Source organism: Herbaspirillum sp. CF444 (assembly GCF_000282135.1).
Lineage (GTDB): Bacteria > Pseudomonadota > Gammaproteobacteria > Burkholderiales > Burkholderiaceae_D > Herbaspirillum.
The window spans coordinates 1-112398 of sequence record NZ_AKJW01000059.1 but is presented as its reverse complement, the minus strand read 5'-3'; the positions used below and the strand labels follow the sequence as shown (position 1 = coordinate 112398).

Genomic DNA, 112398 nt, shown 5'->3' with positions numbered 1-112398 from the left:
CGCAGAACCTCGTTCGCGGAGCAAGTTTCCACGGCTATACTAGCCGCAGTTTTTTTACAACACTGTAGTGCTTCGTACTGCAGCCAACCGCGTCTTTGCCTTCAAGAAATTAACTTAATGACAATTCCGCACAAGAACAAGACCTTCACCACCTTCATCGCAGCCGTCACCGGCGGCATCGGCCTGCATCGGTTTTATATGTATGGGCGCAAGGACATCTTCGGCTGGCTGCATGCGGCCACCCTGCCGGTTTCTGCATTGGCCATCTTGATTTTCAGCAATTCCCAGCCCCTGTTCATGGGAATGCTCTTTGTACTCTCGGTTTTGTGCGGCTTCCTGGAAGCGCTCGTCATCGGCCTGACGCCGGATGAAAAATGGGACGCCAGACATAATCCGGCATCCGGCAAGAAATCGGAGTCGCACTGGGTGCTGGCGCTGATTCTGGTGCTGACGCTCGGTGTCGGCGCCATGTCGGTGATCGCCTTGCTGGCGCGCAGCTTCGATTTGCTGTTCACCGGCGGCGCGTACGGCTGATACCTTTACTGCACAGGATATTTGAAGTACGAACGACCACGGACTTGCCGGATCGCTCCGGCAAGTCCGGCTGAATCAGAACTGCGCTTCCGTCAACGCCATGACGCCGGCGCTGCCTTCAATAATCGAAGCGCGCAAGGATGACGCCTGGGTCAGCACGTGATCCGCATAGAAACGCGCCGTCGCGATCTTGGCCTTGTAAAACTGCGCATCGCCCTCGCCCGCCTTGAGCTTGTCCACCGCCACCAGGGCAGCCCGCGCCATCTGCCATCCACCCAGCACCACGCCCGCCAGCTTCAGGTAAGGCACGCTGCCCGAGAACACGCCTTTGATATCGGTCTTGATGTTGGCGACAACATAATTGACCACGTCGTCCAACGCGCGTGCGCCGTCGACCAGGCGCTTGCGGATCGCTTGCAGATCGTCGCCGAATTCTCCGGCCGCTGCAGCGGCAGACAAGGCGGATTCCGTCTTGTGAATCTGGGCAATGAGGCCCTTGGCAACTGCGCCGCCGTCACGCGCCGTTTTGCGTCCGACCAGATCGTTGGCCTGAATCGCCGTCGTACCTTCATAAATCGCCAGGATGCGCGCATCGCGGTAATACTGTGCGGCGCCGGTTTCTTCGATGAAGCCCATGCCGCCATGCACCTGCACGCCGGTTGACGTCACGTCGATCGACAACTCCGTCGACCAGCCTTTGACGACAGGCACCAGATATTCGTAACACGCCTGATTGGCCTTGCGCGTCGCTTCATCCGGATGATGATGACCAGCGTCTGAAGCAGCCGCAGCCACGTAAGCCAACGCGCGCGCGGCTTCCACTTGCGAGCGCATCGACATCAGCATGCGACGCACGTCCGGTTGGTGAATGATGGTGACCGCGCCGGCTGAACCTGCCAGATCGCGCGATTGCACGCGATCCTTCGCATAGGCCACCGCCTTCTGGTAGGCGCGCTCGGCGACGCTGATGCCTTGAATGCCGACCGCGAAACGCGCCGCATTCATCATGATGAACATGTATTCGAGACCGCGGTTTTCTTCACCGACCAGCGTGCCGACGGCGCCGCCGTGATCGCCGAACTGCAGCACAGCGGTCGGGCTGGCCTTGATGCCCAGCTTGTGTTCGATGGAGACGCAGTGCACGTCGTTGCGCTCGCCCAGCGAACCGTCCGGCTTGACCAGGAATTTCGGCACGATGAACAGCGAAATACCCTTCACGCCTTCCGGCGCATCCGGCGTACGCGCCAGCACCAGATGGACGATGTTCTCGGCCATGTCGTGCTCACCGTAGGTGATGAAAATCTTGGTGCCGGAAAGCTTGAACGTACCGTCACCCTGCGGCACCGCGCGCGTGCGCACCAGCGCCAGGTCGGAACCGGCTTGCGGCTCGGTCAGGTTCATCGTACCGGTCCACTTGCCGGAGATGAAATTAGTCAGGTAGGTATTCTTTTGCTCGTCGGTACCGGCCGTCATCAGCGCTTCGATGGTGCCGTCCGTCAGCAATGGGCACAAAGCAAACGAGAGGTTGGCCGAGTTGAGCATTTCGATGCAAGGCGTCGCCACCAGCTTGGGCAAGCCCTGTCCACCGAACTCGACGGGATGCTGCACGCCCTGCCAACCGGATTCGCCGAACTGCTTGAAGGCTTCCTTGAAGCCCTTGCTGGTCGTCACCGTGCCGTCGCTCCAGAAACTTGGATCCTTGTCGGCGGAATGATTGATCGGCGCCACGACCTCGCCGCAAAATTTTGCATTCTCTTCGAGAATCGCTTCGACGGTTTCCGGTGTCGCATCTTCACAATTGGGCAATGCGTTGACTTCCGACAATCCTGCCAGTTCGTTCATGACGAACAGCATATCTTTCACTGGTGCGACGTAGCTCATCTCCGACTCCTGATTCCTTGTTGTATACGCAAATACGCAATCTCTTGTTGCGCTCAGCGCTTTTGCAACCTTTGCAACGCTTCTGTAATGCTTGAAATTATTCGGCCCCGTCAAACTGGCGGGGCCGTTTTTTGGATTAACCCAGTTGCTTGACCAACTCAGGCACGACTTCGAACAAGTCGCCGACGATGCCGTAGTCCGCCACCGAGAAGATCGGTGCTTCTTCATCCTTGTTGATCGCCACGATCACCTTGGAATCCTTCATGCCGGCCAGATGTTGGATCGCGCCGGAAATACCGACGGCGATATACAGCTGCGGCGCCACGATCTTGCCGGTCTGGCCGACTTGCCAGTCGTTCGGCACATAGCCGGCGTCGACCGCCGCACGCGATGCTCCCATGGCGGCGTTGAGCTTGTCCGCCAGCGGTTCGAGGATCTTGAAGCTTTCCGACGAACCCATGCCGCGGCCACCGGAAACGATGATCTTGGCGGCCGTCAGTTCCGGACGATCCGACTTGGCCACTTCGCGCGAGACGAAGCTGGACTTGCCGGAGTCGGCGACTGCCGCCAGCGATTCCACTGCGGCGTTGCCGCCGGCAGCGGCTGCGTCAAAACCTGTCGTACGCACGGTGATGACCTTGATGCCGTCGGTCGATTGCACAGTGGCGATCGCGTTGCCGGCGTAGATCGGACGCTCGAAAGTATCGGCGCTGTCGACCTTGGTGATTTCGGAAATCTGCGCCACGTCCAGCCTGGCGGCCACGCGCGGCAGGATGTTCTTGCCGTAGGCGGTTGCCGGCGCCAGGATGTGGGTGTAATCCTTGGCGATGGCCAACGCCTGCTCGGCAACGTTTTCGGCCAGGCCATCGGCGAATTGCGGCGCGTCGGCCAGCAAGACCTTCGACACGCCGGCGATTTGCGCGGCGGCATCGGCGGCGGCCTTGGCGTTGTGGCCGGCGACCAGGATGTGGACGTCGCCGCCTGCCTGCAGTTGCGTGTGTACTGCGGCGGTGACGGTATTCAATGTGCTGCCCTTGAGGCTGGCATTGTCGTGTTCTGCAATGACGAGTGCGGTCATGTTGTCTCTTCCTTAGATGACTTTGGCTTCGTTTTTGAGTTTCGCAACCAGGGTTGCGACGTCAGGCACCTTCACGCCCGCGCTGCGCTTCGGCGGCTCGGCGACTTTCAGCGTCTTGACGCGCGGCGCGACGTCGACGCCCAGGTCTTCCGGCTTGACGATGTCCAGAGTCTTCTTCTTGGCCTTCATGATGTTCGGCAACGTGACGTAGCGCGGCTCGTTCAGGCGCAAGTCGGTGGTGACGATGGCAGGCAAAGTCAGCGCCAGCGTTTCCAGGCCGCCGTCGACTTCACGGGTGACCGACACCTTGCCGTCTTCCAGCACGACCTTGGACGCGAACGTCGCTTGCGGCCAACCCAGCAATGCCGCCAGCATCTGGCCGGTCTGGTTGGAGTCGTCGTCGATGGCTTGCTTGCCGAGGATGATCAGTTGCGGCTGTTCCTTGTCCGCCAACGCCTTCAACAACTTGGCCACGGCCAGCGGTTGCAGGTCCAGATCGGCGGCGGTTTCCACCAGGATGCCGCGGTCGGCACCGATCGCCATCGCGGTACGCAGGGTTTCCTGGCATTGCGTGACGCCGCAAGACACGGCGATCACTTCGGTGACCTTGCCGCCTTCTTTCAGACGCGTGGCTTCCTCCACCGCGATTTCGTCGAAGGGGTTCATCGACATTTTGACGTTGGCGATGTCCACACCGCTACCGTCGGATTTGACGCGTACTTTGACGTTGTAATCTACTACCCGCTTGACGGGGACTAATACTTTCATCGCCTGGTCCTTGGAAAAAACGAATTGACGTAAACGTTAACTGAACGGTGATTATAAAAGCAAAAGCGGGGCAAAAACTGGACACCGCTCAAATTTAGCACGATCGTTCTTTTTAATGTGTGAAGCATACACACTAAATCGCCGCAGCGAAAGTCCCCCGATACGCTTTTTGAATGATTTTCCGAAGCGCATCCGGCAAGATGAAATCCGCCGGATGCGATTGCTGCATGAAGGCTAAACAGCCAGATGCTTCGGTTGTGCGCCGCGCAACCCGTTGATCAGATTCTGTACCGCCAATTCAGCCATGGCGCGCCGTGTCTCATGCGTGGCGGAGCCGATATGCGGCAGCGCCACCACGTTGGGCAGTTGCAGCAAAGGAGAGTCCGCCGACAGCGGTTCCTTCTCGAAAACGTCGAGCCCTGCGCCGTAGATCGTCTTTTGCCTCAAGGCATCGATCAGCGCCGCTTCGTCGACGATCTTGCCGCGCGAGGCATTGATGAAAATCGCACTCCGCTTCATCAGCGCGAACTCCTGCGCGCCGATCGTGCGCTCGGTTTGCGGCGTCAACGGCAACATCGGACAAACGAAATCGGCCTGCCGGAACAACTCTTCGCGCGAAACATAGCTCGCCGCCAGTTCCTTTTCCGCATCAGGGTTGGGCCGGGTGTTGTGATAGATGATCTTCATGCCGAAACCGTGATGCGCGCGACGCGCGACGGCACTGCCGATGCGCCCCATGCCCAGCATGCCGAGCGTCTTGCCATGCACGTTCACGCCGAACAGCGACTCGCCGATGCTGCCCGTCCACTTGCCGGCCTTGACGAGTTCGGCCAGCTCCACGATGCGGCGCGCGCTGGCAAGGATCAGTGCAAAGATCGCGTCCGCCGTCGCTTCATTGAGCACCCCGGGGGTATGCGCCAGCATCAGGCCGCGTTTGCGGAAGTAATCCAGGTCAAAATTATCGACGCCGACCGAAATCGTGGAGGCGATCTTCAATTGCGGCGCAGCATCCAGCATGTCGCTGGTGATCGGCAGACTGGCGCCTATCATGCCGTGCGCCGTCCCGAGCGCCGCGATGAATTGCTCCCGGTTACCGGCGTTGATGCCGTCGAAGCTGGTGACATTGAATTCCGCCCCCAGCCGCTCCAGAAGATCCCCAGGCAAGGACTTGTACACGACGACATGCTGTTTCATTGCAGATTCTCTATATAACCCGTTAAACAGAAGCGGCATCCAGCTGCGCGCGCGTCGGCAAACCTTCCATATCCCCCACGACCTGGATCGCAAAGGCGCCGATGCGGTTGCCGCGCATGACGGCCTCGGACATCGTCAGCCCTTCCAGCAAACCGCTGATCACGCCAACCGCAAAACCATCGCCGGCACCCACGGTATCGACCACCTCTTTTACCCTGACGCCGGTCACAACGCCCTCTTCGACGGCATTGCGGAAATACGCGCCCTCCGCGCCCAGCTTGATCACCACCTGCTTGACGCCCTTGTCCAGATAGAACGCGGCGATGTCGCGCGGCTCGCTGTAGCCGGTCAGAATCTTGCCCTCGCTCAGCCCCGGCAAAACCCAATCCGCCTTGAAGGCCAGTTCGTTGAGCTTCTGCGCCATCACTTCCTGAGATGGCCACAGCATGGGACGCAAATTGGGATCGAAAGAAATCGTCTTGCCTTTGGCACGCATGAAATCCAGCGCCTGATGGGCAAACGCCATCGTGCCGGCCGACAACGCCGCGGCAATTCCGGTGGCATGCAAATGACGCGCGCCGCCGAAATAGGATTCGTTGAAATCGACCTGCGACAAATGGCTGGCCGCCGAACCCTTGCGATAGTATTCAATCGCCGGGTCGGCGCCGTCGACGGCTTTCGCCTTGAGCTGAATCGCCGTACGGAACTCCATGTCGGTGGCGACGTGACTGACGTCCACGCCCTCTTGCGCCACGCGCTTGCGAATGAAGCGGCCGAAGGAGTCGTTGCCGACGCGGCTGACCCAGCCGACTTTCAGGCCAAGGCGCGACAGCCCGATGGCCACGTTGGTTTCGGCGCCGGCCAGGCGGCGCGTGTATTTTTCCACGTCGGCAAAGTCGCCGACTTCATCTGCGACAAACAATGCCAATGCTTCGCCGTACGTGACGACGTCCAGTTGTGCTTGCGTCATTTATTCTCTTTCTGATGGATTCCGATTGCGTCGGGCAAAAGATCTCGACAGGCAAAAAATTATGCCGATGCCAGCATCGCCACGTAATTGCGGGTCATTGCTTCCAGATCCTTGCCGATAATGGGGAATTCGATCGCCCGTTGCACGCCGCGTGGAAAATGCGAGAACAGGCGCCGCCACACGGCATCGTCCTCGTCCAGCGGTATCGCCTTGAGATTGCCCTTGTCGTTCCACACGCCCTTGCAATGCACGTATTGCACGTGCCCCGCCAGCGTACGCGCGGCCACCTCGGCATCAACGCCGCTCCAGCGCCAGTTGCCCATGTCGAAAGTCATGCCGACCGGCACGCCGGTGCCGGAACAGACCGCCAGGAAATTGGCGATCGATTCCAGCTTGCCGCCATGTTCGGTCTGGTCGTTCTCCAGCAACAACGGCACGGGAGCCTGCGCCACAAAGCGCGACCAGTCCAGCATGTTGCTGGACGGCGAAAAATGTCCCAGCGACACCTTCAGGAAACGCGACTGCAGTTGCTGCGCCTCGTCCATCACCTGATCCAGTTCGTCGCGCGCCAGCGAACCGTCCTTGCGGAACAATTCGATCGGCGCCGAATACACCGAGAACAACTTGTGCTTCACCAGCAAAGCGTGCAGCTCGTCGAAATCTGGTAATTCGACAAATAATTCACGGCGGATTTCCAAACCCGCCGCCCCTGCCGCCGCAACGATGGGGATCAGATGCGCATGGCCGACCTGGCGCACGAAATCTGCGCCATAGGCCGAAGCCGCGACCAATACCGGGGTTTTCATTTGATGTTGCCGGCGCCGACGAACTGGCGTGCTTCCGGCGTTTGCGGATCGGCGAAGAATTCCTTGGACGGACGCGCTTCCCATACCTTGCCCTGATGCATGAACACGGTGAGATCGGCGACGCGCCGGGCGAATTCCATTTCGTGCGTGACGAGCAACATAGTCATTCCTCCTCGAGCGAGTTCTTCCATGACTTTCAGCACTTCCTGCGTCAGCTCCGGGTCCAGCGCCGACGTGACTTCATCGAACAACATGACTTGCGGCTCCATCGCCAGCGAGCGCGCAATCGCCACGCGCTGCTGCTGGCCGCCGGACAACTGTTCCGGATAAGCATCGCGCTTGTGATCGAGGCCGACTTGCTGCAACACCTTGATCGCCGTTTCGCGCGCTTTTTCGGTTGCGACTTTCTTGACGATGCGCGGCGACAGCATGACGTTCTCTTCCACCGTCAGATGCGGGAACAGATTGTAGTGCTGGAACACCATCCCGACATCCTTGCGCAACTCGATCAGATGCTCATGTTTTGCGGTGAGCTTGTGACCGGCAACGGTGATGCTACCACCATCAATGCTCTCCAAACCGTTGATGCAACGCAGCATCGTACTTTTTCCCGAACCGCTGCGTCCGATGACGGCAATGACCTGCCCGCGCTCTACGGACAACGATATCCCATTCAAGACCTGGTTGCTGCCAAAGCTCTTGGTGATGTTCTCGATCTCAACGATGGGCATGTAATTTCCTTTCTAGGGCAAAACTGAAGCGCGACAACGGATAGCAGAAGATGAAATAAATCGCTGCAACAATCGGGAATACGAGGAAGGGCTGGAAAGTCGCGTTGCTGACGAGCTTGCCCGCCTGCGTCAACTCCACCAGACCGATAATGGAAGCGATCGACGTGTTCTTGACGATCTGCACCAAGAAGCCCACCGTCGGCGGCAGCGAAATACGCACCGCCTGCGGCAGGATCACGTAACGCAGCTGCTGCCAGCGCGTCATCGCCAGCGCAGTGGAAGCTTCCCACTGCGGCACCGGCACGGCTTCGATGCAACCGCGCCAGATTTCACCGAGATAGGCGCTGGTGTAAATCGTCATCGCGATCGTTGCAGCCACCATCGGCGGCAGCTTGAAGCCGTAGATCGCTAGTCCGTAGAACGACAGGAACAGGATGATCAGCACCGGCGTGCCCTGGATGATCTGGATGTACACCGCCGACACGGTGCGCAGGACCTGCAGGTGCGAAGTGCGCATCAGCGCGACAACGAAACCTGCCGCCCCGCCGACGATGAACGCCAGCACCGACAACAGCACCGTCCAGCGCGCGGCTTCCCACAAGAAGACAAACTGGTCCCAGGAAAATTCGGCAATCATCGGTTCCCCCTTGGCCGCGCTACGCCAAGACGGCGGCGGCGTTTGAATACAACCAGACCGATGAGCCAGAAACTGAGGCGGAACAGCAGCGCCAGCAGAATGTAGAGCACCATCACGATCAGGTAAATTTCGAAGCTGCGGAAGGTTTCCGCATCGAGCAGGTTGGCGCTCGCCGTGAGCTCTTCGGCGGAAATCGCCGACACCACGCTGGAGGCCAGCATCATCAGCGTGAACTGACTCGCCAGGGCCGGATAAACCTTCTCCAGCGCCGGCGTCAGCACCACGTGGCGAATCACCTGCCAGCGCGTCATCGCCAGCGCCTGCGCCGCTTCGATCTGCGAAGGATGGACCGCCATCATGCCGGCGCGCACGATCTCGGTGGAATACGCCCCGAGATTGACCGTCATCGCCACCAGCGCGGCGATATTGGCATCGACCTGCACGCCCGCAGCGGGCAAGCCGAAAAAGATGATGAACAACTGCACCAGGAAAGGCGTGCTGCGGATCAGCTCCACATAGGACGTGACCGCAAAACGGGCCGGCGCCGAACCGTGAATGCTCACGATCGCCCCGAAAATACCCACCGCCAAACCGCAGATCATCGACAGCGCACTGAGCCGGATGGTGAGCAGCGCTCCCCACAACAGCTGGTCCATGTGCTGAAAGATGAACGCAAACTGAAAATCATAAGACATCGTCTACTCCTTGCCGATGCGCCGAACCGCCATGAAGTTGCAACGGTCGGCGGAAACATCCGGATCACGGTTGGCGACAAATGGCCACCGACGCCTGTCAATAACTTGTCGTTCCGGCGAAAGCCGGAACCCAGCGACGTTGGCGGCTGCGACGAACTTGCCGATCGCCTGTTCACGACACTGGGTCCCAGCTTTCGCTGGGACGACGTGCTGTTAAATTCGCAGACTGGATCGAGATCCGGATTCGTTAAACGTTTCTTAAAATACCGGCAGGTTCGGCAGCGGCGAGCCCGCCCACTTGCGCGAGATCGCATCCAGTTCGCCGTTCAGCTTGACGTAATAGATGAAGTTGTTGAGCCATTGCTGCAGGTCGAAAGCGCCTTTACGCACGGTCATCGAGTTCGGTTGCACCGAGTACGGGAACTTCACGTCGATCTTGCCGGCGCCGCGCGTCTTCACGATTTCGTTGGCCATGGTGTTCGGGATCGAGATCGCATCGACCTGGCCGCTCAACAGAGCCTGCGTCACGGTCGAGTCGTCTTCAAAGCGGACCAGCACGGTGCCGGCAGGCGCCAGACGCGTCAGTGCCGTATCGTTGGTGCTGCCGCGCGAAACGCCGACTTTCTTCTTGACCAGATCGTTCAGCGTCTTGAACTTGGAACCGACCGGACCGACGATGGACAACTCAAAGCCGCTGTAAGGAATCGTGAACATGACCGATTTGGCGCGTTCAGGCGTCGGCGCCAGTGTCGCCACCAGGAAATCGACCTTGCCGGACTCCAGCGCGGGGATACGTGCCGGCGGCACCAGCGGCACGATTTCCACCGACAGGCCCAGATACTTGCCGATCAGGTTGGCAACGTCGACGTCGTAGCCGATCGGTTCGCCCTTGGCGTCGACGCTGCCGAACGGCGGCGTGCCGCTGACGACGCCGATGGTGACCTTGCCCTTCTTGATCAGGTCGGCCACGGTTTGCGCGCTGGCGCTGACGGCTGCGCCGGCGGCGCAGGCCGCAACCAGGGCCAGCGCGGCGAATTTGGTGCTGAACAGTTTTTTGATGCTCATGACTTGTCTCCTTTTTTGCGCATCGCCCCGGATAGAAGCAACTTGCAAACATCCTCAATAAATGGCTTGCGCCCTCTTCACTGCGTCTCTTCTTTACAGCTTATTTTTCAGTTTGTTTTTGCTTATGTTTTTATATCGGGCTGCGTTGCCTTGCCGTCCGATTCTTCTGTGCAGTTCTGCATCGCTCGTGCAGTCCTTGTCTCTGGTATCGGTTCCAGAATCGTTAAAAAATACTATCTCTCGTTGCTGCGCTCGTAGCTCCAGCCTGACTTGAACCGCGCAAAATCAGGCGGCCGTCCAACAGGATTTCGCGGCGCGGCGCGCGCTCTCCATGGATGCGCGCAAGCAGACGTTCAATCGCGGCAAAACCGATCTCATACGTCGGCTGCTCGATCGTGCTGATGCCGCTGCCCACCAGCGGCGACCACGACAACTCGTCGAAACACAGCAAGCCGATGTCTTCGGGAAAACGCAACTTCATGCTTTGCAGCGCCAGCGCAATTTGCAATGACACCATGCCGTTGCCGGCCAGAATCGCCACTTTTCCTGCGCCACGTTTTGCCTTTCGGCGCTTCAGGAAATCCTGCAGCATCGCAGCAACGTGACCGGGTTGATCAATGTGCACTTCCAGCGTTTCGCCATGACTGGCGGGCTTTTCAGCCAGCGCCTGCAGGAATCCCGCTTGCCGCCCCTGACGCGAACTGACGCCATACAGAGGCTGCACCACCAGCCCGATATCGGTATAGCCGCTCGCCAGCAAATGTTCGGTCGCCATGCGCGCCGCCCTGACGTTGTCGAGTCCGACCAGATCGAAATCGCAGCCGTCGATGCGCCGGTCCAGCAACACCACCGGAAACGCCACGCGCCCCAACTCCTTCAACGGCGTGACATTGCGTCCTTGCGTATTGAACAGCAGACCTTCCACGCTGTACGAATGCAGCGCCGCCAGCGATTGCTGCTCGCGCTTCTCGTCATTGCCCGTGTTACATAACATCAGCGTATAGCCGTGCTCTTGGCAGGCTGCTTCGGCGCCGTTCAGCACGGCGACCGAATACGGATTCAGGATATCCGCCACCAGCATTCCGATGAGCCGCGTGCGTCCGCCTTTGAGCCCGCGCGCCATCTGGCTGGGCTGATAGCCGAGCCGGGCGATCGTGCTGCGAATCTGTTCGCGCAAGTGCTCCGACAACGCATCGAGCTCGCCGCCGAGATACCGGGAAATACTGGTCTTCGACACACCCGCCTCGCGCGCGACCTGGGCAATCGTCACCCTGCCCGCGCCAACGCTGCGCGTGTGCTGCATATTGGATTTTTGTCTCACTCTACCTGCCAAATCGTTGATTGTTATCTAGCGATACATCTGCTGATTTGCCTGCGGGTTCCCAGGTTTCTATTTTTTATGCGAATCTTTGGAACCGGTTCCAAGATAGCAGCGCAAAAATCCTTTTGCAAACTATTTCACATGAAAATTTTGATGAAAAAGGATGAACGGAAAAGGCCGTGACGCATAAATATGCGCGTCAGGAAATTGGTGCAGAGCGGCATTTCAAATCCTAAATACCCGCTTTGCGATACCGCTTCTGAGAATGGAAAACACGTATGCTGCCTCGCCGCAAATCGTCATTGCAAGCAAGAGGCTGCAAGACAATCAGGCCGGCTGCAAATCGGCGGCATGCGACTTCACCGTCACCAGCACGATCTCACTGAGTTCCGAACCGCCCTCTTGCTCGACGTATTCCAGCAAGGCGCGGCGCATGCGGGGTTCCCAGAAGCGTTTGAGATGCGCCGCCAGATCATGCTCCGCCTGCGCGCGGTCAGGCATGGTGGAGAAGAAAGCGCCGATCTGGTTTGCCATCTTGATCAGGTGCGGGAGGTTCATGATGTGTCGTCTCGTATGGGAATATTGTTGTCAGGTCAGACGATGCGGCCCTGCATAGACGACATGTCCTTGCCGGCGCACGAAACCGATCAGCGTTACGTCGGTTTCCTTGGCCAGGCGGATCGCCAGTGCGGTCGGCGCCGAAATCGCGGCAATGAAACCGATGCCGACGGTGGCCGCCTTTTGCACCATTTCATAACTGGCGCGGCTGGTGATGATGACCGCGCCCGCCGAAAAATCCTGCCGGTCTTCCGCCAGCGCGCCAATCAGTTTGTCGAGCGCGTTGTGGCGCCCGACGTCTTCGCGCACCAGCTTGATCTTGCCGTCACGGCCCAACCATGCGGCCGCATGCGTGGCGCCGGTCTGTTGCTGCAATTGCTGTTGCGCCTGCATGGCCTCCAGCGCGGCATGCAGCGTGTCGGCGGAAAAGCGCAGCGCGTCGGCTTGCACCGCCGCCGGATGGCGCACGGCCTGCTCCAGCGTTTCCGCACCACATAAACCGCAGCCGGTGCGACCGGTCAGGTTGCGCCGCTTTTCCTTCAGGGCGACGAAGCGCTCGGTGGCGACATTCATCTGCACCTGAATACCTTCCGCGCCCGGTACGATGTCGCAATCGTAGAGTTCGCTCCGGTCGGCAAGTATGCCTTCGGTCAATGAAAAGCCCAGCGCAAAGTCTTCCAGATCGGCCGGCGTCGCCATCATCACGGCGTGCGAGATGCCGTTGTATTCGAGCGCGATCGGCACCTCTTCGGCGACGACGTCGGCGACGACTTCACGTTGGCCGTCGCGCCACTTCTCCACCTCGACCCGCGCCGCCGTGACGAATTCCGTGTCTGCCGACGATGGGATAGGACATGCATTCATTGCTGATCTTCTTTCAAACCTGTTTTCTACCATTCAAAAAAACAAAACACGGCAAAACAATCCATGTCGTCCCAGCGCACGCTGGGACCCAGTGTCGTCAGCGCAGCATCAACTACCTGATAACGACGCTGGGTCCTGACTTTCGTCAGGACGACGGCTTGAATTCATTTCGTTACCAACGGCTCGGTACTCGCCTTCTCGCCTTTCAACAAACCGAGCTGTTCGCGATTGAACTGTTCGTAATGCTGCTGCCATTCGGACGGCTGCGATACCGGCAGGACCTGCACCGCCGTCACCTTGTATTCCGGACAGTTGGTCGCCCAGTCCGAGTTGTCGGTGGTAATCACGTTGGCGCCCGACTCGGGGAAGTGGAACGTGGTGTAGACCACTCCCGGCTGCACCCGCTCGGTCACCGTGGCGCGCAACACCGTCTGCCCGGCGCGCGATTCAATGCCTACCCAGTCGCCTTCGCGCACGCCGCGATCTTCGGCATCGTGCGGATGGATTTCCAGGCGATCTTCATCGTGCCACTGCGAATTCTCGGTACGGCGCGTCTGGGCGCCGACGTTGTATTGCGACAGGATGCGGCCGGTGGTCAGGATCAGCGGATAACGCTGCGTCACCTTCTCGTCGGTGGCGAAGTACTGTGTATTGAGGAACTTGCCCTTGCCGCGGATGAAGCTGCCGATGTGCATGATCGGCGTGCCTTCCGGCGCGGCTTCGTTGCATGGCCACTGGATGCTGCCGAGGCGCTCCAGCTTGTCGTAACTGACGCCATGGAAACTCGGCGTCAGGGCCGCGATCTCGTCCATGATTTCCGACGGATGATTGTACGGCATCGGGTAGCCGAGTGCTTCGGCCAGCGCCACCGTGACTTCCCAGTCGGACTTGCCCGACTTCGACGGCATCACCTTGCGCACGCGCGAGATGCGGCGCTCGGCGTTGGTGAAGGTGCCGTCCTTTTCGAGGAAGGACGAACCGGGCAGGAAGACGTGCGCGTACTTGGCGGTCTCGTTGAGGAACAAATCCTGCACCACGATGCATTCCATCTCCTGCAAGGCGGCGGCAACGTGCTGGGTGTTCGGATCGGACTGGACGATGTCTTCGCCTTCGCAATACAGTCCCTTGAAACTGCCGTCGAGCGCAGCATCGAACATGTTGGGGATGCGCAGGCCCGGCTCGGGATTGAGCGTCACGCCCCAGGCCTGCTCGAATTGCGAGCGCACCGTCGAATCCGAGATATGGCGATAACCCGGCAGTTCATGCGGGAACGAGCCCATGTCGCAGGAGCCCTGCACGTTGTTCTGGCCGCGCAGCGGATTGACGCCGACGCCTTCGCGGCCGACGTTGCCGGTGGCCATCGCCAGGTTGGCGATGCCGATCACCATGGTCGAACCTTGCGCATGTTCGGTCACGCCCAGACCGTAGTAGATCGCGCCGTTGCCGCCGGTGGCGAACAAACGCGCGGCGCCGCGCAACTCTTCCGCCGGCACGCCGCACACTTCGGCCATGGCTTCCGGCGAGTTGTCCGGACGCAGCACGAACTCTTTCCATTGCTCGTAGGACTTCACGTCGCAGCGTTCGCGGATGTATTCCTCGCTTTGCAGGCCTTCGGACATGATCACGTGCGCCAGCGCGGTGATCACCGCGACGTTGGTGCCGGGACGCAGCTTGAGGTGATAGTCGGCCTGGACGTGCGGCGACTTGACCATCTCCGTGGTGCGCGGATCAATGACGATCAGTTTGGCGCCCTGGCGCAGGCGGCGCTTCATCTGCGAAGCAAACACCGGATGCGCCGACGCCGGATTGGCGCCGATGATCATGATGACGTCGGACTTCATCACGGAATCGAAAGTCTGGGTGCCGGCCGATTCGCCCAAGGTCTGCTTCAAGCCATAGCCGGTCGGCGAATGGCAGACGCGCGCGCAGGTATCGACGTTGTTGTTGCCGAAGGCGGCGCGCACCAGCTTTTGCACCAGGTAGGTTTCTTCGTTGGTGCAGCGCGACGAAGTGATGCCGCCGATGGAATCCTTGCCGTGCCTGGCCTGGATGCGACGGAATTCACTGGCGGCATAAGTGAGCGCTTCTTCCCACGACACTTCGCGCCATGGATCGCTGATCTTGCTGCGGATCATCGGCTTGGTGATGCGATCCTTGTGCGTCGCATAGCCCCAGGCGAAGCGTCCCTTGACGCAGGAGTGGCCGTGGTTGGCCTTGCCGTCCTTGTACGGCACCATGCGTACCACTTCGTTGCCCTTCATCTCGGCCTTGAACGAACAACCCACGCCGCAATAGGCGCAGGTGGTGACCTTGCTGTGCTCGGCCTGGCCCATCATGATCACGGTCTTCTCGGTCAGCGTCGCGGTCGGGCAGGCTTGCACGCAGGCTCCGCACGAAACGCATTCGGACTCCATGAAGCTGTCCATCTGCCCGGCCGACACGCGCGACTCGAAGCCGCGGCCGTTGATGGTCAGCGCGAAAGTGCCTTGCGTTTCTTCGCAGGCGCGCACGCAGCGGTTGCAGACGATGCATTTGGAGGGATCGTAGGTGAAGTAAGGATTGGATTCATCCTTCTTCATCTCGAGATGGTTGTCCCCTTCGTAGCCGTAGCGCACTTCGCGCAGGCCGACGGCGCCTGCCATGTCCTGCAGTTCGCAATTGCCGTTGGTCGGGCACGTCAGGCAGTCGAGCGGATGGTCGGAGATATACAGTTCCATCACGCCGCGCCGGATGTCGGCCAGCTTCGGCGTCTGCGTCTGCACCTTCATGCCCGCTTCGCACGGCGTGGTGCACGAGGCCGGATAACCCTTCATCTTGCGGCCGTCCTTGCCTTCGATCTCGACCAGGCACAGGCGGCAGGAACCGAAAGGTTCCAGGCTGTCGGTGGCGCACAGCTTGGGCACGTTGATGCCTGCTTCCACCGCCGCGCGCATGACCGAGGTGCCGGCCGGCACTGTGACCGCGACGCCGTCGATTTCCAGGGTGACTTCAGCTTCCGAGAGGCGCTCCGGCGTGCCGTAATCTGTTTCGTTGAGCTGGTTCATGACAACAACTCCTTGCTGAATGCGTAAGCGAATAAGGTTCAGGCGGCTTTTTCAGCCGGCGAACCAAAGTCTTCAGGAAAATGATTCAACGCCGACAGCACCGGATACGGCGTCAGGCCGCCCATGGCGCACAACGAACCGTTGAGCATGGTGTCGCACAGGTCGCGCAGCAGATGCACTTGCTGGGGACGATTGTCATTGGCAATGATCTTGTCGATCACCTCCACGCCGCGGGTCGAACCGATGCGGCATGGCGTGCATTTGCCGCAGGATTCGATGGCGCAGAACTCCATCGCATAGCGCGCCTGCTGCGCCATGTCGACGCTATCGTCGAACACCACCATGCCGCCGTGGCCGACCATCGCGCCGATGGCGGCGAAGGCTTCATAGTCCAGCGGCGTGTCGAGCTGTTGCTGCGGCATGTAGGCGCCCAATGGGCCGCCCACCTGCACCGCGCGGATCGGCCGGCCGTTGAGGGTGCCGCCGCCGAAGTCTTCCAGCAGCTGGCGCAGACTCAGGCCGAAGGCCTTCTCGACCAGACCGCCATGCTTGACGTTACCCGCCAGTTGAAACGGCAAGGTGCCGTGCGAACGGCCTACGCCATAGTTCTTGTAAAACGCCGCGCCGCGCGCCAGCACGACAGGCACCGTCGCCAGCGAGATCACGTTGTTGATCACGGTCGGCTTGCCGAACAAACCCTCCAGCGCCGGCAGCGGCGGCTTGGCGCGCACCACGCCGCGCTTGCCCTCCAGGCTTTCCAGCAAGGCGGTTTCTTCGCCGCAGATATAAGCGCCGGCGCCCATGCGCACTTCCAGCCGGAACGCTTTGCCCGAGCCGAGGATGTTGTCGCCCAGATAGCCGTTCTGGTTGGCCGTGGCGATCGCCTCGTTAAGCGCGACGATCGCGTGCGGATATTCGGAGCGCACGTAGATGTAGCCCTGCGTCGCGCCGACGGCGAGACCGGCAATCGACATGCCCTCGATCAGCACGAAAGGATCGTCCTCCATCACCATGCGGTCGGAGAAGGTGCCGGAGTCGCCTTCGTCGGCATTGCAGACGATGTACTTCTGCGCTGCTTGCGCGTTGGCCACCGTCTTCCATTTGATGCCGGTCGGGAACGCTGCGCCGCCGCGTCCGCGCAGGCCGGAGTCCAGGACTTCCTGCACGATGGCTGCGCCGTCCATGGCGATGGCGCGCCTCAGCCCCGCATAGCCTTCGTGCGCCAGATAGTCGTCCAGCGACACCGGATCGGTGATGCCGACGCGCGCAAAGGTCAGGCGCTCCTGATTCTTCAAGTAAGGAATTTCTTCGGTCAATCCTTGAGTCAATGCGTGCGAACCGCCCTGCAGGAAACCGGCGTCGAACAGCGCCGGCACGTCGGCAGGATCAACCGGGCCGTAAGCGACACGGCCTTGCGCGGTCTCCACTTCAACCATAGGCTCCAGCCAGAACATGCCGCGCGATCCGTTGCGCACGATGTCGATTTCAATACCACGCTTTTCCGCGTCGCCGGAAATCGCGGCGGCGACCTCATTGGCGCCCAGGGCAATGGCGGCGGAGTCGCGTGGAACGTAGACAGTCACAACACTCATGACGCACCTCGCTTGGCTTGCAGCAGGCGATCCAGCTTGTCGGCGCCGACGCGTGCATGCAGTTCGCCGTCGACCACGACATTCGGGCCGCAGGCGCACAGGCCCAGGCAATAGACAGGTTCGAGCGTAAACCGGCCATCGGCAGTGGTTTCGTGGAAAGCGCAACCGAGCGCTTTCTCGGCATGCTTCGCCAGCGCTTCGGAACCGACCGCCTGGCAGGCTTCGGCACGGCAAACCTGCACCACATGCCGGCCGGCAGGCTGCTGGCGGAAGTGATGATAGAAGGAAATCACGCCATGCACTTCCGCACGCGATACGTTCAGCGCATCGGCGATCATCGGCACCGCATCGGCCGGCACGAAGCCTACTGCGTCCTGAATGCCGTGGAGGATGGGCAGCATGGCGCCCGGCATGTGGCGGCGCGCGGCAATCACGTCCCTGACTGCGCCGACGTCGAAAGGCTGTTGTCTGTTCATTGTTCCATCTCCTGCTGAACTGCGGTCCGGCCCCGGTTTGTACTTTTTATCTGGCCGGGCCATGGAAAAATACGCCTAGTCTCGTCGCCGGATCTTTATCGGGACGAAACGGCGGCGTAGCTGCAATGCTTTATTACGCCCTGCCGACAACAAGCCGGCGGCGATGGATATGACGATCCCTGCCTGCACAAACGGCATGGCAAAGCTCAAAAACCGGGGAAAGAAGATACTGCAGAGCGCGACTGCAAGGACTGCAGCGACAAAGATGAGGCAAACAATCAGAGGTGCAGGCGCTGCGCTGAAGAGCGTCGCGGCACGCTGTCCGATCGATGGATGATCTAGCGATTTCATGTTCTCCCTGCCTGTCAAAATGCATCGGGTTGGACCAGAACACTACGGGGTAAAACCAGCTGCCGCGGAGTCGTTGCTCTCACGGCAGCCTTGCTGCTTTACTTGCTGCTTTACTTGCTGCTTTAACTTCCAAGCTGCTTGCCTACAAATTACTTGAACAACACCGCAGTTTTTTGCAGCGTCAGGGCAACGCCCCACACCAGAGGAATACCGACTGCCAACCATGCTGCACCGATCAGCGCAGGATTGCCGCCGCGGCCGACTTGCGACAGCTCGGCGTCCGACAACGTTGCAGTGTTATCCGACGACGACTTCTCATGCGCCAGTTGCTTTTCGCGAGCCAGCTCTTCCGGCGTCATGAAATGCTTCGCAGCGACCGGGCGGACCAGCAGGTTGCAGATCAGACCCAGCACCAGCATGCCTGCCAGGATGTACATCGTGGTGTTGTAGACCTGGTCGCGCGGCATGCCCAGCGACAGCTGGTATTCACGCATGTAGTTCACAACGACGGGCCCCAGGATGCCGGCGGTTGCCCATGCAGTCAGCAGGCGACCGTGGATCGCACCGACCATTTGCGTACCGAACAAGTCAGCCAGGTAAGCAGGCACCGTTGCAAAACCGCCGCCGTACATCGACAGGATGATGCAGACTGCACCGACGAACAGCGCGATGCTGCCGGCTTTGGCCGACCATGGCAGGCTGACGTACAGGATGAAGCCGAGCACGAAGAAGATCACGTAAGTCATCTTGCGGCCGAAGAAGTCGGAGCACGACGCCCAGACAAAACGACCACCGATGTTGAACAGACTGATCAGACCGGTGAAGCCCGCGGCAATCGCCGCGATCGCCGCTTTTTGCTCAACCGACAGATCGCTGAAACCGACGTTCACACCCAACAAATGGCCGCCGAATACTTCCTGCAGCATCGGCGAAGCGATGCCGATCACGCCGATGCCGGCCGACACGTTCAGACACAGCACCAGCCACACCAGCCAGAACTGAGGAATGCCCCAGACCTTGCTCACGTGCACGTGGTTTTGGGTGATCATGGTGTTGGTGTTGGCAGCAACCGGCGGCGTCCAGCCTGCCGGCTTCCAGCCGCTCGGCGGAACACGGTAACCCAGGGCGCCGGCCATCATGAAGATGAAATAGATGACTGCCATCGCGACGAAGGTTTCCCATACGCCGACCGATGTCGGGGTAGCGAAGTGTTTCATCAGCTTGTCGGCCAGCGGGCTGCCGACCAGCGCGCCGCCGCCGAAGCCCATGATCGCCATGCCGGTGGCCATGCCGCGACGGTCCGGGAACCATTTGATCAGCGTCGACACCGGCGAGATATAGCCGAGACCGAGACCGACGCCGCCGATGACGCCCGACCCCAGCCACATGAGCCAGATCTGGTGGGTATAGACCCCGAACGCGGAAATCAGCAGACCGCCGCACCAGCATAATGCCGACACCACGCCGGCCTTGCGCGGACCGGCGCGTTCAAGCCAACCGCCCCAGATCGCGGCGGAAACGCCGAGCAGGACGAAGAACATGGTGTACATCCAGCCCAGCATGGAAATCTTCCAGTCGCAGGTAGTGGAGAACACCTGGTCGAAAAAGCCGCTGCCCGGCGCGCAGGCGATCGACTCCTTGATGCCGAGAGATTTGGACAAAGGCAGCCAGAATACGGAGAAACCGTAGGCCATGCCGATACACAGGTGAATTGCGAGTGCCGCCGGCGGAACCAGCCAACGATTGAAGCCAGGCTTGGCGATGGTGTGTTCCTTTTGCAGGAAATCGAAGGCCATTATTCCCTCCTTTTGATGTTGTAGAACGGCAATTATATGCAACCCGAAAGAATTCGGCTATTTATGCAAATATTTACCTATAGTTTTTATGTAGTACACGCTCTATTGCGAAGGTATCATTGAAATCCATCGCTCTCAATATGCTATTTATTTCATATTTATCATGTATAAAGTTCGCATCAAACCTCACTGGGAAATCGCTCACGGAGAAGAAGCCCCCCTCGACACGACCGAGTTGCTGAATCTGCTGACAGCGATCCAGCAGAGCGGATCGATCGCCAAAGGCGCAGAGCAGTTGCGGCACTCTTACCGTCATGCATGGGGTCTGCTGCGCACCTCGGAACAATTGTTCGGCCACAGCCTTATCGCGAGCGGCCGCGGTCGCGGCACTACCCTGACGCCGTTTGCGAGCAAATTATTATGGGCCGACCGCATGGTCAGCGCGCGCTTGTCGCCGACACTGGACAGCCTGGCCTCGGAATTGGAAATCGAACTGGGCAAAACCGTCGAAGGCAAATCCAAGACCGTGCGCCTGAACGCCAGCCACGGCTTCGCCGTCGCCGCCCTGCTCAATCAATTCAACCAGGCCAAGCTGCCGGTGGAAGTGCGCTATCGCCACAGCACCGACGCCGTGGCGGCATTGTCGCGCCAGGAATGCGACCTGGCCGGGTTCCACGTGCCGCTGGGAGAATTCGAAAAACCGGCCATCGCGACCTATGCCAAATGGCTCAACAAGCGCAGCGATTGCCTGATCCATCTGGCGGTGCGCAATCAGGGCCTGTTCGTCGCGCCCGGCAATCCCAAACAGATCCGCGATTTGTCCGACCTCACCCGCAGCGACCTGCGCTTCGTCAACCGCGAAGCCGGTTCCGGCACCCGCATGCTGCTGGAGCTGATGTTGGCCGGACAAGGCATCTCGCACAAGAAGATCAACGGTTTCGAAAACACCGAGTTCACGCACTCCGCGGTAGCAGCCTTCATCGCCAGCGGCATGGCAGATGTCGGCTTCGGCGTGCAGACGGCAGCGCAGCGTTTCGGCCTCGATTTCATCCCGTTGGTGCGCGAGCGTTATTTCTTTGCCCTGCCCACGGCCTCGCTCAACGATCCGCTGGTGCAGGCCGTGGTCAATATCCTGCAGTCGCCGGCGTTCCGCAACGTGGTTGACGATCTGGCCGGTTACGACGGCGCCGACACCGGCAAGATCCAGAGCCTGCAGGAAGCGTTCGGCTGAGTTTGACTGAGCCCCGAAACGCGGCAAGACGCAGCGCCGGCAATAACGGTATGATTTCCTTTTAAAGGAGAACGCACCGTGACCAGACATAAAGTAGCCGTGATCGCCGGCGACGGCATCGGCCAGGAAGTCATCCCCGAAGGCTTGCGCGCCGTCGACGCGGCGGCCAGGAAATTCGACATCGAGATCGAGTACACCCATTTCGACTGGGCCCACTGCGGCTACTATGCCCAGCACGGCAAGATGATGCCGGACGACTGGTTCGATCAGTTGAAGGGATTCGAAGCAATCTTCTTCGGCGCGGTCGGCTGGCCGGCCACGGTGCCGGATCACGTGTCGCTGTGGGGTTCGCTGCTGAAGTTCCGCCGCGAGTTCGACCTCTACGTCAACCTGCGCCCGGTGCGCCTGATGCCCGGCGTGCCCTGCCCGCTGGCCGGCCGCAAACCCGGCGACATCGATTTCTACGTCGTGCGCGAAAACACCGAGGGCGAATACTCTTCCATCGGCGGCCGCATGTACGAAGGCACCGACCGCGAAGTCGTGATCCAGGAATCGGTGTTCACGCGCCATGGCGTCGACCGCATCCTGAAGTACGCCTTCGACCTGGCGCAAAGCCGTCCGAAGAAGCACTTGACGTCCGCCACCAAATCCAACGGCATCGCCGTCACCATGCCCTACTGGGACGAGCGCGTCGAAGCCATGGGGAAAAACTACGGCGACGTCAAATGGGACAAGTACCACATCGACATCCTGACCGCGCATTTCGTGCTGAACCCGCAGCGCTTTGACGTGGTGGTGGCGCCCAATCTGTTCGGCGACATCCTGTCCGACCTCGGACCGGCCTGCGCCGGCACCATCGGCATCGCGCCGTCGGCCAACATCAACCCCGACCGCAAGATGCCGTCGCTGTTCGAGCCGGTACATGGCTCCGCGCCCGATATCGCCGGCAAGAACATCGCCAACCCGGTCGCCACGATCTGGTCCGGCGCGATGATGCTGGACTTCCTCGGCAACGGCAATCCGAAATACAAGCAAGCGCACGACGCCATCCTGGCCGCCATCGAAAAGGTGCTGGTCGACGGACCGAAGACGCCCGACCTCGGCGGCACAGGCGACACGACGGGAGTCGGCAAGGCGATCGCCGCCGCCATCTGATCCCCGGAAATCAGACGGTGCGGATCGCGCTCATCGGCAGCGCGATTACCTGCGCATCGTCAAATGTGTCAAGTCCCGGCCGGCGAATCCTTCGCGATCGTCGGCTTTTTTGCATCATCGGCATTTTCCGAAATACAGCGCTGTCATGCCGTGTTAGCATTTGCCGCTTAAAATAAGCAGACGTTTTCCATCAAGATGAAGGTTCGATTGACGTATTTCACGGCGACATTGAGTGCACATGCGCTGCTGTGGTCGGTCACCTTGCTGATCATGCTGGAAGATGACGTCGCCATGCTGGCGTTTATGTTTTCCTGAAACATCGCCCAACACACTCACCGTATTGACTGAACGGGACATGATGAAATTTGCTGTGCTGGCGTTGCTGCTGGTGTCGAACCAGGTTTTTGCTGCGCAATGGTCATTGCTCGGCGACAACGACTTCGGTACTTTTTTCGTCGATAAAACCAGCATTACCCGCACCCGTGGCGTCCTGCGGGCAAACGTCTTGCTGAACTGGAACAAACCGCAAGCGCTGCAAGGTCATGGCAAGTATTATTTGTCCGAAATCTCCGTCACCTATTTTGATTGCGACGACAAGCAAATCGGGTTCGGCAGCCGCACCATGTATGCCAAGGCAGACGCTCAGGGCAGCGCTCTGTTCTCCCCTTACCTCGCCTACGGCGACGTCAAGTTGCAAGACACGGTGCCCGGCTCGACAGGCGCACAAATGATCAAATCCATTTGCAGCCTCAAATAAAAAACCTCACACCTTCATCGGCAGAATCACCATCTGCAAACCGTCGAAATGCAGCCTGCGCTGAATCGCCAGCGCCGCCTGGTTGTGCAATAGCCGGATGAACCAGTTGTCCTGCTCGAAAATCAGCTTGCTGGTGAAGAAAATCGCATTCGGATATTGCTTGCTGATGTCGTGGCAAAGCCTGCTGACTTCCTGCACGGCATCGGTGCCGAAGCCCAGGAAAGAAGCCGACGCCATGCCGTGGCTGCGGCAAAAATCCACGAAGAACTGCAAGGTCGCATTCGCTTCCGCGCGCATCTGCTCGACCGCGCCCTCGCCGCCGTAAGCGTGCGAATCGACGGTGCGCGCATTGACGAAGATGAAGTTCTTGAAATACGCCGGGAACATCCGCTGCACCCACAACAAGGCATGCAAACCGCCACCGCGCGAGGTGCCGACGATGAAGACCGCGGTCTGGTTGACCGGATCGGGCACGATCGCTTCCATGTTGATGCCGAAGGGCTGGCTGGAAAAAATCTGATCGACGGAACGGATCGCTTCCTTGGTATCGCGATAGTGATTGCGGATATAAATGCACAGCGCGGAAATGCCGGCAATGATGACCGCCGTGGCCCAGCCGCCTTCAAACAGCTTCTCGACCAGCAAGACCGACAGGATAGCCGCGCAGATCAGGAAACCGGCCAGCGACAGCACGAAACGCCGCTTCCAGTGCGCCAGATGACGACGATGCCGCCACCAGTAGCGGCACAGGCCGAACAACGAAATCGCAAACGTCAGGAATACCGAGATGGAATACAGCACGATCAGTAGCGTCACGCTGCCCTGCGTCCAGAACAGAATGATCAGGGCCGCGATGCCCATGACCAGGATGCCGTTCTGCGTGACCAGCCGCGTCGACAGATAGCGGAATTTATGCGGCACCCAGGAATCCGCCGCCATGTTCGACAGCACCGCCGGGCCGCCGAGGAAGCCGGTGTTGGCGGCGACGAACAGCAAACCCGCTTCGAACGCCAGCACCACCGCCAGCAGGATATCGTTGAGCCACTTGCTGCCGCTGCCCATGCTGTCGATGATCAGCCGGAACGTGGTCGCATTGAGCGTCTCGCCGTTGACATGGCGCGCATCCCACAACAGATACAGCAGGAAGATCCCGGCCGCCGTAAACGCCAGCGACAAGGCCATGTAAATCATCGTCACCTTGCCGGTGCGCACGCGCGGTTCGGCCAAGATGTTGACGTTGTTGGAAACCGCTTCCAGGCCGGTGTAAGTACCGCCGCCCTGCGAATACGCCAGCAGCAGCATGCTCGCCACACCGGCCCAGCCGATATTCTGCGCCAGCGTGCCGGTGTCGCCGAGCGTGGAAGGCACCAGCGCCGGCAGATATTCCACGTGGACGAAGATGCCATAGACGATCAGCACCAGATGGGTCGCGACGAAACCGAGGAAGACAGGCAGCAGGAACCGGATCGCTTCTTTCAGTCCGCGCAGATTCAGCACGATCAGCATGCCGATGAAGAAGGCTTCGGCCCACAGCTTGTAATCCTGAAAGCCGAGCGGCAGCAAGGACGCCAGCGCGTCGACGCCGGAGGCGATCGAAATGGCGATCGTCAAGACATAGTCGAGGATCAGCGCAACGCCGGAAACAAGACCGAAATAGGGACCGACCAGCTTGGTCGCCACGCGATAACCGCCGCCGCCGGTGGGAAACAATTCGATGACCTGGTTGTAGGCCAGCGCGATGATGAAGACGGTCAGCGCCGTCGCCAGCGCAAGGTAAAGGCCCAGATGGGTGTGCTCACCCAGCGCGCGAAAACTTTCCTCAGGACCATAGGCTGACGACGACAAACCATCGGCCCCCAGTCCCACCCACGCCAAAAACGCCACCAGCGCCAACGAATGGCGCGTCTCGCTTTTTAGCGGGTCCAGCGCCTTGCCCAACAAAATTTCTCGAATCTTCAACATGCATTCAGATGCCGCATACTCCGACATTTTTCTATCAAGCGGCGATGATACCTGTTTGCGTCGCAACGCGGCATGCGCAAAATTGCAGGGGGCTCTTGCTCGCCTAGTCAAAATCCGTCATAATCGCGGTCTTGCGTTGCCGGGATGGCGGAATAGGTAGACGCACGGGACTCAAAATCCCGCGGTGGTGACACCGTGCCGGTTCGATTCCGGCTCCCGGCACCAAAATTTTTCGCTTAAAAATGCACCTTTCGGGGTGCATTTTTCTTTTCCCCCAAAAAAACCTGTTGCCGCCCTTGGGAGAAACACACTCCCCCGCCCATTACCTCCCCGTCTTTACCTTTTACTGTGCCAATCTGCTATTAGGCAGGGAGCTTCATGCGCTTTTACCTCGCGAGAATGATGTCCCTCGACCATTGGTTCCAGATAAAATCTGATTCCCTCATCGCGCAGCGCTTGCGACACAGACACAAAAAATAACTCAACAATATCTACTCAGGGCGGCATCATCGGCGACAGCCTCCCTATGCATAAAACGGCATCAAAAGCGTAGGACGTTTTACAGAATCCAATATGCTCTTCAACTCCTCATAACCGATATTTCTTTGAAGAAATCTCAAAGCGACATCATCATTGAAATCCATATTTCTTGTATATCTGATCTCTAATGCCCTATCTTGTGGTACGCGTTCAAACTGACGTATCTCTCCCGACTCTATCCGCTCAACTAGCGATGTTTGTGCAACATCAACAGCCTTCATTGTAAATTCGAACGGATCTGCATCTTCTGCCAGCAATGGTAACGCATGAAATAACATCGGCCCACTATCCAACCCCTTAGACAGCATATGAATTGTCGCACCGACCAATTCTGGCCGACCGTCGTACACAGCCCAGAAATTGCATGAAGAACCCCGATAAAAGGGAGACAACCCCATATGTATATTGATCGCCTCTTTTCCGACCAAGAAGTCGATCAACCACCCCTTGATATAACTAGCGCCAAAGACGATGAAGACATCTGAGTCAAGCGCCTCAGAAAGCTGACGCTCGGACAGAAAATTCAAGTCTCCGCTTTTAATTGGAAGCAATTTCACATTCTTCCCAAAAAATGAAAGATCACCGAAAATCTTCTTTTCTGCCCGCATGACATTGGCAAAATATGCCTGCATCACCTCCGATTTCTTAAAAAAATCGGCAACTTGACCGGGAAATACCGTATTGCACTCCTGTATGGCATAAACCGTTTCGCTTATGGCTGCCAGTTTGTTGATCAGCGAAATATGGCGAGGCTGATTGCTCGTAAATACGGTAATTTTCATTTAGACATTTCCACCAATACATTAGCGTGATCCTGCCTGGGCACCTCTAAATTCGATACGACATCAGGCGTACTCAGACTTGATCTGAACCCTATTTTGATTCCCATTTTCTTCAATATATCTAACGTCCCCGCACCATAGTTTCCGCATGGATGCGACATTGAAATAGGAGGACTTCCCAGCACGTCTTGCAGATGGAGATAATTGTCCAAATATTCGGCGCTCTGCTGCTCTAATGTCAAAGTATGCAACGTCGTTGGATGTGAGTACGAGTGCAGTCCCACGAGATGGCCCTCTTTATGGAGAATTTCAACATGCGAATCACTCATCCACAATTTACCCAATACCTGCAACGGGTCATATGCCTTACTTTCAAACATCAAAAGCATAATTGATGCGTAGTCCTCCTTGGATAAAACGAGATCACGTAAATAGCGGAACCATCGGTCAGCCGTAGAATAGAAAGGAAAGGCAGATAAATATGTCGCTTCGTCAAAACTATTCACGGCCTCGCGATAGAGAGTCTTATTTCGTTTTTCAGCAAACAAGAAAAATTCGCCATAAAAATCGTCAATTGATTCATAGGCAGTCGTACGAAAATGACGATATATCTCCAAAAAATCAGGATCGCCTTTCAATGGCGATGAATATACGAAAAAAAAAGCCTCAATCTTTTTTTCTCGCAGTATTGGCAACGCGATATCGACTTGACACAGAAGCGCATCATCAAAGGTTAAACAAATATCTTTAGGCGCAAGCCTTCCTGCGATGAGCCTCTCCATATATTCACGCGCATTGAGAATGGAGTAATTGCTTTCGAGGAAAACAATCATCGCGGCAAACGTTTCTGCCGATATAGAGCCTTGGCCTCGCGGATGATTTTCGCCATGAAAATGGTGAAACATAACCCCATGCGTTTTTTCTTGCATATCAGATTCACTTTCGCCGTTGTTACGTGACCGCATTATTGTCGAGAAGAGTCTTAAGCTTCAAACCTAAACCACCACAAACTTCGCGCCCTTCCCCACCATAAAGGACATCATAGATTCTCTTAATTTCGGCAATCAAGAATGCTGTTTCTTGTTCAAATAAAATCTCCGTTGGGGACTGAGGCGAAATAACATCGAACACACTTGTTCCACCTTTAGAAACAAGATCGTTAATTATCTTTCCCTCCTTCAGAAATGGTGCTCGATTGGCGATATCACGCATTGCCCTCTGATTCGGGAAAAAACCTCTTATGACCCTGCGCTTCAATCTGGAAAGAAAATCTGCACTTAATGGCGCAGGCGCCGGAAAACTTTCAGATATATCAAATAGGGAACGATAGTATTCAAAAGCGCACCATCTATAAGCGTTGCGAATATTCTCGAAACTCCATCCGTCCGATATCGCTCGCTCGATCTCCGAAAAATAAGTTTTCAGAGTATCCCCGACATAATTAATCGACGCCGGATACGAAGTCACCAGCTCATGAGAATACAAGACTACCGGCAGCCCCAGCAGGCTCATCTCCTTTCCGGCATTTGACCAACCATTTAAAATGACATCCGCAATGTCTGCCAAGTGATACATTGAAATGTTATCGGAAGGCCAGTTCACGCAAATATTATCCGGCAGATCAACGAGCAGTTTTTCTAACTTCACCGCTTGCGCCGATTTCACACCTTCTCGTTTATTGGGAAAATTTCGAGGATGAACTCGAATGATTAGCCTCGTGTCAAAACGCCCCCCAAAGTGCTTTATCAAAGCCTCAATCCATTCAAATTGAGTAGGAAAAATGCACCCCTCATCCGGGAATTGCACACCGATAGCTTCCGCAGCAACGCGCTCATCAGTGCTACTCATCGTTGCAATAAGAATTTTTTCTGAGGGACGAACGCCAAAATACTTTCTCAAATCAATACTGCCTCGCGTTGCCGATGCAGAATAGGTAAAAACGCTCGTACCATGCAGCAACTCCAAAACATGATTCGTGACACTGGAAAGCGACTCCTTACTGCAGGGAAGCTTTTTATATGTTTCCCAATGAGGATTACGATTCCATGTCGCAAATCCATAGCCACGAGAGACAGAAATCGTTTGGAGCCTGTTTGAGAGATTATTTCCGGCATGTAGATAGTAATGCGGAATGTTGCGCTGCTCCGCGAGCGCACAACATATATGATTTACTGAATAGTACGCATTGTAGACAGCAACACGATCAGGTTTTTCTTCGTCAAGAAGCCTCCTGCAGGCAAAAAAAGCATACAGAGCATTCTTTAGCTCCGGTTGAAACCGTCGCCATTCAAAGTCTGAAAATTTGATTGAATCCTTCTTATGATTTATTAAAAACTCATATAGAGCATAACGCCCAACTGGTACATCATCAATTGCAAATTCGATGTAATTTTCCTTCGTGAGAGTCTCCATAATGGCAGTGATCTGACTCTGATCCGAATCGTGTACAAGCGATGCAATATCAGGGCCGCGAAACCCGAAACCATCCTGGAGCAATCGTGCATTCGTATTACAACGATCACATATAGATTTTTTATCCGATGCTGAAGATTCGCATGTGAGACCGACAGCGCTCATGGGGATGCAATAACCATTCAACTTCTCACCGCACGTTATGTACAGAATCTCATGACCATGTTGTCGTAATGATTCAAGCACAAGAGCCTCAGGAAAAGCATGTACCCAAATCGCAGAATGCGGAGCAAAAGCCAGTATTTTCATTGTTCACTTATCGTTAAGAATCCTTCGGGGGCGATTTTAACCGCTAATTTGCTTATTCACCTCTAATCGATCCGTCGGCAGCCTCACCGCTGCATGAAAAATAGCAAGAAATTAAGCATTCAGCAGCAACCAGTTCTCCGACAAAAAAGCCCCAGGAGTCTTCGGCATGCAATCAAAAACATGAATGACACAAGACTAAACATTGTTAGTCCCCCATAAACCAATAATGCTCATGGGTACATGATTACTCCGGTTATTGATTGACCTCTCGTTAGACCTTGGCTATACTGTGCCGAAATTAATTTTTGGCACGAATTGGACGAATTAGCTTCTCAACTGCTTGTGGTTGTCAGATGAAATAAATCCATAGTTTTGCATTTTTACTGATGTAGGTCGAAGACGATAGATCAAATGCGTTTTTGTTAGTTCTATTTTATTCATTGCATACATTGCAAGAACAAAACAGGTAGGAACGATAACTCGTCCCTGCCTTTTTTTTGGTCTCAATATTCATCTGAAAATAGAATTTCTTAGCGACTTTTAACGTAATATTTGATTTACTTTTTTTTAACGATCAATAAGCCGGCTCTCGTTATCACATTAACAAAAAATGCGAGGGGGTCGCAGCGATTATCGGACAATCGGATCGGTTGACAGGATTGCTTGCCGGAGTGGTATAACAGACTCCGGACGCAAATAACAACTGCCCTATCTGATTGACATAACGATAACGTTTGCGAAGAGAGCATGGGCAATCGACAGCATTCGAATAGAAATATGCGTTTTGGGGATGTCAGTTTTTCTGTCGCATCGCATACGGCTTGGGCGCCTGGTTTAGACACCGCTGCCGCATGGCTGGAGTGGGCTCACGACCGGAAACACCCCTCTGAACCGACCGAACCCAAAGTCAAGGACATGCCGCCGATGTTGCGTCGGCGCGCCAGCCCGGCCGGCAAAATGGCGCTGGAGGCGGCTTACCAATGCCTGCCGACGCAATCCGACATCCCCGTCATTTTTGCCTCCCGCCACGGCGAATGCGCGCGTTCGGTCGAGTTGCTGATGGAACTGGCCGGCAATGCGCCGCTGTCTCCCACAGCATTCAGCCTCTCCGTACACAACGCCAATGCCGGCCTGTTCTCGATAGCACGCGGCGATCGTGGCAACGGCATCGCCATCGCCGCCGGTCCCGGCACGGTCGAACACGCCCTGATCGAAGCCTGCGGCCTGCTGGCCGACGGCGCGCCGCAAGTGTTGCTGGTCATGTCGGACAGCCCGCCGCCCGCCGCCTTCGACAGTTACAAGGACTGCGCCGAAGAAAGCTATGCCTGGGCCTGGCTGCTGCAACCGGCCACCAGTAAATACGCAGGCGAGCGTTTTTCGCTGTCCTGGTCTGCAGCGGACGAGGCGGACAATACTGCCGTCAATCTCGCCGCAGCCCCGGCCGGACTGGACATCCTGCGCTTTTTCCTGCGCCGCGACGCCGAACTGGCGCGCGTGGCCAACGGACGCCGCTGGCGCTGGAGCCGCCATGCTTGACTGGTTGAACAGACGAAAGCCGATCACGCATTCGACGAAGCAATCGACCAGGCGGCAAAACGCCCTTTTTAGCAAATACTGGCGAGTATGTGGGACTGGCATCAGCTTCGCCGCGTTCGGCGCCGGCGGCCTGGCGTTGCGACTGGCCGTCTTTCCGCTGCTCAATCTTGTCGTGCGCGACCAACAGCGCCGCACGCTCTGGGCGCGCCGCATCATTCGCCTGGCGTTCCGTGCCTTCGTCGAACTCATGCGCGCACTGGGCGTACTCAGCTATGAGATCAGCGGCCTGGAAAGACTGCAACGCCGCGGCCTGCTGATCCTCGCCAACCATCCCAGCCTGATCGATACCGTCTTGCTGATGGCCTTCGTGCGCCAGGCCGATTGCATCGTCAAAGGCGCCTTGTGGCGCAATCCCTTTACCCGCGGCCCGGTGCGGGCGGCCGGCTATATCAGCAACGAAGACGGCCCGGAACTGGTCGACGACTGCATCGCCTCCATCCGCAGCGGCGGCAACCTGATCATTTTCCCGGAAGGCACGCGCACCCCGGCCGACGGCAACATGACATTCAAGCGCGGCGCAGCCAATGTCGCCGTGCGCGGCGAATGCGCGATCACGCCGGTGGTCATCCGTTGCACGCCGGGAACACTCGCCAAAGGCGACAAATGGTGGAAAGTGCCGCCAACCATGGCACACTTCAGCATCGAGATTCAGCAGGATATCGATATCAGGGAAGTGACCGGCCAGGCCGACAATCCGACCCTGGCAGCACGCCAGCTCACGTATTACCTGCAAAACCATTTCATGAAAGAAAGCTAGGCGATGCCAAGACTTGACGAAGAAATCAAAGAACTCATCATCGAAGTTCTGCAACTGGAAGACATCCGTCCGTCCGACATCGATTCCGCCGCCCCGCTGTTCGGCGACGGACTGGGTCTGGATTCCATCGACGCCCTCGAACTTGGCGTCGCTCTGCAAAAACGCTACGGCGTTGTTTTATCCGCGAATTCCGAAGAGACCCGCAAGCATTTCGCCTCGGTTCAATCCCTGGAAGCCCTGATCGCCAATCACCTCCAACACAGCCAACACGCTCAATAAGCAGGAAGCAGGCTCACCATGACCACCTTAGCGCCAACCATGAACAAGGACGAGATCTACGTCTGGATCGTCGACATGCTGCACGAGATGTTCGAACTCGACAAAGCCAGGATCTCTCCGCAATCGAATCTTTATACCGATCTCGACATCGACAGCATCGACGCCGTCGACATCGTCGTCAAACTGAACCAGATGACCGGAAAGCGCATCCAGCCCGACGTATTCCGCACCGTGCGCACCGTGCAGGATGTGGTCGACGTAATTGCGACGCTGCTGCAGGCGGATGAAAAAGCCTGATTTCGCCAATGTCCTGACCACGCTGATCATCCTGGTATATCCACTGTTGATCTGGTATGCGCACGGGAAAATGGAACCGCGGTTGCTGGCGCTGGTGCTGGTCGCGATCGCCGTGTTGCGCCTGTTCACCTTCAAACTCGGCCAGCGCTACCGCTGGATGAGCCTGGCCGCGCTGGCGCTGGCCGTACCGGCGCTGTTCTGGAACGCGCTGTTGCCGCTCAAGCTGTATCCGGTGATCGTCAGCCTCGGCATGCTGGCCCTGTTCGGCGCCAGCCTGGTGCGTCCGCCGTCCATCATCGAACGCCTCGCGCGCCTGCAGGATCCCGACCTGCCGGCGTTCGCCATTGCCTACACCCGCCGCGTCACACAAGTATGGTGCGCCTTCTTTGCGCTCAACGGCTGCATCGCTTTCGCCACCGCAGTGTGGGCCTCGGAAGCGGTCTGGTCGCTCTACACCGGCGCGATTTCCTACGTGCTGATGGGCGTGCTGTTCGTCGGCGAATATATCGTGCGCTTCTATGTCAGGCGTCATCACCATGCCTGAATTCATTGACATGCTGGCGCTGCCCGCCATGTGGTCGTCGGCGCGCGCCGACGACCACCTCATCGGCTGGCGTAATCGCGACGCGGTCGGCAACGCACAATTCCGCCGCGAAACGGACCAATGGCGACAACTGCTGGCAAACCGCGGCGGCAATAATTTCGCGCTCTACATGCAGGACACGATCGCCTTTGCCGCGGCGCTGTTCGGCGCCTGGCAAGCCGGCAAGACGGTCTACCTGCCCAGCGACGCCTTGCCGGAGACATGCAAGGCGCTGGCCGCGGATGTTGACGGCTTCATCGGCGACTTCGAACAGGAATGGAGGCCGCTGGCTGCCCCTGCTCCGGATTCCGGAAACCTCGCATCCGCCGTCGCACCTGCCGCCACACTGGACGGCGACTTCATCGGCCTGGTGGTCTATACCTCAGGCAGTACCGGCGCCGCGCAAGCCATCCCGAAAAAGCTCTCGCAAATGTCGAACGAAGTCGCCACGCTGGACGCGCTGTTCGGCGCGCGCGCAGGCGCCTCCGAAATCGTCTCCACTGTCTCGCATCAGCATATTTACGGTTTGCTGTTCAAAGTACTGTGGCCGATTTGCGCGGGCCGCGCGATCCATGCACGCAGCGCGTTCTTCCCGGAAGACCTCGCGGCGATTGCCCCGCAACGCCCCTGGTTGCTGCTGTCCAGCCCGGCGCATTTGAAACGTTTGCCGGAAAGTCCGGTGCAACCCGACATCACCCGTCTGCAAGCCATCTTCTCGTCCGGCGGTCCGTTGCTGCCCGACGTTGCGGCAGCGACGCAGCGGCAATTCGGACATAATCCGATCGAAATCTACGGCAGCTCGGAAACCGGCGGCATCGCCTGGCGCCAGCCCTTGCCGGGAATTGAACGCGACGACAGCTGGCAACCCATGCCGCATGTCGACGTGCGGCTGAACACCGAACACGATTGCCTGGAAGTCCGCTCGCCCCACCTGCCCGACGGCAACTGGCTGCGCATGGCCGACAAAGTCGAATTTGCAGATCAACAGAAATTCACCCTGCGCGGCCGCGCCGACCGCATCGTCAAGCTGGAAGAAAAACGCATCTCGCTCGACCAGATCGAACGCCTGCTGCTGGCCTCGCCGCTGGCGGCGGAAGCGCGCGCCATGCTGCACCAGGCGTCCGGCCAGCGCGACCGCATCGCGGCTTTTGTGGTGCCGACGGCAGCCGGCCGCGGCGTACTGGAACAACAAGGCAAGCTGGCGCTCAACACGCAACTGCGCGCTGCCCTGGCGGAAGCGATAGAAAGCGTGGCGCTGCCGCGCATGTGGCGCTACCTCGACGCGATGCCGGCCAACACGCAAGGAAAAACCACGCTGGCTGCATTGAGCGCGTTGCTGGAAGAACCCACCCCGACGCGTCCGCTGCTGCCCGAACATACGCTGATGCAACGCACCGAAACCCAGGTCACTCTGCAACTGCGCGTGCCGGAAGACCTGCTGTATTTCGAAGGCCATTTCCCCGAAACGCCTATCCTGCCCGGCGTCGCGCAAGTGAACTGGGCGCTGGAACTGGGGCGCCGGTACCTGCCCCTGCCGCCGGATTGCACCGGCATGCAGGCGCTGAAATTCCAGCGCGTGATCGTTCCCGGCGCGACAGTCAGCCTGGAGCTGGAACACGACATGCAAAAAAGCGCGCTGGCGTTCCGCCTGCATTCCGCCGACGGCCAGCACGCCAGCGGACGCATCCTGCTCGGAAACTCACGATGAACGCCACAACGACAGAAGCACCGAAGATCGGTGTCGTCATCCCCGTCTACAACCACGAGCGCGCCATCCCGGACGTATTGCAAGCCGTGCTGCAACATGGCTTGCACTGCGTGCTGGTCGACGACGGCAGCAACAGTACGTGCGCCGCCGTGCTCGATCAGCTTGCGGCGAACCACCCGCGGCAAGTCGCCCTTCTGCGCCACGGCGTCAATCGCGGCAAGGGCGACGCCGTCATGACCGGCTTGCGCCATCTGGCGCAGCAAGGCTATAGCCATGGGCTGCAGATCGACGCCGACGGCCAACACGACACCGCCGATATCTCCCGCTTCGCCGCATTGAGCGCCGTCCATCCGCATGCGGTCATCAACGGTTGCCCGATCTACGACGCGAGCGTGCCCAAGGGCCGTCTGTATGCGCGCTACCTGACCCACGTCTGGGTCTGGATCAATACGCTGTCCTTCGACATCCGCGATTCCATGTGCGGCTTTCGCATCTATCCGCTGGCGGTCGTCACGACGCTGACCGCGACACAAAAAATCGGCAGCCGCATGGATTTCGATACCGAAATCCTGGTGCGCTTGCACTGGCGCGGCGTGCAGGTGATCAACCTGCCCACGCGCGTGCGCTATCCGGCGGACGGCGTATCGCATTTCAGGGTCTGGTTCGACAACGCGCTGATCTCGCGCATGCACGCCGTGCTGTTTTTCGGCATGCTGTGGCGCGCGCCGCTGCTGCTGACCCGCAAGCTGTCTGCCATGGTGCGAGGAGCGGCGGCGCCATGATGACGAACAAGGAAACACCGACCATGCAGCCCCGGCCGCCCCACTCGCCATCCGGCAGACATTGGGCGCAGATCAACGAAGTCAGCTTCGTCGCCGGCATGCGCTTGCTGTTTTTCGTCTATCGCCTGTTCGGCCGCTGGCCGTTCAGGCTGATGCTGTATCCGGTGCTGCTCTGGTACATGGCGCGCAATCCTCTGGCGCGAAAAGCTTCCGTCGATTACCTTGCACGCCTGCGCGCGGCGCATCCGACGTTGGCGATGCCGGTCGGCCTGCGCGGTGCATTCCGTCATTTCGCTGCCTTCGGCGAAAGCCTGCTCGACAAGATGCTGTTGTGGGGCGGCTTGTTCCCGATGGACAAGGTGCACGTCCATGGCCGCGCAACCATCACCGATGCCATCGCACAAGGCCGTGGCGGACTCATGATTTGCACGCATCTGGGCAATCTCGAATTATGCCGCGTGCTCGGCCGCCGGCACCCTACCGTCAAGCTGACGGTGCTGGTGCACACCAAACATGCACAAGCCTTCAACAAGATGCTGGCTCAGCTCGATCCGGGCAGCCAGATGAACCTGATGCAGGTCACCGAGATGACGCCGGCCACCGCCGTCATCCTGGCCGACAAGGTCGCGCACGGCGAATTCGTCGTCATCGCCGGCGACCGGGTTCCGGTGTCGCCCAACCCGCGCGTGGCGCTTGCGCCTTTCATGGGAGACACGGCTCCCTTCCCCATCGGCCCCTATGTGCTGGCGAGCCTGCTGAATTGCCCGGTCTACCTGATGTTCTCGCGCCGCACGCGCGACGGCGCGGAGCTTTGCTTTGAAGGCTTTCGCGAACGGATCCGGTTGCCGCGCAAGCAGCGCGACCAATTGCTCGGCGAACTGGCGGCCGACTACGCCGCGCGCCTGGAACACCATTGCCTGCAAGCGCCGCTGCAATGGTTCAACTTTTACGATTTCTGGGCCCTGCCCACATTGGATAACCACCATGCCCCACACTGAATCTCCGGCTGCTGCAGCCGGCTTCGTCACCTTCGGCGAAACGCCGCTGACCATCGAGCAGGTCAACGCCATCGCAGCAGGTTCCGCCCATGCCGCACTGTCCGACTCGCCCGCTTTCCTGGCGCGCATCCAGCGCGGCGCCGACTTCCTCGATCGCCTGCTGCGCGAGGACGGCACGGTCTACGGCGTCACCACCGGCTACGGCGATTCGTGCACGGTGACCGTGCCGCCGGAGCTGATCGCCGAGCTGCCGCATCATCTCTACACCTATCACGGCTGCGGCCTGGGCAGCGTGTTCACGCCCGAACAAACGCGCGCCATCCTGGCCGCGCGCCTGACCTCGCTCAGCAAGGGCTATTCCGGCGTCAGCGTCGGCTTGCTCAAACAGATCGAAGGCTTGCTGCAAAACGACTTGCTGCCGCTGATTCCGTCCGAAGGCTCGGTCGGCGCCAGCGGCGACCTGACGCCGCTGTCGTATCTCGCGGCCGTGCTGTGCGGCGAACGCCAGGTCTGGAAGAACGGCGAACAAACCGACGCCGCACAAGCCCTGCAAGCCGCCGGCATGACGCCGCTGCGGCTGCGCCCGAAAGAAGGCCTGGCGATCATGAACGGCACCGCCGTCATGACCGCGCTGGCCTGCCTGGCGTATCAACGCGCCGAATACCTGTGCCGGTTGGCCACCCGCATCACCGCCATGGCCAGCTTCTCGCTGGACGGCAACGCCCACCATTTCGACGCCACGCTGTTCTCGGTCAAGCCGCATCCGGGCCAGCAGCAAGTGGCCGGCTGGCTGCAGACCGATCTGGCCTGCGACCAACCGCTGCGCAATGAAAAGCGCCTGCAGGACCGCTACTCGATCCGCTGCGCGCCGCACGTCATCGGCGTGCTGACCGACGCGCTGCCATGGCTGCGCAGCAATATCGAGAACGAACTCAACAGCGCCAACGACAATCCCATCATCGATCCCGACAACGAGCGCGTGCTGCACGGCGGCCATTTCTACGGCGGCCATATCGCCTTCGCCATGGACAGCATGAAGAACGCCGTCGCCAACATCGCCGACCTGCTCGACCGCCAGATGGCGCTGCTGGTCGACAGCCGCTACAACAACGGCCTGCCGTCCAACCTGTCGGGTGCCAAGGGACCGCGCGCGGCGATCAACCACGGCCTCAAGGCGCTGCAGATCAGCTCCTCCGCCTGGACCGCCGAAGCGCTGAAACTGACCATGCCGGCCTCGGTCTTCTCGCGTTCGACCGAATGCCACAACCAGGACAAGGTCAGCATGGGCACCATCGCCGCGCGCGACTGCCTGCGCGTGCTGGAACTGACGGAACAAGTCGTCGCCGCGTTGCTGATCACCGTGCGCCAGGGCGTCTGGCTGCGCAGCGAGCTGCAACCCGAAACCCCGCTGGCCGATCTGCCGGGCGGACGTCTGGCCGCCATGCAGGAAGCGCTCTCTGCCGACATCGCGCCGATCGCCGAAGACCGCATGCTGGAACCGGACCTGCGCCTGCTGCTGCAACGCATCCGCGCACGCAGCTGGAGCCTGTATGACTAAGCTGCCTGCCGACGCCAAGATCACGCTCGCCAACTCACCCTGGCAAGTCGAGGTGGAACTGCAAATCCAGTTCTACGACCTCGATCCGATGGAGGTGGTCTGGCACGGCCGCTATATCGAATACTTCGAAGCCGCCCGCTGCGCGCTGCTCGACCAGATCGACTACAACTACGCGGCGATGAAGGAATCCGGCTACATGTGGCCCATCATCGACCTGCAGGTGCGTTACTCCAACCCGGCGGTTTTCCGCCAGCGCATCAAGGTGCGCGCCGCCATCACCGAATGGGAAAACCGCCTGAAGATGGAATACCTGGTGACCGACGCCGCCAGCGGCCAGCGCCTCACGCGCGGCGTCAGCACGCAGGTGGCGGTGCAGATGGACAAGCGCGAAATGTGCTTCGTCAGCCCGCGCGTGCTGTGGCAAAAGCTGGACTTACCTTATCCGGAACCGACATGATTCTTTCTTTCCGCATTTTCCATACGATACTGGGCGCGCTGGCAGTGACGGCGGCATTCTGCGCCACCGCCGACGCCGCCGCACCCGTCGCGCAAATCCAGGCCGCGCTCGCCAAACCGGCGATCATGTGCGGCCGCTTCGACCAGACCAAGCAACTGACCGGCATCAAGAAACCGCTGCTGTCGAACGGACGCTTCTGCGTTGCTACCGGCAAGGGCATCCTGTGGCAAACCCTGCAACCGTTCCCGAACACCTTGCGCATCACGCGCAACGCCATCGTGCAGATGCAAAACGGCCGCGTCGCCATGCGCCTCGACGCCCAGCAGGAACCCGTCGTCAAGATGATCAACAACGTGCTGTTCTCGTTGCTGTCAGGCGACCTGAGCCAGCTCGACAAGCTGTTTGAACTCGACGGCACCATCAAGAACGGCAACTGGCATGTCGCCCTCAAGGCCCGCGAGCCGGGCCTGGCCAAGGCCATCGGCGACATCCAGCTCGACGGCGGCGCTTACGTCAACAAGGTCACCATGCAAGAAGCCTCGGGCGACCATACCGACATCGTGTTTTCCGGCATCCAGACCGGCGACAAGGCCATGACGCCCGAAGAAGGAGCCATGTTTGACTGAGCGCGCCGACAGCGACGCCGGCTCATCGACGGCCCCCCAGGCGATGCGCGGCCTGGCGCTGGCATGGCTGCTGGTCGTCGCCTTGCTGCTCGGCCACAACGCGTATCTGTGGCTGGTCCAGCGTGTCAGTCCCGACACCGACATCCTGGCCCTGCTGCCGTCGTCGCGACATGACGACGCGATGCAGCAAGCCTTTGCGCACATGGTCGACAGCGCCCAGCAAAAAGTCGTCGTCCTCGTCGGCGAGCGCGACTGGAGCAAGGCCGTGCAAGCCGCATCGGCGTATGAAGCGGTCATCGGCAAACAGCCGTCGCTGTTGCAAGCGATGACAGGCGACGCCGCGCAATTGCAGGGCGCGTGGCTGTCGACCTTCGACCAGAGCCGCCTGATGCTGCTCACGCAGGAGCAACGCGACAAGCTACGTAACGACTCGCCGCAGCAATGGAGCCAACTGGCGTTGAGCGCCATGTACGGCGTGTTCGGCAGCGGCGGCCCCAAACTTGGCGCATGGCAGGACGATCCGTTCGGCCTGTTCGGCGGCTGGGTGCAGGCGCGCGCGCAAGAGACGCCGGTGCGTCCGCGCGACGGCCGCCTGTTCGTGGAAAGCGGCGGACGCTCTTACGTCCTGCTGCTGCTGAATCTGCAACCGTCGGCCTTCTCGATCTCCGCGCAGGAACAAGTCATTCCCCTGCTTGACCAAGCCACACAAGCCGCACAGCAATCCGTGCCGGATGCGGAAGTTCTCACCGCCGGCGTCATCCTCCACGCCGCGGCAGGCAGTCGACAAGCCGGCAGTGAAATGGCCACCATCGGCGCCGGTTCGCTGATCGGCATCGTGCTGCTGATGTGGCTGACGTTCCGCTCGCTCAAGCCGATTGCGCTGATTGCCCTGTCGATCGCCATCGGCTGCCTGGGCGCGCTGTCCGTCAGCTGGTTGCTGTTCGGTCGCCTGCATCTGCTGACGCTGGTGTTCGGCGCCAGCCTGGTCGGCATCGCGCAGGACTATGCGATTTATTTCCTGTGTGCGCGGCTCGGCACGAACCGGCACATGGATTCGCGCCAACTGCTGCGCCGCTTGCTGCCCGGCCTCGGCCTGATGCTGCTGGCGGCGGTCATCGGCTATCTCGGCATGGCGCTGACGCCCTTCCCGGGACTGCGCCAGATGGCGGTGTTCTCGGTGCTGGGATTGCTGTTTGCGTGGCTGACCGTGATCCTGTGGTTCCCGGCGCTGATCCATGCCGACAGCTTGCGCAGCACCGCGCTGGCCGACCGTTATAGCCGCAGCATAGTCAAATGGCCGCAATTCCGCTTCAACCGCATCGGTTTCGTCTTGCTGGCGGTGTTCACCGTCTTTGTCGTTGCCGGGCTGATGCGCCTGAAAGTCAGCGACGATATCCGCGCCTTGCAAAAAACGCCGCAGCATCTGCTCGACGACCAGATCAAGCTCGGCAAACTGCTCGACACGCCGACGCCGGCGCAGTTTTATCTGGTGCGCGGCGAGTCCGCCGAAATCGTCCTGCAACGCGAAGAACAACTGAAGCGGCAACTGCAAACCGTCATCGACAAAAAGCTGATCGGCGGCGTGCAAGCGGTTTCCAACTGGGTGCCGTCGCAGCAGCAGCAACACGCCGACCACGACCTGATTGTCGACAAATTGCTGGCGCCGCAAGGCGCGCTCGCCGCCATTGCGACTGCCATCGATGAGAGCGGGCAATGGCAACAAGACCTGCGGCAACGTTTGCTGGCGCAGAGCAAACCCTTGTTGCCGGATGCCTTCATCGCCTCGCCGGCCGGTCAGCCCTGGCGTCATCTGTGGCTGGGCAAGACTGGAGACCGATACGCCAGCATCGTCGCGGTGCGCGGCCTGGGCGATTATCGCCAGTTGCAGGTGCTGGCCGACGTGGCTCCAAAAATCGACGGCGTGCAGTGGGTCGACAAGGTAGCGGACATTTCCTCCGTGCTGAGCTATTACCGGCAATACATGACCTGGGCTTTACTGGCGGCATACGCCACCATTTTCGTGCTGCTGTCCTTGCGCTATCGCCGCGCTGCCTGGCGCGCGATTGCGCCGCCGCTACTGGCGACATTGGCGACGCTGGCGCTGTTTGGCGTAACCGGCCAGCCCTTGCAACTATTCCATGTACTGGCATGTCTGTTGCTACTGGGGCTCGGCGTCGATTACGGCATTTTCCTGCAGGAACCCACGGAGCGCCATCGGCGTTCCGCCTGGCTGACGGTTGGCTTGTCGGCAATCAGCGCCTTGCTCTCCTTCGGATTGCTGGCTCTCAGCAGCAGTCCTCCATTGCACGCATTCGGGCTGACCATGCTGATCGGCATGGCCTTGGTCTGGCTTGCTTCACCCTGTTTTGCCGGCTTACAGCCGTACTCTCATGACGCCAGCTAGCAACATCGAGCAACACGACATCCTGATCATCGGCGCCGGCCCTGCCGGTGCGGTCGCAGCCGCGCTGCTGCGCCGTCGCGGCCACCAGGTGCTGGTCATCGAACGCGAGCAGTTCCCGCGTTTTTCCATCGGCGAGAGCCTGCTGCCGCAAAGCATGGCCTACCTGGAACAGGCCGGCATGCTGCAAGCGGTGGTGGAGCATGGCTTCCAGTTCAAGAACGGCGCCTCCTTCGTGTGCGGCGAACGCCGGACTTCTTTCGATTTCCGCGACAAGCATTCGCCGGGCTGGGGCACGACCTATCAGGTGCAACGCGCCGATTTCGATCATCTGCTGGCGCGGCAAGCTGAACTGCAAGGCGCCGAGATACGCTATCGCCAGACCGTGACCGCAGTCGACCTGGACGGCGAACGCCCACGCACGCAGGTGCGCGATGCCGACGGTCGCGAATACACCATCGAATCCCGCTTCATCCTCGACGCCAGCGGTTTCGGCCGCGTGCTGCCGCGTCTGCTCGACCTCGAGCGGCCGTCCGGTTTCCCTTTGCGCGGCGCTTACTTCACCCATATCGCCGACGGCATCCGCGATAGCCAATTCGACCGCAACAAAATCCGCGTCACGGTGCATCCCGAACACCACGACGTCTGGTACTGGCTGATTCCGTTCGCGCACGGCCGCTGCTCCATCGGCGTGGTGGCGGAAGCGTCCTTCCTCGCCGGCATTCCCGGCGACGAGACGACGAAGCTGCGCACGCTGGTCATGCAAGACCCGGCCTTGCGTGCATTGCTGCAACACGCCGAGTGGGATACCCCGGCGCGCACCATCTCCGGCTACGCCGCCAACGTGACGTCGCTATGGGGCAAGAACTACGCCCTGCTCGGCAATGCCGGCGAGTTCCTCGATCCGATTTTCTCGTCAGGCGTCACCATTGCGTTGAAATCCGCCAGCATGGCGACGGATACCCTGACGCGCATGCTCGCCGGAGAAGCGGTGGATTGGGAAAACGACTATGCCAAGCCGCTGAAAAGCGGCGTCGACACCTTCCGCACCTTCGTCGAATCCTGGTATGCCGGCGGCTTCCAGAAAATCATCTTCCACGAAAACCAGGAGCCGGCGATCCGCCGCATGATTTCGTCCATCCTGGCCGGCTATGCCTGGGACCAGAGCAATCCCTTCGTCAGCGAAAGCAAGCGCCGCCTGACGGCACTGGAAAGCATATGCGCCTGAACCCGGTCATTTCTTCCGTCGTGACGGCATTACTGCTGTCGGCGTGCGCTGCCACGCCGCCCGAACCGCCTGCTGCATCGGCACGCCTGCACCTGCAGCTTGCGCCGGCATCGCTGGGCTCCTCGCTCAGCCTGCAGCAACACCTGACCGTGGAACGCGCCGGCCGCACCGACGACATCGACACCGTGCTCGAAATCGAGCCCGACCATCTCGACCTGGTCGGCCTGGCGTTCGGCCAGCGCGTGATGTCGCTGCACTACGACGGCAAGGAACTGAAAACCTGGCGCCACTTCATGCTGCCCAAGGAAGTCCGGGGCGAAGACGTCCTGCAGGACGTGCAACTCACGCTCTGGCCCGCCGCCGCCATCCGCGCGGCGTTGCCCGCAGGCTGGGAGCTGGAAGAGAACGACATGCAACGCACACTGCGCCTGAATCACGAGGTCGTCACGCAAATCGATTATCCTGACCGCAAAGCGTGGGGCGGCAAGGTGATCCTGACCAATTTGCGCTACCGCTACAAGCTGACCATACAATCGGTTGTCACTGCACCATGACGATTTATTTAAATGCACTCGGGATGATTTGCTCGCTCGGCGACACCCACGCCGGGATCAGGCAGCGCCTGTTCGCCGGCGACAGCGGTTTGCATGCCAGCGAGCGATTTCTGTCCGCCGGAATTGCCCGCACTGTCGGCGCCATCCGCCTTGCCGATGAAGAGTTGCCGGAAGCAAGCCATCTGCCGCTGCGCGAACGCAGCCGCAACAACCGCCTCGCGCTGGCGGCGCTGGAACGGATACGGCCGGAGGTGGACGCGCTGATCGCGCGCTTCGGCCCGGATCGCATCGGCATCGTGCTGGGCACCAGCACCTCCGGCATCGCAGAGGGCGAAACGGCGTTCAGGCATTACGTCGCCCACGGACAATTCCCCGCCCACTTCCACTATGGCCAGCAAGAACTCGGCTCGCCTGCCGCCGCGCTGGCGACGACGCTCGGCGTCAGCGGCCCGGCCTATGTCCATTCCAGCGCCTGCTCGTCGAGCGCCAAGGCCATGGCCAGCGCCGCGCGCCTGATCAACATGGGCCTGTGCGACGCCGTCATCAGCGGCGGCGTGGATACGCTGTGCGATTTCACCGTCGCCGGTTTCGCCGCGCTGGATTCGGTCAGCGCCGAGCGCTGCAATCCATTGAGCGCCAATCGCCACGGCATCAACATCGGCGAAGGCGCCGCACTCTTCCTCATGACGGCGGAACCGGCGACGGTGGCACTCTGCGGATGGGGCGAATCGTCCGACGCCCATCATATTTCGGCGCCCGATCCGGAAGGAAAAGGCGCGGCGCTGGCAATCACGCAGGCTTTGCAACGCGCCGCCATCGCCCCGGAGCAAATCGACTACATCAACCTGCACGGCACCGCGACCCTGCAAAACGACGCCATGGAATCGAAGGCGATCCACCAGTTGTTTGGCCCAGCGACACCGGTCAGTTCGACCAAGTCCTTCACCGGACACACGCTGGGCGCCGCCAGCGCCATCGAAGCCGGCCTGTGCTGGCTGACCATGCAAGACGACAATCCGACCGGCTTGCTGCCGCCGCACCTGTGGGACGGCCAGGCCGATCCGGCATTGCCGGTGCTGAACGTGGTGCATGTCGGCAAGGCGCTCGGTCACCCGCCGCGCTATGTGCTGAGCAATTCCTTCGCCTTCGGCGGCAGCAACGCCGCATTGATCTTCGGGAGAAGCTGACATGAACGACGACATGCGCCTGCCCGCCATCGCCACCCTCGTCCCGCACGCAGCGCCGATGCTGCTGCTGGACCGCGTGGTCAGCGTCGACGCCGACAAGCTGTGCGCGGAAGTCGTCATCCGTCCCGACAGCATGTTCCATGGCGAACGCGGCGTCGGCGCCTGGGTCGGCATCGAATACATGGCGCAGACGATCGCCGCCTACGCCGGGTATCATGCACAACAGCGCGGCGAACCGGTCAAGATAGGCTTTCTGCTGGGCGCGCGCCGTTACGAGTGCAGCCGCTCCTGGTTTGTCGCCGGCGACTGCCTGCACGTGGAGGCGCAACAATTATTACAAGCGGAGAACGGCCTGGGATCGTTCTCCTGCATCATCAGGGAAAGCAGTACACAACAACAACTGGCGCAGGCGACGGTATCGGTCTTTCAGCCGCATGACGCCAAAGCGTTTCTGGAAAGCGAAGCATGACAAGCATAACAACGACAACGGGGAAAACCATCCTGGTCACCGGCTCCAGCCGGGGCATCGGCAAGGCCATTGCATTGCGCCTGGCGCGCGACGGCTATGACATCGTCCTGCACTGCCACAGCCGGCGCGACGCCGCCGAAGCGGTGGCCAAGGACATCGAAGCGCTGGGCCGCGCCGTGCGCATCCTGCAATTCGATATTGCAGAGCGCGTGCAGACCGCCGAGATTCTGCTGCGAGACGTCGAACAGCACGGCGCCTATTACGGCGTGGTGTGCAACGCCGGCATCGCGCGCGACAACGCCTTCCCCTCCATCTCCGGAGAGGATTGGGACAGCGTCCTCAAGACCAACCTGGACGGTTTCTACAACGTGTTGCATCCGCTGACCATGCCCATGGTCCGGCGGCGCCGGCCGGGCCGCATCGTCACATTGGCCTCGGTATCGGGACTGGTCGGCAACCGCGGCCAGGTCAACTACAGTGCCGCCAAGGCCGGCATCATCGGCGCCACCAAAGCGCTGGCGCTGGAACTGGCCAAGCGCGACATCACCGTCAACTGCGTCGCCCCCGGCCTGATCGATACCGACATGACGCAGGACTTTCCGATGGAAGAAGTGCTCAAGATGATCCCCGCGCGCCGCACCGGCAAGCCGGAAGAAGTCGCCGCCGCCGTCAGCTTCCTGATGCATGAAGATGCCGCCTACATCACGCGCCAGGTGATCTCCGTCAACGGAGGTCTGGCATGACCAATACAAGCCTCGCCACCCGCACCATCGCCGAGCGCCGCGTCGTCGTCACCGGCATGGCCGGCATCAGCCCGATCGGCAACGACTGGCAGCACGCGCTGGAAAGCCTGCGCAGCTACCGCAACGCGGTCGTGCGCATGCCCGAATGGGATGAATACAGCGGCCTGCACACCCGCCTGGGCGCACCGGCGGCGGCATTCGAATTATCCGACCGTTACAACCGCAAGACCACGCGCAGCATGGGTCGCGTCGCATTGCTGGCGACCCGCGCCAGCGAATGGGCGCTGGCCGACGCCGGCCTGCTCGACGATCCGCTGCTCAAGCGCGGCGCTGTCGGCATCGCCTACGGCTCCTCGGCCGGCACGCCGAGCGCCATCGCCGATTTCAGCATGATGTTCGCCGAAAAAAGCACCCGGAACATCAACGCCAATACCTACCTGAAGATGATGGCGCACACCGCCCCGGTCAACATGGGCGTGTTCTTCGGCGTGACCGGCCGCATCGTCACGACTTCCAGCGCCTGCACCTCCGGCAGCCAGGGCATCGGCTACGCCTACGAAGCCATCCGCAGCGGCCGCCAGATCGCCATGATCGCCGGCGGCTCGGAAGAACTGTGCGCGACCGAAGCAGCAGTCTTCGATACGCTCTACGCCACCAGCGTGCGCAACGACACGCCCGCCATCACGCCCAGCCCCTTCGACGAACAGCGCGACGGCCTGGTGCTGGGCGAAGGCGCCGGCACGCTGATCCTGGAAGACCTGGAGCACGCCAAGGCACGTGGCGCCCGCATCTACGCCGAAATTGTCGGCTTCGGCACCAACAGCGACGGCAGCCACGTCACCAATCCCAACGCCGACACCATGAAGATCGCCATCGACATGGCGCTGGCCGACGCCGCTCTCGACCCTGCCGCGATCGGCTACATCAACGCCCACGGCACCGGCACCCGCCAGGGCGACGTCGCCGAATCCAACGCCACCGCGCGCGTCTTCGGCAACAAGACGCCGATCAGCTCGCTCAAGAGCTACATGGGCCACACGCTGGGCGCCTGCGGCGCGCTGGAAGCCTGGCTCAGCATCGAAATGATGCGCAACGGCTGGTTCGCGCCGACCATCAACCTGAACAAGGTCGACGCCGAATGCGGCGACCTCGATTACCTGACCGGCGAAGGCCGCAAGCTCGATTGTGAATACGTCATGTCGAACAACTTTGCGTTCGGCGGCATCAATACGTCGTTGATTTTCAAGCGCTGCATCTGAGCGGCCACAACCATTTCACCCAACAGCAAGGAGCACACAATATGCAAAAAATCGTTTCCCTCTCTGTCGCACTAGGCATCCTGATCTCCGCGGCGCTGCCCGCGCAAGCCCGCAACGAAACCTTCATGCTGCCCATCGACGCCGCGCTGAAGGCAACGACCTTGGCAACGAAGCCCGACGGTTCCGTCAAGTTCTATTTCGGCAAGCAAGCCACGCCGGCGGTTGAAGAGCTCATCCATACCGACGTCATCTCCAAGAAGGTCCGCTTCTCCGGCACCGCCGACGTCGAAGCATGCAACGAAGCGCTGGTCAGCAGCCTGACCGAGTTGCAGGAACGCACCAGGAAGATGGGTGGCAACGCGGTCATCAACATCGTCAGCTATTACAAGAAGACCGAGATGAGCAGCGAGACGCGTTTTGAATGCCATGCCGGCACCTCAAGCGTGGTCTTCTTCCTCAAGGCGGACATTGCCAAAGTCGCCGACAAGTAATTCGTCTTCACCGGAGACCGCGCCGGCAGCCATCCTCTGGCTGCTGAACGGCGACCGCATCGACGACGACAGGTTGGCCTCGTTCACACCGCAATTGGGGCCGGAAGAGCGCCTGCGCCATGCACGCTTCCTGCGTCCGCAACGGGCGCGTGAATTTCTGCTGGGACGCCTGCTGTTGCGCCATGCCGTACGTTATCTGCTGGGCCCCGCCGCAGCGCGCATCGCCATCGCCGAACGTGAACGCCAGGCGCCGCTCCTGTCGTTCCCGGCGTTCCCCTTCGCTCCCGATTTTCATTTCAGCCTCTCGCACAGCCGCGGCTGGATCGCCTGTCTGGCAAGCGCCGTCTGCGCAGTGGGACTCGACATTGAAAACCGGGCACATGCGCGCGACGCCGAAGAATTGAGCGCCGCCGCGTTCGATGACGTTCAGCGGCAATGGCTTGCCGGTCTTGACCCGCAGCGCCGGACAACAGGATTTTATCGTCTATGGAACAACCAGGAAGCGCTCTGCAAACTGCACGGCAACCTCCCCCGAGGGTCCAAACCGGTTTCATGCGGCACGGGCTGGAATTGCTTTCATGTCGACCATCCTCGTTTGCACATCGGCGTGTGTGCCGCGCAGGAGCTGGCGTCATTTGACGTTGTCGAACTGCCTGATCTGCATCCAGTTCAAGATCTTCGAGATATTTCAATTTCCACAAGATAAGTAATCCGCCATACTGCCTCCCTCAACTCTCAGGAACCTCCATGTTTACAACAAAAACAATCTCCCCTGCAGCCATCGCGGCAGTTGCGCTGCTCGCCGGCTGCGCCACCACCGTCAGGACACCTACCGAAACCGTCAACCCGCCGCCAAGCGCAGCACTGTCGACCTTCTCGTCGTTTGAGCTGAAACCGATCAACACCAGCGAAATCTGCGCCAAGCAAAGTGGCGGCGACGTCGCGCTGGCCGCGATCCAGACCCGGATCGACTCCGGCCTGGGCAGCCTGGTGAAGAACTGGAATGAAAAAAAGAATACCGCTGCCTCGCAAAAGCTTGTCATTGAGCCGATCTGCGTCGACATCAAGCTGATCGGCACGGCCAAGCGCATTTTCACTGGCGCCTTGTCCGGCAGCTCGGCCGTCGTGATGAAGGTCCGGTACAGCGATGCGATTTCCGGCAAGGTGATTGCCGAGCCTGTGTTTTACCAGCGCGCCAGCGCGATGGGCGCCGCCTATTCGTTCGGCGCAACCGACCGCGACATGCTCAATCGCATCAGCGACCTGATCGTCAGCTACGCCAGCCGCAACTACCCGCAGGCAGTGGGCGGCCCTACCGGCCTGGAATGATGTGAGGAGACGGCGAACAGGATTCGCCGCTCCCAAAAAGAAAGCCCGCGCCTCCCGATCGGAACCGGAAGACGCGGGCTTTTTTCTGGGAGGTTCTAGCGCAGCATGAACGACATCGCCGACAAACTGTTCAACACCCTCACCGCAAACTCCACCGTCGGCGCGTCGAACTTCAGCGTCACCGCATCCACCCGCTCCACGATCGGCAACTGACAGAACAAGTCGGTCAGCGCCGGCGTCTGCACCTGCAGGCGGCAGGTGACCGGGACTTCGATGCGGTACTTCGGCATCTGCTTGGAGCGCGCTGCCTGCACGGCTTCCTGTGCGGTTTTTTCCAGCAATGCGCAGGCCTGTTGCGGCGACAGCGAATCGCCGCTGTTGGCGCCGTGGGCTTTCTTGATCTCCGCGAAGTGCGCATGCGGAAACAAGGGTAGCGTCTCTGCCACGAAAGCATCGTCGCCGCTGCCGAAAATCACCGGCACGCCATGCTCGCCCGCCAATGCACCATAGATGCCGGCTTCGCCCAGCTCCACGCCATTGAACCAGACGCGGGAAAACGCAAAACTGTTGATCGTATGCGCCAGGATGCCGCGCGTTTGCGAGCGCGAGTGATAGCCGACCATCATGACGGCGTCGATGTTGTCCGCCACGCCGCCCATCATGCCCAGCACGCGCGGCTTGCCGAGCACCATGCGCGCGGCCGGATGCAGCAGGTCCGGCAACAGGTTGCGGAAGCTCCCGTGGGAATCGTTGACGACGATCTCCTGCGCGCCGCCGGCCAGGGCGCCGCGAATGACCGCATTGGCTTCTTCAGTCATCTGGCGGCGGGCGCGCTCGTACTCGCCGTTGCCGGGACGCGTCTGTTCAGGGTGGAAGACGCCGGCAATGCCTTCGATGTCGACGGAAATCAATACGTTCATGCGTGCTCCATGGTGGCCAATTCGGCCATGAGATCGCTTATTGCGCGACGTTGATGGCCATCACGGCCTTTGACGGCCTCAGCCGTAAATAAAGCGTTGAGGATGGCTTGTTCAGTGCTGTCGGCTACCGCGTGAAACAGCGGATCCAGCAGGCCGTCATGCAGGCAGGTGAAATGCATCGCCGGCGATGCCGCATCCACGTGATGCGGCACCGTCTGCGCCGTGGAAAACGCCAGCGCGATATCGCCGCTGCCGTGTCCGTAGACCGATCCGGTACGCGCCAGGCCGGCGCCGGTGCGCGTAGCAAGACGGCGCAGCCGGCGCGCGTCGAGCGGCGCATCGGTGGCGATCAGCATGATGATGGAGCCCTTCTCCGGCTCCCTGTTCTGCTTCTGCACGCATTTGAGCGTACGTCCCAGCGGCTCGCCGGCGATAATCAGGTCGGCCAGCTTGCCGAAATTGGCCAGCACCAGCGCGCCGACGGTGTACTCCGCGCTACCGATGGCGACCTTGCGCGAAGCGCTGCCGATGCCACCCTTGAGTTCGAAGCAGGACATGCCGCGGCCGGCGCCGACTGCGCCCTGCGCCACCTGATCCGAAGCGTTTTGCAAAGCATGCAGGTAATGCTGCTCTTCAATAGAAAACGCCTGCAGATCATTGAGATAGCCGTCATTGCACTCGAACACCAGCGGATTGATGCTGGGCAGCGCGCGGCCGATCCCGGGATTGTCCGCCACCGCCGCGCGCGTCTGCGCCGTCGCGACGGTGCCGACCGCAAAGGTATTGGTCAGGGCGATCGGCGTTTCGAGCACGCCCAGCTCTTCCACCTGCATCAGGCCGACGCTTTTTCCGAAACCGTTCAGGGTGACGGCGGCAGCCGGGACTTTGTCCCGGAACAGATCGCCGCCATGCGGACGCACGACGGTCACGCCGGTCTGGATACCGCCATAATTCAGCGTGCAATGGCCGACCGTGACGCCGGGCACATCGGCGATATTGTCGCCTGCGCCGGCCGGCAGCTTGCCGATGCGGGGGGCGATGTGGAGAGGAGTGTTATTGCTCATTGCCTTGCTTTGCGGACCAGGTCCGCGCCCTCTGTTAGCGTGCTTATTTCTGATCAAGCTTGGGATCCAGCGCATCGCGCAAACCGTCGCCCAGCAAGTTGAACGCCAGCACGGTCAGGAAGATCGCCAGGCTCGGGAAGATCGCGATGTGCGGCGACGTCATCATGTCGGCGCGTGCTTCGTTGAGCATGGCGCCCCACTCCGGCGTCGGCGGCTGCGCGCCCAGGCCGAGGAAGGACAAACTCGCGGCGGTGATGATGGAGGTGCCGATACGCATCGTGAAATACACCACCACGGACGAAATCGTGCCTGGGAAAATGTGGCGCAGGATGATCGTCATGTCGTTGGCGCCGATGCTGCGCACCGCTTCGATATAAGTCAGTTGCTTGAGCGACAGCGTATTGCCGCGCACCAGTCGGGCAAACGCCGGGATGCTGAAAATCGCCACCGCGATGATGACGTTGGTCATGCCGTTGCCGAGAATGGCCACGATGGCGATCGCCAGCAGGATGCCCGGGAAGGCGAACAGCACGTCGCAGATGCGCATGATGATGCGATCGGCCCAGCCTTCGTAATAACCGGCCACCAGTCCCAGGAAAGTGCCGACGATGGCGCCCACGGCCACCGACGAAAAGCCCACCGCCAGCGACAACTGCGTGCCGACCAGGATGCGGCTGAAAATGTCATGGCCCAGCGAATCGACGCCGAACCAGTGCTGCAGCGACGGCCCTGCATTGAGCGCGTCGTAGTCGAAATAATTCTCGGCGTCGTAAGGCGAGATGTAAGGCGAAAGAATCGCGATCACCACCAGGAACAGCACGAAGCCGCCCGCCGCCAGCGCCAGCGGCTGCTTTTTGAATTTGCGCCAGAACTCGCTCCAGGGCGTGCGGATCGGCTTGGATGCCGTTGTAGTTGCGTTTGCGGCAGGTGTAATGGAAGTCGACATGCTCTGCCTCACTTGTAACGGATGCTCGGATTGATGACGGCGTACAGCACGTCGACAACCAGATTGATGAAAATGAATTCCAGCGAGAACAGCAGGATCTCGGCCTGGATGATCGGATAGTCGCGCATCTCGACGGCGTCGATCAGCAGGCGTCCCATGCCGGGCCAGTTGAATACCTTCTCGACCACGATGGAGCCGCCCAGCAAAAAGCCGAACTGCAGGCCCATCATCGTCACCACCGGGATCAGCGCATTGCGCAGGCAGTGCTTGGCGATCACGACGCGTTCGTTCAGCCCCTTGGCGCGCGCGGTGCGGACGAAGTCTTCCTTCATGATTTCGATGAAGGACGAGCGCGTGAAGCGCGCCATGATCGCCGCCACGCCGGCGCCCAATGTCAGCGACGGCAGGATGTAATGACGCCAGCTGTCGGCGCCGACCGTCGGCAGCCAGCCCAGTTGCACCGAGAATACTTCCATCAGCACCATGCCCAGCGCAAACGGCGGGAACGAGATGCCGGACACCGCCAGCGTCATGCCCGTGCGATCGGGCCACTCATTGCGCCACACCGCCGAAAAGACGCCGATGAACAAACCGAAGATCACCGCCCAGGCCATGCTGGTCACGGTCAGCCACAAGGTCGGCCAGAAGCGTTCCATGATTTCCTGGCGGACCGGCAGCTTGCTGCGCAGCGAGGTACCGAAATCGCCATGCGCGGCGTTCACGAAGAAGCGCACGAATTGCGTGTGGATGGGCTGGTCAAGCCCGAGATCGGCACGGATCAGCGCCACCGTTTGCTCGTCGGCTTCCGGACCGGCGGCCAGTCGCGCCGGATCGCCGGGCAACAGGTGGACGAACAGGAACACCATCACCGCGACCAGCAACAAGGTCGGGATCAGGCCCAGAAGACGTTTTAAAACATAAGAAAACATGGCGCGTCCTGCAATGATTCAACAACTTGGGGGAGCGACCGTCATGACCGAATGAGGGCATGCATCGCTCCGCTAAAAATTCGTTTGCCGCGTTGGCGTTTCCGACTATTGCTCACGCGGTGCTTTTAATACTTGTTTGCCCACTCCACGACCTGTGGCATAAGTCACTGGGTTCCAGCGTTCGCTGGAACGACGGCGATGATGGTATCCGCCGCCTTCACACAATTTCACCATCCGTCGTCCCAGCGAACGCTGGGACCCAGTGTCGTATCGCTCAGCATCAACGACACCGGGCTCCATGCAAGGCCTTGCTTACTTCAGCTCGATGTCGTCGAAGTTGAACGATGCATCAGGCATCACGTACACGCCCTTGAGGTTCTTGCTGCGTGCGTACAGGACTTTTTCCGTCACCAGGAAGGCCCATGGCGCATCCTTCCAGATTTCGGTTTGCGCATCCTTGTACAACGCGGCCTTCTGCGCGCGATCGGTCACGGTCAGGGCCTGGGCGATGTCGCCATCCACCTTGTCGCTCTTGTAGTAAGCGGTGTTGAACAGCTTCGGCGGGAAGGCTTCGGAAGCCAGCAGCGGACGCAGGCCCCAGTCGGCTTCGCCGGTCGACGACGACCAGCCGGCGTAGTACAGACGCACCGGTGCGGTGTCGGGATTCGGCGAACTTTCCACCTTCTCCACGCGTTGACCGGCTTCCAGCGCCTGCACCTTGACCTTGATGCCGACCTGCGCCAGTTGCTGTTGCAGGAACTGGATGATCTTCAGCGCGGTGGTGTGGGTGTAAGCCGACCACAATTCGGTTTCGAAACCGTTCGGATAGCCGGCTTCCGTCAGCAGCGCCTTGGCCTTCTTCACGTCATACGGCCAGGGACCGGTCTTGACCGCGTAGTCCACGCCTTGCGGCAGCACGCCGTCCATCGGCACGGCATAGCCGCTGAAGGCGACCTTGACCAGCGCATCCTTGTTGATCGCGTAGTTGATGGCCTGGCGCACTTTGGGATTGTCGAATGGCTTTTGCTTGACGTTCATCGACATGTAGCGCTGGATGATGGACGGGCCGCTGACGATATCCAGCGCGCCCTTGCCCTTCAACAGTTCGGCCTGCTCATACGGCAGCGGGAAAGTGAATTGCGCTTCGCCGGTCTGCATCATGGCGGCGCGCGAGTTGTTGTCGACCACCGGCTTCCAGACGATTTCGTCGATCTTCGGATAACCGGCCTTCCAGTAACCGGCGAATTTCTCCGCCTTCATGTAGTCGGTCTGCTTCCATTCGACGAACTTGAACGGACCGGTGCCGACCGGATGGAAAGCGATGTCCTTGTTGCCGTATTGCTTCAATGCGGCCGGCGAAATCATCACCGCCGACGGGTGCGCCAGCACGTTGATGAAGGCCGAGAACGGCTCTTTCAGGACGATCTTGACGGTGTAGTCGTTCAGCACTTCGGTGCGGGCGACGCGGTTGAACAGGACGTAACGCTTGAGTTTGTTGTCCGGATTGGTGACGCGATCCATCACGGCCTTCACGGCGTCGGCCTTGAACACGGTGCCGTCATGGAACTTCACGCCCTGGCGCAGGCGGATGGTGTATTCCAGGCCGTCCTTGCTGACCAGGTAGCCTTCCGCCAGCACGTTGACCAGCTTCAGGTCCTTGTCGAATGCGAACAAACCTTGATAGAAGGACTTGGTCACGGCCAGCGACAGCGTGTCGTTGGCGTCGTACGGATCCATCGTCGTGAAGGTGGACGCGACCGCAAGCGTGACGCTCTTGGCGGCCCAGGCGTGCACGGCGGCGAATTGCAGCGTGGTGCCGATGGCCCCGAGCGCCAGCCATCGGACGACAGTTGTGCCGCGACGGGAAGATTGAGTAGTCATGGTTAAGCTCCTGAGTTTCTAAATGATTAAAGAGGCGACAACAAACTAAAACGCTGCGGAAATACGATGTGTAGCAACAAAATGGCCGGGGCCGACTTGCTTCAGGGGTTCGACCAGCGGATCGTCTCCGATGGCGCGAATGGGGCTTGGAATCTCATCATTCTGCAAACCTTTCTTCAGATGGCGCAGCTCGGGATCGGCCACCGGCACGGCGGCCATGAGCTTGCGCGTGTAAGGATGCTGAGGATTTTCAAAAATGGCGCGACGCGGACCGATCTCGACGATCTGGCCCAGGTACATCACGGCGACGCGGTGGCTGATGCGCTCCACCACCGCCATGTCGTGCGAGATGAAAATAAAGGAGATGCCCAGTTCGGCCTGCAGGTCCAGCATCAGGTTGACGATCTGCGCCTGGATCGACACGTCCAGCGCCGAGACCGATTCATCGGCGATGACGATCTTCGGGTTCAGCGCCAGTGCGCGAGCGATGCAGATGCGCTGGCGCTGGCCGCCGGAAAACTCGTGCGGATAACGCTGCGCGTGCTCCGGCAACAAGCCGACGCGGATAAGCAGCGCATCGACGCGTTCCTGCGCGCCCTCTTTCATGCCGTGGACCAGCATCGGCTCCATGATGGAATAACCGACCGTCATGCGCGGATCGAGCGAGGCGAACGGATCCTGGAAAATGAACTGGATGTCGCGGCGCAGCTCGCGCAACTCCCCACGCGGCAACTCCGCCAGGTTGCGGCCGCCGAACTCGACCTTGCCGCCGCTGATCTCGACCAGGCGCAGCAGCGAACGGCCGGTGGTCGATTTGCCGCAACCGGATTCGCCGACGATGGCCAGCGTCTCGCCGGCATACAGGTCGAAGCTGACGCGTTCGACCGCATGCACGCGTTGTTTGACGCGACCGAAGATGCCGCTCTTGACGTCGAAACGCGTGGTCAGGTCGCTGACCTTGAGGATGGGTTGACGTTGCTGCGCGATTTCCGACGCGGCCTGCAGTTCTTCCGCGATGGCATCCGGTTTGGCTTCGGCGCCCGGTGCGATGCCGAAGCGCGAAGGCGTGTCGGTGCCCTTCATCGCCCCCAGGCGCGGCACGGCGGCCAGCAAACCTTGCGTATAAGGATGGGCAGGCGCGGCGAAGATGCTGCGCACCTCGTTTTCTTCCACTTTCTCGCCGCGGCACATGACGACGACGCGGTCGGCGATTTCCGCCACCACGCCCATGTCGTGGGTGATGAACACCACCGCCATGTGCATTTCTTCCTGCAGCGAACGAATCAGTTGCAGGATCTGCGCCTGGATCGTCACGTCCAGCGCGGTGGTCGGCTCGTCGGCGATCAGCAGCGATGGCTTGCAGGACAAGGCCATCGCAATCATCACGCGCTGGCGCATGCCGCCCGATAGTTGGTGCGGGTGACGGCCGAGCACGCGTTTCGCTTCGGGGATGCGCACCATTTCCAGCATGCGCAGCGCTTCGGCGCTGGCGGCGCTGTGGCTCATGTGCTGATGCAGGCGGATCGATTCGGCGATCTGTTCGCCGACGGTGAAGACCGGATTGAGCGACGTCATCGGCTCCTGGAAGATCATCGCGATCTCGGCGCCGCGAATGCTGCGCATGGTCGACTGCGGCGCCTTGACCAGATCCAGCGTGCTGTTGTTGCGGCGCTGGAATTGCATGCTGCCGGACACGATGCGACCGCCGCCATGTTCGATCAGGCGCATGATCGCCAGCGACGACACCGACTTGCCGGAACCCGACTCGCCGACGATGGCCAGCGTCTCGCCCTTGTCGACGTGGAAGGACAAGCCGCGCACGGCTTCCACGGTGCGTTCGGAGCCGGTGAACGTGACGCCCAGATTGTCCACGGTCAGCACGCGCTTGGCGGTCATGTCCTTCGGTTCCTGCGATTTTTGCGATGCTTGATCTTGCGTTGCCATTGTCGTTGCGTCCTTCACTACTTGTAGATTGCCGTGACCGGCGTGTCGCCGCCACGGGCATAACCGCGATACATGCCTTCGGTGTTGAAGGTCAGCGCCAGGTTGCCGTCGGCGTCGACCGCGATCAGGCCGCCGCGTCCTTCGTAGGCCGGCAGCACCTCCATGACGACTTGTTCCATGGCTTCCTGCAGCGTCGCGCCGGCGTAGGCCATGCGCGCCGCGACGTCGTAGGCGGCAACCGTGCGCATGAACACTTCGCCGGTGCCGGTGGCGGAGACGGCCGCCGTCGCATTGGCGGCATAGCAGCCGGCGCCGATCAGCGGCGTATCGCCGACGCGGCCGACCTGCTTGTTGGTGATGCCCCCGGTGGAGGTCGCCGCGGCGACGTTGCCGTGCATGTCGAGCGCGACGGCGCCGACGGTGCCGAATTTGTTGTCGGGGTCGATGGGATCAACGGGATCGACGGAAGCTTTACCGTGTGCCGATTCTTTAAAAGTAAACGACGCTGCATCATGGTCCAGCATCATGCCGCTCTGCTCGCGCACGCGCAGCCATTGCTGATGACGCGCTTCCGTCTGGTAATAAGTCGGATCGACGATATCGAGTCCCTGCTGACGCGCAAACGCATCCGCGCCGCAACCTGCCAGCAGCACGTGCGCGCTCTTTTCCATCACGGCGCGCGCCGCGACGACGGGATTGCGCACGCAAGTCACGTTGGCGACCGCGCCCGCCTTCAACGTGGCGCCGTCCATGATGGCGGCGTCGAGTTCATGCGTGCCGGCGCGCGTGTAGACCGCGCCCTTGCCGGCATTGAACAGCGGGCAGTCTTCCAGCAACCGCACCGCCTCGGTCACGGCGTCGAGCGCCGAGCCGCCGGCGGCCAGTACGGCTTGCGCCGACGTCAGGATGGCCTTGAGTTCGCGATGGTAATTCGCTTCGTCGGCCTCGCTCAGCGCACTGCGCGTGATGGTGCCGGCGCCGCCGTGGATGGCGATGACTGGTGTGTTCATGCTTTGCTCGTCCCCGATGCAGCGGTCTTCCTGACTGCACCGCTTTTGCCTGCGTTGTTCTTGATCGCCTTGCCGCTCGCGCGCGCCAGGCTCTTGCCTTGTTCATGCTGTTCCGCCTGGTACAGCCAGGGCAAAACGAATTCCGTCATTTCCGATGCGGCCTGCACCGAGCGCTTGGCGCGGTGCGCGACGGCATCGCACAGCGCCTGGATCAGCACCAGCGCGGCGGCATCGGAGGTCGGCGACAGCTGCCGTTCGGTCTGCGAATAAATCGTCACGTCGGCCAGCGGCACCAGCGGCGAATGCGGCAGGTCGGTAAAGGCGATCAGCTTGGCGCCCTTCTCGACCGCGCGGCGCGCCAACCGTACCGTGTCGGTGGCGTAACGCGGATACGCCATGGCGATCACCACGTCGCGCTCGTCCAGCTTGAAGAATTGCCGGCCGGTCTGCGAGGGTCCGCCCGGATGCACCCCGGACAAGACGGTGCGGCAAAACGGCTCCAGCGCATGCACCATGATCCCGGCCAGGAAAGCGCTGGCGCCGAAACCGATGACGAAAATACGGTCGGCCTTGAGGATCATCTCCACCGCCTGGTCGCAATGCTCGGCGACCAGGCCTTGCCGGGTTGCTTCGATGTTGCGGATATCGTTGGCCAGCGCTGCCTCGATGATTTGCAGGCTGGTCGCGGTCTTCTGCACTTCGTGGCGCATCTTTTCCACCGGCGCCAGCGAAGAGGCGAAGTCTGCCACCAGCGCATTGCGGAACGGCGCATAGCCGTCGAAGCCGAGCGCGTGGGCAAAGCGGTTGGCCGTCGCCAGCGAAATCCCCGCCGCTTCCGACAGCTCGTCGATGGTCATGGTGGCGGCACGAAAGGTGTTCGCCAGCACATAGTCGGCGGTCTTCCGATGCGCCTTCGACAGGTTCGGATACAGCTTGCCCAGCACGCGCGCCACGGCGCCGCCGCCTTGCAAGGATGTGTTTTTTGGAGTGTGCATACTGCGTTGCGATGTAAACCGGTTCGTGGAACTGCGCTAAAAAATGTAAATATATTTTCATTATTTTGAAAAGTAAAGAAAATATCCTTTCAAAAATGAAAGTAAAAACAGATGCACCTTTATCACGCGAGTGCAAGGTAAAAATGCACCTCAATAGAGAGGAAATTGGCTGCACTGCACCAAAGCGGAATGCATGAAAACGATACTGCGAACGACACGGCGAACGACACGGCAACAGCCGTTGTTCACCTTGGAGATGAGGAAATTGCGCAGGAATTTTGGCGCGCGGCGCGCGCCATCTCGCCATGCTTATGTTGCAGCGAAGCAGAGAGAAACGACAAAAGCCGGTGCCGGCCGGCAAGTCAGTCGGAAGTGAGACTCGATGGCCGATGCGATGTTTCAGCAACAGCCTGAAAAAGGCTGCTCAGCGCGGCACGATCTCGCGCAGTTCGATCAGATTGCCGAACGGGTCTGCCGTATAGATGCGGATGAAACCGGGAATCGGCGCGTCTTCCTGCACCGGGAAACCGCCGGCCTTGAGTTCGGCCAGCATCGGCGCCAGCTTGTCGACGATCAGTCCTGGATGAGCGTTGAGCGCCGGTTGAAATTCTTTATCGACGCCCAGATGCAACTGCAGCGCGCCGCACTGGAACCACAAACCGCCGCGCGCTTGCAAAGCTGCCGGCTTGGGCAATTCGGGCATGCCGAGAATATCGCCGAAGAACCGGCGAGCGGCGTCTTCGCCTCCGACGGGCATGGCGAGCTGGATGTGGTCGATGGCGGTGACTGGCATGAGAGTCCTCTGGCTGGCCTTGGCTGATACGGATATTGAGCTGCGATTCTAGCGCTTCGCAGAAAATGCCGCCGGCAGCCGAGAATATCGTTCCGCCAAACTGAAAAATCCTTCTCACGTTGCCCCCTCCATGACTGTCGTCCTGACGCAAGTCAGGACCCAGTGTCGTATCGGCCATCTTCACGACGCTGGGACGACGGCCGGGGAAAACGGGCTCAGCCGGCGGCCGCAGAAATACCTGCGAATACCTGCCAAACGCTCGCTGGCTTAATACGACCTGCTTTGAGACAATGGTGAACCAACCTGCACGCCAATCATTCACACATGCCGCCGGGCAAGACGATTCTGCCTGCTTCGCCCCTTGCATTGACAGACAACCGATACGACCATGAACATCCGCTTCCTCGAAACTTTCGTCTGGCTGGCCAAACTGAAAAACTTCCGGCTGACCGCCGAGCGCCTGCACACGACGCAGGCGGCGGTGTCCAGCCGCATTGCGACGCTGGAGCAGGATTTCGGCGTGCGCCTGTTCGACCGCGGCGCGCGCGAAGTGACGCTGACCACCGACGGCAGCAAGGCGCTGGTGTACGCCGAACGCATGGTCAAGCTGATGCGCGAGATGAAGGACGACATGTCGGACAAGCAGGTCTACGCCGGCGTGATCCGCATCGGCGTGATCGAATCGATCGTGCACAGCTGGTTTCCGGATTTCATCGGACGCGTGCACAAGATGTTTCCGCGCCTGCAAATCGAAATCGCCAGCGACACCACCATTCATCTGCGCGAACAGTTCAGCAAGGGTGCGCTGGATATCGTGCTGCAGGCCGAGCCGGTGATCGGCTCCCACATCACCAATCTCAATTTGTGTGAATTCCCGATGCGCTGGGTCGGCAGCCCCAAACTCAATATCGGCAGCGAGACCCTGAGCCTGTCCGATCTGGCGACCTTCCCCATCATCAGCTTTGCGCGCAACTCGGGACCGCATGCGGCGATCGAGCGCATCTTTTCCGACAGCGAACGCGGTGCATTGCATGTCAATTGCATCGCTTCGGTGGCCACCATGATCCGGCTGGTGACCGACGGCTTCGGCGTGGCGGCGGTGCCGCCGGCGATCATCCAGCGCGAACTCAATGAAGAGATCCTGCACACGCTGCGCGTCGACGTGGAGTTCCCGGCGCTGGTGATGCTGGCCTGCTTCCGCTCCGACAACGAGAACCCGCTGACGGAAACAGTCGCCCGCATCGCCCAGGAAACCGCCGCCGACTTCGCACTCAATTGGGGACACGAGATCGCGCGCCTGCCGTCGCAAGCGCAATAGAAATCATCCCTCAGGCAGCACCGGCAAGGCCTGCATGCGTTTTGCATCGCAGCACCACAAGGGCGCAGCACCCCACCCATTTTTGCTCATAAGATTTTCCAATCATCTGCGCCAACAATTTCTTGTTGGACAGCGCTGCACTCGCTACGCATACTGAATTCACAAGATCGCCAGTCGCGTCGTCCTTCCCGGGCGGTCGCCGAACAAAACGACAGATTTCCGCCAGGCATTTTCCAGCTACGAATTCACCGAGACATTCCCATGTCCGAAATATTCTCGTGCTGTGAGAATGAAGCGATCGCTCAATCAATCTCAAAAGCAGGAGAAGGCAAGCATGACCTCGACATCGGCAACATCCCCGACCGGGACTTCCATCTACACGCCCGGTGCGGTGGACCTGGAAGTCACCTACAAGAAAATCGCCTGGCGATTGATTCCCTTCCTGGTTTTCCTGTTCGTGCTGGCCTGGATCGACCGCGTCAACGTCGGCTTCGCCAAACTGCAGATGCTGCAAGACCTGCAATTCTCCGAAGCGATCTACGGCCTCGGCGCCGGCATCTTCTTCATCGGCTACTTCCTGTTTGAAGTGCCGAGCAACCTGCTGCTGGAAAAAATCGGCGCCCGCAAGACGCTGGCGCGCATCACCATCCTCTGGGGCCTGGCGTCGATGGCGATGGCCTATGTGACTTCGCCGACGTCTTTTTACATCCTGCGCTTTCTGCTGGGCGTATTCGAGGCCGGCTTCTTCCCGGGCGTGGTGCTGTATCTGACCTACTGGTTCCCGGCGCAACGCCGCGCCCGCGTCAACGGCCTGTTCATGACTTCGTTCGCGATTGCCGGCGCCGTCGGCGGTCCGATCGCCGGCGCCATCATGAGCCAGATGGAAGGCGTCGGCCACCTGGCCAACTGGCAATGGCTGTTCATCCTCGAAGGCATCCCTTCGCTGATCGCCGGTGTCTTCGTGCTGATGTATCTGCCGGAGAAACCAGCCAACGCCAAGTGGCTCTCCCCTGCGGAACAGCAAGCCGTCACCCATGCGCTGATTGCCGAAAACACTTCCGCCAGCAAGCACCTGTCGTTCAAGGACGCCTGCAGCAACTACCGCGTCTGGCTGTGCGCCGCCGTGTACTTCTGCGTGGTCAGCGGCAACGCCACCATCGCCTTCTGGACGCCGTCGATCATCAAGGAAATCGGCGTCAAGGGCAACCTGCAGATCGGCCTGATCTCCGCCATCCCCTTCATCGCCGGCACGCTGGCCATGATCTGGAACGGCATCCACTCCGACAAGACCGGCGAACGCCGCATGCATAGCGCCATCGCCACATTGATCGCCAGCATCGGCCTGATCCTGACCGGCCTGACGCTGGGCAACGCAGTCATGGCGCTGTGCGCGCTGACGCTGGCGGCGATCGGCATCCTGGCGGCTTTCCCGGTGTTCTGGTCGATCCCGGCAGCCTTCCTGGCCGGCACCGCAGCGGCAGGCGGCATCGCCCTGATCAATTCGATCGGCAACCTGGCCGGCTTCGTCGCGCCTTACATGATCGGCGCGCTCAAGACCAGCACCGGCTCGTTGTCGTCGGGCCTGTACTTCGTCGCCGCGCTGGAATTCGCCGCGAGCTTCCTGGTCATCGTCTTCGTCAAGAAAGTCTGATCCCTGACATTACAAACCAAGTTTCGCTGCGCCGCCATCCCTCTGTCATTTGTTTCTGCACGGCGGCGCATTTTTTTTTACGTATCTGAAGTGGCCTTATGAAACTCTCTTTCCAAACTGAAACAGCATCGCTGAACGTCGACATCCATACGCTGATCATTGCCGGCTGGGCCGGTCGCGACATGGCCGCCATCGAACATCACATCGAAGAACTGGCCGCGCTCGGCATCCAGCGTCCGAGCGCCGTCCCGCTGTACTACCGCGTATCGAGCAACCAGCTGACGCAATCGCCGGCAGTGCAAGTGCTGGGCGGCGAGTCGTCCGGTGAAGTGGAAACCTTCGTCTTCAACGCCGGCGGCGAACTGTACGTCAGCATCGCGTCGGATCACACCGACCGCAAACTGGAAGCGCACAGCGTGGCCTTCTCCAAGCAAGCCTGCGTCAAACCCGTCGGCTCTTCCGCCTGGAAATTGTCCGACGTCGCCGGCTATTGGGACGAGCTGGTGATCCGCTCATGGATCAAGGAAGACGGCAAGGAAGTGCTGTACCAGGAAGGCACGCTGGCCAGCCTGCGCACGCCGCAAGACCTGATCGCCCGTTTCACCGATGGCAAACAGATCCTGCCGGAAGGTTGCGGCATGACCTGCGGCACGGTCGGCGCCATCGGCGGCATCCGTCCTGCGACCTCGTTCACGATGGAGTTGTTCGATCCGCGTCTCCGACGCTCGCTGCGCCATTCTTACGAAGCGGAAATCCTTGCCGAAGTTGCCTGATCTACTCCTGACCTCTCCATCATGATTCAAAGCCTGCATCAACAAAGCGAAGAACTGCGCGACAACGGCAGCTCCTCGCTGGCGCTGACCGAGCTCGCCCTGCAACGCGCCGCTGCCGCCGATGGCGAAGGCGCGCGCGTCTTCACGCGGCTCTACGCCGACTCCGCACGCGCTGCCGCCAGCGCTTCCGACACGCTGCGCAGCGCCGGCATCGTGCGTTCGCCGATCGAAGGCCTGCCGGTTTCGATCAAGGATCTGTTCGACGTCGCCGGCGAAACCACGCTGGCCGGTTCGGTCGCCTTGCGCGGCTATCCGGCCGCCACCGAGAGCGCCGTCGTCGTCAAGCGCCTGATCGCTGCCGGCGCCGTGATCGTCGGTCGCACCAACATGACCGAATTCGCCTACTCCGGCCTCGGCATCAATCCGCACTACGGCACGCCGCGCAATCCCTGGCAGCGCGAAGTGGATGGCGGACGCATCCCCGGCGGCTCGTCGTCGGGCGCCGCGATTTCCGTCACCGACGGCATGGCGGTGGCCGGCGTCGGCTCGGACACCGGCGGCTCGATCCGCATCCCGGCGGCATTCTGCGGCATCACCGGCTTCAAGCCGACGGCGCGCCGCGTACCGATGCAAGGCGTGTTGCCGCTATCCGAAAACCTCGACTCCATCGGCGCCATGGCGCCTACCGTCCTGTGCTGCGCCATGATGGATGCGGTACTGGCCGGCGAAGAATTCGTCGCTCCGGTGGCGCATCCGTTGCGCGGCTTGCGTCTGCTCTACCCGACCAACGTCGTGCGCGACGGCATGGATGAACATGTCGCCGCCGGCATGCAGGCAGCCATTGCAAAACTGTCGGCGGCCGGCGCCGTGATCGTCGAACAGGATATCCCTGCCTTCAATGAACTGGCCGCCATCAACGCCAAGGGCGGCTTTACTGCGGCAGAAGCGTGGGCCTGGCATCGCCAACTGATCGCGGAACGCAAGGATCACTATGACCAGCGCGTGGTCTCGCGCATCCTGCGCGGCAAGGACATGAGCGCCGCCGACCTGCTCGACGTCCTGCACGGCCGCCGCCGCTGGATCGCAAAGGTGGAGCAGCAGCTCGCCGGCTACGATGCCCTGCTCATGCCGACCGTACCGATCGTCGCGCCGAAGATCGCCGACCTGCAAACCGGCGACGACGCCTACTACGCCGCCAACGGGCTGATCCTGCGCAATCCGACGCTGGTCAATTTCCTCGACGGCTGCGCGGTGTCCCTGCCCTGCCACGCAGCCGGCACCGCGCCGGTCGGCCTGAGCCTGGCGGCTGCCGGCGGCAACGACCATCGTCTGCTATCGATTGCCCTGGCGGTGGAGACATTGTTGAAACAATGACGCCCATGACGTGACGTGAAACCTGGCTCCGTAATGAAAACGGCTTGCATCGCTGCAAGCCGTTTTCATTTTGCGGAGCGGAGACCGCAGGCGAAATTACAAAACCGCAATTGCCACCGCATCCGCGATCATCAAGACCGCATCCGTCACGAAGATAAAAAACATCGGTCCCTTGAACACGGGCCAGGCGTGCGCCTGTCCCTTTTTCTCCCTTATCGCGACAGGCAGGTTACAGAAAAACTGCGTGCCGTGAGTCAGGGCCAGAAAGCCGAAAATCAACTGCCACTGCCGTGCATCGGTGAACAGCTCGCCGGCGATTGCCAGCGCGATGCAAAAGACGGATAGCGCGCAGTTGAATCCCCCGAGGAAGTGCAAGGAGGTGCGCAGTTGCAGCAGCGTGCTTTCGCCTTTCTGCTCCTTGCGAATCAGGAATCTGACAAACCGGCTGCTGCGCAAGCTGAAAGCGACGAAGCCGGCGGCAAACCATGCGGCATTGAGGAATAACAAAATCTTGTACATCATGTAATGAACGTGCTTTCTGCCCTAGGCTGTTTGATATGCGACAGCCTACAGTATCTCTCTTTTATCCAAGATACAGGTCGGATTTCGCCGTTCAGATGGAGGAAGCTGTGGAGGATCTGCGACCCGCTTCGCCTGAGATCGCATGCAGAGATCCCTGCGAATTTCATATTCCACACGCATTTTCTTCCATTGTCGCTGCGCCCATATCCGGCGCAGGAGCGTCACGACGCCTGCCGCCAACAAGTACAGTATGGCGATCATGACACCCAGCATCGGCGGTCTGCTCAGCAATATCATCGGATTCTCCAGCTACGCCGCAACTCCCCTCTTGTACATGACATGCATCATGCCGAGGCGAGCATTTCTTGCGACAACGCAGAATGATTTTTATCCGGCCTTGCCTTCCAGACCATCGAAGGTCTTCATCAGATCGGCCATTGCAGCCTTGCAAGCGGCCTGGCTCGGTGTGCCGCTGCGCAGCGCTTCCAGCGCGCGGTCAATGGCTTTGTCGAGCTTGTGCCAGTCTTCCGCGGCACGCGGCTTCAGGCCGGCTTCGGCTGAATCCCATTGGGTTTCCAGGTCTTTGATGCGCATCTTGGCCGCGACCAGATCGCCCTTGTCCACGATCGCGGACACATCGGCGGCGATAGCGCGGAACGGGCTCAGGTCGCCGAGCTTCGATGCCTGCGCGGATTGCGGCGCAAGCGTCATCGCACCGGCAGCGACGGTGCCATTGGCCGCGCGCTGATCCGGGGACTTGGAACAGCCCGCTGCAAAAGCCAACGCGGCGATCATCGACACGGCGACGACGGAGCGCCGGAAAGACGCTGGCGATGTGAACGATGTGAAATTACGCATGAAACTTCTCCTTTTGTAGATAAATAGATGTCATTCGGCGGCGCGGATGTCGCGGATACCGCGGCGGCCGCTCTTTCCGTATTGCGCGATGACGACGAGGAAAACAATGACGGCAAGGAACAGCACGCTGGTCCACATCGCTCCCATGCCGAAACCGCCGTAGGTCTTTGATTGCGTCAGCAGATCGCCGAGGGCGGCGCCGAACGGACGCGTGAGGATGTAGGCGATCCAGAAAGTCAACACCGCGTTGCCGCCCATGCGCCAGGCCAGACAGGTAATGGCGATCAGCGCCCCGAAAATGACAACGCCCAAACCAAAGCCCAATCCCAGCGCCTCGGTCGCCAGATCGCCGGCTGCGGTGCCGAGCGCGAACGTACAAAGAATCGCCAGCCAATAGAAGGACTCGCGGCTGCGGGTGACGATGTCGTGAATGGACAAGCTGCGTTCCATCCTGTACCAGACAGCGAAAATCGCAGCGAGCGTGGCGGCAAATACGGCCGTGCTCAGATACAGGCTGACGCCGAGGCCGTCCGTCAACAGGTCGGTAATCTGTGTGCCGACCACGCTCACCAGCACCACCGTGAGCCAGTAGCTCCACGGTTCGAGCCCGCGCATCCGAAGCTGATTGAACAAGACCAGCGCCAGCAGGACCGCCATGATCGCGCTGGTGAGACCTTGTCCCCAGCCGACTCCGACCGCAAGGAAATCAGCGCCGGTTTCTCCGACGGTAGTGGACAGAATTTTAATCATCCAGAACGACAGGGTGACTTCGGGTACTTTGTTGATCAGGCTGACTGATCGGGACGCGGGCAGCTGCATCATGATGTTTTCTCCGGCATGAACAATGGACATTGCGGAGAGTGTGATCAGCTTGACTTAGAACAGTCATAGGGTCTGTCTTTCATGCAACGTTGATGTCATTTCTTGTTGATCCGCTCAATGACAAACGCAACCTAAGTTCCAACTAAGTTAATGCCTGTATGGTTGAAACTCATTTCATAACGTTTCAAACAGAATGGCCCATGACGATGATTAAGCAAACGCTGGCCAAGGTGCCGGAGGTGACATTGATATTCTGGCTCATCAAGATCGCCGCAACCACATTGGGCGAGACCGGTGGCGATGCCGTCTCGATGTCGATGCAACTGGGTTACCTTGTCGGCACCGGCATCTTCGCGGCCATTTTCCTCGCCGCGGTGACCGCCCAGATCAGGGCAAAATCATTCCATCCACTGCTGTACTGGACCACGATCGTCGCCACCACGACCGTAGGCACCACGTTGGCGGATTTTGCCGACCGCTCGCTGGGCATCGGCTATGCGGGCGGTTCCTGCATCTTGCTGGCCTTGCTGCTGGCGTCGCTTTTTGTCTGGCATCGCACGCTCGGCTCGGTCTCGGTCGCCAGCATCAATTCGCCCAAAGCCGAAGCGTTTTACTGGGTGACCATCATGTTCTCGCAAACGCTGGGAACCGCGCTGGGCGACTGGACCGCCGATACCGCCGGACTGGGCTACACAGGGGCCGCCCTCATCTTCGGTTCGTTGCTGCTTCTCATCCTGCTGGCTTACTTTTGGACGAAGCTGTCGCGCACCGCGCTCTTTTGGGGCGCCTTCATCCTGACGCGTCCCCTGGGCGCCGCGGTCGGCGATTTTCTCGACAAGCCGCATGTCCAGGGCGGTCTGGAACTGAGCCGCTACACGGCATCCGGCGCGTTGCTGGCGTTCATGTTGCTGTCCGTATTCTTGTTCCGGCAGAAAGCGGCGGCAACCGCGCACTGAGCCTGCCCATGCATCGGCGGAAAACAAACCAGGCAAATCAAGCCCCGGAGGCCTGAAAAGCAACCGCGGCAACATCGAAGTCATACCAACGTCATATAAATACGTTCTACTTTTCCGCAGACCCGATCCGCAGGGAAGCCGCTTTCAAGGCGCTTTCCGGTTACTGCGGGTAAAATCAACCGCCGAAAAAAGAGAGAACATGAACCGCATATCAACCGTATTTTCACTTTCACTGATTGCCGCCGCAGCCCTGATCACCGGTTGCGCCGGTCCGCAAGGCGCATCCAGTGGCTCGCCATACAAGACACTGGATGGAAAAGCACCGTTGATCATCGGCCATCGCGGTTTGCCCGGCTTGTATCCGGAAGAAGTCATTGCGGGTTACCAGGCAGCGATCGCCGCCGGCACCGACGCACTGGAAATGGACCTGATGTCCTCCAGCGACGGCGTACTGTTCGTTTGCCACAACCCCTTCCTGAGCGACACCACCGACGTGGCGGATCATCCCGAATTCGCGTCGCGCAAGAAAGCGCGCACCGTCGACGGCGTGGCGGTGCCGCCGGACTGGTACATCAGCGACTTCACGGCGGCCGAGTTGAAGACCTTGCGCGTCAAGCAGCCGATCGCCATTCGCAGTCATCAATACGACGGCAAGTATCCGTTGGCGACTTTCCAGGAAGTCATCGATCTGGCCAAAGCGACGCGCGCCGCCAATCCGGCCAGCAAGCTGCTGGTTTATCCTGAAACCAAGAATCCGATTTTCCAGCGCCTGCTGGGCGTGCCGCTGGAAGAAAAGCTGCTTGCCATGATCAATAAAGAAGGCTGGAACAGCTTCGACGCACCGATCATCGTGCAGTCGTTCGAACCGGAAAGCCTGAAGATGATGCGCCGTCTCGGCCTCAAGACCCGCGCCGTGCAATTGATGGACGGCGACGGCATCAACTTCAAGAACGGGACATTGACCTACAACTCGCCGGATACCGCCAAACCGTACTCCTGGCTGCAGCATGGCGATCCGCGCACCTTCGCGGCGATGGCCACGCCGGAAGGCCTGGCCGAGATCAAGACCTACGCCGACGGCATCGGTCCGTGGAAGGTGTATATCGTTTCGGCGCAAGGCGTGGATGCGGCCGGCAATCCGGTCAAATCGCTGAGCCAGGCATCGAACATGGCACCGACTTCGCTGGTAGCCGATGCGCACCGGCTCGGCCTGTTCGTGCATCCGTTCACGTTCCGCGATGAAGCGGCGCGCCTGACCGCGACCTACAACGGCGATCCGAAGGCGGAATACAAGGTATTTTTCGATGCCGGCGTGGATGGCGTATTTACCGATTTCAGCGGCACCGGCAAGGCTGCGCTGGCGGAGTGGCTGGCGGCGCAGAAAGCACGATAGGCAATCCGCAGGGCGAGTCCGCTCCCGGACGGGAGCGGACTCGACAAGCCAATCTGTGACGCCGGAACCAGTTACGATTCCCTTGGGCTCAATGCCGGCGTCGCCGGTTTCTTCGCCCTGGTTGCCAACCAGCATAGTATCGAACCGACGCACACCAGAGACGCCCCGACCCAAAACGATCTTGGCAACGGCGCGTGCAACAGGACGGCGGACAGCGCTGACGAAAAGACCGGAATGAAATACGAGGCCCCTGCCAGGACGGTGACATTGCCGTGCAGGATGCCGACGTTCCATGCCGCATAGCCGAACCCCATCGCCGCGGCCGCCAGGAGCAGGTAAACGATTGCCGGCGTGCTGAAAGACATCGTGCCGTGGTCGCCGAGGAAGAATTTCATCCACAGCGTCAGCGACACCAGCATGAAGAAAAGCGTCACCCCGTTCTTTCCCTGCGCGATGTTGGCGGTGACGGTGCAATATGCCGCCCAGATCACTGCGCCCGCAAAAGCCAGGCCGTAACTGAGCGGGTTATCCTGCACATTGGCGAGCATGCCCGCCGCGTCCAGCCCCTGGTCGCCTCCCAATACCCAACAGATACCGACAATCGAGAGCATGAAACCGGGAACGGCCAGCCAGGTCGCCTTCTGCTTGCCGAACGCAATCGCGGAGATGAGCGTGAACGTCGGCCACAGATAGTTGACCATGCCGACTTCGATTGCTTGTCTGCCTGTGTTGGCATAGCCGATCGAGAGCGACAGGCAGAGCTCGTAAGTCACGAACAGCAGGCTTCCCCAGAACAGGTATTTTTTGGGAAAGGCGCCGAGCTTGGGAAATCCGACCGAAAACAGCAGGATCAGGGATGCAACGCTGTAAATCATCGCCGCGCCCCCGGTGGCGCCGAGATGCTCGCTGACGCCGCGAATCAATCCGACAATCGAACTCCACAAGACTACTGCGGCGAGTCCGATGATCGTGGCTTTTTTGCTATTCATTGACACTCGTCAGGCTATGGTTGTCGGGAGCGCAGACGCAGGCGCCCCATCACCCGTGAATGTCCGCAGGCAATAAAAAAGCACGGGCGCCATCGAAAAATTCAGCGCGCGTGCTCTTGCAGACAATCACGAAAGTTGAAAAAATGCCAATCAGGAACAGTCCCTAGCGATAGAAAGGCTCGACCTTGCCTTTTACTTTCAGCAGCAGGGGCTTGCCCTTGCGGTCGAGTGCCTTGCCGGCCGCGACCTTGATCCATCCCTCGCTGATGCAATACTCATCGACGTCGTTGCGTTCCTTGTCGTTGAACCGGATGCCGACATCGTGCTCAAAGATGGCGGCATTGAAGTAAGGGCTGCTCGGATCGATGGAGAGCCGGTCGGGAAATGGGGGGAGTTGTGAAGTATCGTTCATGACGACAATTATTCACTATAAGATTGCGCAAAACAATCCTTTCTTGCGCATCGTCGGGCGTATTACAGGTCAAACGGCGCCAGCACCTTCGTCAGCCATTCCTGCTCAATCTTGCCGTTGGCAATTTCCGCCTTGATTTTTTCTTCATGCGCATGGGTCTTGCGTGCCGCTTCGACGATCTTTTCCAAATCCTGCAACGGAAACGAGACGATGCCGTCTTCATCCCCCACCACCACGTCGCCGGGACTGATGACCTGACCGCCGACGGAGACCGGCACATTGATCTGCCCCGGCCCGTTCTTGTAGGGGCCGCGATGACTGACCGCCCGCGCATAGCATGGAAAATCGGCTTCAAAGAAAGCGTTGGTGTCGCGCACCGCCGCGTCGATGACAAAACCTGCACAACCGCGCTGCTGCGCATACAACATGATCAGTTCGCCGACCAACGCATTGGTCGGATGACCGGCGCCGTCGACGACCAGTACATGGCCAGGTTTCAGCAGCGTCAGCGCCTTGTAGATGAGCAGATTGTCGCCGGGGCGGACCTTCACCGTGAAGGCGGTGCCGAGCAGCTTCTTCGAGCGGTGGATGCGCTGCAGTCCGCAAATGCCGGACATGCGTTGAAGGTTGTCGCTCAGATGCGAAACGACGATTTGTTCCAGATCGGCCAGTTGCGCCTTGGAAGCAACCGGCGCCCAGGGATTGATAAAGAATGCGGAATTATTCATCAGTGTCGATAGCGTAAAAAAAGAAATGTCTTGTTTGCGGCGTTAGCCAGAGCATCGGAGACGGCCCCGGTATTCAACCCGGCCAGACGCGTCGGCAGAAGATGGGACGGCGTGAACGTTCCTCCAGATACCTGGCAATTACTTTGCCCTTGCCGGCGCCATACGTAAATTCGTATTCCACTAAGCCATTCATATGACGAGCCTATGGATGCATACGACCGCAGCATTTTCTCGCGGTGTTTTTCGCTGCATGGCGCGATGGAGGGAGACAGAGAAAACACTAAGATGCGCGTTTCCGAAAGCGGACCGCGAGACCGGCAAAAGGGCCGTGCAAGCAAGGCCATCCTGGTGCGGCGCACTAAAACAAGACGTCGGACGCACGATCGAGGTGATAGGTTTTATGTATATAAGACATACAAAAATGAGAATTTACATATACGTCGCGAACTTCGATATTGCACATCTGGATCATCTCCATGTGGAGAAGATCGATAACACGTCATCGCCATCTCACAAGGGGATTCAAATGATTACCAAGTCTACTTCATCACTGGTGTTGCTTCTCCCCACCTGTATTGCAACTGTCGCTCCGCTGCAGGCTCACGCCGTGCAAAAAGGGACCTTGGACAAGATCGCGGCATCGAGGACCATCACGCTGGGCGTACGTGATTCTTCGCCGCCGTTTTCCTATCTGGACGACAAGCAGTCGTACATCGGCTACTCCATTGACCTGTGCATGAAAGTCGTGTCGGCGGTTCAAAAGCAACTCGGCGCGAGCAGTTTGTCGGTGAAGATGCAGCCGGTCACCTCATCGACGCGCATCCCCTTGCTGGCCAACGGCACCATCGATCTCGAATGCGGCTCGACGACCAACAACGAAGATCGGCAAAAGCAGGTTTCCTTCGCGCCCACCACCTTCGTGACGTCCAACCGCTTGCTGTCGAAGAAAACCGCCAACATCAAGACGCTGGCAGACCTGAAAGGAAAAACATTGGTCGCCACCGCCGGCACGACCAATATCAAGCAAGTGACACAGCTCAATGCCGACAAATCTCTGGGCATCAACATCCTTGCTTCCAAGGACATCGGCGAAGGCTTCCTGATGGTGGAAACCGGCCGCGCCGTCGCCTATTCGCTGGACGACGTGGTGCTCGCCGCATTGGCGGCCAATTCCAAGTCGCCCGACGACTACCGCATCAGTGCCGAAGCGATGTCCTTCGAGCCCTACGGCATCGTCTTGCGCAAGGATGATCCGGAGTTCAAGAAAGCCGTCGACGCCGCCATCACTGCGGTCTTTCGCTCAGGCGAAATCAACCGGATCTATGCCAAGTGGTTCCAGGCGGCGATTCCGCCAAAGGGCATCAACATGAACTGGCCGATGACGCCTCAGCTGCAAAAGGCAATTGCCCATCCGACCGATTCGGCCGACCCCGAAGTCTACAAATAAAGCGCCTGTCATCTCTTCAGGTTCTTTGCAACGCGACGACATGTCGCACAAGAAATAAGAAAGGCGACCGGAATCTGTACCGACGCGTAGGCGACGGCACGGATGCCGGCATGAGCTATGAATTACAACTGGAATTGGCACATTCTCCTGGAGCAGGCCCCCGATGGAACAGGGTCTTACTTGCACAGCTTATTCATCGGCTTGTTGTGGACGCTGTCCATCGCGCTATTGGCGTGGCTCATCGCACTGGTGCTGGGCACCTTCATCGGCGTTATCCGCACGCATCCCAACAAAGCATTGATGGCGGCAGGCAATGCCTACGCGGAGCTGTTCCGCAATATCCCGCTGATCGTCCAGATGTTCCTGTGGTATTTCGTCGTGCCGGAATTTCTGCCTGTCGACCTGGGCGACTGGATCAAGGCGCTGCCCAACAATGCCTTTTACACGGCGGTGATCTGCCTGGGATTTTTCACCTCGGCGCGCGTGGCGGTGCAGTTGTCGGCGGGCATCAATTCGCTCTCGCGCGGTCAACGCATGGCCGGCCTGGCGTTGGGCATGACGCAAGGCCAGACCTATCGCCACGTTCTCCTGCCGATGGCGTTCCGCATCGTGGTCCCGCCGCTCACCAGCGAATTTCTCGGCGTGATCAAGAACAGCGCCGTGGCATTGACGATCGGCGTGATGGAGCTGACCGCGCAGACGCGGTCCATGCAGGAGTTCACGTTCCAGGTGTTCGAGGCATTCACCGTTGCAACGGTGCTGTACATCATCGTCAACGTGATCGTGGTGAACCTGATGCGCAAGCTGGAAAACCGGATGGCGGTTCCCGGCTACATCTCAAGCGCAAAGTGAGCGAATCATGAATTTCGATTTCGACGTTATCCAACGCTCCTGGGTGTATCTGTTTCAGGTCGGCATGGTGTTCACCATCAAACTCACCCTGCTTTCCCTGATCGGCGCGACGCTGCTCGGCACGCTGTTGGCGCTCATGAAACTGTCCACCAATCGCGTCGTCAGCAAACTGGCGACAGAATATGTCAACCTGGTGCGATCGATTCCCCTGGTGCTGGTCATCTTCTGGTTTTACTTTCTGGTTCCCTATCTGGGCGCCTGGGTCATCGGCTCCTCCGAGCCGGTCCAGGTGGGCGCTTTCACTTCATCGCTGGTGACCTTCGTGTTGTTCGAAGCGGCCTACTTCTGCGAAATCGTCCGCGCGGGCATTCAATCGATTCCGCGCGGCCAGATGGGAGCGGCCTACGCCCTGGGAATGACTTACTGGCAATCAATGGGAAGCATCGTGCTGCCCCAGGCCTTCCGCATGATGATCCCGGTCTTGCTGACGCAGACGATCATCCTTTTTCAGGATGTATCCCTGGTCTACGTGCTTTCCATCACGGATTTCGTCGGCGCGGCATCCAAGGTCGCGCAACGGGACGGACGGCTGGTCGAAATGTATCTGTTCGTCGCCGTCGTCTATTTCGTCATCAGCTTCTCGCTGTCCGTCCTGGTCAAACGATTGAACCGCCGTCTGGCTTTTGTACGCTGAAAACATGCCGCCAATTTTTATCACGAGGAAACAAAAATGAACGACGAAAAATTGCTCGAACGCCTCTCGGCTCTCGACTCCAACACCATCTCCGACGCCTTGGATTTCCTGGGTCTTCCCGGCGCCACCTACGGCATTCGCCCGCTGTGGAACTGCCCGAAGATCGTCGGCAAAGCCAGCACGATCCAGGTCGCCCCCAAAGAGGGCAAGACGCCGACGGTACACATGCTCACGCCGGTGATTGCCGAAGTGACGGCAGATGACCGGGTGCTGGTGATTGCCGGCGGCCTGGAAGGTATTTCGTGCTGGGGCGACATTGTCGCCAACGCGGCAAAAATGAAGAAGATCCGCGGCACCGTGATCGACGGCATGAGCCGCGACATCGACGGCAGCGAGGCGATAGACTACCCGGTGTTCGGTCGCGGCGTCACCATGATCAGCGCGCGCAACCGCCTCATCCAGACCGGCTCGGGCGAAGCGATCACCTTTGCCGGCGTGGTTGTCAACGAGGACGATCTGGTCATCGCCGATCGTTGCGGCACGGTATTCGTTCCTGCTGCCAAGGCGGAAGAAATCATCGAGCTTGCAGAGAAGATCAATACGCGCCAGGAAGCCATGGTCAAGGCTGTGCGCAACGGCCGCTCCGTTGCGGAAGTGATGCACGACAAGGAATTTGACCAGATTTATAAGAAATAAACGGGGATGACGAAAAACATGTCAGAGGTGAACAAAGCAGCCCAAAGGTGTACGGAATGATCGATATTGTCAACGTGAGCAAGTGGTACGGAGATTTCCGGGTATTGGACTCTTGCACAACGCAGGCGAAGAAAGGCGATGTCGTCGTTGTGTGCGGTCCGTCAGGATCGGGAAAGTCGACGTTGATCAAAACAATCAACGGTCTGGAATCGTTTCAACAGGGGGAGATTCGTGTCGACGGCATGCGGCTCCATCGTCTGCACACCAGCCTGGAGAAAATTCGCGCCCGCATCGGCATGGTGTTCCAGAACTTTGAGTTGTTTCCGCATCTGACCGTCTTCGAGAATATTCTTCTTGGTCAGATCAAGGTCCTGGGACGCAGCGTGGAAGAAGCCGGTGACAAGGCGACGACCTATCTGGCGCGTGTCGGCATGGCGGCGCATCGGGATAAATTCCCGGGGCAGCTTTCCGGCGGCCAGCAACAGCGCATCGCCATCGCCCGGGCGCTGGCCATGGATCCGATCGCCATGCTGTTCGACGAGCCGACCTCCGCCCTTGATCCGGAAATGGTCAACGAAGTGCTCGAAGTGATGATCTCATTGGCGCAGGAAGGAATGACCATGATGGTCGTCACGCACGAAATGGGTTTTGCGAAACGCGTCGCCAGCCGGGTGATCTTTATGGATGAAGGTGCAATCATCGACGATTGCACCAAGGATGAATTTTTCGGCAGCAGGCGTTCAAGCCGGTCTCAGGATTTTCTAGCGAAGATAATTCATTAAGAAGGTATTTAATGGCAGATAAATCGTTCTCCTTGCAGCATATTCTCGAAGCAGCACAGCGAATTTCTCCCTATATTGTGCGAACACCCGTACTCAATTCACCGCAACTGGACGAGATGGCCGGCTGCAAGGTTTTTGTCAAGACAGAGGGATTGCAGAAGACGGGCTCGTTCAAAATTCGAGGTGCGTTGAATAAATTACTCTCACTTAGCGTCGCCGAACGTGAAAAAGGGGTGATAACGTATTCAGCAGGAAACCACGCGCAAGGTGTTGCCGCTGGAGCGAGGATTCTCAATTGCCCATCCGTGGTGGTAATGCCTAACACTGCGCCAAAAATAAAAATAGAAAATACCCGTTGGTGGGGAGCCGAGGTCGTACTCTTTGATCCATATCGCCAGACACGAGAGGAGATTGCTGAGCAGATCATGCAGGAACGAAGAATGACTTTCATTTCTCCGTTTGACGATTATTACGTCATGGCGGGTCAAGGAACGGCCGGTCTCGAGTTATGTGAGCAGATGGAGGCTATGGATGTGACTCCCCACGTTCTCCTTGTCAACTGTAGTGGAGGAGGCTTATCTTCAGGAGCGATTACTGCTGTTCGTAGTCGCCATCCAGAGGTCGACTGCTATGTAGTGGAGCCGAAAGGTGGCGAAAAAATGGCATGGTCGCTACTGAGTGGAAAACCGGAGCGAGTCCCCGCACCTCTGAAGACAATCATGGACGGAGTAGCAGGACCAGTCGCGGGGCAACGTACTCTTGACGTGCTTCTCAAACAACAAGTGAAGGCGCTTAGCGTGAACGACTACGAAGCCGCGCAAGGATTGAAAGCAGCATTTTCCATGCTCAAGATCGTAGTGGAGCCAGGTGCTGCAGTCAGCTTGGCCGCTATTCTCGCCAAAAAAGCTGATTTCTCGGGAAAGAACGTCGCATTGATAAGTTCAGGGGCCAATGTCGATGCATCAGTTTTTGCTTCGATACTGATAGATAAGGAATACATATGAGTCCTGAACAACGCCTTCATCAATTGGGGTGGGCTTTGCCAATAATGCAGCCTGCAAATGGTACGTATATGCATTATCGAATAGAAGGATCCGTCCTTTATCTGGCTGGTCATGGGCCACGTATTGATGAGAAGGCCTATCTAACCGGGCGTATAGAGTGTGATGAAGACATCGAACGTGGCTATGCCGGTGCGCGGTTGACGGGATTAAATATTCTGGCCACCGCCAAAGAAGCGTTAGGAGAACTGAGTCGCATTGATGCGGTTATTCGGGTCTTCGGCATGGTGAATGCATCCGCTGAATTTACCAGACATTTTAACGTCATTGACGGCTGCTCCGATCTCTTCGTAGAAGTCTTAGGGAATAAGGGACGTCACGTAAGAACTGCAGTGGGAATGAGCTCTCTTCCTCATGGAATGAGCGTTGAGATAGAGGTGTTCTTCAAGATACGACCGGCATGATCGATTAAAGTAATTCCAGGGACGGCGCCGACGAATTGCGAGCTCAAATCGGCTCCGCCGCTCCCTTTTTTGTCGACTTCATTGCAGTAAGAACGGTGATGAATTGTTCGATGAAGGGATTATTGCGCGACGTGTCCCAAGCCATCGCCGTTGTCACGACGTTGACCAATTCCTTCAGCGGACGAACGACTACGTTTTCGGGAGCAAGCTTCTTCATTAATGCAGGCACCAATGCGATACCTTGGCCGCAACCTACAAAAGCGATCTGGGACGATACCGTCCTCACTTCATGCAATACCCTCGGAGAAAAACCGCTTGCCCGGCATGCGCTGATCAGGCAGTCAAAATATACCGGACTGAGTTCACGTGAAAACATCACGAAATCATCAGCCGCCAACGATGAAAGCCTGATCCGGGTTGCAGAAGCAAACCGATGTGTCTTAGGCATGGCCACTGCCAATCTGTCTTCCGCCAAAGGAACAGACTTGATGGTCGGTCCCAGATCCCCTTCCAGGCGCGCAAACGCGATGTCAATGTCCCCTGACATAAGCATAGGGACTGCGCTTACGCTATCAATTTCTTTTACCGCGATTGTCATCTCTGGCCGCTCCACCCGGAACTTGTCGAGGACTGGCGGCAGATTATTCAGCAAGGCAAAACTGATCGCGCCGATCGTGAGTGTGCCCGTTTGTCCTGCTGCCGCTTCCGCGACCGCGAACTCGAGGCTCTTCATCTGCTCGACAAATTTTTTCACGGAAGGAAAAATCGCCGCTCCTGCAGGGGTGAGTTGCGCGCCTCTGCGCGAGCGATCGAACAGCTTGATCTTGAGCGCCTGTTCCAGCACCTGGATGTTCTCGGTCAGCGGCGGCTGCGACATGCCGAGCCGGCGAGCGGCGCGGCTGAAACTCTGTTCTTCGGCGACCGCGAGGAACATCCACAGATGCCGGAGGAGTCGGAAATTGATCATGATTTTCTATAGGAATTTCTTAATGAAGCATTAAAAGAATAAGAATTTACATATAGCTGCTTAGCTCCGATAGTAACCACATTGCGCTGATTTAGCGAGATGCCGATTCAAGTTTTTAATGGAGATAAACATGAAGCAAGAGGACAAGAAACTGGTCGCGTTGTTCGAAGATCTGGACACGCCGGGCGTGTCGGATGCAATGGATAAATTGGGATTGCCGGGCCAATGCCTCGGCATCATGCCCCTGGACAATTACACGACGCCCGTCGTCGGTCCGGCCTTTACCGTGCGCTATGTTTCGGCCAGCGTGCCGCCGGGCAGCGTCGGCGATTTCATCGATGACGTGGCGGAAGGCGACATCATCGTCATCGACAACGACGGCCGCGCGGACTGCACGGTGTGGGGCGACATCATGTCCCAGTACGCGTCGATCCGAAAGATCGCCGGCACCGTGATCGACGGCGTATGCCGCGACGTCAATCGCGCCTTGTCGGACCGGTATCCGATGTTCACGCGCGGGCGCTTCATGCGCACCGGCAAGGACCGCGTCCAGGTCGATACCGTCAATACGCCGGTTTCCATCGGCACGGTCCGCGTCGTGGCACGCGACATCGTCGTCGCCGATGCAAACGGCGTAGTCGTGGTGCCGCGCGCACGCGCACAGGAAGTTGCCGAGCTGGCCCACAAGATCGAAACCAGCGAATCGGCGATCCGCCGGCATATTGCGGAAGGCAAGACGCTGGGAGAGGCGCGCGCCCTGCTCGGTTACCACACCTTGCAGCGCAAGGCGTAGCCGGTATTGCATTTCATGTCCAAACCCATCCTGGATCGCCTGGCCTCCGTCGACACGAACTCGGTTTCCGATGCGCCGGATATCCTTGGCCCGGCCGACAAAGTCGCCGCTTCCCCCTGAGACCCGCTCTCCGCCGGGCGCGGCCAAATTAATACTCTTGGAGAGAAGCATCAACATGTCAAACGCCAAACCAGCCATCGAACGGCTCAACAAAAACCTCGCCGGCGCAAAACCGTCTGCCACCTACAAAATGATGGATCGCGTGGCGGTGCGACGCGCCGCCGGCGCCGCCATCATTTCGCTCAATGCCGGCGAACCGGACTTTGCCACTCCCCCGCATATTTGCGAAGCCGCGATCATGGGAATTCGCACCGGCCATACCCGCTATACACAGGTGGCAGGCACGCGCGAATTGCGCGAAGCCGTCGCCGGAAAATTCCGCAACGAGAACGGACTGAACGTCACCTGGCAAGACACCATCGTCGGTACGGGAGGCAAGCAAGTGTTGTTCAATGCGCTTGCGGCAACCCTCAACGAAGGCGATGAAGTCATCATTCCCGCGCCATACTGGGTCAGCTATCCGGAGATGGTGCAGCTGTCCGGAGGCAAATCCGTCATCGTCGATTGCCCGGAAAGCGACGGCTTCAAGCTGACGGCGGCAGCCCTGGAAAAGGCCATCACGCCGTCGACCAGATGGCTGCTCATCAACTCCCCCTCCAATCCGACCGGCGCGGTCTATACCGAGAGCGAGCTGCAGGCGCTGGCGCAGGTGTTGCTGAAACATGAACACGTCCTCATCCTGGCCGATGACATTTATGAACACCTGATCTTTGATGCCGCCAGGTTCCATACGCTGGCGCAGGTGGAACCCGCGCTGCAAAGCCGGACCCTGACGATGAACGGCGTCTCGAAAGCCTTTGCCATGACGGGCTGGCGCATCGGATTTGCCGCCGGTCCGCGTTGGCTGATCGATGCGATGACCAAGCTGCAAGGGCAACAGACTTCCGGCGCGAGTTCCGTGTCGCAGTTTGCCGCAGCAGCAGCCTTGTCGGGGCCGCGCGACGTATTGGAAGGCATGCGCAACACCTTCGAACAGCGCCGCGATTTGCTGGTGACATTGCTCAACGAGATCCCGGGACTGAGTTGTCCGGTGCCGGGCGGCGCCTTTTATGTGTTCGCTTCGTGCAAGGAATTGATCGGCAAGCGGACGCCGGCCGGCATGCTCATCGGGACCGATGAAGACTTCTCCATCGCTCTGCTGGAAGAGGCCAACGTCGCCGTGATGCCGGGAAGCGCATTCGGACTCGGCCCCTACGTACGCATCGCCTATGCCCTGCATGAAACCTCGCTCAAGGCGGCATGCGAAGCCATGAAGGGTTTTTGTTCGTCCCTCCGCTAGTGCACTTGTTTGGCGGGCGCGGTCGTCAAGCGGCGCCCCTCAGGATATCCCGGGGCTACGGCGCCACGACAGGCGCGGCAATGCCGGAATCAGCAAGCCCAGGCAGATCAGCGCCACGCCCATCAACAAATCGGCGGACAGCGCTTCGCCGAAGATGAGCGACGACAGCGTGATGCCGACAACCGGCACGCCCAGCATGCATACCGACACCGTCACCGGCGACAGGCGCTGCGTCATTTGCAGCACGATCAGGAAGGTCATCGCCGTCGCCAGCGGACCGGTGTAGGCGATCACATACCAGGAATGCGATTCGGCCAGGAAGGTCGGCGCGCCGTCGACGGCCAGCGCCAGCATGGTCAGCGGCACCGCCGCCACCAACGTCTGCCAGGGCAGCAAGTCGAAGTCGAGTTTCACGCCCTTGGTCGATTTGATCTGCAAGATATTGATGGCCCACGACAGCGAGGCCGCGCCCAGCATCAGATAGCCGATCATGCCGTGCAGGTCGGCGTGCAGCAACGCCGGCAACACCACGATGGCCATGCCGACATAGCTGAAGACGGTCGCCAGTTGCTGCTGCCCGCTGAGACGCTGCTTGAGCACCAGCGCGGCGCCCGGCACCACCCAGATGGAAGTGGCGTAAGCAATCAGCGAAGCCCGGCCCGGCATCACGAAATGCAGCGCGCCGGTAACCAGCGCCGTGAACAAACCCATCTGCAAAATACCGACACCTAGCACTACCGGCCATTCTTCACGGCGCGGCAGGCGCAGTTTGCCGATGGCGGCGGCGATGACAAAGCTCAGCAAGGCCGCGGAAACGAAACGGCTGGCGGCGAACCATAGCGGCGGGATGTATTGGCTGCCGAATTTCATCACCGGCCAGTTGCCGCCCCAGATGCAGATCGCCAGCACGACGCACGACAGGAACGGGCCGCTGATGGTTTTTGTTTGTTTTAAATCGGCGAGCGGACGACTGGGCGACATGAGAATTCCAGGTGAGAGAAGCAGGACGGAAGCACGCGCTTGCCGGCCCCCGCGGCATCACCCGGAATGGGTTCCCTACGGTGGAGGATTCTTGCTGCAGCGCTTCCAATTTGATGAATATAGTAGCGATTCAGCTGCAGATAGTGCTGCCGTATTGATGGAATCTAGGCACTTTAAAAGCATAAATATCTTTATATTTTAATTTTTCTTATCAAATATGCTTTAGAAAATTTATAACTCAAAATAAGCAGAGTTTTCAAGCAATCCGGATCGAGTTCTTTTGCAACGCGACATCAAGACCGCATATCAGGATTCAGTATCCGCGGCGGCGGACAAAACCCGGGAGAAATCCCCGCCCCCGGTCCGCGGTTCTTTCGCCCGCCGCTCGGCAGCAGATACCTCGGAGGTGATCCGCCACAGCTCCAGATGGCGATAATAGGTGGAGCCGCTGTCCACCCGCCTCACGGCGCCGACGGGATCGACAGGACGAACGGGGTTGACCGGGTTGCGCGCCATGCTCTTTCTCCTTGAAAACCATCAACGCCAAACAATTTGCCTCAGACCGCTGCGGCTTTGCCTTTCCTGCGCAAATACAGGATCTGTATGCTCAGTCCGACAACCAGCATGACGACGAGGCTTGCCTGAAATCCGAGCAGCAGCGGCGATTTCATATCGGTGACGAAGGGGTGTCCATCCGGCACGCGACGCAAGGTTTCGGTGACGGTCGGCACCATCAGCAGGAACGTGGTCATGGTCAGGAAGACTGTTTCCGCATAGGCCGCCACACCACCTCCCTTCGAAATTTTCCCCACGCCGTAACCCGCAAGAAGAAAGACCAGCGTCGCCACGGCGATGCCATAACTGACCGGTTGATGGGCCACCAGGAAAACACTGAGGGCGCCGATCAGCATCGAAACGAAATAGATGCCGCCGGCTCCTGAACGCGGCACGATCCGTCCGTAGCGCGCAAACATATACACAGCCGCCGGAATGGCAGGAAGACTGCCTAGCGTGTGAACCCAGCCGAGGGGAGAAATTCCAAACATGGTGCGATCCTTTATCAAAAAATGAAATATTCAAGGAAAGCGTCCACCCTGTTCCGGAAGAGCCATCCTTGCACTGAAACCATCAAAAACTACCTACTAATCGGTAGACAAAATGGCCGAACGTTGCAACAGTCATCCATCGCATCAGTCCCGGCGAACGACGCGCGCCAGGACCGGATTGACGATGGCGGCGAACATCCCGGCATCCCCAAAGGCGCGTGCCGAGAGCATGGCGCCGTGGACGGCCGCCATGAATATGTCCGCCTCCACCGCGGCCGGCTCGGTCAGTTGCAGGCGGCCTTGTTTTGCGCCGCGTGCGAAGACGGCGGCCAGCCAGGTCGACAGCACCCGGAAATGCGCTTTTACTTCCAACGCGATTTCTTCGGGAAGAATCGGCATTTCGCTCGCCAGCAAGGCGCAGACGCAGAAGGAAGAGGACGCGTCGGCGATACAGGTTTCCCAATACCCGGCATAGGCGCGGAGTTGCTCAAGCGGGTCCGAAATGCCCTGTTCCAGATTGGCGATCCCGGCCTGCATCTCCTCGCGATACCGCGCCACCAGCGTGCGCACGAGAATGGCTTTGCTCGGGAAATGATGGTGAATGCTGGCGTTGCGGATACCGATGACCTTCGCTATGTCGGCATAGCTGAAGCCGTTGTAGCCGCCGGCGACGATCAGCGATTGCGCGCATCGCAAGATGCTGTCGGCGGTGTTGGATGTATTGGATGCATCGTTCATGTGCGAAGCCTACCTTTTAGTAGGTAGATCGTCAAGCACTAATTCAGCTTCCTTCCGGCATGACGATGACGGACCCGATGAAGTCCGTCATCGTCGCTATTGATTGGAATGCATTTCATCAGTAGCTGCGAGATGCGCTCCGGATACGCCCGGAAGGAGCATCCGGCTTACCACGGCTGATTGGTCGGCATGATGAAGAGTTCGGCCAGATCGACGTGGTTCGGCGCCTGGAGCGCGAACACGATCGAGTCTGCGATATCTTCAGATTTCAGGAACGTCATCTGCTCTTTGAGTTGTTCCATCTGCCGGCGATAGTTTGCGTCGGAGATGTGCTCGAACAGCTCGCTTTCCACGGCGCCGGGCTGCACGCTGGTGACGCGGATGTTGTACTTCGGCGCGACCTCCATGCGCAGGATGTCGGAGAACGCGGCAACGGCGTGCTTGGTCGCACAATATACGCCCAGACCGGGAAAGGTCTTGCGCCCGGCGATCGAGGAAGTGTTGATGATGTGTCCCGATTTCTTTTCCTGCATGGTCGGCAAGACCGCAGCCACCGTGTTGAGCAAGCCCTTCAGGTTGACATCGACCATCCGGTGCCACTCGTTGACTTTCAGGCTGGAGATGTCGGAAATCGGCATCAGTCCGGCGTTGTTAAACGCGATGTCAATCGTACCGTATTGCTGCAGCAGCTTCTGCACGCCCCGGTCGACCGAGGCCTGGTCCGTCACGTCCATCTCGATCGCAACAGCGTCGCCGCCAGCCGCGTTGATTTCGTCGGCCAGCGATTGCAAGCGATCCAGACGACGTGCCGCGAGACCGACCTTGACGCCGTAAAATGCCAGTTTCTTGGCCGTGGCGGCGCCGATACCGCTCGATGCGCCGGTGACAAGAGCGACTTTGCCTTTGAGTTCCATGATGTTTCCTTTCGATGGTGGATAAAGAGGATGCTTCAGCAGGTTTGCTTGAAGCACGGACTCATGATGCAATTTGCATCGTCCACCGTCGCTCGGGTCTTTGCGGAACCTGTCGCCATTTTGCTATCGGGTCAGGCTTTCTCGTTCATGACGCGATATTCGCCTGGCGCCAGCCCGGTTTCCTTGCGAAATACCTGAGAAAAATGACTTGGGCTGGAGTAGCCGACCACCATGCCGATATCGATGATCGAATGATCGCTTTCACGTAGAAGACGTTTCGCCTGTTCGATGCGCAAGCGAATGAAATACCGTGACGGCGACATGCCTGTCGCTTGTTTGAACACGCGACTGAAGTGGAATTCACTGAGGTCTGCCAAATCGGCCAACCGACCGAGATTGAACGCATCCGACAAATCGGCCTTCATCATGTCGAACACGCGATGCAGCTTGTATGCCGGCAAGCCGCCTCTCAATGTTTTCTGAGACGGCGCCACCTTTTCGTAGGTGCGCACCAGATGGACGGCGAGTGCTTGCGCCAAGCCTTGAATGGCGCTGCTGCTGACGGATCGCTGCGTCTCCAGTTCTCGCTGGATGAACCGCAGCAGAGCCGATAGCAATTCGTCCCTCTCTCCCGACACTTCGCGTAACGCAAAATCGGAGAGCGCTTTGTTCCCGACCTCCCTGACGATGCGTTTCAATAACAGCAAACCTATATAAATGTGCATTACCTTGAACGGCTGCATGTTGCCGGCCTGCCAGCGCAACTCGGTAGGTTCGGATGCAGTCGTCAGAAAAAAATCGCCGGCTTTGACGCTGTTGGCGAGCCATGCCCCTCCCAATGGACGCTCCTCGACTACCGCCTCGCCGGAAAGTATCCAGACGATCAATGGTTCCGGGACGGCTGGAATGATGAGGCTGTCCTGTTTGGCGCTGCGCGACAATATTTGCACGAATACATCTTCGGATGACTGCGCCCGGTGTTCTCGCAGCAGCTCGCCGGGGATGTGTTCTTCGAGTGCCTCTGCGGAGGTGCGCGTCCGGGATGTCATAACGAACCTTTGAAAGGAGTGTTTTCAGCAGCAAAACTGCGATAGCAGTAGCAAGCCACCGAACGAAATTGCTGGCCAAGCGGGGCAATATGAACATGTCGCCATCCATATCAAGCAAGGAGAAATCATGTTCAAGACCATACCGCCCTCCAAGGCCTACCGTTTGCTCGAATCCGGTCCGGTAGTATTGGTTTCCACCACCGCCGTCCATGGCGGCAATCTCATGACCATGGGATTCCACATGATGCTGCAGCATGATCCGGCATTGATTGCATGCGTCATCGGACCTTGGGATTTCAGCTACCACGCACTGCAAAAAACAGGCGAATGCGTCATCGCGCTGCCGACCATCGATCTGGCTGACAAAATCGTCGGCATCGGCAATTGCTCAGGCCAGGATGTGGACAAGTTTAAACAATTCCGCCTTACGGCAATACCTGGAGAAACGGTGCAAGCCCCGCTGGTCGCCGAGTGCATTGCCAATCTGGAATGCCGTGTCGTCGACAAGACCCTGACTGGTCGCTATCACTTGTTCATACTGGAAGTAAGCAAGATCTGGATCGATGAAGACCGGGCCGAACGTCGACTGATTCATCATGCCGGTGACGGTGTGTTTATCGCTGATGGCGAAACGATCGACCTGGGAAGCCAAATGACTCGCTGGCGCTACCTCATGGATTAAGCGAGGCGGCGCCGGCGAAGTCAGCTGTTGCAGACCAGGACGCTTAGAACATGCTCGCCGTCGGACGAACGATAATTTCACTAACGTCCACGTCGGCGGGCTGTTCGATGGCGAAATGAATCGCGCGGGCAATCGCCTCCGGCTTGATCGATATCTGGCGAAAGCTGCGCATTTCTTCGCGCCCCGCTGCGTCGGAAATCGATTCGGCCAGCTCGGACTCGACCACGCCGGGCGAGACCACGGTTACCCGAATGTCGGCGCCGACTTCCTGGCGCAGTCCCTCCGAGATGGCTGCAACGGCAAATTTTGTCGCGCAATAAACGGCAGCCGTCGGGCTCACGGTATAAGCACCGATCGACGCCATGTTGATAATTTGTCCGCTGCGTTGTTGCTGCATCAGTGGCAGCGCAGCGGCAATGCCGTGCAGGACGCCGCGAATATTGACGTCGATCATCTGATTCCATTCGCCGATCTTCAGTGCCTCAAGTTTCGACAGTGGCATCACCCCCGCATTGTTGATCAACACATCGACGCGACCAAAGCGGGCATGTGCAAAATCGACAAACTCTTTCACGCTTGCTGCGTTGGTAACATCCAGCGCAAAGACAGCGACGGAACCACCTTCCGCCTCAATGGCCGCCGCCAGGACTTGCAGCCTGTCGGTGCGGCGCGCGCCAAGCACCACATGCATGCCGTGTCTGGCCAGATGCAGCGCCGTGGCCTCGCCGATGCCGCTGCTGGCGCCCGTGATCAGGACAACTTTTTTCGCGAGAGTATTCATTTGTTTCTCCTATCGGGTTGAACTTCAGTGACGCCAGTATGCGGCGTCCACCCACGGAGAAAAATATCGGATAATATTTGACCATTGCCTATTCCTCCAATTCGGCTCTCGCAAAGACATGACCGACCTTAAAGTACGTCAGGCCCGTATGATCGCTTTATTGGAAAAGCTTGCGCCGTTTGAGGGTTACACCCTGTCTGCGCTGGACGGCGTGAAGTTCATGCGTGCGGATCGAGCGATTCCACGGACTCCCGTTCTGTACGAACCGTGCATCGTGATCGTTTGCCAAGGCCGAAAAAAGGGCTACCTGGGAGACGAGTTTTACACCTACGACCCCAACCATTACCTCGTGCTTTCCGTCCCTCTGCCGTTCGAATCGGAAACGGAGGCGAGCACGCAAGAGCCCATGCTGGCGGTTTCGCTGCGCATAGACCTAAAACTGGCAGCCGAACTCACGCTGGAACTGGAACGGTCACGCAGCGCGACGCCGAGCATTCCATCAGGCATTTATTCGACGCCGCTCAGCGAAGACATGAGTGACGCACTTTTACGCTTGCTGCAAGCGTTGCTGGCGCCGCAGGATGCCATGATTCTGGGGCCGGCCATCGTCAGGGAATTGCTGTATCGGGTACTCACCGGCCCACAAGGCGGCGCCATACGGGCATCGCTGACCCAGCAAAGTCATTTCGGAAAAATCGGCAAGGCGCTACGCCGCATTCATGCGAACTACCAGGAACAAATAGATGTTGCGACGCTGGCGAAAGAGGCCGGGATGAGCGTAGCTGCGTTTCATTCAAACTTTAAAGCGGTAACGCTGACTTCTCCGATCCAATATCTGAAGACAACGCGATTGCACAAGGCGCGCCTGCTGATGGTGCAGGACGGCGTGAGTGCAGCCACGGCATCCAACCTGGTCGGCTACGAAAGCAGTTCGCAGTTCAGCCGGGAATTCAAGCGTTTTTTTGGACGTACCCCGATTCAGGAGGCGTCAATGATGAAGAGCGCTTTGATGCTGATGTCTGCCGAAGACTTGTCAAATGCTGCGACCATGCAATGATCGCGGCTGGTGAAACTGTTTGTCCGGGGGCCCGGTGCGGATGGACTATTCACGATACAGGACCATGCCTGCGTGATAGAGAATACCGTCGCGAAAATCGCCGTCGGCCGTGAAACCGGTATCGTCGACATAGTCAATATGATCGCCGCTGATCAGGTATTGCCCCTGGTAGGCGCTGTTTTTCTTCCCCCGGGCCTCGTCATAACGCCCGCCGGCCAGCAGCTCATGGCGGATGTAGCCGTCTGCGGTGACCCACATTCCCACGTATTTATTCATCGACATTTGAAGCCTCCATAGTGAATTCGGATGGGCTTAGTGTAAATATATCCTGCGTGGCGACGAATACCGATTAGTCGCAACTCATTGCCTGTTCCTCTATTTTCAGAAACGCGGGGTCAGGTTTGATCCCTGTACTCGGGCAAGGCGCATACGCATTGCAGACCATCCCGAGGCCGCTTCATTCGGCGCTGCCGCCAGGATATTTCCAGGAAACTTCGCGCTATTTTTCAGGCCGGATACAATATCCCGCGCTCTGATACGTCTTCATGGCTATCCCCGCCCTCCGCGCTTGTCCGCCCAAGAAAGAAAACATGACTACCGCCACCGCAGCTCCTCCGTCTCAGTTCTCCCGTTACCAGAAATTCGTCGTCGGCATGTTGGCATTCCTGCAATTCGCCGTGATCCTCGATTTCATGCTGATGTCGCCGCTGGGCGCCGTGATCATGCCGGCCATGAAGATTGCGCCCAGCCAGTTCGGCCTGGTGGTGTCCGCCTATGCGTTCAGCGCCGGCATCTCGGGCTTGCTCACCGCCGGCTTTGCCGACCGCTTCGACCGCAAGCGCCTCCTGCTGTTCTTTTATGCCGGCTTCATTATCGGCACGCTGTGGTGCGGACTGGCGCAAAGCTTCGAAAGCCTGCTGGCCGCGCGCATCGCCACCGGCTTGTTCGGCGGCGTGATCGGTTCCATCGTGCTGGCCATTTCGACGGACCTGTTCCCGCTGAGCATGCGCGGCCGCGTGATGGGCATGATCCAGACCGCCTTCGCCGCCAGCCAGGTGCTGGGCATCCCGATCGGCTTGTACCTGTCCAATCGCTGGAACTGGCATGTCCCTTTCCTGGCGATGGCCGGCTTGGGCGCCGTCGGCGGCCTGGTCGTGATGTGGAAGATGCAACCCGTTGCCGAACACCTGAAGATGCCGAGCGAGCACAGCGCGTGGATGCATTTGTTCCACACCGTGACCGAGTCGCGTTATCTGATGGCGTTTGCCACGACTGCCTTGCTGATGACCGGCGGCTTCATGCTGATGCCGTTCAGCAGCGCCTACCTGGTGGCGAACCTGGGCATCGACCTGCACCATCTGCCGTCGGTATATCTGATCACCGGCCTGTTCACGATCTTCATCGGCCCGACGATCGGCAAGGCGGCGGACAAGGTCGGCAAATTCCGCGTGTTCATGTTCGGCACCGGGCTGTCGATCGTGATGGTGCTGATCTATACCCACCTGGGCCGCGTCACGCTGCCGGTGGTGATCCTGGTCAACGTCGTGTTGTTCGTGGGGATTTTCTCGCGCATGATTCCGTTCCAGGCGCTGGTGTCGTCGGTGCCGGCGGCCAATCAGCGCGGTTCGTTCAATGCGATCAGCGCGTCCATCCAGCAATTGTCGGGCGGCCTGGCGTCCGTCGTGGCGGGCCATATCGTCGCCATCGGCAGCGACGGCCAGTTGCAGAATTTCGACGTCGTCGGCTATGTCGTCGTCGGCACGTCGCTGGTGGCATTGGCGCTGGTGTGGCGCCTGAACCGCGGCATCCAGCGCCGGGCGGCTACCGCTGCCCCTTGAGGATATCCGACTTGAACTGCACGGCGCTGCTCTGCTCTTTGGCCAGCGCCGCCGTTGCTATGCATTCCAGCAGCGTCGCCACGGCGATGCCGGGCGTCGGCGCGACACGCTGCAAGACGCCTATCTCTCTGAAAAATCCTGCCCCGCCCAGAGGCAGAACGCGCAACTTCCTGATCGACGCGCCGGCGGCCAGATCGTAAGGAATGATCGCCACGCCCAGGCCTTTCCTCACCATTTCCATGATCACCATAGGCTCGTCCAGTTCCATCGTGTCGTTCACCTGCAGGCGCGTGCGCTTGAGGTAGCGATCGACCAGTTGCCCGCCATAGGAGCGGCGGCTGTAACGCAGGAAAGGATGCGCCGCCAGCAAGGCCTTGACCGATGTCTCGCGCGCCGACGACGGTGCGATGGCGACATAGGTTTCACGCAGCATGGCGGTCCACTTCAAACCCTTGGTCATCTTCAGGTTGGGACGAATCATGACCGCCAGCGACAAGTCGTTGCTGTCGATTTGCGACATCAGCTGGACCGACGTCCCCGGCACGACGTTGACTTCGACCAGCGGCAATTTCTTGCGAAAATCGGCCAGCGCCACCGGCAGCAAACCCAACTGAACGGTGGAAATGGCGCCGATGTCGATCTTGCCGCGCGTGGCGGCGACCTCGGTCTGCCCCTTCATCGATTCAAACAGCCGGACGATCTCTTCCGAGGTACGCAGCAACTGCTTGCCGTGATCGCTGATGGCGACTGATTTGCCCACGCGGATGAAGAGCTCGCAATTCAATTCCTCCTCCAGCCGCTTGATCTGCATGCTGACTGCGGACTGCGTCAGGCCGAGCCGGGCCCCGGCGGTCGAGAACGACCCGAGCTGCGCGGCGGCGATGAAAGTCTTCAGGTAGCGGATCATGCTTATGAAAAATTTGAATTAGAAGGATCAAAATTGATGATTTTACATCACGAATTTACGTATATAGACTGCATTGGGTCCCTCCGGCCTTGCAACGCAAACGCCGGCCTCCCCATCATTCGCCACTATTCAGGAAAGAGGCTTCAAAATGACATCGACATCGCTATTTCACCTGGCTTTTCCAGTCAAGGACATCGCCGAAGCACGCGCTTTCTACGGCGACCTGCTCGGCTGCCCGGAAGGCCGCAGTTCCGAAAAATGGGTGGATTTCAATTTTTACGGCCATCAACTGGTGGCGCATCTGGCGCCGGAAGAAACCGGTTTCAGCGTCAGCAATTCGGTGGACGATCATGACGTCCCCTCCCGCCATTTCGGCGCGATCCTGTCCCTGCCCGAATGGGAAGCCCTGGCCGCCCGACTGAAGGCGGCCGGCATCAAGTTCATCATCGAACCGTATATCCGCTTCAAGGGCGAGGTCGGCGAACAGGCCACGATGTTCTTCCTCGATCCGTCCGGCAACGCATTGGAATTCAAATCGTTCGCCAACATGGATTACATCTTCGCGAAGTAAGCGAAACCAAGGGGGAAAAATGAAAAAGCTCTTACTGGCGCTCTGCCTCGTCGGCGCCCAGGCCGTGCAATCCGGCCATGCGGCGCAAGGCGATGAACTGAACGGCACACTCAAGAAGGTCAAGGAAAAAGGCGCCATCGTGCTGGGCGTGCGCGATTCGACCAAGCCGTTCTCTTACCTGAACGACAAGCAGGACTACGAAGGCTATGCGGTCGACTTGTGCCTTTCCATCGCCAAGACCATCCAGCGCAAGCTGGGCATGTCGCAACTGACGATCGTCATGGTGCCGGTCACCTCTTCCAGCCGCATCCCGCTGATCCAGAACGGCACGGTCGACATCGAGTGCGGCAACACCACCAACACGGCCGAGCGCCAAAACGTGGTGGAGTTTTCTCCGACCTATTACGTCAGCGGCTCGCGCCTGTTGAGCAAGCGCAGCAGCAACATCCAGGCGCTGGCCGACCTGCGCGGCAAGAAGCTCGCCATCAACGGCGGCACGACGCACATCAAGATGGTCAGCACGCTCAACGATGAACAAAAACTCGGCATCGACATCGTCGCGTCGCGCGATACCGCCGAGGGAATGCTGTTGGTGGAAACGGGGCGCGTCGCGGCCTTCATGAACGACGACATCGTATTGGCGTCCCTGGCCGGCGGCAGCAAAATCAGCAATGAGCTGGTGGTCGGCAAGGATGCGCTCTCGGTCGAACCGTTCGGACTGATCTATCGCAAGAACGATCCGGCCTTCAAGCAAGTGGTCGACGGCAGCGTCGCCACCATCTTCAAGTCCGGAGACATCAACAAGATCTATGCGAAATGGTTCCAGTCGCCCGCACTGCCGCATGGACAAAACCTGAACTGGCCGATGAGTCCGGAAACCCGGGCCGCCATCGCCAAGGTCAGCAACTCGCCCAACCCCGCGGACTATGCGCCGTTGCCGAAGGAGCAGCTGTCCCTGGTCAAGAAGAAATAGCGCTCACATCAGGGCCTGTTTGACAGCTGCCGCTACAACTTGCCGGCGGCAACCTCGGCATCGATGGCCTGCTGTGCGACGACCACGGCATGTTCTTCGGCTTCCGCCGAGCTGTTGCCCCGGAAGCCGTCGCACGAGGCGCGGCGAAACGGCACCGGATTGTCGTTGCGATGCAATTGATAGCTGCCGACCCAGGAGCCGTCGCGTTGCTCCAGGCTGCTGGCGCGGATGAAGTAGCCCTGATGTTCCACCGCATCGCCGTCGAGCATGGCGTCGATCAGCGCGCGTGCAAAGGCGGCGCCGGCAGCCTGCGCAGCGCCGACGGTGGCGAATGGCGCGCCCTTGATGTTGGAGTAAGTGTCGCCGCCGATGTGCACCGCGCAGGCGATGCCGCCTTTTTCCGAGTGAATGCTATCGAGCACGGTGATGTGTTTGCCGCGATAGTCCAATCCGTACTGCGCCATGTACCCGCCTGAAAAAATAAGAATGAGGCCATCGTAGCATAGGGGACGGCAGCACCATGCAGGCGCTCCGGGCACGCGCCATCCATTTCCCGGAAGCAACCCTTGCCGGAAGCGGCGACGAGCTGTCATATAATGGCGACCCTACGGCGGAAACAGGCCGACCATCATATGAACCAAAACACAATGTCCCCGACCGGCGTGCAGCCGTATCCTGCGCACGGCATCAGACTGGATTCGGTCACGCTCAAACGCGGCGACCGGATGGTCTTCGAACAATTGACGCTGCACCTGACGCAATCGCGCATCGGCCTGATCGGCGACAACGGCGCCGGCAAGAGCAGCCTGTTCCGCCTCATCTGCGGACTGGACCAGCCGCAGGCGGGCAGCGTCGTCGTGCACGGCTGCGACATTGCCAACGCCAGGGATCGCCGCGCGCTGCCGCGCCAGGTCGGATTGATGTTCCAGAATCCGGACGACCAGATCATCTTTCCTACCGTGGCCGAAGAACTGGCGTTCAGCCTGAGCGCGGCAGGCGCCGGCAAGCAAGAGGCGCGCGAACGGGCGCTGGCTTTCCTGGCCGAGCGCGGCCGCGCCGACTGGGGCCCGCGCGCCATCGGCGAACTGAGCCAGGGCCAGCGCCAGCAAGTCTGCCTGATGGCCTTGCAGATCACGCATCCGGCGACGCTGCTGCTGGACGAACCGTATTCCAGCCTCGACATGCCGAGCCAGTTGCGGCTGTCGGCGCAGATCCGCGCCACCGACCAGCAGATCATCCTCTCCACGCATCTGCTGGAACACGTACACGACTTCGAGCGGGTCGTGTGGCTGGCCGACGGCGTCGTGCGCGGCGACGGTCCGGGACGCGAAATATGCGCGGCGTATGCGCAGGACGTGCGCGAACGCAGCCTCGCCGAAACGCTCGTCAAAGATGACGCGCCGCATCAACAGAAACAGGAACAGGTCGCCAATGCGTAGCCTGTATTCCACACGGCGCACCTGGCTCCACGGCGTGCCGGCCTGGATCAAGCTGGCAACGCTGTCCGCCGGCGGCACCGCATTGATGCTGACCGGCGCGCTGGCGCAGCTCGCCGTTGCGGCGGCGATCGTGCTGGCGCTGCTGCTCTCGCTCGGCCCGGCCGGCTGGCGACAATGGCGCATGCTGCGCGGACTGCTGATCGCCTGTACATTGATTGCCGGATTCCACTGGCTGGCCGGCGATCCGGCGGTCGGCGTGGTCAGCGCCTTGCGCATCATGGCGGCCTCGATGCTGGCGCTGATGCTGACCATCACGACGCGCTTCGACGATCTGCTTGCGGTGCTGGAAACGATACTGTCGCCGTTGCGCCGCGTCGGCGTGCCGGTGGAGCGCATTGCGCTGGGCATCGGCCTGACGCTGCGTTTCGCTGAAAATTTTTATGCGCAATGGCAGCGCCTGGACGACGCCCATCGCGCCCGCACCGGCCGCAGCGGCGGCTTGCGCCTGCTGGCGCCGCTGGCGATCCGCGCGCTGCAGACGGCCGAACGCGTGGCCGATGCGCTGGCCGCCCGCCTCGGCGGCTGAACCTTTTTTCCTTAGATGAGTGACTCCTCCATGACGACAACCGGCACCATGACCTCCACCCGCTCGCTTTCCTACATCGCCCTGTTCGCCGCCGTCATCGCGGTGTTCGGCCTGATTCCCAAAATCGATCTGCCGTTCGGCGTGCCGATCACGCTGCAATCGTTGGGCATCATGCTGGTCGGCTGCCTGTTGGGACCCAAGCGCGCGTTCTACACGATCGGCCTGTTCCTGGTCGCGGTGGCGCTGGGATTGCCTTTGCTGTCGGGCGGCCGCGGCGGCCTGGGCGTGTTCGTCGCGCCGTCGGCCGGCTTCCTGCTGGGCTGGTGGGTCGGCGCCGTGGTGTGCGGCCTGTGCATGCGCCAGTTCATGCGCCGCATGCCGGACGCCAAGGGCAAGGGCCTGCTGATAGCGGCCTTCCTGTCGTCGGTGATCGGCGGCATCCTGGCGATGTATTTCTTCGGCATCCTCGGCCTGATGCTGGCGGCGCATCTGACGCTGGTGCAGGCTTCGCTCGCGGTGCTGGCCTTCGTCCCCGGCGACCTGGTCAAGTGCGTCGTCTGCGCCATACTCGTGCAAAGCGTGGTGCGCGGCATGCCGGCATGGCGCCTGGATCGCGATTGACGACGTTGCCGCCGGCATTCGACACCGTCCATGCGCCGCTGGCGCATTGGGCGCGAACAAAGCCGCATGCCGTCGCCGTCGACGATGGCGTCACTCGTCTCGATTTTGCGGAGCTGGCCCGGCAAGTCACTGCGCGGGCGACCGTGCTGAAACAATCTTCTTCATCGGCGGTCTGCTGGGTCAGCGATGTGCCCGAGACTGACAATGCCGCGCCTCTGCTGCTCAGTTTTCTCTCCATCATCGCCGCTGGCCGCACCGCCGCCGTCAGCGATCCCGACTGGCCGCCATCCGTGCGCGAACAGATTTTCGCGCGCGTTGCCGCTGGTGTCGGAGCGGAAATAGCGCCGGCAGTCGCGACCGCGTCCACGCCTTTCTACATCGGTTTTACTTCCGGCAGCAGCGGCCTGCCCAAAGGCTTTCGCCGCAACCACGGCTCTTGGACGAGCAGCTTCGACATCTGCCTGGAATCCTTCGGCGCAGGCGCAGGCGCCACCATGCTGGTGCCGGGACGCCTGTCGCATTCGACCTTCCTGTTCGGCGCTTTGCTGGGATTGTGGAGCGGCGCCGGCATTCGCCTGCAGTCGCGCTTTTCACCGGCGGCGGCGCTCGATACGCTGGCGCGCAAGGGTAATGACGGTGCGGGCGCCATGGTCGCCGTGCCCAGCCAACTGATCCTGATGCTGGACCTGGCGCAACGCCGCGCCTTGTCGCCGATGCCGGACGTGCAGTTGCTCATGATCGGCGGCGCGCCATGGACGCGCGCCCGCACGCCGGAGCTGCAGGCGCTGTTTCCGCAGGCGCGCATCATCGAATTCTATGGCGCGTCGGAAACCAGCTTCATCGCCTGGACCGACAGCGACAGTACCCTGCCCGATCACGTCGTCGGGCGGCCGTTCAGCAATGTCGAGGTGCGCATCGATGCTGCGGCACCAAACACGCCCGGATTGATTTACGTACGCAGTCCCATGGTGTTCAAAGATTACGTCACGCTCAACGAGCAATCCGACCAGCCGGCCCTGCTGCGCGACGGCGACTGGCTGTCGGTGCGCGACGTCGGCCATCTCGACGCACAAGGCCGCCTGCATTTGCTGGGACGGCAACAGCGCATGCTGCTGGCGCAAGGCAAGAACCTGTTTCCGGAAGAAGTCGAAAGCGTGCTCGCCGCCCACCCGGCGGTGAACGCCGCCTCGGTGCAAGGCATCCCCGACGCCGTGCGCGGCGTACAAGTGGCGGTGCTGCTGCAACTGAACGAAGCGGTCAGCGCCGACGCCTTGAGCGCATGGTGCCGCGAGCGCCTGGAGCCGTACAAGATTCCGCGCCGCTTCTACGTCTGTGAAGACTGGCCGCTCACGCCCAGCGGCAAGAGCGATCACAAGCAGCTCGCGCAATTGCTCGGTTCGCCCGATTCACCGACGCTGCGACCATTATGAACACCGGCGACGCCGTCATCCTTGGCTGGGGCCGCAGCGCGGTGACGCCCATCGGCGGCGCGCTGTCGTCTTTGCAGCCGCATGAAATCGGCGCGCCGGTCTTGCTGGGCATGCTGCAACGCTTCGGCATTCCGCTTGCCGCCATCGACGCCGTGATTGCCGGCAACGCCATGGGCGCGGGCGGCAATCCGGCGCGCATGCTGGCGCTGGCGGCCGGATGCGCGGATCGCATCCCGGCCCTGTCGGTCGACAGTCAATGCTGCGCCGGCCTCGATGCCGTGGCGCTGGCAAACGGTCTGCTCGCCGCCGGCAGTGCCGACGTCGTGATCGCAGGCGGACTCGAAGCATGGAGCCGCGCGCCGATACGCCGGCATCGCCCGCGTCATCCCGGAGAAGAGGCCGCGGTCTACGACAGCCCCGCTTTCGCCCCCGACCCGGCGCGCGATCCCGGCATGCTGCTGGCGGCGGCACGCCATGCGCTTGCCGCCGGCATCACGCGTGCGCAGCAAGACGACTGGTCCCTGCAAAGCCACGCGCGCGCCGTCGCTGCGCGCGACCATCTGCAACATGAAATCATCCCCATCGGCGCCGCCACGCAGGACACGTATCCGCGCGCGCTCGACCGACGCCATCTGCAGCGCATGCCGGTGGTCGCAGTCTCCGACGACGACAGCGTCGACGAGCAGACGCGACAGCGCCACGCCATCAGCCGCATCGCCATATCGCCCAGCGCCGACGGCGCCGCCTTCGTCGTGCTCGCCACGCGCGACGCCGCACGCCGCCTGAACCTGCGCCCGCATTTTGCGTGGCGCGCAGGCGTCAGCGTCGGCGCCCGGCCGGAGACGCCGATGCTGGCCGCCATCGATGCGGCGCAGGCTGCGCTGGCGCGCACTGCATACAGGATCGACGACATGTGGGGAGTGGAATTGCACGACGCTTTCGCGGCGCAGGCAATCGCCTTCTGCGAACAATTGAAGCTGTCGCCGGCGCAGCTCAATCGTCACGGCGGCGGACTGGGACGCGGCCATCCGATCGGCGCATCGGGTGCGATCAGCCTGGCGAGGCTGCTGGCCGACATGCGTCAGGCCGCTCCCGACGGAGCATTGGGTCTGACGGCTATCGCAGCGGCCGGTGGTCTCGGTGCGGCTGCGATTGTCGAGCGCTGCTGAATTCAGGGTCGCAAGTTTATTGCAGTCGTCCCAGCGAACGCTGGGACCCAGTGTCGTGTTGGCCGTCGTTACGACACTGGGTCCTGACTTTCGTCAGGACGACGGAACCAGGGCCTGTTCACACTAAATCTGCGAGTGTGAACAGGCCCTAGCTGAGTGTTCTGAAAAATTCTTCCGGCTTGAGGCGTTCAGTCCTTACGGTATTTTCCGGCGCATCCGGATCGGCGTAGCCCAGGGCAAGGCCGCAGACAATGTGATGCTCATCGCCCAGCCCCAGCGTCGAGCGTATCAGCCCCGGATACGACGCCAGTGCACCAATGGCGCAACTGCCCAGGCCCTGCGCCGTCGCCGCCAGCATGAGGCCGTACAGGCACATGCCCAGGTCCATGTAACAGCCGCTGCCCATGCGCGCATCGATGGTCACCAGCAAGGCAGCCGGCGCATCGAAAAAATTGAAATTGCGTTCAAACTGCCGATCACGTCCGGCGCGGTCATCGCGCCCGGTCTGCAAGGCGCCATACAATTCCTTCGCTGCCGCGACTTGGCGCCGACGCAATGATTGCGGCATCGGCTGGGGAAAATAGGAATAGTCCTCAGGCTCTTGCTTGCCCGCGCGAAAAGCCGCGACCAGGGCCGTCGACAGGCGCGCCCGCGCATCGCCTTCGAGCAAAGTGAATTCCCCCGGCTGCAGATTGGCCCCGCTCGGCGCGCGCCGCGCCAAGGCCAGCAGCCCGGCCAGCATGCCTTCCGGCAAAGGACGATCGAGAAAGCCGCGCGTGGAATTGCGGCGATTCAGCAGCTCTGAAAATGGGAAATCCTGTACGGACATGATCCTGGCATCGACAACGCCGCCAAGGCGTCGCTCAAATTAGCAATGGGTCGCCAATATAGCGCATTGCGCAACGAATGAACGCAAACCCTCCTGAACATCCCCTCTTATTTGCCAAAATTACCCGCACTTGTTTCTTGATCCTTATCGATCACAGCGAAAATACATTCGATGTAAGGTTTGACTTCATTCCATGCAGCGCCGCGATCAAAATAGGCCTTCAACGATTTACCCACATCGACGGCATTTGGTCTGACCGTCGCAAGCTGCAAGTCAAAGGCGTCTTCCTCGTCCTCCACCGCATGCGCCGATGAGTCCTGCAAGGCGTAATTCAGAAATTGCCGGATCATCCCGGGACGTTTTGGCATGCCGGGACCGCAGTCCTGACCGTTCTCTTCATCCCTGTCCACATGCGATCGGGAAAAACTGTCTTCCACGGTATGCAACAACGCGCCCAACGCCAGTATGCCGATATCGTCACGGTGCGTCGGATTGCCGCGGGTAAATAATGTCTGCACCGTCTCCGTGCTTTTGAAATAATTTGTCAGCCGGGGAATATTGGTTTCCGACAACAAGGTTCCCTGGGTAAATTCCTTATTCGCCACTTTCCATGTGAATTCAGCCCACATCAGGATCTTGCTTTGCGTTTCTTCCGCCCGCTCATGCCGTCCGGCCGCCATGGCGTGCAGGAATTGAAGATCGCCAAAATGGGAGCGCAGCATGATTATCGTCCCCGACGCCAGATCCAGAGTCTCTCCGCTCCGGGCTCTTTTCTCCCCGTCTTTGAACAGCTTTATCCAGCAGTTGCTATAGTTCGGCAACCACAAGGTGCGTCCGGCACACTCTTTCATCGACGTCGTGGTCAATTCAAATGGCGGATTGTCATTCCAGCGCACGCCGGCAATGACCGCTCCCGGAGCAAAGGATTTTCCCGGAGCGGTTTGATTGCACTCTTCCTCCGACTTGCAGTCCCAGATCAGATTGGTGATGCGCTCATGCACGGGATGAGAAAAGTGGTTGATGGCGACATAAGCGGCTTCGTCCCAGAAACGGGAAATGGGCGGGCGTGGCGCCAGGGCTTTGATTTTTCCATCGATTTCGCTTTCCGGCCTCAGCCCAAACGCGGATGCAGAAGAGAAAACGGCAATCAGTTGAACGAAAACCACGCCGGCCGCGAAGCGTCTGAAGACTTTCATGTTCACCCCTTATTCTTGAGATTTTTTTGTAAATTACACGAAGAAGGTGGCTAACACCATGTTTCCGGGCGCATTTCCCCTGGGAAAGCCTGATCCGCGCCGGCAACAGTTATCAAATCGATCATGTCGTCGTCGTGCAAACTTCCTGTCCCTGCCGATTTTTCATTAGAATGCGCATTTGGCATAGCTTTCGGCGGTGTTTAGCCGCTCACACCCGATTCCCCGATTCGACCCTCATCTGCATGGCAACTAAAAAAACTTCCGCATCCCAGTCTGACTACAGCGAATCATCCATCCGCGTCCTCAAGGGCCTGGAACCGGTCAAGCAGCGCCCGGGCATGTACACCCGGACCGAGAATCCCCTGCACATCCTCCAGGAAGTCATCGACAACGCCTCGGACGAAGCGCTGGGCGGTCACGGCAAGAACATCATCGTCACGCTCAATGCCGACGGCAGCGTCAGCGTCGAGGACGACGGCCGCGGCATCCCGGTCGGCCTGCATCCGGACGAAGGCGTGCCGACCGTCGAAATCGTCTTCACCCGCCTGCATGCCGGCGGCAAGTTCGACAAGGGCAGCGGCGGCGCTTACGCCTTCTCGGGCGGCCTGCACGGCGTCGGCGTGTCGGTCACCAATGCGCTGGCCTCGCGCCTGGAAATCACGGTCTGGCGCAAGGATGAGCAAGGACGCGGCGTCCACACGCTGGCCTTCGCCGACGGCGACCTGATCGAAAAACTGCAATCGCGTTCGGCAACCGCGAGCGACAAGAAGTCCGGCACCCGCGTGACGGTGTGGCCGAATCCCAAGTACTTCGATTCGCCGACGATCTCGCAGCAAGAGCTGCAACGCCTGCTGCGCTCCAAGGCGGTGCTGCTGCCGGGCGTCAAGGTGTCGCTCGTCAACGGCAAGACCGGCGACGTACAGACCTGGCAATACGACCAGGGCCTGCGCGGTTACCTGCTTGAATCGCTGGCGCAATCGACCAGCGCCGATCCGCTGATCCCGCTGTTCGAAGGCGAGCAATACGCCGGCCCCGATGCCGAAGGTTTTGCCGAAGGCGAAGGCGCGGCCTGGGTCGTGGCCTGGACCGAAGAAGGCAACGTGGTGCGCGAATCCTACGTCAACCTGATCCCGACCTCGGCCGGCGGCACGCATGAATCCGGCCTGCGCGAAGGTTTGTTCTCGGCGGTGAAGAGCTTCGTCGAAATGCACTCGCTGCTGCCCAAGGGCGTCAAGCTGCTGCCGGAAGACGTGTTCGCGCGCGTCTCCTTCGTGCTGTCGGCCAAGGTGCTCGACCCGCAATTCCAGGGCCAGATCAAGGAGCGCCTCAACTCGCGCGACGCCGTGCGTCTGGTGTCGACCTTCTCGCGTCCTTCGCTGGAACTGTGGCTGAACCAGCACGTCGAATACGGCAAGAAACTGGCCGACCTGGTGATCAAGCAGGCGCAAAGCCGCCTGCGGTCAGCGCAAAAAGTCGAGAAGAAGAAATCTTCCGGCGTGGCCGTGTTGCCGGGCAAGCTGACCGACTGCGAATCCAGCGACATCACGCGCAATGAAATCTTCCTGGTCGAGGGCGACTCCGCCGGCGGCTCGGCCAAGATGGGCCGCGACAAAGAGTTCCAGGCGATCCTCCCCTTGCGCGGCAAGGTCCTGAACGCCTGGGAAACCGAGCGCGACCGCCTGTTCGCCAACAATGAAATCCACGACATCGCGGTCGCCATCGGCGTCGATCCGCACGGCCACACCGACACGCCCGACCTGAGCGGTCTGCGCTATGGAAAAATTTGCATCCTCTCCGATGCGGACGTCGACGGCTCGCACATCCAGGTGTTGCTGCTGACGCTGTTCTTCAAGCACTTCCCCAAGCTGATCGACCACGGCCACATCTGCATCGCGCGTCCGCCGCTGTATCGCGTCGACGCGCCCGCGCGCGGCAAGAAGCCGGTGCAAAAGCTGTACGCGCTCGACGACGGCGAGCTGGAAGCGATCGAAGACAAGCTGCGCAAGGACGGCCTGAAAGAAGGCGCATGGAGCATCTCGCGCTTCAAAGGCCTGGGTGAAATGAACGCGGAACAATTGTGGGAAACCACCATGAATCCCGACACCCGCCGCCTGTTGCCGGTCGCCCTGGGCGAACTCGACCACATCGCTTCGGAAGCGCGCTTCACCATGCTCATGGGCAAAGGCGAAGCCGCCTCGCGCCGTGCCTGGATCGAAGAGCACGGCAACGAAGCGGAAGCGGATATTTAACGATGACCTTGCTGAGCACTCTCCTCCTCAACTTTCCCATCTTGTGGAAAGCCGGGAGGGTATTGCGCTCGAAAAATTTCTGCACTCTTGGCCGTCATTCCGGCGAACGCCGGAATCCAGCAACGTCACAGCCGCCAATAAATTCGCGTTCTTCCATAGATGCACCAGACGATATTCACGACGCTGGGTCCCAGCGTTCGCTGGGACGACGACTATTTGAGACATTGAACAAAACAGCAATTGTTGGCGCCGCATTGTTTGCCTGCATGTCTGCACACGCCGACGTCTACGGCTACATCGACACCGACGGCATGGCGCACGTCTCGACGGAAAAACTCGACGACCGCTATCAGTTGTTCATGCGCGGCGACGCCACCTTCGATTCGGACAAGATCGCCCGCGGCGTGCCGGGCGTGACCGTCAAACCGAACATGTCCTCGCCGCTGATGCAACTGATGCTGCAGCATCCGAACCTGAAAAAATATGAAGCCATGGTGGACCAGAGCGCCAGGGAATTCTCGGTAGAGCCGGCCTTGCTGAAGGCGATCATGGCGGCCGAATCCGGCTTCAATCCCACCGCCGTCTCGCCCAAGGGCGCCATCGGCCTGATGCAGATCATGCCGGAGACCGCCGAGCGCTACGGCGTGCAAGGCGATCGCCGCAAGACCATTCAGCAGAAGCTGACCGATCCCAAGATCAACATCCGCCTGGCCGCGCGTTATCTGCGCGATCTGCAGGTGTTGTTCCCGAAACGGCTGGAGCTGGCGATTGCGTCCTACAATGCCGGCGAGCGCGCCGTGCAGAAGTACAACAACCAAATCCCGCCCTATCCGGAAACACGCAACTACGTGCAACTGGTGGCGCAGTTCTATCAGCTGTACCAACCTGGCGGCAGCGCCAACAACAATGTCGATGTGGGCAACAAGGGCGAAAAACCGCGCCGCATCGAAATCATCCTGCCTGGTCGCCGCAGCATGCCGCCGCCGACTTCCATCGAATAATTCACTAAACGACATCAACGCAACCCAGCCACATGACTGAACAAGCCAATCTGTTTGAACAAGCCGCGCCGTCCGACGGCGAATCGCTGACGCTGTCGACCTTCGCCGAGCGCGCCTATCTCGACTACGCCATCTCGGTGGTCAAGGGCCGCGCCCTGCCCGACGTGGCCGACGGCCAGAAGCCGGTGCAGCGCCGCATCCTGTACGCGATGAACGAACTCGGCCTGAACGCCACCGCCAAGCCGCGCAAATCGGCAGCCGTGGTCGGCGACGTGCTCGGCAAATTGCACCCTCACGGCGACCAGTCGGTGTACGACGCGCTGGTGCGCATGGCACAGGATTTCTCGCTGCGCTATCCGCTGATCGACGGTCAGGGCAACTTCGGCTCGCGCGACGGCGACGGTGCTGCGGCGATGCGATACACGGAAGCACGCCTGACGCCGATCAGCAAATTGCTGCTCGATGAAATCGACATGGGCACGGTCGACTTCCAGCCCAACTACGATGGTTCGACGGAAGAACCGAAGCTGTTGCCGGCGCGCCTGCCCTTCCTGCTGCTCAACGGCGCCTCGGGCATCGCGGTCGGCATGGCAACCGAAATCCCGTCGCATAATCTGCGCGAAGTGGCGCGTGCCGCCGTGGCGATGATCCGCAACCCCAAGATCACGCATGAAGAACTGATGACGCACATCACCGGCCCCGACTTTCCGGGTGGCGGTCAGATCATCACGCCGTCGTCGACCATTGCCGAGATGTACCAGAGCGGACGCGGCAGCCTCAAGGTGCGCGCGCGCTGGAAGATCGAAGACATGGCGCGCGGCCAGTGGCAGGCGGTCATCACCGAATTGCCGCCGGGCGTATCGTCGCAGAAGGTGCTGGAAGAAATCGAAGAGCTGACCAATCCCAAGATCAAGCTCGGCAAGAAAACGCTCACGCCGGAACAACAGGCGCAGAAGCAAAGCATCCTGGCGATGCTCGACGCCGTACGCGACGAATCGGGCCGCGAAGCGCCGGTACGTCTGGTGTTCGAGCCGAAGTCCAAGAACCAGGACCAGACCGAATTCATGAACACGCTGCTGGCCCAGACTTCACTGGAAACCAGCTCGTCGATCAACCTCGTGATGATCGGTGGCGATGGCCGCCCGCGCCAGAAGGGTCTCGGCGACATCCTCGGCGAATGGATCAGCTTCCGTTTCGCCACCATCACGCGCCGCACGCAATTCAAGCTGCAAAAAGTCGAGGACCGCATCCACATCCTCGAAGGCCGCGAAGCCATCCTGCTCAACATCGACAAGGTCATCCGCATCATCCGCGAATCGGATGAACCGAAGCCGGCGCTGATCGAGGCGTTCAAGCTCTCGGACCGCCAGGCCGAAGACATCCTGGAAATCCGCCTGCGCCAACTGGCGCGCCTGGAAACCATCAAGATCCAGCAAGAACTGGCCGAACTGCGCAACGAGAAATCGACGCTGCAAGACCTGCTGGAAAATCCATCCTCGATGAAGCGACTGGTCATCAAGGAAATCGAAGCCGACGACAAGCAGTTCGGCGACGACCGCCGCACCGTGATCGAAGAGGCCGAAAAAGCCGTGGTCGAACAAAAGATCATCGACGAACCGGTCACCGTCATCATTTCGCAAAAGGGCTGGGTGCGCGCACGCGGCGGCCATGGTCACGATGCGACGCAATTCACCTTCAAGGCCGGCGACGGTTTGTACGGTGCCTTCGAGTGCCGCACCGTCGACAACCTGCTGGGCTTCGGCTCCAACGGCCGCATCTATACGGTCGGCGTCAACTCGCTGCCGAACGCGCGCGGCGACGGCGTGCCGATCACTACGCTGGTCGACCTCGGCAGCGGCAACAGTTTGCTACACTACTTCGCCGGTCCGCTCGACACGCAGATGCTGCTGGCCTCGGACGCCGGTTACGGCTTCACCGCCAAGCTCGGCGACATGCTCAGCCGCGTCAAGGGCGGCAAGGCCTTCATCACGCTGGACGACGGCGACCTGCCGCTGGCCCCGCGTCCGATGCCGGCAGGCGCCAGCGCGATCGCCTGCCTGTCGGGACAAGGACGTCTGCTGGTGTTCGGCCTGGATGAAATCAAGACCCTGTCCAGCGGTGGCCGCGGCGTGATCCTGATGGAACTGGAAAAGAACGAGAAACTGCTGGCCGCGCAAGCCATCACGCAAAAGGGCGTGCTGGTCTCCGGCACCGGCCGCGGCGGCAAGGCGCAGGAAGTTTCGCTGTCGGCCGTGGCGCTGGGTCTGCACATCGGCAAGCGCGCACGCAAGGGCAAGGCGCTGGAGTCGAAGCTGAAGGCGACGGCGCTGGCCGCGGTGGTGTAAAACCAAAGCGACATGAAACAAAAAAGGGATGTCGTTCAATACGACATCCCTTTTTATTTCAGCCAGCTGCTATCAATACGCTATCGGCCGATCTGATGACCGATCACGCCGCCCACTGCCGCGCCACCCGCTGTACCAATACCACTGCCACCGGTCAGCACCGCACCGGCCACGGCGCCGATGCCTGCTCCTACTGCGGTGTTCTTGTCGCGACGCGACATATTGCTGCAGCCACCCAGCACTGTCAGAGCACACACCGTGATGGAGATGACTGTAATTTTATGGATTGTTCTCATGATGACGCCTCTGTAAAAATAAGGGATGCGGCAAGGATGCTGTAACACAAGCTTGTTGCATTGATGTCCTGCCTCAGACAGGACAATTTTTTAGACGCATTATTCCCTAATAGTTTCGAGTGTCAGCCAGTTGTAAACAATCTCTTACAGTTGTTACATCCCCTCCTCGCCTGGCCTACGCCTGCTGCCGTGCCGGCGCTCGCGACATACCCGACACCATCAGCAACAAGGCCAGCACGCAAGCCACCGCGCCTGCGAGGAAAGCCGAGCCGTAGCCAAAGAAGCCGATCAGCACGCCCACCACCGGTCCGGTCAATCCTGCCGCCAGATCGATGAAGGCCATGAAGGTCGCCACCGCCAGGCCGCGCGAATGTGCCGGCACGCGCGCCATCGCCTGCACGCCCATCGACGGGAACACCAGCGAAAAGCCGATGCCGGTCAGCAAGGTGCCGAGGCCCGCCATGATCGGGTCATGCGATTGCCACAACAGCAATTGCCCGACCAGCTCGATGGCCACCGAGACGGCGCCGACCTTGGCGCCGCCGATGCGATCCGGCAAATGCGCGAAGAACAGGCGCACACCGACATAACCCGCCGAGAAACCGAGAATCGCGATGCCCGCGCCCGACCAGTTGTTGCTGGCATACAGCAACACCAGAAAACTGGTGATGATGGCGAACGGCATCGCGCTCAAGGCCAGCGCCAGGCCGAAGCGCCAGATCAGGCGCAGCACTTCCGACATCGCCACGCCGCCGCCCTTGCTGCCGAGCGCAGGCAAGCCGCGCAAGACCGCCGCAATCGCCAGGCCGACCATCGGCAGCAGCATCGTAGTCAGCGCCACGCCGGCAAAGCCGAAACGCTGCTGGATGGCGATGCCGATCGGCGCACCCAATCCCAATGCGGCGAACATCGCGATGCCCTGCCACGCCATCACCTTGCCGGTGCGCTGCATGCCGACGCGGCCGATGCCCCAGGTCATGGTGCCGGTCAGGAACAGGCTTTCCGCCGGCCCCATCAGCAAGCGACCGATGAACAGAACGACCAGGCTTGTGCCTGCATCGGCGATCATGGTCGACGCGAAATACAGCAAGCCGGCCACGGAAGCCATCGGCAAACCGACCGACACCGCGCGCTTGGAGCCGTGGCGATCACAGTAAGAACCGGAAAACTTGCGCGACAAAATGGTCGAAAAGGATTGAATCCCCACCACCCAGCCCACCGTCAGCGCGCTGAAGCCGAGCACGCCGTTGACGTGCAAGGGCAAGGCCGGCAAGGGAATGCCAATGCAGAGAAAACTGGTGAACACGATCGCCACCAGCGGCAGCAATCCGCTTGCCGTGGTTTCAGCGGATGCATCTGTGGATTTGTTTGTAGTCGTCATGATGTTATTGATCCCGTGTGGAAGTGGTCGAACGCGCGCAACGCAGCATGGCGGCTGGCTCGTCGTCGGGGAAGGATGGTGCAGCGGGTGCGGAGATTACGGAAAATGCGTTGGGCAAGGCAGGCAAGCCCGGAGGGAGTAAGTGTGTCGTCAATTTTTCACCATAGCGTTATACACGTGCGCGGCGACATGAATCGCTGCCTGAAACCTTCAGGCACGGCACGTGAATGACGCGTTGGTTGACGTTAACGCTTACGTAACGAAGCAGGAAGCTGGCAAGAGATAAGAACTCAGAAGCGAATTCAGCTTAACTCAGGAAGTTCTGTTTCGTTATTTGCGGTCGATTATACAGAATAGTTTTTATTTCTGTCCAATTGCGGAATCCGGTGCAGGAAGATGCAAAAAGAACAAGCCCGCATGAAGCGGGCTTGCCGGTTGCCGGAAAAGAAACAACGCGCGGCAATTGCAGACGTTTCCCTCCTCAGTCGATGTACTTCAATCCGGCCGCCGCCAGCGGGTCGCGCATCTTGTACATGTCGAGGCCGAGTTCGCCCGACGCCAGTCGCGCCCGCTTGTCCGTTTCATTGGCTTCGCGCGCCTCCGCCGCATCGGCAACCTGTTGTGCGACTGCGGCCGGCACCACCACCACGCCGTCGGCATCGGCGATGACGACGTCGCCCGGATGGATCGCCGCGCCGGCGCAAACCACCGGGATATTCACCGAACCCAGCGTCGCCTTCACCGTACCCTTGGCGCTGATGGCGCGCGAGAAAACGGGAAACTTCATCTGTTCCAGATCCTTCACGTCGCGCACGCCGCCGTCGATGATCAGGCCCAGCGCGCCGCGCGAACGGAACGAGGTCGCCAGCAAGTCGCCGAAGAAGCCGTCTTCGTTGTCGGTCGTGCAGGCTGCCACCACCACGTCGCCGGACTGGATCTGCTCCGCCGCCACGTGCAGCATCCAGTTGTCGCCGGGTTGCAGCAACACGGTCACCGCCGTGCCGCACATCGCGGCACCGGTGTAGATAGGGCGCATGTATGTCTTCATGAGGCCGACGCGCCCCATCGCTTCGTGGATGGTGGCGACGCCGAAGCGCGACAGCTTCTCGACCGCAGCCTTGTCGGCGCGGACGATGTTGCGTTTGACGATGCCGAGATCGTTCATCGGGGTAGCCATGGTTACAGTCCTTTCGTTTTGAGCGCCGCGTCCAGTCGCGGGAACACGCGCCGGGCATTGCCTTCGTAGACCTTGTAGCGCGTCTCGGCATTGAGGTGCGGCGTGTTCTCGATGTACCGCTTGGTGTCGTCGTAGTAGTGCCCGGTCTCGGGATCGATGCCGCGCACGGCGCCGATCATTTCGCTGGCGAACAGGATGTTGTCGACCGGGATCACCTTGCTCAGCAGGTCGATGCCAGGCTGATGGTAGACGCAGGTGTCGAAGAAAATGTTGTTCAGCAGATGATCCTTCAGCAACGGCTTCTTCAGCTCCTGCGCCAGGCCGCGGAAGCGGCCCCAGTGATATGGCACGGCGCCGCCGCCATGCGGAATCAGGAAACGCAGCGTCGGGAAATCGGTGAACAAATCCGAGGTCAGGCATTGCATGAACGCCGTCGTGTCCGCGTTCAGATAGTGCGCGCCGGTGGTATGGAAACAGGCGTTGCAACTGGTGCTGACATGGATCATGGCCGGGATGTCGTACTCGACCATTTTTTCGTAAATCGGATACCAGTGACGATCCGACAATGGCGGCGACGTCCAGTGACCGCCCGAGGGATCGGGATTGAGGTTGATGCCGACGAAGCCGTATTCCTTCACGCACTTTTCCAATTCGGTCACGGACGTGCGCGGATTAACGCCGGGCGATTGCGGCAGCATGGCCGCGCCGGCGTAATGATCGGGGAACAGCTCCTTGATGCGGAAGCACAGCTCGTTGCAAATCGCCGACCAGGTCGCCGACACGTTGAAGTCGCCGATATGGTGCGCCATGAAACTGGCGCGCGGCGAGAAGATCACCATGTCGATGCCGCGCTGCTTCATCAAGGTGAGCTGATTGGTTTCGATGGTCTCGCGCAGTTCGTCGTCGCTGATTTTCAGTTCAGAGACGGACGGCATCGACGCGGAATCCGCGATGCCGGCGATCTGCCGTTGGCGCCACTCTTCCAGGGCTTTGGGGGCCGTCGTGTAGTGGCCGTGACAATCGATGATCATGAAAAAACTCTCCTGTTGATGAAGCTGCCGACCACCCCTTGCGAAGCAGCCTTACAAATTAAAAACGATGATTGATACCGACTGTGAACGCCGTTTGGTGTGGCGCCCCTGCCGTGTTGAGCGTCGTGACGACGGTCTTGCGATACTTGGTGTAGTCGACTTCGGTGTACAGCTTGGTGCGCTTGGACAGGTAATAGTCCAGGCCGATGATGGTCATGTCCTTGCGCTCCGCCTTGTCGGTGGAGACGGCGGTACGGTAGAAGCCGCCGGTCAGTTTCAGCCGTTCGGTGATGGAATAGGCGACGCCGCCGAAGGTGTTGCGCGTGACGGTATCGGGAGCGGTCGAGCGCATGTCGATGGTGTCGATCATGTAGCCTCCCGATATCTTCCAGTCGCCGAACTTGTAGGAAACGCCGGTCAGGTAGTAGTCCTCGTTGCGATAGGTGGTGCCGACCAACACCCGGCGCAGGTTGTAGGAACCGCCGACGATCAGGTCGCCGACGTAGTACTGCAGGCCGATGCCGCGCGCCGAGCCGTCGTTGAAACTGCCGGCGTTTTCGCCGAAGGAATTCTCCAGCTCCAGCTTGACGGGGCCGAGCATGCCGGTGTACTTGACGTCATTGCTGAAGCGCGTGCCGCTCGACGCCTGCGTCAGCGGAATCAGCGAGGTGTAGTTGAAGCCGTAGGGATCGTATTCCAGGATGAAGTCATGCGAGATCGTGTATTGGCGTCCCAGGTCGATGGCGCCGAAACCGCCCTTTATCCCGACGAAGGATTGCCGGTTGAACAGCGTGTTGGTGGTGTTGTCGAATGCGCCGGTGGCCAGGTTGAATCCGTTTTCGAGCAGGAAATGCGCTTCCATCCCGCTGCCGAGGTCTTCGGTGCCGGCGATGTCCAGCTTGTTGGAACTGTTCCAGCCGTTGGATCCCATGAAAACCTTGCTGCCGCCGGTGGCGTTGGCGTTGGTCTGGTAGCGGACGCCGCCGTCGACGGTGCCGAAAATGGTGACGTTGGATTGGGCCTGGGCAGCGTCCACGACCGCCATCAATGGCGTGGCAACGGCGAAAGCAGCGATGGTGCGGGCAAATTTTTTCATGATGTCTCCCTCCCGAATGGATATGACATTCGGTGTAATGTGTGATGAATCAAATGTGTACTGCGAGATGAGGCGAATTTCAGCCGCGCCCCGGCAGGCGCGAACCAGCGATCAACGCCTGCCGTGACGCGCCGGGAGCGATCCCGGCACGGGAGGTTTATCTTCCCGCGGCCACGGTCTTGCGAATGATGATTTCAGGCTCGACATAACCCGCATCCAGTTCGGCACGCAACTTGGTGCGATCCAGCGCGTTCTCCCATCCGGCCACCACCACCGTCGCGACGGCATTGCCGGTGATGTTGACGAACACGAAGGCGGAAGACAGCAGGCGGTGCACGCCGAGAATCACCGCGATCGACGACACCGGGATGGCATTGGTCGCAGCCAGCGTGGCGGCCAGCACGGCGATGGCCGATCCGGCGACGCCCGCCCCGCCCTTCGACGTGACCAGCAACACCAGCAGCAAGCCGACCTGCTGCTCCCAGCCCAGTGCCGTATTGGTCGCCTGCGCCAGGAACACTGCCACCGCTGCGAAGTACAGGCAGGTGCCGTCATGGTTGAAGGAATAGCCGCCCGGCAGCACCAGGCCGACCACCGATTTTTCGCAGCCCAGCTGCTCCAGCTTTTTCAGCAGTTGCGGGAACACGCTTTCCGACGAACTGGTGCCGATCACCAGCAGCAGTTCGGCACGGATGTAGCGCATCAGTTTGAACAGGTTGAAACCGCTGACATACGTGACCGGAAACAGGATCAGCACGAAGAACAGACCGCAGGTCAGATAGAACTCGCCGACCAGTTTTCCCAGCGACACCAGCGAGCCGACGCCGAACTTGCTGACGGTGAAGGCGATGGCGCCGAACGCGGCGATCGGGGAAATCTTCATCGCCAGGCCGATGATCCAGAACATGCCCGCCGAAAAACTGTCGATGACGCTCATCATCGGCTTGGCGCGCTCGCCCGCCGCCGCCATCCCGAAACCGAACAGCACCGAGAAGAACAGGATCTGCAGCACATCGCCGTTGGCAAAGCCCGACACCATGGTCTTCGGAATCAGATTGAGCAGGAAGGTGCTGGTCGACACGAACTGATGCGCCTGCGTGATGTAGGAGTTGGCGGCGCCGGTATCGAGCGCGCCGACGTCAATGTTCATGCCGACGCCGGGTTGCAGCACGTTGATCGTCACCAGGCCGATCACCAGCGCCAGCGAAGTCACCACCTCGAAATAGATCAGTGCCTTGATGGCGACGCGACCGACCTTTTTCATGTCGCCGGCATTGGCGATGCCGCTCACCACCGAGCAAAAGATGATCGGACCGACCACCATCTGGATCAGGCGGATGAATGCATCGCCGAGCGGCTGCATGGTCTTGCCGATGTCGGGATAGTAGTGACCGACCACGACGCCGACGACGATGCCGAAAAACACCTGAAACGAGATGTCTTCGTAAAAGCGCCGCTTTCGTTTCAGTCGCTGGACGGGAATGTCTTGCATGTCCACGTGTGGTTCTCCTCTGTAGATAAATTAGTTTTAGCTGTGTCGCTCTTGCATGGCGACTTCAAGATGCAACAGGTACGAGGGTGGGAACTGCGCTTAACCGTCAGCGCGCATCGTCGCCCAAAAATTCAATGCAATCGGCAAAGATTTCATCCGGATCAAGTTTGCGCGGCAGGAGCTGCTGCTCTTCGCAACACGCCAGGATCATTTCCATCGGGCCGCGCAGCGCGTCGATACCGTCCGGCAATTTCCTGAGCAGTTCGGCCGGCGCATCGACGGCCGCCTTGCCTTGCCTGAACAAGTTATACACCGACTTGACGCTGTCCGGATGCGCCTCGGCGACGACGCGATGCATGACCGCGACATGGTTGATCGGCACGAAACCGTGCTTGGCGTACCAGATCCGATCTGCTTCGACGGGATCGGAAATCAAAGACAGAATGCCTTCTTCGTCTGGCAAATCGTTGCCGAAAATGGCGGCATCGATTTCTCCCGCTTTCAACATCGACAACATGTCCTTGCCGGCCGGTGCACGCGTGACGAAGGACGGGTCCTGGTATTCCAGCAGATGGCCGCCTTCGAAGGTGATCCAGTTGATCTTTTCAGTGGCAATGCCGTAGGTGCCTTCCAGAATCGCGCGCACCCACATGCCGGTGGTCTGCGTATAAGCGCGCACGCCGACGCGGGCGCCGATCAGATCCTGGATGCCCATCGGATGACGCCTGGCGTTGTACACGATGCAGCGTTGCTGCAAGCGCGCAGCGAGCACCGTCGGCAGCATGATCAGCGGCTTGTTGTAGGCCTTGGCCTGCAGATAAGTCGCGATCGCCATTTCACTGACATCGTAAGTCTGGCTGCGCGCCATCGGTGCAAACGCGCGATGGATGGGCTCGATGTCGAGGCAATCCAGGCGCACGTCCGGAGCGCTGATTTCGCCGCTCATCAGCTTCGCGGTATGCGGATATTTTTTTAACGCAGTGCTCAGGTGCAATACGCTGTTTTCTATCTTCATGCCGGCGATCCCATCTTGTTGAGCGCAGGATAAATCGAGCGCGCGGTGTCGCCGAAGATCCATGCCTGATCTTCCGCCGACAGCATGGCCAGACCTGCCCTGGCTTCCGCCAGCAGCGATTCCAGCGAACCTTCCGCCGACGGGAAATTGGAACCCCAGGCGATGCGTCTGGCGCCGAAGGCTTCCACCACGCGCGGGAAGAATGCTTGCGGCGTCGACGCGCCGCGCGCGGCTTCGCCGATGGTGCGATTGGTCAGCTTCAGGTAGACGCCGGGATAGTTGGCCAGATCGAACAGAGAATCCGCCGACGCATACGGCGGGCCG

At 59.9% G+C, this 112398-nt stretch carries 111 protein-coding genes and 1 tRNA gene; 54 read left to right on the top strand and 58 right to left on the bottom strand.

What is annotated here, in order from left to right:
* Nucleotides 1-117: 117 nt before the first annotated feature.
* Nucleotides 118-534 (top strand): hypothetical protein, encoded by a 417-nt coding sequence (locus PMI16_RS12330; protein ID WP_007879927.1) that lies wholly within the window; start codon nucleotides 118-120, stop codon nucleotides 532-534.
* 75 nt (nucleotides 535-609) lie between these two features.
* Here the strand turns inward: PMI16_RS12330 and PMI16_RS12325 are convergent, their stop codons facing one another.
* The 18 genes from PMI16_RS12325 to PMI16_RS12240 form a co-directional block, all read right to left on the bottom strand.
* On the bottom strand, nucleotides 610-2415 hold the full coding sequence (locus tag PMI16_RS12325) for an acyl-CoA dehydrogenase (RefSeq protein ID WP_007879925.1): 1806 nt from the start codon (nucleotides 2413-2415) through the stop codon (nucleotides 610-612).
* 136 nt (nucleotides 2416-2551) lie between these two features.
* On the bottom strand, nucleotides 2552-3493 hold the full coding sequence (locus PMI16_RS12320; protein WP_007879921.1) for an electron transfer flavoprotein subunit alpha/FixB family protein: 942 nt from the start codon (nucleotides 3491-3493) through the stop codon (nucleotides 2552-2554).
* Between the two features lie 12 nt (nucleotides 3494-3505).
* A complete protein-coding gene (locus PMI16_RS12315; protein WP_007879918.1) occupies nucleotides 3506-4261 on the bottom strand; it encodes an electron transfer flavoprotein subunit beta/FixA family protein in 756 nt (251 codons plus the stop codon).
* A 234-nt stretch (nucleotides 4262-4495) separates the two neighbouring features.
* Entirely contained in the window at nucleotides 4496-5455 is a 960-nt protein-coding gene (locus PMI16_RS12310) for a 2-hydroxyacid dehydrogenase (protein ID WP_007879915.1), read from the bottom strand.
* 22 nt (nucleotides 5456-5477) lie between these two features.
* A complete protein-coding gene (locus PMI16_RS25605; RefSeq protein WP_007879914.1) occupies nucleotides 5478-6425 on the bottom strand; it encodes a sugar kinase in 948 nt (315 codons plus the stop codon).
* Between the two features lie 59 nt (nucleotides 6426-6484).
* Nucleotides 6485-7231: a sugar phosphate isomerase/epimerase family protein gene (locus PMI16_RS25600; protein WP_007879913.1), complete on the bottom strand. Its 747-nt coding sequence runs from the start codon at nucleotides 7229-7231 to the stop codon at nucleotides 6485-6487.
* The gene (locus PMI16_RS12295) at nucleotides 7228-7962 is read right to left on the bottom strand and encodes an amino acid ABC transporter ATP-binding protein (protein ID WP_007879912.1); all 735 of its coding nucleotides are present in this window, start codon (nucleotides 7960-7962) and stop codon (nucleotides 7228-7230) included. Before PMI16_RS12295 ends, PMI16_RS25600 begins: the two co-directional genes overlap by 4 nt.
* A complete protein-coding gene (locus PMI16_RS12290) occupies nucleotides 7949-8599 on the bottom strand; it encodes an amino acid ABC transporter permease (RefSeq protein ID WP_007879910.1) in 651 nt (216 codons plus the stop codon). Before PMI16_RS12290 ends, PMI16_RS12295 begins: the two co-directional genes overlap by 14 nt.
* Nucleotides 8596-9294 carry an amino acid ABC transporter permease gene (locus tag PMI16_RS12285; protein ID WP_007879909.1) on the bottom strand — a complete coding sequence of 233 codons (699 nt, stop codon included), beginning with the start codon at nucleotides 9292-9294 and terminating at the stop codon, nucleotides 8596-8598. Before PMI16_RS12285 ends, PMI16_RS12290 begins: the two co-directional genes overlap by 4 nt.
* Nucleotides 9295-9552: 258 nt before the next feature.
* A complete protein-coding gene (locus PMI16_RS12280; RefSeq protein WP_007879907.1) occupies nucleotides 9553-10359 on the bottom strand; it encodes a transporter substrate-binding domain-containing protein in 807 nt (268 codons plus the stop codon).
* A 223-nt stretch (nucleotides 10360-10582) separates the two neighbouring features.
* On the bottom strand, nucleotides 10583-11662 hold the full coding sequence (locus PMI16_RS12275) for a LacI family DNA-binding transcriptional regulator (RefSeq protein WP_007879902.1): 1080 nt from the start codon (nucleotides 11660-11662) through the stop codon (nucleotides 10583-10585).
* Nucleotides 11663-12007: 345 nt separating this feature from the next.
* Entirely contained in the window at nucleotides 12008-12238 is a 231-nt protein-coding gene (locus PMI16_RS12270; protein WP_007879900.1) for a formate dehydrogenase subunit delta, read from the bottom strand.
* 30 nt (nucleotides 12239-12268) lie between these two features.
* Nucleotides 12269-13102: a formate dehydrogenase accessory sulfurtransferase FdhD gene (gene fdhD, locus PMI16_RS12265; RefSeq protein ID WP_007879897.1), complete on the bottom strand. Its 834-nt coding sequence runs from the start codon at nucleotides 13100-13102 to the stop codon at nucleotides 12269-12271.
* A gap of 164 nt (nucleotides 13103-13266) precedes the next feature.
* Entirely contained in the window at nucleotides 13267-16146 is a 2880-nt protein-coding gene (fdhF, locus tag PMI16_RS12260) for a formate dehydrogenase subunit alpha (RefSeq protein ID WP_007879895.1), read from the bottom strand.
* Nucleotides 16147-16184: 38 nt separating this feature from the next.
* The gene (locus PMI16_RS12255) at nucleotides 16185-17738 is read right to left on the bottom strand and encodes a formate dehydrogenase beta subunit (protein WP_007879891.1); all 1554 of its coding nucleotides are present in this window, start codon (nucleotides 17736-17738) and stop codon (nucleotides 16185-16187) included.
* Nucleotides 17735-18214, bottom strand: a complete 480-nt coding sequence (locus tag PMI16_RS12250) for a formate dehydrogenase subunit gamma (protein WP_007879889.1) — start codon at nucleotides 18212-18214, stop codon at nucleotides 17735-17737. Before PMI16_RS12250 ends, PMI16_RS12255 begins: the two co-directional genes overlap by 4 nt.
* Before the next feature lie 75 nt (nucleotides 18215-18289).
* Nucleotides 18290-18565: a hypothetical protein gene (locus PMI16_RS12245; protein WP_034380209.1), complete on the bottom strand. Its 276-nt coding sequence runs from the start codon at nucleotides 18563-18565 to the stop codon at nucleotides 18290-18292.
* 149 nt (nucleotides 18566-18714) lie between these two features.
* Nucleotides 18715-20361, bottom strand: coding sequence for an OFA family MFS transporter (locus PMI16_RS12240; RefSeq protein ID WP_007879887.1), 1647 nt, complete (start codon nucleotides 20359-20361; stop codon nucleotides 18715-18717).
* Between the two features lie 163 nt (nucleotides 20362-20524).
* Between PMI16_RS12240 and PMI16_RS12235 the strand changes: the two genes are divergently transcribed.
* From PMI16_RS12235 to PMI16_RS12225, 3 genes are all read left to right on the top strand, one after another.
* Entirely contained in the window at nucleotides 20525-21592 is a 1068-nt protein-coding gene (locus tag PMI16_RS12235) for a substrate-binding domain-containing protein (protein WP_007879886.1), read from the top strand.
* 78 nt (nucleotides 21593-21670) lie between these two features.
* Entirely contained in the window at nucleotides 21671-22747 is a 1077-nt protein-coding gene (locus PMI16_RS12230) for a tartrate dehydrogenase (RefSeq protein WP_007879885.1), read from the top strand.
* Nucleotides 22748-23102: 355 nt separating this feature from the next.
* Entirely contained in the window at nucleotides 23103-23504 is a 402-nt protein-coding gene (locus PMI16_RS12225; protein ID WP_007879881.1) for a surface-adhesin E family protein, read from the top strand.
* Nucleotides 23505-23510: 6 nt separating this feature from the next.
* Here the strand turns inward: PMI16_RS12225 and PMI16_RS12220 are convergent, their stop codons facing one another.
* Complete coding sequence (locus PMI16_RS12220; RefSeq protein WP_034380277.1) at nucleotides 23511-25466, bottom strand: APC family permease; 1956 nt, start codon at nucleotides 25464-25466, stop codon at nucleotides 23511-23513.
* Between the two features lie 138 nt (nucleotides 25467-25604).
* Between PMI16_RS12220 and PMI16_RS12215 the strand changes: the two genes are divergently transcribed.
* Nucleotides 25605-25691: transfer RNA gene (locus PMI16_RS12215), tRNA-Leu, on the top strand.
* A 299-nt stretch (nucleotides 25692-25990) separates the two neighbouring features.
* Here the strand turns inward: PMI16_RS12215 and PMI16_RS12210 are convergent.
* The 3 genes from PMI16_RS12210 to PMI16_RS25895 are packed head-to-tail and all read right to left on the bottom strand — an operon-like array spanning nucleotide 25991 to nucleotide 29509.
* On the bottom strand, nucleotides 25991-26788 hold the full coding sequence (locus PMI16_RS12210) for a formyltransferase family protein (protein ID WP_007879877.1): 798 nt from the start codon (nucleotides 26786-26788) through the stop codon (nucleotides 25991-25993).
* Nucleotides 26785-27717: a polysaccharide deacetylase family protein gene (locus PMI16_RS12205; RefSeq protein ID WP_202801651.1), complete on the bottom strand. Its 933-nt coding sequence runs from the start codon at nucleotides 27715-27717 to the stop codon at nucleotides 26785-26787. Before PMI16_RS12205 ends, PMI16_RS12210 begins: the two co-directional genes overlap by 4 nt.
* A gap of 22 nt (nucleotides 27718-27739) precedes the next feature.
* The gene (locus tag PMI16_RS25895; protein WP_007879873.1) at nucleotides 27740-29509 is read right to left on the bottom strand and encodes a hypothetical protein; all 1770 of its coding nucleotides are present in this window, start codon (nucleotides 29507-29509) and stop codon (nucleotides 27740-27742) included.
* A 777-nt stretch (nucleotides 29510-30286) separates the two neighbouring features.
* Between PMI16_RS25895 and PMI16_RS12195 the strand changes: the two genes are divergently transcribed.
* Genes PMI16_RS12195 through PMI16_RS12095 form a run of 21 tightly spaced genes read left to right on the top strand, consistent with a single transcriptional unit; the run spans nucleotide 30287 to nucleotide 48811 of the window.
* Nucleotides 30287-31045, top strand: coding sequence for a beta-ketoacyl synthase chain length factor (locus PMI16_RS12195; RefSeq protein WP_081493408.1), 759 nt, complete (start codon nucleotides 30287-30289; stop codon nucleotides 31043-31045).
* Nucleotides 31038-31862: a lysophospholipid acyltransferase family protein gene (locus PMI16_RS12190; protein ID WP_007879870.1), complete on the top strand. Its 825-nt coding sequence runs from the start codon at nucleotides 31038-31040 to the stop codon at nucleotides 31860-31862. The genes PMI16_RS12195 and PMI16_RS12190 overlap by 8 nt, the downstream gene beginning before the upstream one ends.
* Before the next feature lie 3 nt (nucleotides 31863-31865).
* Nucleotides 31866-32141, top strand: coding sequence for a phosphopantetheine-binding protein (locus PMI16_RS12185; protein WP_007879866.1), 276 nt, complete (start codon nucleotides 31866-31868; stop codon nucleotides 32139-32141).
* An 18-nt stretch (nucleotides 32142-32159) separates the two neighbouring features.
* Entirely contained in the window at nucleotides 32160-32438 is a 279-nt protein-coding gene (locus PMI16_RS12180; protein WP_007879865.1) for an acyl carrier protein, read from the top strand.
* Entirely contained in the window at nucleotides 32425-32982 is a 558-nt protein-coding gene (locus PMI16_RS12175; RefSeq protein ID WP_007879864.1) for a hypothetical protein, read from the top strand. Before PMI16_RS12180 ends, PMI16_RS12175 begins: the two co-directional genes overlap by 14 nt.
* Entirely contained in the window at nucleotides 32975-34729 is a 1755-nt protein-coding gene (locus PMI16_RS12170; protein ID WP_007879863.1) for an AMP-binding protein, read from the top strand. The genes PMI16_RS12175 and PMI16_RS12170 overlap by 8 nt, the downstream gene beginning before the upstream one ends.
* Complete coding sequence (locus tag PMI16_RS12165) at nucleotides 34726-35511, top strand: glycosyltransferase family 2 protein (protein WP_007879862.1); 786 nt, start codon at nucleotides 34726-34728, stop codon at nucleotides 35509-35511. The genes PMI16_RS12170 and PMI16_RS12165 overlap by 4 nt, the downstream gene beginning before the upstream one ends.
* On the top strand, nucleotides 35508-36509 hold the full coding sequence (locus PMI16_RS12160; RefSeq protein ID WP_007879861.1) for an LpxL/LpxP family acyltransferase: 1002 nt from the start codon (nucleotides 35508-35510) through the stop codon (nucleotides 36507-36509). The genes PMI16_RS12165 and PMI16_RS12160 overlap by 4 nt, the downstream gene beginning before the upstream one ends.
* The gene (locus tag PMI16_RS12155; RefSeq protein ID WP_007879860.1) at nucleotides 36496-38067 is read left to right on the top strand and encodes an HAL/PAL/TAL family ammonia-lyase; all 1572 of its coding nucleotides are present in this window, start codon (nucleotides 36496-36498) and stop codon (nucleotides 38065-38067) included. The genes PMI16_RS12160 and PMI16_RS12155 overlap by 14 nt, the downstream gene beginning before the upstream one ends.
* On the top strand, nucleotides 38060-38524 hold the full coding sequence (locus PMI16_RS12150; RefSeq protein ID WP_007879859.1) for an acyl-CoA thioesterase: 465 nt from the start codon (nucleotides 38060-38062) through the stop codon (nucleotides 38522-38524). The genes PMI16_RS12155 and PMI16_RS12150 overlap by 8 nt, the downstream gene beginning before the upstream one ends.
* A complete protein-coding gene (locus PMI16_RS12145; protein WP_007879857.1) occupies nucleotides 38521-39150 on the top strand; it encodes an outer membrane lipoprotein carrier protein LolA in 630 nt (209 codons plus the stop codon). Before PMI16_RS12150 ends, PMI16_RS12145 begins: the two co-directional genes overlap by 4 nt.
* A 43-nt stretch (nucleotides 39151-39193) precedes the next feature.
* Nucleotides 39194-41554, top strand: a complete 2361-nt coding sequence (locus PMI16_RS12140) for an MMPL family transporter (RefSeq protein ID WP_034380262.1) — start codon at nucleotides 39194-39196, stop codon at nucleotides 41552-41554.
* Nucleotides 41541-42779, top strand: a complete 1239-nt coding sequence (locus PMI16_RS12135; RefSeq protein WP_007879854.1) for an NAD(P)/FAD-dependent oxidoreductase — start codon at nucleotides 41541-41543, stop codon at nucleotides 42777-42779. The genes PMI16_RS12140 and PMI16_RS12135 overlap by 14 nt, the downstream gene beginning before the upstream one ends.
* Nucleotides 42770-43333: a DUF3261 domain-containing protein gene (locus tag PMI16_RS12130; RefSeq protein WP_007879853.1), complete on the top strand. Its 564-nt coding sequence runs from the start codon at nucleotides 42770-42772 to the stop codon at nucleotides 43331-43333. The genes PMI16_RS12135 and PMI16_RS12130 overlap by 10 nt, the downstream gene beginning before the upstream one ends.
* Entirely contained in the window at nucleotides 43330-44520 is a 1191-nt protein-coding gene (locus PMI16_RS12125; RefSeq protein ID WP_007879852.1) for a beta-ketoacyl-[acyl-carrier-protein] synthase family protein, read from the top strand. The genes PMI16_RS12130 and PMI16_RS12125 overlap by 4 nt, the downstream gene beginning before the upstream one ends.
* 1 nt (nucleotide 44521) lies before the next feature.
* Nucleotides 44522-44989 (top strand): ApeP family dehydratase, encoded by a 468-nt coding sequence (locus PMI16_RS12120; protein ID WP_007879851.1) that lies wholly within the window; start codon nucleotides 44522-44524, stop codon nucleotides 44987-44989.
* Nucleotides 44986-45732: a 3-oxoacyl-ACP reductase FabG gene (gene fabG, locus PMI16_RS12115; RefSeq protein WP_007879849.1), complete on the top strand. Its 747-nt coding sequence runs from the start codon at nucleotides 44986-44988 to the stop codon at nucleotides 45730-45732. Before PMI16_RS12120 ends, fabG begins: the two co-directional genes overlap by 4 nt.
* Nucleotides 45729-46991, top strand: a complete 1263-nt coding sequence (locus PMI16_RS12110) for a beta-ketoacyl-ACP synthase (RefSeq protein WP_007879847.1) — start codon at nucleotides 45729-45731, stop codon at nucleotides 46989-46991. Before fabG ends, PMI16_RS12110 begins: the two co-directional genes overlap by 4 nt.
* A 41-nt stretch (nucleotides 46992-47032) precedes the next feature.
* Nucleotides 47033-47482: a hypothetical protein gene (locus tag PMI16_RS12105; protein ID WP_007879845.1), complete on the top strand. Its 450-nt coding sequence runs from the start codon at nucleotides 47033-47035 to the stop codon at nucleotides 47480-47482.
* Nucleotides 47460-48188, top strand: a complete 729-nt coding sequence (locus PMI16_RS12100; RefSeq protein ID WP_007879844.1) for a 4'-phosphopantetheinyl transferase family protein — start codon at nucleotides 47460-47462, stop codon at nucleotides 48186-48188. The genes PMI16_RS12105 and PMI16_RS12100 overlap by 23 nt, the downstream gene beginning before the upstream one ends.
* 41 nt (nucleotides 48189-48229) lie before the next feature.
* The gene (locus tag PMI16_RS12095) at nucleotides 48230-48811 is read left to right on the top strand and encodes a hypothetical protein (protein ID WP_007879843.1); all 582 of its coding nucleotides are present in this window, start codon (nucleotides 48230-48232) and stop codon (nucleotides 48809-48811) included.
* Between the two features lie 95 nt (nucleotides 48812-48906).
* Here PMI16_RS12095 and PMI16_RS12090 read toward each other — a convergent pair whose 3' ends face one another.
* From PMI16_RS12090 to PMI16_RS12050, 9 genes are all read right to left on the bottom strand, one after another.
* Nucleotides 48907-49731 (bottom strand): M55 family metallopeptidase, encoded by an 825-nt coding sequence (locus PMI16_RS12090; RefSeq protein ID WP_007879842.1) that lies wholly within the window; start codon nucleotides 49729-49731, stop codon nucleotides 48907-48909.
* Nucleotides 49728-50795 carry a DmpA family aminopeptidase gene (locus PMI16_RS12085; protein ID WP_007879841.1) on the bottom strand — a complete coding sequence of 356 codons (1068 nt, stop codon included), beginning with the start codon at nucleotides 50793-50795 and terminating at the stop codon, nucleotides 49728-49730. The genes PMI16_RS12090 and PMI16_RS12085 overlap by 4 nt, the downstream gene beginning before the upstream one ends.
* 43 nt (nucleotides 50796-50838) lie before the next feature.
* Entirely contained in the window at nucleotides 50839-51741 is a 903-nt protein-coding gene (gene gsiD / locus PMI16_RS12080) for a glutathione ABC transporter permease GsiD (RefSeq protein ID WP_007879839.1), read from the bottom strand.
* Between the two features lie 8 nt (nucleotides 51742-51749).
* Complete coding sequence (gene gsiC / locus PMI16_RS12075) at nucleotides 51750-52670, bottom strand: glutathione ABC transporter permease GsiC (RefSeq protein ID WP_007879838.1); 921 nt, start codon at nucleotides 52668-52670, stop codon at nucleotides 51750-51752.
* Nucleotides 52671-52982: 312 nt separating this feature from the next.
* Nucleotides 52983-54551 (bottom strand): glutathione ABC transporter substrate-binding protein GsiB, encoded by a 1569-nt coding sequence (gene gsiB / locus PMI16_RS12070; RefSeq protein WP_007879836.1) that lies wholly within the window; start codon nucleotides 54549-54551, stop codon nucleotides 52983-52985.
* A 45-nt stretch (nucleotides 54552-54596) separates the two neighbouring features.
* Entirely contained in the window at nucleotides 54597-56495 is a 1899-nt protein-coding gene (locus PMI16_RS12065; RefSeq protein WP_007879835.1) for a dipeptide ABC transporter ATP-binding protein, read from the bottom strand.
* 17 nt (nucleotides 56496-56512) lie between these two features.
* Nucleotides 56513-57505: an isoaspartyl peptidase/L-asparaginase family protein gene (locus tag PMI16_RS12060; RefSeq protein WP_007879834.1), complete on the bottom strand. Its 993-nt coding sequence runs from the start codon at nucleotides 57503-57505 to the stop codon at nucleotides 56513-56515.
* The gene (locus PMI16_RS12055) at nucleotides 57502-58500 is read right to left on the bottom strand and encodes a MurR/RpiR family transcriptional regulator (protein ID WP_007879833.1); all 999 of its coding nucleotides are present in this window, start codon (nucleotides 58498-58500) and stop codon (nucleotides 57502-57504) included. Before PMI16_RS12055 ends, PMI16_RS12060 begins: the two co-directional genes overlap by 4 nt.
* 424 nt (nucleotides 58501-58924) lie before the next feature.
* Nucleotides 58925-59293, bottom strand: coding sequence for a glyoxalase (locus PMI16_RS12050; RefSeq protein WP_007879832.1), 369 nt, complete (start codon nucleotides 59291-59293; stop codon nucleotides 58925-58927).
* A gap of 388 nt (nucleotides 59294-59681) precedes the next feature.
* Between PMI16_RS12050 and PMI16_RS12045 the strand changes: the two genes are divergently transcribed.
* The 4 genes from PMI16_RS12045 (at nucleotide 59682) to PMI16_RS12030 (ending at nucleotide 64409) form a co-directional block, all read left to right on the top strand.
* Nucleotides 59682-60611, top strand: coding sequence for a LysR family transcriptional regulator (locus PMI16_RS12045; protein ID WP_007879830.1), 930 nt, complete (start codon nucleotides 59682-59684; stop codon nucleotides 60609-60611).
* Between the two features lie 334 nt (nucleotides 60612-60945).
* The gene (locus PMI16_RS12040) at nucleotides 60946-62262 is read left to right on the top strand and encodes an MFS transporter (protein ID WP_007879828.1); all 1317 of its coding nucleotides are present in this window, start codon (nucleotides 60946-60948) and stop codon (nucleotides 62260-62262) included.
* 98 nt (nucleotides 62263-62360) lie between these two features.
* Nucleotides 62361-63035, top strand: coding sequence for a DUF2848 domain-containing protein (locus tag PMI16_RS12035; RefSeq protein ID WP_007879826.1), 675 nt, complete (start codon nucleotides 62361-62363; stop codon nucleotides 63033-63035).
* A gap of 21 nt (nucleotides 63036-63056) precedes the next feature.
* The gene (locus PMI16_RS12030) at nucleotides 63057-64409 is read left to right on the top strand and encodes an amidase (protein ID WP_007879824.1); all 1353 of its coding nucleotides are present in this window, start codon (nucleotides 63057-63059) and stop codon (nucleotides 64407-64409) included.
* Nucleotides 64410-64505: 96 nt separating this feature from the next.
* On the opposite strand, the gene PMI16_RS12025 is transcribed toward PMI16_RS12030, so the two are convergent.
* The 3 genes from PMI16_RS12025 to PMI16_RS12010 all read right to left on the bottom strand — a co-directional run bounded on the left by PMI16_RS12025 (nucleotide 64506) and on the right by PMI16_RS12010 (nucleotide 66611).
* Complete coding sequence (locus tag PMI16_RS12025; protein WP_157212619.1) at nucleotides 64506-64865, bottom strand: hypothetical protein; 360 nt, start codon at nucleotides 64863-64865, stop codon at nucleotides 64506-64508.
* Between the two features lie 453 nt (nucleotides 64866-65318).
* Nucleotides 65319-65789, bottom strand: a complete 471-nt coding sequence (locus PMI16_RS12015) for a hypothetical protein (RefSeq protein WP_007879820.1) — start codon at nucleotides 65787-65789, stop codon at nucleotides 65319-65321.
* 30 nt (nucleotides 65790-65819) lie between these two features.
* The gene (locus tag PMI16_RS12010; protein ID WP_007879818.1) at nucleotides 65820-66611 is read right to left on the bottom strand and encodes a COG4705 family protein; all 792 of its coding nucleotides are present in this window, start codon (nucleotides 66609-66611) and stop codon (nucleotides 65820-65822) included.
* 200 nt (nucleotides 66612-66811) lie between these two features.
* Here PMI16_RS12010 and PMI16_RS12005 point away from each other — a divergent pair, with 200 nt between their 5' ends.
* Nucleotides 66812-67567 (top strand): COG4705 family protein, encoded by a 756-nt coding sequence (locus PMI16_RS12005; protein WP_007879817.1) that lies wholly within the window; start codon nucleotides 66812-66814, stop codon nucleotides 67565-67567.
* A 199-nt stretch (nucleotides 67568-67766) separates the two neighbouring features.
* Entirely contained in the window at nucleotides 67767-68960 is a 1194-nt protein-coding gene (locus PMI16_RS12000; protein ID WP_007879816.1) for a glycerophosphodiester phosphodiesterase family protein, read from the top strand.
* Nucleotides 68961-69031: 71 nt separating this feature from the next.
* On the opposite strand, the gene yddG is transcribed toward PMI16_RS12000, so the two are convergent.
* The 3 genes from yddG to PMI16_RS11985 all read right to left on the bottom strand — a co-directional run bounded on the left by yddG (nucleotide 69032) and on the right by PMI16_RS11985 (nucleotide 71089).
* On the bottom strand, nucleotides 69032-69949 hold the full coding sequence (yddG, locus tag PMI16_RS11995) for an aromatic amino acid DMT transporter YddG (protein ID WP_007879815.1): 918 nt from the start codon (nucleotides 69947-69949) through the stop codon (nucleotides 69032-69034).
* A gap of 163 nt (nucleotides 69950-70112) precedes the next feature.
* Nucleotides 70113-70361, bottom strand: coding sequence for a DUF3297 family protein (locus PMI16_RS11990; protein WP_007879814.1), 249 nt, complete (start codon nucleotides 70359-70361; stop codon nucleotides 70113-70115).
* 62 nt (nucleotides 70362-70423) lie between these two features.
* A complete protein-coding gene (locus tag PMI16_RS11985; protein WP_007879813.1) occupies nucleotides 70424-71089 on the bottom strand; it encodes an RraA family protein in 666 nt (221 codons plus the stop codon).
* A 526-nt stretch (nucleotides 71090-71615) separates the two neighbouring features.
* Between PMI16_RS11985 and PMI16_RS11980 the strand changes: the two genes are divergently transcribed.
* The 7 genes from PMI16_RS11980 (at nucleotide 71616) to PMI16_RS11950 (ending at nucleotide 77025) form a co-directional block, all read left to right on the top strand.
* A complete protein-coding gene (locus tag PMI16_RS11980; RefSeq protein WP_157212618.1) occupies nucleotides 71616-72536 on the top strand; it encodes an amino acid ABC transporter substrate-binding protein in 921 nt (306 codons plus the stop codon).
* A gap of 117 nt (nucleotides 72537-72653) precedes the next feature.
* On the top strand, nucleotides 72654-73388 hold the full coding sequence (locus PMI16_RS11975; protein ID WP_007879811.1) for an amino acid ABC transporter permease: 735 nt from the start codon (nucleotides 72654-72656) through the stop codon (nucleotides 73386-73388).
* Nucleotides 73389-73395: 7 nt separating this feature from the next.
* Nucleotides 73396-74082 (top strand): amino acid ABC transporter permease, encoded by a 687-nt coding sequence (locus tag PMI16_RS11970; RefSeq protein WP_007879810.1) that lies wholly within the window; start codon nucleotides 73396-73398, stop codon nucleotides 74080-74082.
* Between the two features lie 36 nt (nucleotides 74083-74118).
* Nucleotides 74119-74778: an RraA family protein gene (locus PMI16_RS11965; protein WP_007879806.1), complete on the top strand. Its 660-nt coding sequence runs from the start codon at nucleotides 74119-74121 to the stop codon at nucleotides 74776-74778.
* A 56-nt stretch (nucleotides 74779-74834) separates the two neighbouring features.
* Nucleotides 74835-75560, top strand: a complete 726-nt coding sequence (locus PMI16_RS11960) for an amino acid ABC transporter ATP-binding protein (RefSeq protein WP_007879805.1) — start codon at nucleotides 74835-74837, stop codon at nucleotides 75558-75560.
* 11 nt (nucleotides 75561-75571) lie between these two features.
* Nucleotides 75572-76564 (top strand): threonine ammonia-lyase, encoded by a 993-nt coding sequence (locus tag PMI16_RS11955; protein WP_007879804.1) that lies wholly within the window; start codon nucleotides 75572-75574, stop codon nucleotides 76562-76564.
* The gene (locus PMI16_RS11950) at nucleotides 76561-77025 is read left to right on the top strand and encodes a RidA family protein (protein ID WP_007879802.1); all 465 of its coding nucleotides are present in this window, start codon (nucleotides 76561-76563) and stop codon (nucleotides 77023-77025) included. The genes PMI16_RS11955 and PMI16_RS11950 overlap by 4 nt, the downstream gene beginning before the upstream one ends.
* A gap of 43 nt (nucleotides 77026-77068) precedes the next feature.
* Here PMI16_RS11950 and PMI16_RS11945 read toward each other — a convergent pair whose 3' ends face one another.
* Nucleotides 77069-77992, bottom strand: coding sequence for a LysR family transcriptional regulator (locus tag PMI16_RS11945; protein ID WP_007879800.1), 924 nt, complete (start codon nucleotides 77990-77992; stop codon nucleotides 77069-77071).
* Between the two features lie 130 nt (nucleotides 77993-78122).
* On the opposite strand from PMI16_RS11945, the gene PMI16_RS11940 reads away from it, so the two are divergent.
* Both PMI16_RS11940 and PMI16_RS11935 read left to right on the top strand, forming a co-directional pair.
* The gene (locus PMI16_RS11940) at nucleotides 78123-78785 is read left to right on the top strand and encodes an RraA family protein (protein ID WP_007879798.1); all 663 of its coding nucleotides are present in this window, start codon (nucleotides 78123-78125) and stop codon (nucleotides 78783-78785) included.
* Nucleotides 78786-78960: 175 nt separating this feature from the next.
* Nucleotides 78961-80184 (top strand): pyridoxal phosphate-dependent aminotransferase, encoded by a 1224-nt coding sequence (locus PMI16_RS11935; RefSeq protein ID WP_007879797.1) that lies wholly within the window; start codon nucleotides 78961-78963, stop codon nucleotides 80182-80184.
* Nucleotides 80185-80223: 39 nt separating this feature from the next.
* Here PMI16_RS11935 and PMI16_RS11930 read toward each other — a convergent pair whose 3' ends face one another.
* The 6 genes from PMI16_RS11930 to PMI16_RS11905 all read right to left on the bottom strand — a co-directional run bounded on the left by PMI16_RS11930 (nucleotide 80224) and on the right by PMI16_RS11905 (nucleotide 84912).
* Nucleotides 80224-81165, bottom strand: coding sequence for a DMT family transporter (locus PMI16_RS11930; protein WP_007879795.1), 942 nt, complete (start codon nucleotides 81163-81165; stop codon nucleotides 80224-80226).
* Between the two features lie 306 nt (nucleotides 81166-81471).
* On the bottom strand, nucleotides 81472-81681 hold the full coding sequence (locus tag PMI16_RS11925) for a hypothetical protein (RefSeq protein ID WP_007879792.1): 210 nt from the start codon (nucleotides 81679-81681) through the stop codon (nucleotides 81472-81474).
* Between the two features lie 41 nt (nucleotides 81682-81722).
* Nucleotides 81723-82211, bottom strand: a complete 489-nt coding sequence (locus PMI16_RS11920) for a hypothetical protein (protein ID WP_007879790.1) — start codon at nucleotides 82209-82211, stop codon at nucleotides 81723-81725.
* Nucleotides 82212-82355: 144 nt separating this feature from the next.
* The gene (locus tag PMI16_RS11915) at nucleotides 82356-82949 is read right to left on the bottom strand and encodes a TetR/AcrR family transcriptional regulator (RefSeq protein ID WP_007879788.1); all 594 of its coding nucleotides are present in this window, start codon (nucleotides 82947-82949) and stop codon (nucleotides 82356-82358) included.
* A 167-nt stretch (nucleotides 82950-83116) separates the two neighbouring features.
* Nucleotides 83117-83863: an SDR family oxidoreductase gene (locus PMI16_RS11910; protein WP_007879787.1), complete on the bottom strand. Its 747-nt coding sequence runs from the start codon at nucleotides 83861-83863 to the stop codon at nucleotides 83117-83119.
* A gap of 131 nt (nucleotides 83864-83994) precedes the next feature.
* Nucleotides 83995-84912 (bottom strand): helix-turn-helix domain-containing protein, encoded by a 918-nt coding sequence (locus PMI16_RS11905; RefSeq protein ID WP_007879784.1) that lies wholly within the window; start codon nucleotides 84910-84912, stop codon nucleotides 83995-83997.
* 127 nt (nucleotides 84913-85039) lie between these two features.
* Between PMI16_RS11905 and PMI16_RS11900 the strand changes: the two genes are divergently transcribed.
* Nucleotides 85040-85594: a flavin reductase family protein gene (locus tag PMI16_RS11900; protein ID WP_007879783.1), complete on the top strand. Its 555-nt coding sequence runs from the start codon at nucleotides 85040-85042 to the stop codon at nucleotides 85592-85594.
* 43 nt (nucleotides 85595-85637) lie between these two features.
* On the opposite strand, the gene PMI16_RS11895 is transcribed toward PMI16_RS11900, so the two are convergent.
* A complete protein-coding gene (locus tag PMI16_RS11895; RefSeq protein ID WP_007879782.1) occupies nucleotides 85638-86375 on the bottom strand; it encodes an SDR family oxidoreductase in 738 nt (245 codons plus the stop codon).
* A 118-nt stretch (nucleotides 86376-86493) separates the two neighbouring features.
* Here PMI16_RS11895 and PMI16_RS11890 point away from each other — a divergent pair, with 118 nt between their 5' ends.
* Nucleotides 86494-87432: an AraC family transcriptional regulator gene (locus tag PMI16_RS11890; protein WP_007879780.1), complete on the top strand. Its 939-nt coding sequence runs from the start codon at nucleotides 86494-86496 to the stop codon at nucleotides 87430-87432.
* Nucleotides 87433-87477: 45 nt separating this feature from the next.
* On the opposite strand, the gene PMI16_RS11885 is transcribed toward PMI16_RS11890, so the two are convergent.
* The gene (locus PMI16_RS11885) at nucleotides 87478-87714 is read right to left on the bottom strand and encodes an Atu4866 domain-containing protein (RefSeq protein WP_034380189.1); all 237 of its coding nucleotides are present in this window, start codon (nucleotides 87712-87714) and stop codon (nucleotides 87478-87480) included.
* A 308-nt stretch (nucleotides 87715-88022) separates the two neighbouring features.
* On the opposite strand from PMI16_RS11885, the gene PMI16_RS11880 reads away from it, so the two are divergent.
* Nucleotides 88023-89270: an MFS transporter gene (locus PMI16_RS11880; RefSeq protein ID WP_034380187.1), complete on the top strand. Its 1248-nt coding sequence runs from the start codon at nucleotides 88023-88025 to the stop codon at nucleotides 89268-89270.
* Here the strand turns inward: PMI16_RS11880 and PMI16_RS11875 are convergent.
* Nucleotides 89254-90177: a LysR family transcriptional regulator gene (locus tag PMI16_RS11875; RefSeq protein ID WP_007879776.1), complete on the bottom strand. Its 924-nt coding sequence runs from the start codon at nucleotides 90175-90177 to the stop codon at nucleotides 89254-89256. The genes PMI16_RS11880 and PMI16_RS11875 overlap by 17 nt on opposite strands.
* Before the next feature lie 148 nt (nucleotides 90178-90325).
* Here PMI16_RS11875 and PMI16_RS11870 point away from each other — a divergent pair, with 148 nt between their 5' ends.
* Nucleotides 90326-90748, top strand: a complete 423-nt coding sequence (locus PMI16_RS11870; RefSeq protein ID WP_007879774.1) for a VOC family protein — start codon at nucleotides 90326-90328, stop codon at nucleotides 90746-90748.
* A gap of 19 nt (nucleotides 90749-90767) precedes the next feature.
* Nucleotides 90768-91721 (top strand): amino acid ABC transporter substrate-binding protein, encoded by a 954-nt coding sequence (locus tag PMI16_RS11865; protein ID WP_007879772.1) that lies wholly within the window; start codon nucleotides 90768-90770, stop codon nucleotides 91719-91721.
* Between the two features lie 32 nt (nucleotides 91722-91753).
* On the opposite strand, the gene PMI16_RS11860 is transcribed toward PMI16_RS11865, so the two are convergent.
* Nucleotides 91754-92185, bottom strand: a complete 432-nt coding sequence (locus tag PMI16_RS11860) for a hypothetical protein (protein WP_007879770.1) — start codon at nucleotides 92183-92185, stop codon at nucleotides 91754-91756.
* A 168-nt stretch (nucleotides 92186-92353) separates the two neighbouring features.
* Between PMI16_RS11860 and PMI16_RS11855 the strand changes: the two genes are divergently transcribed.
* Genes PMI16_RS11855 through PMI16_RS11835 form a run of 5 tightly spaced genes read left to right on the top strand, consistent with a single transcriptional unit; the run spans nucleotide 92354 to nucleotide 96966 of the window.
* Nucleotides 92354-93160, top strand: a complete 807-nt coding sequence (locus PMI16_RS11855; protein WP_237719852.1) for an energy-coupling factor ABC transporter ATP-binding protein — start codon at nucleotides 92354-92356, stop codon at nucleotides 93158-93160.
* Nucleotides 93153-93746 carry an energy-coupling factor transporter transmembrane component T family protein gene (locus PMI16_RS11850; RefSeq protein ID WP_007879764.1) on the top strand — a complete coding sequence of 198 codons (594 nt, stop codon included), beginning with the start codon at nucleotides 93153-93155 and terminating at the stop codon, nucleotides 93744-93746. Before PMI16_RS11855 ends, PMI16_RS11850 begins: the two co-directional genes overlap by 8 nt.
* Before the next feature lie 30 nt (nucleotides 93747-93776).
* Nucleotides 93777-94367 carry a biotin transporter BioY gene (locus PMI16_RS11845; protein WP_007879762.1) on the top strand — a complete coding sequence of 197 codons (591 nt, stop codon included), beginning with the start codon at nucleotides 93777-93779 and terminating at the stop codon, nucleotides 94365-94367.
* Nucleotides 94346-95797, top strand: a complete 1452-nt coding sequence (locus PMI16_RS11840; protein WP_007879760.1) for an AMP-binding protein — start codon at nucleotides 94346-94348, stop codon at nucleotides 95795-95797. The genes PMI16_RS11845 and PMI16_RS11840 overlap by 22 nt, the downstream gene beginning before the upstream one ends.
* Nucleotides 95794-96966: an acetyl-CoA C-acyltransferase gene (locus tag PMI16_RS11835; RefSeq protein ID WP_007879754.1), complete on the top strand. Its 1173-nt coding sequence runs from the start codon at nucleotides 95794-95796 to the stop codon at nucleotides 96964-96966. The genes PMI16_RS11840 and PMI16_RS11835 overlap by 4 nt, the downstream gene beginning before the upstream one ends.
* Before the next feature lie 148 nt (nucleotides 96967-97114).
* Here the strand turns inward: PMI16_RS11835 and PMI16_RS11830 are convergent, their stop codons facing one another.
* Together PMI16_RS11830 and PMI16_RS25020 are read right to left on the bottom strand one after the other, a co-directional pair.
* Nucleotides 97115-97795, bottom strand: a complete 681-nt coding sequence (locus PMI16_RS11830) for a nitroreductase (protein WP_007879752.1) — start codon at nucleotides 97793-97795, stop codon at nucleotides 97115-97117.
* Nucleotides 97796-97902: 107 nt separating this feature from the next.
* Nucleotides 97903-98991 (bottom strand): hypothetical protein, encoded by a 1089-nt coding sequence (locus PMI16_RS25020; RefSeq protein WP_007879750.1) that lies wholly within the window; start codon nucleotides 98989-98991, stop codon nucleotides 97903-97905.
* A 242-nt stretch (nucleotides 98992-99233) separates the two neighbouring features.
* Between PMI16_RS25020 and PMI16_RS11820 the strand changes: the two genes are divergently transcribed.
* The 3 genes from PMI16_RS11820 to parC all read left to right on the top strand — a co-directional run bounded on the left by PMI16_RS11820 (nucleotide 99234) and on the right by parC (nucleotide 104586).
* Entirely contained in the window at nucleotides 99234-101240 is a 2007-nt protein-coding gene (locus tag PMI16_RS11820) for a DNA topoisomerase IV subunit B (protein ID WP_007879748.1), read from the top strand.
* Nucleotides 101241-101506: 266 nt separating this feature from the next.
* Nucleotides 101507-102241 carry a lytic transglycosylase domain-containing protein gene (locus PMI16_RS11815; RefSeq protein ID WP_007879746.1) on the top strand — a complete coding sequence of 245 codons (735 nt, stop codon included), beginning with the start codon at nucleotides 101507-101509 and terminating at the stop codon, nucleotides 102239-102241.
* 32 nt (nucleotides 102242-102273) lie between these two features.
* Nucleotides 102274-104586 (top strand): DNA topoisomerase IV subunit A, encoded by a 2313-nt coding sequence (gene parC, locus PMI16_RS11810; protein WP_007879743.1) that lies wholly within the window; start codon nucleotides 102274-102276, stop codon nucleotides 104584-104586.
* A gap of 80 nt (nucleotides 104587-104666) precedes the next feature.
* Here the strand turns inward: parC and PMI16_RS25295 are convergent, their stop codons facing one another.
* The 8 genes from PMI16_RS25295 to PMI16_RS11775 form a co-directional block, all read right to left on the bottom strand.
* Nucleotides 104667-104882, bottom strand: a complete 216-nt coding sequence (locus PMI16_RS25295; protein ID WP_007879742.1) for a glycine zipper 2TM domain-containing protein — start codon at nucleotides 104880-104882, stop codon at nucleotides 104667-104669.
* Nucleotides 104883-105057: 175 nt separating this feature from the next.
* Nucleotides 105058-106263, bottom strand: coding sequence for an MFS transporter (locus tag PMI16_RS11805; protein ID WP_007879741.1), 1206 nt, complete (start codon nucleotides 106261-106263; stop codon nucleotides 105058-105060).
* Between the two features lie 481 nt (nucleotides 106264-106744).
* Nucleotides 106745-107428 (bottom strand): 4-carboxy-4-hydroxy-2-oxoadipate aldolase/oxaloacetate decarboxylase, encoded by a 684-nt coding sequence (gene ligK, locus PMI16_RS11800; RefSeq protein ID WP_034380179.1) that lies wholly within the window; start codon nucleotides 107426-107428, stop codon nucleotides 106745-106747.
* A gap of 14 nt (nucleotides 107429-107442) precedes the next feature.
* Nucleotides 107443-108471 (bottom strand): amidohydrolase family protein, encoded by a 1029-nt coding sequence (locus PMI16_RS11795; protein WP_007879739.1) that lies wholly within the window; start codon nucleotides 108469-108471, stop codon nucleotides 107443-107445.
* Between the two features lie 58 nt (nucleotides 108472-108529).
* Nucleotides 108530-109567: a porin gene (locus PMI16_RS11790; protein WP_007879737.1), complete on the bottom strand. Its 1038-nt coding sequence runs from the start codon at nucleotides 109565-109567 to the stop codon at nucleotides 108530-108532.
* Between the two features lie 157 nt (nucleotides 109568-109724).
* The gene (gene dctA / locus PMI16_RS11785) at nucleotides 109725-111059 is read right to left on the bottom strand and encodes a C4-dicarboxylate transporter DctA (protein WP_034380176.1); all 1335 of its coding nucleotides are present in this window, start codon (nucleotides 111057-111059) and stop codon (nucleotides 109725-109727) included.
* Nucleotides 111060-111165: 106 nt separating this feature from the next.
* Nucleotides 111166-112074: a hypothetical protein gene (locus PMI16_RS11780; RefSeq protein WP_007879735.1), complete on the bottom strand. Its 909-nt coding sequence runs from the start codon at nucleotides 112072-112074 to the stop codon at nucleotides 111166-111168.
* On the bottom strand, nucleotides 112071-112398 hold a 328-nt coding region (locus PMI16_RS11775; protein WP_007879734.1), incomplete at its 5' end, for an amidohydrolase family protein. The genes PMI16_RS11780 and PMI16_RS11775, both read right to left, overlap by 4 nt.

Excerpts from the sequence above, each read along its gene's own strand:
- PMI16_RS12330 (WP_007879927.1), top strand. The coding sequence starts at position 118 with ATGACAATTCCGCACAAGAACAAGACCTTCACCACCTTCATCGCAGCC.
- PMI16_RS12325 (WP_007879925.1), bottom strand. The coding sequence starts at position 2,415 with ATGAGCTACGTCGCACCAGTGAAAGATATGCTGTTCGTCATGAACGAA.
- PMI16_RS12320 (WP_007879921.1), bottom strand. The coding sequence starts at position 3,493 with ATGACCGCACTCGTCATTGCAGAACACGACAATGCCAGCCTCAAGGGC.
- PMI16_RS12315 (WP_007879918.1), bottom strand. The coding sequence starts at position 4,261 with ATGAAAGTATTAGTCCCCGTCAAGCGGGTAGTAGATTACAACGTCAAA.
- PMI16_RS12310 (WP_007879915.1), bottom strand. The coding sequence starts at position 5,455 with ATGAAACAGCATGTCGTCGTGTACAAGTCCTTGCCTGGGGATCTTCTG.
- PMI16_RS25605 (WP_007879914.1), bottom strand. The coding sequence starts at position 6,425 with ATGACGCAAGCACAACTGGACGTCGTCACGTACGGCGAAGCATTGGCA.
- PMI16_RS25600 (WP_007879913.1), bottom strand. The coding sequence starts at position 7,231 with ATGAAAACCCCGGTATTGGTCGCGGCTTCGGCCTATGGCGCAGATTTC.
- PMI16_RS12295 (WP_007879912.1), bottom strand. The coding sequence starts at position 7,962 with ATGCCCATCGTTGAGATCGAGAACATCACCAAGAGCTTTGGCAGCAAC.
- PMI16_RS12290 (WP_007879910.1), bottom strand. The coding sequence starts at position 8,599 with ATGATTGCCGAATTTTCCTGGGACCAGTTTGTCTTCTTGTGGGAAGCC.
- PMI16_RS12285 (WP_007879909.1), bottom strand. The coding sequence starts at position 9,294 with ATGTCTTATGATTTTCAGTTTGCGTTCATCTTTCAGCACATGGACCAG.
- PMI16_RS12280 (WP_007879907.1), bottom strand. The coding sequence starts at position 10,359 with ATGAGCATCAAAAAACTGTTCAGCACCAAATTCGCCGCGCTGGCCCTG.
- PMI16_RS12275 (WP_007879902.1), bottom strand. The coding sequence starts at position 11,662 with ATGCAGCACACGCGCAGCGTTGGCGCGGGCAGGGTGACGATTGCCCAG.
- PMI16_RS12270 (WP_007879900.1), bottom strand. The coding sequence starts at position 12,238 with ATGAACCTCCCGCACCTGATCAAGATGGCAAACCAGATCGGCGCTTTC.
- fdhD (WP_007879897.1), bottom strand. The coding sequence starts at position 13,102 with ATGAATGCATGTCCTATCCCATCGTCGGCAGACACGGAATTCGTCACG.
- fdhF (WP_007879895.1), bottom strand. The coding sequence starts at position 16,146 with ATGAACCAGCTCAACGAAACAGATTACGGCACGCCGGAGCGCCTCTCG.
- PMI16_RS12255 (WP_007879891.1), bottom strand. The coding sequence starts at position 17,738 with ATGAGTGTTGTGACTGTCTACGTTCCACGCGACTCCGCCGCCATTGCC.
- PMI16_RS12250 (WP_007879889.1), bottom strand. The coding sequence starts at position 18,214 with ATGAACAGACAACAGCCTTTCGACGTCGGCGCAGTCAGGGACGTGATT.
- PMI16_RS12245 (WP_034380209.1), bottom strand. The coding sequence starts at position 18,565 with ATGAAATCGCTAGATCATCCATCGATCGGACAGCGTGCCGCGACGCTC.
- PMI16_RS12240 (WP_007879887.1), bottom strand. The coding sequence starts at position 20,361 with ATGGCCTTCGATTTCCTGCAAAAGGAACACACCATCGCCAAGCCTGGC.
- PMI16_RS12235 (WP_007879886.1), top strand. The coding sequence starts at position 20,525 with ATGTATAAAGTTCGCATCAAACCTCACTGGGAAATCGCTCACGGAGAA.
- PMI16_RS12225 (WP_007879881.1), top strand. The coding sequence starts at position 23,103 with ATGATGAAATTTGCTGTGCTGGCGTTGCTGCTGGTGTCGAACCAGGTT.
- PMI16_RS12220 (WP_034380277.1), bottom strand. The coding sequence starts at position 25,466 with ATGTTGAAGATTCGAGAAATTTTGTTGGGCAAGGCGCTGGACCCGCTA.
- PMI16_RS12210 (WP_007879877.1), bottom strand. The coding sequence starts at position 26,788 with ATGAAAATTACCGTATTTACGAGCAATCAGCCTCGCCATATTTCGCTG.
- PMI16_RS12205 (WP_202801651.1), bottom strand. The coding sequence starts at position 27,717 with ATGCAAGAAAAAACGCATGGGGTTATGTTTCACCATTTTCATGGCGAA.
- PMI16_RS25895 (WP_007879873.1), bottom strand. The coding sequence starts at position 29,509 with ATGAAAATACTGGCTTTTGCTCCGCATTCTGCGATTTGGGTACATGCT.
- PMI16_RS12195 (WP_081493408.1), top strand. The coding sequence starts at position 30,287 with ATGCGTTTTGGGGATGTCAGTTTTTCTGTCGCATCGCATACGGCTTGG.
- PMI16_RS12190 (WP_007879870.1), top strand. The coding sequence starts at position 31,038 with ATGCTTGACTGGTTGAACAGACGAAAGCCGATCACGCATTCGACGAAG.
- PMI16_RS12185 (WP_007879866.1), top strand. The coding sequence starts at position 31,866 with ATGCCAAGACTTGACGAAGAAATCAAAGAACTCATCATCGAAGTTCTG.
- PMI16_RS12180 (WP_007879865.1), top strand. The coding sequence starts at position 32,160 with ATGACCACCTTAGCGCCAACCATGAACAAGGACGAGATCTACGTCTGG.
- PMI16_RS12175 (WP_007879864.1), top strand. The coding sequence starts at position 32,425 with ATGAAAAAGCCTGATTTCGCCAATGTCCTGACCACGCTGATCATCCTG.
- PMI16_RS12170 (WP_007879863.1), top strand. The coding sequence starts at position 32,975 with ATGCCTGAATTCATTGACATGCTGGCGCTGCCCGCCATGTGGTCGTCG.
- PMI16_RS12165 (WP_007879862.1), top strand. The coding sequence starts at position 34,726 with ATGAACGCCACAACGACAGAAGCACCGAAGATCGGTGTCGTCATCCCC.
- PMI16_RS12160 (WP_007879861.1), top strand. The coding sequence starts at position 35,508 with ATGATGACGAACAAGGAAACACCGACCATGCAGCCCCGGCCGCCCCAC.
- PMI16_RS12155 (WP_007879860.1), top strand. The coding sequence starts at position 36,496 with ATGCCCCACACTGAATCTCCGGCTGCTGCAGCCGGCTTCGTCACCTTC.
- PMI16_RS12150 (WP_007879859.1), top strand. The coding sequence starts at position 38,060 with ATGACTAAGCTGCCTGCCGACGCCAAGATCACGCTCGCCAACTCACCC.
- PMI16_RS12145 (WP_007879857.1), top strand. The coding sequence starts at position 38,521 with ATGATTCTTTCTTTCCGCATTTTCCATACGATACTGGGCGCGCTGGCA.
- PMI16_RS12140 (WP_034380262.1), top strand. The coding sequence starts at position 39,194 with ATGCGCGGCCTGGCGCTGGCATGGCTGCTGGTCGTCGCCTTGCTGCTC.
- PMI16_RS12135 (WP_007879854.1), top strand. The coding sequence starts at position 41,541 with ATGACGCCAGCTAGCAACATCGAGCAACACGACATCCTGATCATCGGC.
- PMI16_RS12130 (WP_007879853.1), top strand. The coding sequence starts at position 42,770 with ATGCGCCTGAACCCGGTCATTTCTTCCGTCGTGACGGCATTACTGCTG.
- PMI16_RS12125 (WP_007879852.1), top strand. The coding sequence starts at position 43,330 with ATGACGATTTATTTAAATGCACTCGGGATGATTTGCTCGCTCGGCGAC.
- PMI16_RS12120 (WP_007879851.1), top strand. The coding sequence starts at position 44,522 with ATGAACGACGACATGCGCCTGCCCGCCATCGCCACCCTCGTCCCGCAC.
- fabG (WP_007879849.1), top strand. The coding sequence starts at position 44,986 with ATGACAAGCATAACAACGACAACGGGGAAAACCATCCTGGTCACCGGC.
- PMI16_RS12110 (WP_007879847.1), top strand. The coding sequence starts at position 45,729 with ATGACCAATACAAGCCTCGCCACCCGCACCATCGCCGAGCGCCGCGTC.
- PMI16_RS12105 (WP_007879845.1), top strand. The coding sequence starts at position 47,033 with ATGCAAAAAATCGTTTCCCTCTCTGTCGCACTAGGCATCCTGATCTCC.
- PMI16_RS12095 (WP_007879843.1), top strand. The coding sequence starts at position 48,230 with ATGTTTACAACAAAAACAATCTCCCCTGCAGCCATCGCGGCAGTTGCG.
- PMI16_RS12090 (WP_007879842.1), bottom strand. The coding sequence starts at position 49,731 with ATGAACGTATTGATTTCCGTCGACATCGAAGGCATTGCCGGCGTCTTC.
- PMI16_RS12085 (WP_007879841.1), bottom strand. The coding sequence starts at position 50,795 with ATGAGCAATAACACTCCTCTCCACATCGCCCCCCGCATCGGCAAGCTG.
- gsiD (WP_007879839.1), bottom strand. The coding sequence starts at position 51,741 with ATGTCGACTTCCATTACACCTGCCGCAAACGCAACTACAACGGCATCC.
- gsiC (WP_007879838.1), bottom strand. The coding sequence starts at position 52,670 with ATGTTTTCTTATGTTTTAAAACGTCTTCTGGGCCTGATCCCGACCTTG.
- gsiB (WP_007879836.1), bottom strand. The coding sequence starts at position 54,551 with ATGACTACTCAATCTTCCCGTCGCGGCACAACTGTCGTCCGATGGCTG.
- PMI16_RS12065 (WP_007879835.1), bottom strand. The coding sequence starts at position 56,495 with ATGGCAACGCAAGATCAAGCATCGCAAAAATCGCAGGAACCGAAGGAC.
- PMI16_RS12060 (WP_007879834.1), bottom strand. The coding sequence starts at position 57,505 with ATGAACACACCAGTCATCGCCATCCACGGCGGCGCCGGCACCATCACG.
- PMI16_RS12055 (WP_007879833.1), bottom strand. The coding sequence starts at position 58,500 with ATGCACACTCCAAAAAACACATCCTTGCAAGGCGGCGGCGCCGTGGCG.
- PMI16_RS12050 (WP_007879832.1), bottom strand. The coding sequence starts at position 59,293 with ATGCCAGTCACCGCCATCGACCACATCCAGCTCGCCATGCCCGTCGGA.
- PMI16_RS12045 (WP_007879830.1), top strand. The coding sequence starts at position 59,682 with ATGAACATCCGCTTCCTCGAAACTTTCGTCTGGCTGGCCAAACTGAAA.
- PMI16_RS12040 (WP_007879828.1), top strand. The coding sequence starts at position 60,946 with ATGACCTCGACATCGGCAACATCCCCGACCGGGACTTCCATCTACACG.
- PMI16_RS12035 (WP_007879826.1), top strand. The coding sequence starts at position 62,361 with ATGAAACTCTCTTTCCAAACTGAAACAGCATCGCTGAACGTCGACATC.
- PMI16_RS12030 (WP_007879824.1), top strand. The coding sequence starts at position 63,057 with ATGATTCAAAGCCTGCATCAACAAAGCGAAGAACTGCGCGACAACGGC.
- PMI16_RS12015 (WP_007879820.1), bottom strand. The coding sequence starts at position 65,789 with ATGCGTAATTTCACATCGTTCACATCGCCAGCGTCTTTCCGGCGCTCC.
- PMI16_RS12010 (WP_007879818.1), bottom strand. The coding sequence starts at position 66,611 with ATGATGCAGCTGCCCGCGTCCCGATCAGTCAGCCTGATCAACAAAGTA.
- PMI16_RS12005 (WP_007879817.1), top strand. The coding sequence starts at position 66,812 with ATGACGATGATTAAGCAAACGCTGGCCAAGGTGCCGGAGGTGACATTG.
- PMI16_RS12000 (WP_007879816.1), top strand. The coding sequence starts at position 67,767 with ATGAACCGCATATCAACCGTATTTTCACTTTCACTGATTGCCGCCGCA.
- yddG (WP_007879815.1), bottom strand. The coding sequence starts at position 69,949 with ATGAATAGCAAAAAAGCCACGATCATCGGACTCGCCGCAGTAGTCTTG.
- PMI16_RS11990 (WP_007879814.1), bottom strand. The coding sequence starts at position 70,361 with ATGAACGATACTTCACAACTCCCCCCATTTCCCGACCGGCTCTCCATC.
- PMI16_RS11985 (WP_007879813.1), bottom strand. The coding sequence starts at position 71,089 with ATGAATAATTCCGCATTCTTTATCAATCCCTGGGCGCCGGTTGCTTCC.
- PMI16_RS11980 (WP_157212618.1), top strand. The coding sequence starts at position 71,616 with ATGATTACCAAGTCTACTTCATCACTGGTGTTGCTTCTCCCCACCTGT.
- PMI16_RS11975 (WP_007879811.1), top strand. The coding sequence starts at position 72,654 with ATGAATTACAACTGGAATTGGCACATTCTCCTGGAGCAGGCCCCCGAT.
- PMI16_RS11970 (WP_007879810.1), top strand. The coding sequence starts at position 73,396 with ATGAATTTCGATTTCGACGTTATCCAACGCTCCTGGGTGTATCTGTTT.
- PMI16_RS11965 (WP_007879806.1), top strand. The coding sequence starts at position 74,119 with ATGAACGACGAAAAATTGCTCGAACGCCTCTCGGCTCTCGACTCCAAC.
- PMI16_RS11960 (WP_007879805.1), top strand. The coding sequence starts at position 74,835 with ATGATCGATATTGTCAACGTGAGCAAGTGGTACGGAGATTTCCGGGTA.
- PMI16_RS11955 (WP_007879804.1), top strand. The coding sequence starts at position 75,572 with ATGGCAGATAAATCGTTCTCCTTGCAGCATATTCTCGAAGCAGCACAG.
- PMI16_RS11950 (WP_007879802.1), top strand. The coding sequence starts at position 76,561 with ATGAGTCCTGAACAACGCCTTCATCAATTGGGGTGGGCTTTGCCAATA.
- PMI16_RS11945 (WP_007879800.1), bottom strand. The coding sequence starts at position 77,992 with ATGATCAATTTCCGACTCCTCCGGCATCTGTGGATGTTCCTCGCGGTC.
- PMI16_RS11940 (WP_007879798.1), top strand. The coding sequence starts at position 78,123 with ATGAAGCAAGAGGACAAGAAACTGGTCGCGTTGTTCGAAGATCTGGAC.
- PMI16_RS11935 (WP_007879797.1), top strand. The coding sequence starts at position 78,961 with ATGTCAAACGCCAAACCAGCCATCGAACGGCTCAACAAAAACCTCGCC.
- PMI16_RS11930 (WP_007879795.1), bottom strand. The coding sequence starts at position 81,165 with ATGTCGCCCAGTCGTCCGCTCGCCGATTTAAAACAAACAAAAACCATC.
- PMI16_RS11925 (WP_007879792.1), bottom strand. The coding sequence starts at position 81,681 with ATGGCGCGCAACCCGGTCAACCCCGTTCGTCCTGTCGATCCCGTCGGC.
- PMI16_RS11920 (WP_007879790.1), bottom strand. The coding sequence starts at position 82,211 with ATGTTTGGAATTTCTCCCCTCGGCTGGGTTCACACGCTAGGCAGTCTT.
- PMI16_RS11915 (WP_007879788.1), bottom strand. The coding sequence starts at position 82,949 with ATGAACGATGCATCCAATACATCCAACACCGCCGACAGCATCTTGCGA.
- PMI16_RS11910 (WP_007879787.1), bottom strand. The coding sequence starts at position 83,863 with ATGGAACTCAAAGGCAAAGTCGCTCTTGTCACCGGCGCATCGAGCGGT.
- PMI16_RS11905 (WP_007879784.1), bottom strand. The coding sequence starts at position 84,912 with ATGACATCCCGGACGCGCACCTCCGCAGAGGCACTCGAAGAACACATC.
- PMI16_RS11900 (WP_007879783.1), top strand. The coding sequence starts at position 85,040 with ATGTTCAAGACCATACCGCCCTCCAAGGCCTACCGTTTGCTCGAATCC.
- PMI16_RS11895 (WP_007879782.1), bottom strand. The coding sequence starts at position 86,375 with ATGAATACTCTCGCGAAAAAAGTTGTCCTGATCACGGGCGCCAGCAGC.
- PMI16_RS11890 (WP_007879780.1), top strand. The coding sequence starts at position 86,494 with ATGACCGACCTTAAAGTACGTCAGGCCCGTATGATCGCTTTATTGGAA.
- PMI16_RS11885 (WP_034380189.1), bottom strand. The coding sequence starts at position 87,714 with ATGTCGATGAATAAATACGTGGGAATGTGGGTCACCGCAGACGGCTAC.
- PMI16_RS11880 (WP_034380187.1), top strand. The coding sequence starts at position 88,023 with ATGACTACCGCCACCGCAGCTCCTCCGTCTCAGTTCTCCCGTTACCAG.
- PMI16_RS11875 (WP_007879776.1), bottom strand. The coding sequence starts at position 90,177 with ATGATCCGCTACCTGAAGACTTTCATCGCCGCCGCGCAGCTCGGGTCG.
- PMI16_RS11870 (WP_007879774.1), top strand. The coding sequence starts at position 90,326 with ATGACATCGACATCGCTATTTCACCTGGCTTTTCCAGTCAAGGACATC.
- PMI16_RS11865 (WP_007879772.1), top strand. The coding sequence starts at position 90,768 with ATGAAAAAGCTCTTACTGGCGCTCTGCCTCGTCGGCGCCCAGGCCGTG.
- PMI16_RS11860 (WP_007879770.1), bottom strand. The coding sequence starts at position 92,185 with ATGGCGCAGTACGGATTGGACTATCGCGGCAAACACATCACCGTGCTC.
- PMI16_RS11855 (WP_237719852.1), top strand. The coding sequence starts at position 92,354 with ATGAACCAAAACACAATGTCCCCGACCGGCGTGCAGCCGTATCCTGCG.
- PMI16_RS11850 (WP_007879764.1), top strand. The coding sequence starts at position 93,153 with ATGCGTAGCCTGTATTCCACACGGCGCACCTGGCTCCACGGCGTGCCG.
- PMI16_RS11845 (WP_007879762.1), top strand. The coding sequence starts at position 93,777 with ATGACGACAACCGGCACCATGACCTCCACCCGCTCGCTTTCCTACATC.
- PMI16_RS11840 (WP_007879760.1), top strand. The coding sequence starts at position 94,346 with ATGGCGCCTGGATCGCGATTGACGACGTTGCCGCCGGCATTCGACACC.
- PMI16_RS11835 (WP_007879754.1), top strand. The coding sequence starts at position 95,794 with ATGAACACCGGCGACGCCGTCATCCTTGGCTGGGGCCGCAGCGCGGTG.
- PMI16_RS11830 (WP_007879752.1), bottom strand. The coding sequence starts at position 97,795 with ATGTCCGTACAGGATTTCCCATTTTCAGAGCTGCTGAATCGCCGCAAT.
- PMI16_RS25020 (WP_007879750.1), bottom strand. The coding sequence starts at position 98,991 with ATGAAAGTCTTCAGACGCTTCGCGGCCGGCGTGGTTTTCGTTCAACTG.
- PMI16_RS11820 (WP_007879748.1), top strand. The coding sequence starts at position 99,234 with ATGGCAACTAAAAAAACTTCCGCATCCCAGTCTGACTACAGCGAATCA.
- PMI16_RS11815 (WP_007879746.1), top strand. The coding sequence starts at position 101,507 with ATGTCTGCACACGCCGACGTCTACGGCTACATCGACACCGACGGCATG.
- parC (WP_007879743.1), top strand. The coding sequence starts at position 102,274 with ATGACTGAACAAGCCAATCTGTTTGAACAAGCCGCGCCGTCCGACGGC.
- PMI16_RS25295 (WP_007879742.1), bottom strand. The coding sequence starts at position 104,882 with ATGAGAACAATCCATAAAATTACAGTCATCTCCATCACGGTGTGTGCT.
- PMI16_RS11805 (WP_007879741.1), bottom strand. The coding sequence starts at position 106,263 with ATGACGACTACAAACAAATCCACAGATGCATCCGCTGAAACCACGGCA.
- ligK (WP_034380179.1), bottom strand. The coding sequence starts at position 107,428 with ATGAACGATCTCGGCATCGTCAAACGCAACATCGTCCGCGCCGACAAG.
- PMI16_RS11795 (WP_007879739.1), bottom strand. The coding sequence starts at position 108,471 with ATGATCATCGATTGTCACGGCCACTACACGACGGCCCCCAAAGCCCTG.
- PMI16_RS11790 (WP_007879737.1), bottom strand. The coding sequence starts at position 109,567 with ATGAAAAAATTTGCCCGCACCATCGCTGCTTTCGCCGTTGCCACGCCA.
- dctA (WP_034380176.1), bottom strand. The coding sequence starts at position 111,059 with ATGCAAGACATTCCCGTCCAGCGACTGAAACGAAAGCGGCGCTTTTAC.
- PMI16_RS11780 (WP_007879735.1), bottom strand. The coding sequence starts at position 112,074 with ATGAAGATAGAAAACAGCGTATTGCACCTGAGCACTGCGTTAAAAAAA.